The sequence below is a fragment of the Enterobacter sp. CPE_E1241 genome (assembly GCF_045618265.1).
Classification (GTDB): Bacteria; Pseudomonadota; Gammaproteobacteria; order Enterobacterales; family Enterobacteriaceae; genus Enterobacter; species Enterobacter adelaidei.
In genome coordinates, this window is sequence record NZ_JBIWYV010000001.1 from 1,084,154 (window position 1) to 1,197,477 (window position 113,324).

Sequence of the window (113,324 nt, forward strand, 5' to 3'; positions counted from 1 at the left end):
GCGATGGCACTGATGGTGGCGCTGATCTCCATCCTGATTTACGTTGGTTTCCGCTTCGAGTGGCGACTGGCGGCAGGTGTGGTTATCGCGCTGGCGCACGACGTGGTGATCACCATGGGCGTACTGTCTTTGTTCCACATTGAGATTGACCTGACGATCGTGGCATCGCTGATGTCCGTTATCGGTTACTCACTGAACGACAGTATCGTGGTATCTGACCGTATCCGTGAAAACTTCCGTAAGATCCGTCGCGGTACGCCGTACGAAATCTTTAACGTGTCGTTGACCCAGACGCTGCACCGTACCTTGATCACATCCGGTACAACCTTGATGGTTATCCTGATGCTGTATCTCTTCGGTGGTCCGGTGCTGGAAGGCTTCTCGCTGACCATGCTTATCGGTGTGACTATCGGTACGGCGTCTTCTATTTACGTCGCATCCGCACTGGCACTGAAACTCGGCATGAAGCGCGAGCACTTGCTCCAGCAGAAAGTCGAGAAAGAAGGGGCGGATCAGCCGTCAATTCTGCCGTAAGACGTTTATCGCGTTATCGAAATCCCGGTCTGATGACCGGGATTTTTTTTATCTGCTCCTGACAAACACTCCTGACAGTATGCTGTCAGGAGCCCTGTCGTAGACTCTTTTCGAACCCAAACAAACAGTCAGGAGGATGTATGAAAAGTGTAATTAACTGGTTTGAAATCCCGGTCACGGATATGGATCGCGCGATTACTTTTTATGAGCCAGTGATGCAGGTTTCGTTAAAACGCGAGAAAATGGACTGCGCTGAGCTGGCCGTTTTCCCGCATGAGGATCCGGGTACCGGCGGAGCGCTGGCAAAATTTGAGGGCATTGTGCCGTCTCACGAAGGCGCTATTATTTACCTGCATACTGGCAATCTGCCGGCCACGCTCGATCGTATCGTTACCGCAGGCGGTGAGTGTGTATTCGGCCCACTGGAATTACCTCGTGGCATTGGCACTATCGCATTGTTTACCGACAGTGAAGGTAATCGCGTCGGTCTCCATCAACCTGCCTGAGAGTTAACGAAAATATGACCCGACGCGCTGACCGTTTGTTTCAGATTGTGCAGATCCTGCGGGGCAGGCGTCTGACAACGGCAGCGCATCTGGCGGACAGGCTTGGCGTGTCTGAGCGGACGGTCTACCGCGATATCCGCGACTTGTCACTTTCCGGCGTGCCGGTGGAGGGCGAGGCGGGAAGCGGCTATCGGCTGATGTCGGGTTTTGATTTACCGCCCCTGATGCTGACAAACAAGGAGTCAGAGGCGCTGATGGTGGCGATTCGCCTGCTCAAAACCTGGGGAGGAGAATCGCTGTCGCGCGAACTGGAGTCGGCTCAGGAGAAGGTGTTAGCGATTCTGCCTGAGGAGAGTCGTCGAAAGGCGGAGCAGACGCGGATCTACGCCCCTGATTTTTGCATGCAAAGCCACTCCCGTAGCGATTTTGACATGATTCATCAGGCAATTTCCGCCCAGCGCGTGCTGGCGCTGCATTACCGTGATGAAGCCGGACAGCTCTCACAGCGTGAGGTTCAGCCGTTGGGATTGTTCTTCTGGGGGGAGCGCTGGCTGCTGGCGGCCTGGTGTGAACGGCGCGATGACTACCGCTGTTTCCGGCTCGACAGGTGTCTCAATATTGTGACTACGGAAAGGCGGTTTAGCGAGAGTGCAGACAGGTCTCTGGCGGATTTTTTGCGGAAGGTTAAGCAGTAAAAAGCCAGCTCGTGAGCTGGCTTTTTGTCCGGCGGCTACCACAAGATTAGAAGTTGTAACCCACGACCAGGTAACCACCCCAACCGGTAGAACGAACGCTGAAGTCACCCTTACCGAAGTTCAGGCTGGCATCGTCGTTCCACTGGCCACCGTTGTGCCAGTAACGAGCAACAACAGAGTAGTGCCAGTGATCGTAGTTCAGAGCCAGGATGTGGCTGGAAGCGATAGAGTTGCTGGTACGAGCATGCTTCCCGTTGTTGTCATAGAAGTTATCGTCACCCAGATCTGAACCCCAGTCAAAGTTAGTGAAACCGATGTAGCTCAGATTACCGCCCCACAGCTGCGTCAGCGGTACAAAGTATTTCACTTTGAAACGGTATCCATCCCACTCGTTTTCGTTGGACGCACCGTAGTTCTGCCACTGGTATTTCGCGTAAATGTTCATGGACAGGCTCATCGGCAGACCCGTGTCGATGTCGGTACCCAGACCCATATACCAGGTGCTTTGTTCCTGAGAATCGTTGCGACCCATGTCATAGATGTAGTTGTTCGCGATGTACCACTCTTTGAACGGACCGAAGCTCAGATCGGTGCCGGTCAGTTTGTCGATGGAGAAGCGCGGTTCGATTTCCATGAACAGCGGGGAACCGTTGTTCCAGATACCTTTCGCATCGGTATTACCACCGAAGAACACCGGCAGATCCACGTAACCGTAGAAATCAAACCAGTCTTTCTTGGCGAATGCTTCGTACTCCAGGTAGGTATCGTTGCGGATCTGTGGTCCGAAACGGGTGTGGTAGCTGCCGACGACGTTAACGCTCTGGTGCCACCAGTCGGAGAGATATTGTGGTTTATCGTTTTCCGCTGCGTTAACAGTGAAAGAGGAGGAAAGTGCCAGCACGGTGCCGGCTGCAAGTAATGTTTTTTTCATAATCATGCCACTGATTGAAATTCCCTTCCGGGAGTGAAAAATGCGCGAATTGCGTTTCTAAATATTTCGTGTTTCTGCGGTGCCTATTATAGGAATCCCTGCTCACAAAAATATGTGTTGTTTCACATATCTCTCACACACGTAATCGATTGCGTTCACGTTTGCGTACTTTAAACGGCCGGGATTGTAGCGACAATCATTAATGTTGCCAATCCATACGAAATGTAAATGTTAGCGGAGTGACATTGCACTCCGCTGAAGGAGGGGTTACTGCGCGGCGGGCTGGATATCGTGGATGCGGATAAAACCTAACTGATCTGGCGTGAGTCCACTCAGCTGAAGCGGGATATCAACATCGCTGGGCGCCAGTATACTCGCGGGGGCGGTGAATAGTTGGTTCTTCACATTCACTTCCTGGTAGCTTTCGGTAGTGCCCTGGATCTGGCCCCACTCGACGGTGCCAGTGAAGGCCGGAAGGGGATCGTTGGATTCACCCTGGATGCGTAATGTTGCGCGAGTACCATCTGCATTCGCCGCAACGTTCACCAGTGACATTTTCAGCGTGCCAATCTGGCTGTTGAGTCGCGCAGGCGTATTGGCACCAGGCAGCAGATACACCCCGCTGCTGGATTTTGCGTTCAGCGCGTTTTGTTGGGTGATCTTCACCGTTTCTTTATTCAGCTTATCCATTGCCGTATTGAGCGTATTGACGCTTTGTTTCATCTGGCGAACTTCGGTTTGCTGTGCACAGGCGCTAAGGGTGAAGAGGCTCCCCACCAGCAAAATCTTCAGGTAACGTCTTGTCATTGCGTTTATTTCCTTGAAATAACGGATCCTCATTATGGTAGCCAGCATCCACCTGTCAGACATAGATCCTTTGTCTCAAAAAGCTCTTCCTTTGTTGTCAGGCCAGATCAGGGTAAAATGAAATAAGTTAACCAGATAACAGGGATACCGTATGCATTGCCCATTCTGCTCCGCTGTGGATACCAAAGTCATCGACTCTCGTCTTGTAGGCGAAGGGTCTTCCGTGCGCCGTCGTCGGCAGTGTCTGGTATGTAATGAACGTTTTACGACCTTTGAGGTTGCAGAGCTGGTTATGCCGCGCGTGGTAAAAAGTAACGACGTGCGAGAGCCGTTTAACGAAGAGAAGTTGCGCAGCGGAATGCTGAAGGCTCTGGAAAAACGTCCCGTCAGCGCGGACGACGTTGAAATGGCGTTAAACCACATTAAATCTTATCTTCGTGGTTTGGGTGAGCGTGAAGTGCCAAGCAAGATGATTGGCAACCTGGTGATGGAGCAGTTGAAAAAGCTCGATAAGGTCGCCTATATCCGCTTCGCTTCGGTCTACCGCAGTTTCGAAGATATCAAAGAGTTTGGCGAAGAGATCGCCCGCTTACAGGATTAAGCTCATGCAGGATGAGATTTACATGGCGCGAGCCATGAAGCTGGCGCAGCGCGGGCGTTTTACCACCCATCCCAACCCGAATGTCGGGTGCGTTATCGTCAAAGATGGCGAGATTGTGGGCGAAGGTTTTCACTATCGCGCGGGCGAGCCGCATGCTGAGGTGTACGCGTTGCGCATGGCCGGTGAGAAGGCGCGCGGTGCTACGGCCTACGTCACGCTGGAGCCCTGCAGCCATCATGGCCGTACGCCACCGTGCTGTGAAGCACTGATTGCGGCGGGTGTTTCACGCGTCGTCGCGTCAATGCAGGACCCGAACCCGCAGGTCGCCGGCCGCGGTTTGTATCGTCTGCAGCAGGAAGGGATTGACGTCAGCCATGGGCTGATGATGCAAGACGCGGAAGCGATCAATAAAGGCTTCCTCAAGCGCATGCGCACCGGGTTCCCGTATATCCAACTTAAGCTGGGCGCCTCTCTGGACGGTCGCACGGCAATGGCGAACGGTGAGAGCCAGTGGATCACCTCTCCGCAGGCAAGGCGCGATGTGCAACGTCTGCGTGCGCAAAGCCATGCTATCCTCACCAGCAGTGAAACCGTTCTGGCTGACGATCCCGCCATGACCGTGCGCTGGAACGAACTGAATGCCGATACCCAGGCGCTTTACCCGCAGGAGAACCTGCGTCAGCCGCTGCGTATTGTCATAGATAGCCAGAACCGCGTCACACCTGAACACCGCATTGTGCAGCAGCCCGGTGAAACCTGGATTGCGCGCACTAAAGAAGATTCACGTGACTGGCCGGAAGGCGTGCGCAGCATCATGGTGCCGGAGCATAACGGGCATCTGGATCTCGTGGTGCTAATGATGTTACTTGGCAAACAACAGGTAAACAGCATCTGGGTAGAAGCGGGGCCAACGCTCGCCGGTGCGCTCTTACAGGCTGGGCTGGTGGATGAGCTGATTGTTTACGTTGCGCCTAAACTGTTGGGTAGCGACGCGCGTGGCCTGTTTGTGCTGCCCGGGCTTGAAAAACTGGCCGATGCACCACAACTCAAATTTAGCGAGATTCGTCCGGTGGGTCCGGATGTCTGCCTCCATTTAACGACAGCGTAATTGCTCCTGAAATAGGGAAGCAGTGCGCAAAGTATTATGATAAAATCCGCCCCCCTGCGGGGCCAAATGAACCCGTAAAGGAAGAGTATGAACATTATTGAAGCTGCTGTAGCTACCCCGGACGCTCGCGTCGCCATCACCATTGCGCGTTTCAACAACTTCATCAACGACAGCCTGCTGGAAGGTGCCATTGACGCCCTGAAACGTATCGGCCAGGTTAAAGATGACAACATTACCGTTGTTTGGGTTCCAGGTGCTTACGAACTGCCACTGGCAGCAGGCGCGCTGGCAAAAACCGGTAAATACGACGCGGTGATTGCTCTGGGTACCGTTATTCGTGGCGGCACTGCGCACTTCGAATACGTTGCGGGCGGTGCAAGCAATGGTCTGGCTCACGTTGCGCAGGATGCTGAAATTCCTGTCGCGTTTGGCGTGCTGACCACCGAAAGTATTGAACAAGCCATCGAACGTGCTGGCACTAAGGCCGGTAACAAAGGTGCAGAAGCTGCACTGACCGCGCTTGAAATGATCAATGTATTGAAAGCCATCAAGGCCTGATTTTTTTGTAAGGGGAATTCCGTGAAACCTGCTGCTCGTCGCCGCGCCCGTGAATGTGCCGTCCAGGCACTTTACTCCTGGCAGTTGTCCCAGAACGACATCGCTGATGTTGAATACCAGTTCCTGTCAGAACAGGACGTAAAAGACGTCGATGTTCTGTACTTCCGTGAACTGCTGTCGGGAGTGGCGACTAATAGCGCGTATCTCGATGGTCTGATGAAGCCCTACCTGTCCCGTCTGCTCGAAGAGCTGGGTCAGGTTGAAAAAGCAGTGTTGCGCATTGCGCTGTTTGAGCTGTCTAAACGTGATGATGTGCCGTATAAAGTGGCCATCAACGAAGCGATCGAACTGGCGAAAACCTTCGGCGCTGAAGACAGCCACAAGTTTGTAAACGGCGTACTTGATAAAGCAGCACCTGCGATCCGTCCCCACAAAAAGTGATCCGCAAACCGGAGTTCTGCATTGCCTGATGGGCAGTGCGGCTCCGGTTTTTTCTTTTATTTGCTGAGGCATAACGTATGGCATGCGGCGAATTCTCCCTGATTGCCCGTTATTTCGACCGTGTCAGAACCTCTCGTCTTGATGTTGAAACCGGCATTGGCGATGACTGCGCACTTCTCAATATTCCCGAAAAACAGACGCTGGCAATCAGCACCGACACCTTAGTGTGCGGACGTCATTTTTTACCGGATATCGATCCTGCCGATCTGGCGTTTAAAGCGCTGGCCGTCAACGTGAGCGATCTGGCGGCAATGGGCGCCGATCCCGCGTGGCTGACGCTGGCTCTGACGCTGCCAGAGGTAGATGAAGTCTGGCTTGAAGCCTTTAGCGATGCGTTGTTTGAGCAGCTCAACTATTACGATATGCAGTTGATTGGCGGTGATACCACTGCCGGGCCGCTGTCGATGACGCTGGCAATCCACGGCTATGTGCCGCTCGGTCGCGCGCTGAAACGATCGGGTGCAAAACCCGGCGACTGGATCTACGTGACCGGTACGCCGGGCGACAGCGCCGCGGGGCTGGCGATCCTCCAGGACCGCTTAACCGTGAAGGATGCTGACGACGCGGCATATCTGGTGAAACGCCATTTGCGGCCAACACCGCGTATTCTGCACGGTCAGGCGCTGCGCGAGCGGGCAAGTTCGGCTATCGATCTCTCTGACGGACTGATCTCAGATCTCGGTCATATTCTGAAGGCCAGCGGCGTGGGTGCGCGTGTTGACCTGGATCTCTTCCCGCTGTCAGAGCCACTGCTTCGCCATGTGGATCCTGAGCAGGCGCTGCGCTGGGCGCTCTCCGGTGGAGAAGATTACGAGCTGTGCTTCACGGTGCCTGAGCTCAACCGTGGAACGCTGGACGTGGCGTTAGCGCATCTCGGCGCGAAATTTACCTGCATCGGGCAGATCATGCCGGAGAGCGAAGGGCTGAAGTTTGTGAGAGACGGTACGCCCATTACGCTGGACTGGAAAGGATACGATCACTTCGCGTAAGTTTGCTTTTTTCCCCTCTCCCACCGGGCTGAGGGATCCCCACAAAATAATACCAGCACGGACGACCCCCCTCTCCCTTGAGGGAGAGGGCTGGGGTGAGGGGGAACATACGGATCTGGTGGTCATTCCGTTCACTTTATGTTCATTGCTACTCTGTAACAGCATGATCTGTGAACGTGCCAGGGCGGCTCAATCGCCGCCGCCCTGGCGACCCGGGCTCCCGGCGGTAAATCGCCGCTTCGCGGTACCCTCAGCTTATTCCTTCAGGCTATCGGGTCGGGCATGAGCCTGCATCCCTGCAGGCCACGCCCTCTCGGCGCATCCCTGCGCCTCGCCCCGGCCTTACGGAAACGCTTCGGCGATTTACAGCCGGACCAGACATCGCTGTAAGCCATTAATTTTCCTGAAGCAATATTCATCGCTTCCGGTTAAAAAAAATTACTGGGGATTCCTCACCCCACCGGGAGAGGGTCAGGGTGAGGGCTTACTTAAACCCCACCATCGGATGCTGTTGATATGGCGTCTCCAGCTCGGCAATCTGCTCCGGCGTCAGCGTGATGTCCACCGCATTCAGCAGTTCATCAAGCTGTTCTTCCCGCGATGTTCCAATAATGGGTGCCGCAACCCCGCGTTTACCCAGCAGCCACGCCAGCGCCACCTGGGCCCGGGTTGCACCGGTTTCGTCAGCAATCCCGGCTAAACGTTCTGCAATCAACGCATCGCTGGCCTCTGTGCCTTCATACAGATTTTTTCCCACTTCATCCGATACCAGGCGGGCCGTGGTTTCCCCCCACGGACGGGTCAGACGACCGCGCGCCAGCGGGCTCCACGGGATCACCGCCACGCCCTCCTGATGGCACAGCGGCAGCATCTCACGTTCTTCTTCGCGATAGATCAGATTGTAGTGATCCTGCATGGTGACGAAACGCGCCCAGCCATGCTGTGCCTGGAGATCGAGCGCCTGTGCAAACTGCGACGCGTGCATTGATGAGGCGCCGATGTAGCGTGCTTTACCCGCTTTCACCACGTCGTTGAGCGCTTCAAGCGTCTCCTCGATCGGCGTGTTGTAATCCCAGCGGTGAATTTGCAGCAGATCGACATAATCCATGTTCAGGCGTCTGAGACTGTCATCAATAGAACGCAGGATCTGCGTGCGAGAAAGGCCCTGAGCCAGATCGCCAACCGGATAATACACCTTGGTGGCGACCACAATTTCATCACGACGGGCAAAATCGCGCAGGGCACGGCCGACAATCTCCTCGCTGCTGCCGTCGGAGTAGCTGTTGGCGGTGTCAAAGAAGTTAATACCACCTTCGATGGCGCGTTTGATGATAGGGCGGCTACTCTCTTCCGGCAGCGTCCAGGCATGATTGCCCCGGTCAGGCTCGCCAAAGGTCATGCACCCCAGGCAAAGTCGGGAAACCTTAAGGTCTGTTTTTCCTAATGTTGTGTATTGCATGGTTCCACTCCTGCTGTTTTAAACAATACGTTTAAGCATAGCAGGAGCAGAACAGGGGGAGGGATCAGCCCAGCCAGGAGCGGATTTTTGCTTCGATACCTGCGGCATCCAGGCCAATCGCCGTGCGGGCTTCGTCCTGAGTACCTTGCGGAATGAAGTGATCCGGCAGACCGAGGTTCAGCACCGGAACGGCTTTACGATTCGCCATCAGCACCTCGTTCACGCCGCTGCCCGCGCCGCCCATGATGGCATTTTCTTCCAGCGTCACCAGCACGTCATGGGTTTCTGCCATGTTCAGGATCAGGGATTCATCGAGCGGTTTCACAAAGCGCATATCCACCAGAGTGGCATTCAGCGTTTCAGCCACTTTCGCTGCCTCTGGCATCAATGTGCCGAAGTTCAGGATCGCCACTTTCTCACCGCGACGCTTCACCAGACCTTTACCTATCGCCAGCTTCTCCAGCGGTTGCAGCTCAACGCCTACCGCATTACCGCGTGGGTAGCGAACCGCGCTTGGGCCGTCCTGATAGTGGTAGCCGGTAAACAGCATCTGACGACATTCGTTCTCGTCGGATGGCGTCATGATGACCATATCCGGGATACAGCGCAGGAACGACAGGTCAAAAGCCCCCTGGTGTGTCTGTCCGTCCGCACCGACGATGCCCGCACGATCGATAGCAAACAGCACAGGCAGCTTCTGAATGGCAACGTCATGGATCACCTGATCGTAAGCGCGCTGCAGGAAGGTGGAGTAGATCGCGACAACCGGTTTGTAGCCGCCAATCGCCAGGCCCGCTGCAAACGTCACCGCGTGCTGCTCGGCAATGGCAACGTCAAAATACTGGTCAGGGTATTTTCTGGAGAACTCCACCATGCCGGAGCCTTCACGCATGGCCGGGGTGATCGCCATCAGCTTGTTGTCTTTTGCCGCGGTTTCGCACAGCCAGTCGCCGAAGATTTTTGAATAGCTCGGCATGCCGCCGCTGCTTTTTGGCAGACAGCCGCTGGACGGGTCGAATTTCGGTACCGCGTGGAAGGTGATCGGATCTTTTTCCGCTGGCTCGTAGCCACGCCCTTTTTTGGTCATGATGTGCAGGAACTGCGGGCCTTTAAGATCCCGCATGTTCTTGAGCGTTGACACCAGCCCCAGCACGTCGTGTCCGTCAACCGGGCCAATATAGTTAAAGCCCAGCTCTTCAAACAGGGTACCCGGTACAACCATGCCTTTGATGTGTTCTTCGGTACGCTTGAGCAGTTCTTTGATCGGCGGTACGCCGGAGAAGACTTTTTTCCCGCCTTCACGCAGCGAGGAGTAAAGCTTACCCGAGAGCAACTGCGCCAGATGGTTGTTCAGCGCGCCGACGTTCTCAGAAATCGACATTTCGTTATCGTTAAGAATAACCAGCATGTCTGGCTTGATATCACCCGCGTGGTTCATGGCCTCAAAGGCCATACCGGCAGTGATGGCCCCGTCGCCAATCACGCAGACGGTGCGGCGCTGCTTGTTCTCTTTTTCGGCAGCGACGGCAATCCCGATACCCGCGGAAATTGACGTGGAGGAGTGGCCGACGCTCAGCACGTCATACTCGCTTTCACCGCGCCACGGGAACGGATGCAGGCCGCCTTTCTGACGAATGGTGCCAATTTTATCGCGACGCCCGGTCAGAATTTTGTGCGGATAGGCCTGGTGACCCACGTCCCAGATGAGCTGATCGAACGGCGTGTTATAGACATAGTGTAGCGCCACGGTCAGCTCAACCGTGCCAAGCCCGGAGGCGAAATGGCCGCTGGAGCGGCTTACGCTGTCGAGCAGGTAACGACGCAGCTCGTCGCACAGCTTCGGCAGGCTCTCTTTCGGCAACAGACGTAACTCCTGGGTGGAGTCAACTAACGCCAGTGTCGGGTATTTGGCAATATCAAAACTCATCAAAGGCTCATCGAGATAGTGTGTTTATTTATCACGCTGGATTATATAGTCCGCTAGCGCTTCCAGTGCCGAAGTATCCAGTGATTGCGCGGCCAGTTGATTCAGCGACTGGCGGGCATCCTCTATCAGATCCCGGGCTTTACGTTGGGCTTGCTCAAGACCCAGCAGGGCGGGGTAGGTACTTTTGCCAAGCTGCTGGTCCGCACCCTGACGTTTACCCAATGTTGCAGTATCGCCCACCACATCCAGAATGTCATCCTGAACCTGGAATGCCAGACCGATACTTTCTGCGTATCTGTCCAGAATCGGCAGGGCTTTGCGCCCTTGCTCACCCGCACTCAGTGCGCCCAGGCGAACGGCGGAACGAATCAATGCCCCTGTTTTATGGCGATGAATACGCTCCAGCTGTTCCAGATTAACCTGACGTCCTTCGGCGTCCAGATCCAGTGCCTGCCCCCCACACATACCGGCCACGCCGCTGGCCATGGCCAGTTCGGAGATCATTGCCAGGCGGTCGCGATCGGCCACTTCAGCCATCGGTGCATCGCTCAGAATCGAAAATGCCAGCGTTTGCAGGGCATCTCCCGCCAGAATGGCATTTGCTTCGCCAAACTTGATATGGCAGGTAGGCTGACCCCGACGTAAGTCGTCATCGTCCATTGCCGGTAAATCATCGTGGATCAGTGAGTAGGCATGGATACACTCAACGGCAGCTGCCGGGGCGTCCAGCGTGTTTTCGCTGATACCAAACATATTGCCTGTGGCATAGACCAGGAATGGGCGCAGGCGCTTTCCACCCAAGAGTGCGCCATAGTGCATGGCTTCAACCAGTGGAGTGTTCTGAAAAGGCTGTGGCTCGATAAAACGGCGCAGCGCATCGTTGGCACGCGCGACGCATGCCTGAAGCTCGTTGGCAAAATCCATTTACTCGGCGTCCGGTGTAAAAGGCGTGGTTTTAGCATCTTCGCTATCGGACAGCAGGATCTGCACACGCTGTTCGGCCTGCTGCAGTTTGACCTGCCCCTGACGTGCCAGTTGCACGCCACGCTCGAATTCGTTGAGTGCCTCTTCCAGCGGGAGATCGCCGCTCTCAAGGCGGGTAACGATTTGCTCCAGTTCACTCAGCGCAGTTTCGAAACTGGCTGGTGCGTCGTTCTTCTTCGGCATAGTGAATTGACTCTTATATTCTCAGCCCCGACATGGTAACGGACTCAGGGCAATTATCAAATAACGCGCAATGTGCACAGGAGCGGCGCGATGGTGGTATACTTGCGCGCCTGGAAGCAGCCTTCGGTTATAGGGGCTGCTGTATTTTTCCATTACAAGCCTTATAAGCTTGCCTAAGAAACATTGCCGCCATGAAGTTTATCATTAAATTGTTCCCTGAAATCACCATCAAAAGCCAATCTGTGCGTTTGCGCTTTATTAAAATTCTCACCGGGAACATTCGTAACGTATTAAAGCACTACGACGAAACCCTTGCCGTGGTGCGCCACTGGGACCACGTTGAAGTCCGCGCGAAAGACGAAAACAAGCGTCAGGATATCCGCGACGCGCTGACCCGTATTCCGGGCATCCACCATATTCTGGAAGTGGAAGATGTTCCTTTCACCTCCCTGCATGACATCTTCGAAAAAGCGCTGGTGCAGTACCGCGACCAGATTGAAGGCAAAACCTTCTGCGTGCGCGTGAAGCGTCGCGGCAAGCACGAATTCAGCTCCATTGAAGTGGAACGTTACGTTGGCGGCGGTCTGAACCAGCACGTCGAGTCTGCGCGCGTGCGTCTGACCAACCCGGACGTAACCGTTAACCTGGAGATCGAAAACGATCGTCTGCTGCTGGTGAAAGGTCGTTACGAAGGTATTGGCGGTTTCCCAATCGGTACTCAGGAAGATGTGCTGTCTCTGATCTCGGGTGGCTTCGATTCCGGCGTCTCCAGCTATATGCTGATGCGTCGCGGCTGCCGCGTGCACTACTGCTTCTTCAACCTGGGCGGCGCGGCGCATGAAATCGGCGTTCGTCAGGTTGCGCATTATCTGTGGAACCGCTTCGGCAGCTCTCACCGGGTGCGTTTCGTCGCGATTAACTTCGAACCTGTGGTCGGCGAAATCCTTGAGAAAGTCGACGACGGTCAGATGGGCGTGGTGCTGAAGCGTATGATGGTGCGTGCAGCATCCAAAGTGGCTGAGCGCTACGGCGTGCAGGCGCTGGTCACCGGTGAAGCGCTGGGCCAGGTCTCCAGCCAGACGCTGACCAACCTGCGTCTTATCGACAACGTGTCTGATACGCTGATCCTGCGTCCGCTGATCTCCCACGATAAAGAGCACATCATCGATCTGGCACGCGAAATCGGTACTGAAGATTTTGCCCGTACCATGCCGGAATACTGCGGCGTGATCTCAAAAAGCCCAACGGTGAAAGCGGTTAAGGCGAAGATCGAAGCGGAAGAAGAGAACTTCGATTTTAGCATCCTGGAAAAAGTGGTGGCGGAAGCGTCCAACATTGATATCCGCGAGATTGCCCAGCAGACCGAGCAGGAAGTCGTAGAAGTTGAAACCGTGAGCGGTTTCGGCGCTAACGATGCAATTCTGGATATTCGCTCCATTGATGAGCAGGATGACAAGCCGCTGCAGGTTGAAGGCGTCGAAGTGGTTTCTCTGCCGTTCTACAAGCTGAGCACCAAATTTGGCGACCTCGACCAGAGCAAAACCTACCTGCTGTGGTGTGAGCGTGGGGTGATGAGCCGTCTGCAGGCGCTGTATCTGCGCGAGCAGGGCTTTGCGAATGTGAAGGTGTATCGCCCGTAGTTTCTCGCCCGGTGGCGCTTCGCTTACCGGGCCTACGGTACCGTGCATTTGTAGGCCGGGTAAGGCGTAGCCGCCACCCGGCTTTTTTATGCACTACTCTTCATAGTAGTTATAAATCCCCGCCGGTATCACCAGCGATGACGCTACTTCGTACGCCTTCTCACGCCCGACCAGCAGGTCAATAATCTTTAAGCCAAAATCAATCGCGGTGCCGGGCCCCTGGCTGGTGAGCAGGTTGACGCGCGGGTCCCAGACGACGCGTTTATCCACCCAGTGCTCTTCCGGGATCGTATCCTTAAGCCCCGGGAAACCGGTCATGTTGCCGATGGGGAAGATATCGTGCGGAATCAGAACCGTTCCGGCGGCGGCACAGATTGCCGCGACGATACGGCCGGATAAATGAAACTGGCGCACGGTTTCGACCAGCAGCGGGCTGTCGCGAAAACACTCTGCGCCCCTCAGGCCACCAGGCAGGACGATGATGTCGTATTCCCCATCGGCCACCTGCACCAGCGGGGCATCCGCGAGGATTTTTACCCCGCGTGAGCAGGTGATTGCCAGATTACCGTCGCTGGCGACGCTGGCGGTTGTCACCTTAATACCGCCGCGCACCATCAAATCAATGGTGGTGACCGCTTCTGTCTCTTCGCTACCAGGAGCGAGGCAGACCAGTGCCGACGCGCTCATATTCACTCTCCTTACGTTTAACCAGGTCATACAGACGGGCGTTTTCCGGCACCGTAATACCGTGTGCGCGGGCGCGTTTTAGCAGATAGCCGGTAATGTAGTCGATTTCAGTGTGGCGTAATGCCCGAACATCCTGCAACATCGAGGAGATATTTTCTGCAGTACTATCAATAACCTGTTCGACATAATAGCGTAAATCCTCTGCCGAGGTATGCAAGCCTTCCCGCTCAATGACCTCCGCGACTTCCGCACATAGGACGGCGACGTCTTGCGGATGGTTTTTTAGCTCGCCGTTAGGGCAATCCCACAGCGCCGTGAGCGGGTTAATCACGCAGTTTACGGCCAGCTTGCGCCACAGCTGAGGACGGATATTGTTATGCCAGGCCACGTCCGGCAACACCTTCTGCAGTACGTCTGCCAGATAACTGAAGTCGCCATCCTGTGCCCTGGCAGGGCCGATATGCGTCACCCCACTGGCGACATGTACGATGATATTACCGTCGCGACGTGCAGCGTGCGTGGTCGTCGCCATCAGCAGCGGCTGCGGGATGCTTTTGAGCTCATCAAGCGTCCCCATGCCGTTATGCAGCAGCAGAACAGGGGATGTGGGGGGGAGCTGAGCGGCCAGTGCTTTTACGGCGTCTGAAACCTGCCATGCCTTGAGCGTAACCAGTAAAAGGTCGCTTTGCGCCAGGAAGTCAGGATCGTTCGCGGTGAGAGATTCATTAAAGATGCTTCCGTCTTCACCAATCAGGTTTACACTGCAATAGGGCTGGGGCACGCGCAGCCAGCCCTGAACCTCATGTCCGTGCTTGCACAGCGCGGTCAGCCACAGCTGACCAAGCGCTCCGCATCCGAGCACTGTAATTTTCATTGTTCCTCCTCACCTGCAACTGCGCCAGGTGTTACAGCTTAATTATACAGCTAAGCTTCTGTTGAGTTATGCCTCGTAGCGGGTATTATGCAACGCAACAAAAGTGAAGGGAGAAGAAAAGATGCCATCTTTCGATATTGTTTCCGAAGTTGATATCCAGGAAGTTCGCAACGGCGTAGAGAACGCAACCCGCGAAGTTGAGTCACGTTTCGATTTTCGTGGCGTTGAGGCAACGTTTGAGCTGAACGATGCAAATAAGACCATTAAGGTGCTGAGCGAGTCTGATTTCCAGGTAAATCAGCTGCTCGACATTCTGCGTGCCAAGCTGTTAAAGCGCGGCATTGAAGGAACATCTCTGGATGTGCCGGAAGAGTTTGTGCACAGCGGTAAAAACTGGTTTGTCGAAGCCAAACTGAAGCAGGGCATTGAGAGCGCGGTGCAGAAGAAGATCGTTAAGCTCATCAAAGACAGCAAGCTGAAGGTGCAGGCGCAGATCCAGGGCGAAGAAATTCGTGTAACGGGCAAATCCCGTGATGATTTGCAGTCCGTAATGGCGCTGGTGCGTGGCGGCGATCTGGGGCAACCGTTCCAGTTTAAAAACTTCCGCGATTAAGACGAAAATGCCCGGTCAGACCGGGCATTTTTTCAGGCTTTGAGTGCCTGCTCGACTTCAAAGCGGTTAGTTATCTTACTGTCTATTTTGACATAGGCACTGCGCTCTTCCGGGGCGATCAGCACTTCGCTTACCCCCTCCGTGGTTTCAAGACGCTGTTTGAGTGCGTCGTTGATCTCAACATCATCCGGAATTTCTACTCGCAGACTGCTGACGTAGCGCGGTTCTTTCATGGTGCTGGCGACCAGCAGCCAGACAGTGGCCAGCAGCGCGCCCGCAAGGAACACGGTTTGTGAGTCAAACAGACCATCCACCCAGCCGCCAAGCGAACCGCCAATTGCCACGCCGATAAACTGGCTGGTGGAGTAAATACCCATCGCCGTGCCTTTGTAACCCGCAGGAGATTCTTTACTGATAAGCGACGGCAGCAACGCTTCCATCAGGTTAAACGCCAGGAAGAAGAGTTGCACACCCGCTACCAGTTCCCAGAAGTGCGGGCCTGAGCCCCAGAGTACAATCTCGGCAATCAGCAGTACCGCCACGCAGCCCACGAAGACGCGCTTCATCTTGCGCTTCACTTCGGCGTAGATGATGAACGGTACGACGGAGACAAACGAAATCAGCATCGTGACCAGATAGATTTTCCAGTGCTCAGCGGCCGGGAAGCCCGCCGCGGCAAGCTGGCCTGGCAGGGCGACAAAGGTCGACATCAGCAGGATATGCAGGCACATAATGCCAAAATTGAGCTTGAGCAGGCGAGGCTCGACAATCACTTTGCTGAAGCAGCCTTTTACCATTCCAGATTCACGGTTGAGAACGTGGTTTTTGCTGTCTGGCACCACCCATAGTGTTAAGGCGATACCGATTGTCGCCAGCACGGCAATCATCCAGAACAGGGCGTGCAGGCCGAGTGCATGGGTAATAATGGGGCCGAGCACCATCGCAATCGCAAAGGTGACGCCAAAGCTTACGCCGATAAACGCCATGGCTTTGGTGCGGTTTTGCTCGCGGGTTAAATCTGACAGCAGTGCCATCACCGCAGCAGCTATCGCACCGGAACCCTGCAAGGCTCGGCCAAGAATAATGCCCCATATGGAGTGGGAGAGGGCGGCAATGACGCTCCCGAGAACAAAAATAAGCAGACCACCGACAATCAGCGGTTTTCGTCCAACCCGGTCAGAGAGCAGGCCAAACGGGATCTGGAATACCGCCTGCGCCAGACCGTAGATACCGATTGCGAGTCCAATCAGCGCCTCGCTGGCTCCCTGCAGCGCCATACCGTACGTGGTCAGAACAGGCAGGACCATAAACATGCCAAGCATCCGTAGCGAGAAGACAGTCCCTAAGCCCCAGGTCGCGCGTAGCTCGCCTGGCGTCATTTTATAATCGTTCATTACCACCTCAGTTCAAAAGCAGGCCATAGTGTAGTGCGGGGAAGGGGCGGGGTAAATAAAGGGTTATTTAACAAATATTACATGCGTTATTAATAGATTCAGTGAATAAAAAAGGGTGCCGAAGCACCCCTTTATTCACCTGTTGTGGCTTACCAGACGTAAGTCAGCAGGTTGTGTGATTCAGGCACCATGAAGTCTACGGACATCATCACGGACAGCGAGGTGATGGCCACAATCGAGAACACAAACAGTTTGCGCGCCCAGACTTTGTCATCTTCCACTTTGTAACCGCGCAGCGCCATACCGAGCCACCAGACGCTCACTGCGGCCGCTACTGCCAGATATTTGTATCCAGCGTAGCCGCCCAGAGAGAGCATCAGCGTTGCCACGGCAAAAGCGATGATGTACAGCGTGATGTGGTTCTTGGCAACGGAGATGCCTTTCACGACCGGCAGAACCGGGATGTTCGCTGCCTGATAATCCTTAAAGCGGAAAATCGCGATGGCATAGGAGTGCGGCATCTGCCACAGGCTAAAGATAGCCAGCAGGATAGCTGCACCGCTGTCGAACTCGTTCGTGACCGCGCAGTAGCCAATCACCGGCGGCGCAGCGCCGGAGAGAGAACCAATCAGCGTGCCGTAGACGGAGTGGCGTTTCATATACAGGCTGTAGACGCCCACATATACCACGAACCCCATCACCCCCAGCCAGCAGGCCAGTGGGTTAGCACCAAACCACAGCAGCATAAAGCCAGCAATACCCAGCAAGGTGGCGTACACCAGCGAGACGGAAGGGGCGATCAGGCCTTTCACCAGCACCCGATTTTTGGTCCTTTCCATCTTCTTGTCGATATCCATGTCGATGTAGTTGTTAAATACACAACCGGACGCAACAACCAGTGACACACCGACCAGCGTGTAGATAAAGAGGGTGTAATCAATGCTGCCTTTAGAGGCCAGCAGGAACCCTCCGATCACGGAGATCAGGTTGCCAAAGATGATGCCTGGTTTCGTTACTTGCAGGTATTGCTTAAACATACTCGCCGCTCTTAGTGAACCATCATGTTGTAGTTGAGGTTCCACATAATCCAGATGGAACCGACTACCAGGATAGCGATGATAATCACGGTAAAGACGAAGGCCGTCATGTTCCAGCCTTCATCGGACTTGGTGTTCATGTGCAGGAAGCAAACCAGATGCACCAGAATCTGAACCACTGCGGTAACCAGGACGGTGCCCAGAATCGCCGCGTGAGAAGCAGAACCGCTCATCACCATCCAGAACGGGATCACCGTCAGGATGATCGACAGGATAAAACCTGTCATGTAGGTTTTTACGCTACCGTGGGAAGCGCCATGATCGGTTGAATGACTCATTACATCGCCCCCATCAGATAGACAACAGAGAACACACAGATCCATACCACGTCCAGGAAGTGCCAGAACAGGCTCAGGCACATGATACGGGTACGGTTAGTGCTGGTCAGGCCGCGACGGGATACCTGGAACATCAGTACCGCCATCCAGATCAGGCCTGAGGTTACGTGCAGACCGTGAGTACCGACCAGCGCGAAGAACGCGGACAGGAAGCCACTACGATCAGGCCCGAAACCTTCCATAATCAGGTGATGGAATTCATAGATTTCCATCCCGATAAATCCAGCACCAAACAGCCAGGTCAACGCCAGCCAGGAGACAACCTGGCTCTTGTTGTTTTTATACATGGCGATAGCCGCCATACCGTAGGTGATAGAGCTGAATAACAGCAGTGCGGTTTCAACCAGAACGAACGGCAGTTCAAAGATGTCCTTGCCAGTCGGGCCGCCCGCTGTGCCGTTCACGAGAACGGCATAGGTCGCGAACAGACAGCAGAACAGAATGCAGTCGCTCATCAGGTAGATCCAGAAACCGAAGACTTTGGTCGGTCCTGTATCGTGGTGCGCATGTTCATGCGCGTGGGCAGTTGAGTGCGCCAGAGTATCAGTTGCCATTTTTCAGCCCCGCTTTAGAAATCTCGTCGAAATGCTGGTTTTCCAGTTTTTCGACTTCACGGACTGGTACGTAGTAGTCCACGTCCTCGTCAAAGCTCTTCACAATCCAGCTAATGATGACGCCAGCGAAGCTCGCAATCGCCAACCACCAGATGTGCCAGATCATTGCGAAACCAAACACCGTTGCGAAAGCGGCAATCACAATGCCCGCGCCGCTGTTTTTCGGCATATGGATCTCTTCGTAATGAGCAGGTTGCTTGTACGCTTCACCTTTTTCTTTCATTTCCCAGAATGCGTCACGCTCGTGAACGTGTGGCACGATGGCAAAGTTATAGAACGGAGGTGGAGAAGAGGTCGCCCACTCCAGCGTACGGCCACCCCATGGGTCACCGGTCAGGTCACGGTTCTGATCGCGGTCGCGAATAGAAACGTAGAACTGAATCAGCTGGCATGCGATACCCAGTGCAATCAGCGCCGCACCACAGGCTGCAACAACCAGCATTGGGTGGAACTGAGGGTCAATCTGCTGGCTCAGGCGACGGGTCATACCCATGAAGCCCAGCACATACAGCGGCATGAACGCTACGAAGAAGCCGATGATCCACAGCCAGAACGCACGTTTGCCCCAGGTCTCGTTCAGCGTGAAGCCGAACGCTTTTGGCCACCAGTAAGTGACGCCAGCGAAGCAACCGAAGACCACACCACCGATAATAACGTTATGGAAGTGCGCAATCAGGAACAGGCTGTTGTGCAGTACGAAGTCAGCACCCGGTACCGCCAGCAGTACGCCGGTCATCCCACCCACGGAGAAGGTCACGATGAAGCCGATGGTCCACAGCATTGCTGAGTGGAACACGATGCGGCCCTGGTACATGGTGAACAGCCAGTTGAAGATCTTCACCCCGGTCGGGATGGCGATAATCATGGTGGTGATACCGAAGAAGGCGTTTACGTTCGCACCTGCACCCATGGTGAAGAAGTGGTGCAGCCAAACGATGAACGACAGCACGGTAATACACACGGTTGCCCACACCAGAGAGGTGTAACCAAACAGGCGCTTACGTGAGAAGGTCGCTGCGATTTCGGAGAACACACCGAAGACAGGCAGAACCAGAATGTACACTTCCGGGTGACCCCAGGCCCAAATCAGGTTGATGTACATCATCATGTTGCCACCCATATCGTTGGTAAAGAAATGGGTGCCCAGGTAGCGGTCCAGGGTCAGCAGCGCGACGGTGACGGTCAGAATTGGGAAGGAGGCAATAATCAGGATGTTGGCGCACAGAGATGCCCAGGTAAATACTGGCATCTTGAACATCGTCATGCCAGGGGCACGCATCTTGATAATAGTCACGAAGAAGTTAATACCGGTCAGGGTTGTACCGATACCGGAGAGCTGAATCGCCCAAATCCAGTAGTCAACACCTACGCCAGGACTGTATTCAATTCCCGAAAGCGGTGGATAAGCCAGCCAGCCGGTCTGAGCGAACTCGCCCACGCCCAGTGACAGGTTAACCAGGATTACGCCAACAACCGTGAACCAGAAGCTCAGGTTGTTCAGGAACGGGAATGCAACGTCGCGCGCGCCGATTTGCAGCGGAACGACAACGTTCATCAGACCGATAACCAGCGGCATCGCCACGAAGAAGATCATGATAACGCCGTGGGCGGTAAAGATCTGATCGTAGTGGTGAGGCGGCAGGAAGCCCGCTTCACCCGCAGAGGCAAGCACCTGCTGGCTACGCATCATGATCGCATCCGCAAAGCCACGAATTAACATGACGATACCGACGATGCAGTACATGATACCGAGTTTTTTGTGGTCAACCGAAGTCAACCACTCATTCCACAGGTAGCTCCACTTACCGAAGTAAGTGATTAAGGCCAGTAAAGCCGCACCACCAATGATAATTGCAGCCACCGTAACCACGATAATGGGTTCATGGTATGGCACTGCATCCAGTGTCAATTTTCCGAACATTTTCTTCCTCGGCCCCTTAGTGAGCGGTTTCCGCGTGGCTCATGTCCAAGCCTTCCATACCTTCCATACCTTCGTGCGCGCTGTGCTCGCCTTCTGGCTGGGACATGTTCATGCTCTTACCGTGATCCATAAATTTGCCAATAACGTCTTTGAACAAATCAGGTTTCACGTTAGAGAAGTACTCCACCTTGTTGTATTCGCTAGGTGCAGCCACTTTATCGAACGCCGCCATGTCAGACATGGTGTTTTGAGACTGTTTCGCTTTTTCAACCCACTGGTCGAAAGCGGCACGGTCTGGCGTCGCAATAGCTTTGAACTTCATACCTGAGAAGCCCGGACCGCTATAGCTGGCGGAGATACCATCATAGGTGCCTGCTTCATTGGCAATCAGGTGCAGGTTAGTCTGCATACCGGCCATCGCGTAAATCTGGCTACCCAGACGCGGGATGAAGAAGGAGTTCATTACGGAGTTGGAGGTCACTTTGAACTGAACCGGAGTGTTCGCCGGGAAGGCGATTTCATTCACGGTAGCAATGCCCTGTTCCGGATAGATGAAGAACCATTTCCAGTCCATGGAGACCACTTCGATGGTAATCGGTTTTTCATCATGAACCAGCGGTTTGCTAGGTTCGAGGGAGTGAGTGGTTTTCCAGGTCAGCACGGCAAGGAACAGGATGATCAGAATAGGCACTGTCCAGACCACAGCTTCCACTTTATTGGAGTGTGACCAGTTAGGACTATACTTCGCATCTTTATTGCTCGCACGATACTTCCAGGCGAAACCAACAGCCATCAAAACGGCAGGAATAACCACAATCAACATCAGGCCAAAAGCCGTCAATATCAGTGAACGTTGTTCCAGTCCAATCTGCCCTTTGGGGTCTAGTAGTGCAGAATCGCAGCCACTGAGTAATACAGTGCCCGCGAATAATGACAACCATCCCAAACTTTTATTGTATTTCCCGAGTCTCATTTAACGACCTCAATTCCACGGAGTCTGGTGGCGTTTAAAGTGTGCGGGCATTTTACGGGAAGGTTACATTACTGTAAACATCATTAGGACTGTGTCAGGAAGGTGTTACCGGGTTCTGCCGCACGTGTCACAAGTGTTGCAAATTATGTCGGTTTTTATGACCGAAGCCGCATGGCAAGGGCTTTATAACGAAAGGACCCCCAAGCATACCCTAAAAGGGGCAATTGGTATAACCATTGTTGAAAATAAACAAAAAATTAACAATTAATTATCAATAAAGAGACATATAAAAAACGAAAAATCAAACTATCTGATGCTGAATCGGTTAATGAAAAATAGTGTTTTGGAACAGGCTCCAATAATTTCCAAATTTTATCCCGCACAAAACAACAATTATTTTTTTCAGCGGCTGGCGGCTATTTCACCGTTATAATTTCGTTTAGTGATTACAACGGGAAATAACCTTTCGCATTTCTCTTCAGGTCATCTGCGTTTTACGCAGAGCCATGAAATCGAGCAGACCCCCGATCAGGATCCCGGCGACAGCCAGTAGAGCTCCGGCATCCAGCAGAAGGGTTACAAGGGGAAGTGCCATAGAGGTGCTGGCATTAATAATGAGCACCACAAGCCAGAGCACCAGCGCGAAGCAACCCGCCATTAACAGACGTAACGCGAAACGGTAAGCGCGGTGATATTCAGTGCGCGGCATAAAGTGTTCCGTCCGTTGGGTGTATTCCAGCGTCTGGCGACAGACCAGCAACAATAAAATACCCGGCACGGCAGCCACCACGGAGAAGAGATAAAACGTTGGCCAACCGTGGGCTTCTACAAACCAGCCGGCAATTGGCCCAACGTACACGCGGCCAACGGCAGAGAGCGCCGAGAGCAGTGCGAACTGCGTGGCGGAAAATGACTTGTTGCACAGGGTCATCAGCAGGGCGACAAATGCCGCGGTCCCCATACCGCCGCAGAGATTTTCAAAGAACACCGCTGCGGCCATGCTGATCATATGTTTGTCGGTAATTGACAACAGCCAGTAGCCTGCGTTGGATGCGCCTTGCAGGATGCCAAAGATCAGTAGCGCACGGAACAGCGTCAGGCGTTGCATCAACACGCCGCCATAAAGTGCCCCGACAATGGTCGCAAACAGCCCCAGCGTTTTATTCACCACGCCCACTTCACCCGCATCAAAACCCACACCACGAATGAGGAAGGTGGTGGTCAGGCTCATCGCAAAGGCATCGCCCAGCTTATAAAGGACGATAAGCAACAGGATCAGCCAGGCGTTGTTGCGGCCAAAGAAATCGCGTAATGGTTCGGCGACGGCCTGTTCCAGAGAGCGGGGAACCGGGATGACATCACTCGGTTCGGGGGCGAACAGGGTGGCAATAATACACGGGATCAGCAGGGCGGCCATCAGCCAGTACATGCCTTGCCAACCAAGGTAGCGGTCGGCCAGCCACAATGCCAGCCCACCGGAAACCAGCATGCCAAGGCGATAGCCCAGCACGCTGATGGCCGCACCAGCTCCACGTTCTTCAGCAGGCAACACGTCCGTCTTCCAGGCATCAAACACAATATCCTGGGACGCGGAACAGAAGGCGATCACCACCGCAAGGGCGGCCATCCAGCGAAGTTGAGTTGACGGTTCCAGGAAGCCCATGGCGGCAATAGCCAGCAGCAGCAGCACCTGCGTCATAACCAGCCAGCCGCGACGGCGGCCGAGAAACGGTGGGGTGTAGCGATCCATCACCGGCGACCACAGGAACTTAAAGACATACGCCTGGCCGACGAGTGAGAAGAAACCAATAGTTTTAAGATCGATATTCTCGACGGTCATCCACGCCTGCAAGGTGCCTGAAGTGAGCGCGAGAGGTAAACCGGAGGCAAAGCCAAGGATCAGCAGAATCGCTGATTTCGGTTGCTGGAAAATGCGTAAGTAATGACTGGACATGTTCTTAAAAACTGACCCGGCTAAAAACCGGGTCAGTCAGCAGGATTAACGCGCGTTCTGCTTGATGAAGTCGTGAATGCTGGTGTCCTGCGCCATGTCGGAAATGGTATCCGTCAGCACGCTGTTAACCGCATCAGCAATATTTTTATTCGATGCCTGGAACGCGCCTTCTACAGAGTAGCTCGCGCGATAGTTCTTGGTCATCTTGTTGCCATTCTTCGCGGTGGCAATGATGGCGATATCCGCTTTGGTGGCGATGTTGTAGCGAACGTTACCCTGAGAAACATCAGCATAAAGGTTGTTCACGATGATCTGCAGATCTACCGCACCGCTTGGGCCAACCATATAGCCACGAGAAGTCATCTGTTTTTCCAGCACTTCCTGCAGCAGGAAGCGCAGGTCGCGGGATGCAGTCAGCGTTACCTGCTGGTTATCGCGGGTCACTTTTGCCAGCGCTTGATCCTGACGCTGATCGGCACCGTTAATACTCACGGTAACCCCCATCAGGCTTGGGTCCTGCTGAGGCAGGGTAATTTTTGGTGAGACATCAATGGTGGTAGGCGGAGTCGCACAGCCTGCCAGCATAAAAAGGGCTACCAACGGAAAGAAGAGTTTTTTTAACATTTTCAGGTTCTCAACGAATCGTAAGCATATAGAGAGAAAAATTGCCGCCATCATAACATCGCCAACGGTCAGGGGAAGTGGTCAACGCATGTAAATTCATCGCCTTGTCTGAAAACTGACCTTTGCACCCTTTTTCACCTCGTGTGAATGACAAAAGGTATGAGCCACACAGTTAACTTCATTCGTTTGAATGAGAAAATCAGACGAAAGCTAAATATTTGTTGTCAAGGTGTAATGGAAACGGTAAAAGCGGCTAACATTTAAAGGGATGGGTGACATCCTGGCGTTGTCGGAGGAGTAATTTCATGATGATACGTGAGCAGATAGAAGATAAATTAAGGGCAGCGTTCAACCCTGTGTTCCTCGAAGTCGTCGACGAAAGCTATCGTCATAACGTGCCGGCAGGTTCTGAAAGCCACTTTAAAGTGGTTCTGGTTAGCGATCGCTTCACGGGAGAACGTTTCCTGAACCGACACCGCTTGATCTACAGCACCTTGACGGAAGAACTCTCCACAACCGTACATGCGCTGGCATTGCATACCTACACCATTAAGGAATGGGAAGGTTTGCAGGATACGGTTTTCGCATCGCCGCCTTGCCGCGGTGCTGGCACCATCGCCTGATAAATCGGATTTGCAACGGCTGGAGTTTTTCCAGTATGTTGCTTAAAGATTTCCTCAAAACGGCCTCCGGGCCGTTTTGTTTTGTCTGAGTTTTGAGCGGATGGTGCGATTTTAAGGCTAAAAATAGCCTTAAAGTGTGAAAAAAGCCGCAGCAACATGCCCCAACCGTTCTCGACTCACCTAAGTGATGCCGCTATAATGCCGCGTCTTATTGAATGTCTTCGGGATGATTCTGGCGACAGGGAATGTGAATCTGCACTAAGAGAGCATCCCGGTATAACAGACAGATTCAGAGTTGACCGAGCACTGTGATTTTTTTGAGGTAACAAGATGCAAGTTTCAGTTGAAACCACTCAAGGCCTTGGCCGCCGTGTAACGATTACTATCGCTGCTGACAGCATCGAAACTGCTGTGAAAAGCGAGCTGGTCAACGTAGCAAAAAAAGTACGTATTGACGGCTTCCGTAAGGGCAAAGTACCAATGAATGTTGTTGCTCAGCGTTATGGCGCTTCCGTGCGTCAGGATGTGCTGGGTGAACTGATGAGCCGTAACTTTATTGATGCGATCATCAAAGAAAAAATCAATCCGGCCGGCGCGCCAAACTACGTTCCAGGCGAATACAAACTGGGCGAAGACTTCACCTACTCCGTAGAGTTCGAAGTGTATCCGGAAGTTGAGCTGAAAGGTCTGGAATCAATCGAAGTTGAAAAACCGATTGTGTCCGTGACTGACGAAGATGTTGACGGCATGCTGGACACCCTGCGTAAGCAGCAGGCGAACTGGAAAGAGAAAGAAGGCGCTGTTGACGCGGAAGACCGTGTGACCATCGACTTCACCGGTTCTGTAGACGGCGAAGAGTTCGAAGGCGGTAAAGCGTCTGATTTCGTACTGGCAATGGGTCAGGGTCGTATGATCCCAGGCTTCGAAGACGGTATCAAAGGCCACAAAGCTGGCGAAGAATTCACTATTGATGTGACCTTCCCTGAAGAGTACCACGCTGAAAACCTGAAAGGTAAAGCGGCCAAGTTCGTTATCAATCTGAAGAAAGTTGAAGAGCGCGAACTGCCAGAACTGACTGAAGAATTCATCAAACGTTTCGGCGTGGAAGATGGTTCTGTAGCGGGTCTGCGTACAGAAGTGCGTAAAAACATGGAGCGCGAGCTGAACGGCGCTGTGCGTAACCGTGTGAAATCTCAGGCGATCGAAGGTCTGGTGAAAGCGAACGACATCGACGTTCCAGCTGCCCTGATCGACAGCGAAATCGACGTGCTGCGCCGTCAGGCTGCACAGCGTTTCGGTGGCAACCAGCAGCAAGCGATGGAACTGCCGCGTGAGCTGTTCGAAGAGCAAGCTAAACGCCGCGTTGTTGTTGGCCTGCTGTTGGGCGAAGTCATTCGTACCCACGAGCTGAAAGCTGACGAAGAGCGTGTGAAAGGCCTGATCGAAGAGATGGCGTCTGCATACGAAGATCCATCAGAAGTTATCGAGTTCTACGGTAAAAACAAAGAGCTGATGGACAACATGCGCAATGTCGCACTGGAAGAGCAGGCTGTTGAAGCGGTACTGGCGAAAGCTAAAGTGTCCGAAAAAGCGACCTCTTTCAATGAACTGATGAACCAGCAGGCGTAATTTCACCCCAAAGGTTTAAAGTTTGAACAGAAAACCCGTTGCCTTGTGGCAGCGGGTTTTTTTTATCACACCAATAGCCCAGGAAGAGTGCTAAAACGCCCTTTCAGTGTTAGCGTAACAACAAAAGGTTGTTATGCTTGAAATAGGGCACAGTGAACCCCATAAGTGTGTAATCACGATGAATGAGACTGGCTGATAATCCGTCCGTAAGGTTACAATCAGTACAGCAGGTGTTTTCAATTTTGATCTAGGAGACGGAAATGTCATACAGTGGCGAACGAGATAACTTTGCACCCCATATGGCGCTGGTGCCAATGGTTATTGAACAGACCTCACGTGGTGAGCGTTCTTTTGATATCTATTCCCGTCTGCTCAAGGAACGCGTTATCTTTCTGACCGGTCAGGTGGAAGACCACATGGCTAACCTGATCGTGGCGCAGATGCTGTTTCTGGAAGCGGAAAACCCGGAAAAAGACATTTACCTGTACATTAACTCCCCGGGTGGCGTGATTACGGCAGGTATGTCCATTTATGACACCATGCAATTCATCAAGCCTGATGTAAGCACTATCTGTATGGGTCAGGCTGCATCTATGGGCGCGTTCCTGTTAACAGCAGGGGCTAAAGGCAAGCGTTTCTGCTTACCTAATTCCCGCGTGATGATTCACCAGCCGCTGGGTGGTTACCAGGGGCAGGCGACGGATATTGAAATCCACGCCCGTGAAATTCTGAAAGTAAAAGCGCGCATGAATGAACTCATGGCGCAGCATACAGGTCAATCGCTTGAGCAGATCGAGCGCGATACCGAGCGCGATCGCTTCCTCTCTGCTTCAGAGGCAGTTGAGTACGGCTTAGTCGACTCCGTATTGACCCATCGTAATTGATGCCCGCGACGCAAGTGTGCCGCTATACTAAAGTAGGGCGGCACTCTGCCTGAGAGCAGCTTGCGTCTTAGAATGGCATTTGCGTCGTCATGTGCGGCACAAAGAACTTAAAAAGAGGTTTGGACTCATGACAGATAAACGCAAAGATGGTTCGGGCAAACTGCTGTACTGCTCTTTTTGCGGCAAAAGCCAGCATGAAGTGCGTAAACTGATTGCCGGGCCGTCCGTGTATATCTGCGACGAATGTGTCGATTTATGTAACGACATCATTCGCGAAGAGATTAAAGAAGTTGCGCCACACCGTGAGCGTAGCGCGCTGCCAACTCCGCATGAAATTCGTCATCACCTTGACGATTATGTCATTGGTCAGGAGCAGGCTAAGAAAGTACTGGCGGTAGCGGTATATAACCACTACAAACGTCTGCGTAACGGTGATACCAGCAATGGCGTAGAACTGGGTAAAAGTAACATTTTGCTGATCGGCCCAACCGGTTCCGGTAAAACGCTGCTGGCTGAAACTCTGGCGCGTTTGCTGGATGTTCCGTTCACCATGGCGGACGCTACCACTCTGACCGAAGCGGGTTATGTGGGTGAAGATGTAGAAAACATCATCCAGAAACTGCTGCAGAAGTGCGATTACGACGTACAGAAAGCCCAGCGCGGGATTGTTTACATCGATGAGATCGACAAGATCTCTCGTAAATCTGATAACCCGTCCATTACCCGTGATGTGTCAGGCGAGGGCGTACAGCAGGCACTGCTGAAGCTGATCGAAGGAACTGTTGCGGCCGTTCCACCACAGGGTGGTCGTAAACATCCGCAGCAGGAGTTCCTGCAGGTTGATACCTCCAAGATCCTGTTCATCTGTGGTGGTGCGTTTGCGGGTCTGGATAAAGTTATCTCCCACCGTGTTGAAACCGGCTCCGGCATTGGTTTTGGCGCGACGGTGAAATCGACGTCAGAAAAACCGAACGAAGGCGAACTGCTATCTCAGGTTGAACCAGAAGATCTGATCAAATTCGGTCTGATTCCTGAATTCATTGGTCGTCTGCCGGTTGTGGCCACACTCAATGAGCTGAGTGAAGAGGCGCTGATCCAGATCCTGAAAGAGCCGAAAAATGCGCTGACTAAACAGTATCAGGCGCTTTTCAATCTGGAAGGTGTTGATCTGGAGTTCCGTGACGAAGCGCTGGATGCGATTGCTAAAAAAGCGATGATTCGTAAAACCGGTGCGCGTGGTCTGCGTTCTATCGTAGAAGCGGCGCTGCTGGATACCATGTACGATCTGCCATCGATGGAAGATGTCGAAAAAGTGGTTATCGACGAGTCTGTCATTAGCGGTCAAACCAAACCGTTACTGATTTACGGCAAACCGGAAGCGCAGCAGGCGTCTGGCGAATAATTCACCAAAACATACAAGCAGTTAATCAAAAAGGGGGGATTTTATCTCCCCTTTACTTTTTCCGTAATCATGGCGTTGAATGTGTGGGAAACATCCCCATATACTGGATACATGTTAATGGTTGTGTGAAGTACTGTTACATGACCAGCTTACCTGGCGGACACTAAACTAAGAGAGAGCTCTATGAATCCTGAGCGTTCTGAACGCATTGAAATCCCCGTATTGCCGTTGCGCGATGTGGTGGTTTATCCGCACATGGTCATACCCTTATTTGTAGGGCGGGAAAAATCTATCCGTTGCCTTGAAGCTGCCATGGATCATGATAAAAAAATCATGCTGGTGGCGCAGAAGGAAGCATCAACGGATGAGCCGGGTGTAAACGATCTTTTCACCGTCGGGACCGTGGCCTCTATTTTGCAGATGCTGAAGCTGCCTGACGGCACCGTCAAGGTGCTGGTAGAAGGCCTGCAGCGTGCGCGTATTACCACTCTGTCTGACAATGGCGAACATTTCTCTGCGAAGGCAGAGTACCTTGATTCGCCTCAGCTTGATGAACGCGAGCAGGAAGTGCTTGTACGCACCGCGATCAGCCAGTTTGAAGGCTATATCAAGCTGAACAAGAAAATCCCACCAGAAGTGCTGACGTCGCTGAACAGCATCGACGATCCTGCCCGTCTGGCGGACACCATCGCTGCACATATGCCGCTGAAGCTGGCTGACAAACAGTCCGTTCTGGAAATGTCCGACGTTAACGAGCGTCTGGAATATCTGATGGCGATGATGGAGTCTGAAATCGATCTGCTGCAGGTTGAGAAGCGTATTCGCAACCGCGTGAAAAAGCAGATGGAGAAATCTCAGCGTGAGTACTATCTGAATGAGCAAATGAAGGCTATTCAGAAAGAACTGGGCGAGATGGACGATGCGCCGGACGAAAACGAAGCGTTGAAGCGCAAGATCGACGCGGCGAAGATGCCAAAAGAGGCAAAAGAGAAAGCGGAAGCGGAATTGCAGAAGCTGAAAATGATGTCTCCAATGTCGGCTGAAGCGACCGTTGTACGCGGCTACATTGAGTGGATGGTGCAGGTTCCGTGGAACGCCCGCAGCAAGGTCAAAAAAGACCTGCGTCAGGCCCAGGAAATCCTCGATACCGACCACTACGGCCTGGAACGCGTGAAAGATCGTATTCTTGAGTACCTCGCGGTACAAAGCCGTGTAAACAAAATCAAAGGCCCAATTCTGTGCCTGGTAGGACCTCCTGGTGTGGGTAAAACCTCTCTGGGTCAGTCCATCGCCAAGGCGACCGGGCGTAAGTACATCCGTATGGCGCTGGGTGGTGTACGCGATGAAGCGGAAATCCGCGGTCACCGTCGTACCTACATTGGTTCTATGCCGGGTAAACTGATCCAGAAGATGGCGAAAGTGGGCGTTAAAAACCCGCTGTTCCTGCTCGATGAGATCGACAAAATGTCATCGGACATGCGCGGCGATCCTGCGTCTGCGCTGCTGGAAGTGCTTGATCCAGAACAGAACGTGGCGTTCAGCGATCACTACCTGGAAGTGGACTACGACCTGAGCGATGTGATGTTCGTGGCGACCTCCAACTCCATGAACATTCCGGCCCCGCTGCTGGACCGTATGGAAGTGATCCGTCTCTCCGGCTATACCGAAGATGAGAAGCTGAACATCGCTAAGCAGCACCTGCTGCCGAAACAGATTGAGCGTAACGCGCTGAAAGCCAACGAGCTGACCGTAGAGGACAGCGCGATTATTGGCATCATCCGCTACTACACCCGTGAAGCGGGCGTGCGTAGTCTTGAGCGTGAAATCTCTAAACTGTGCCGTAAAGCGGTCAAACAGCTGCTGCTGGATAAGAGCCTGAAACACATTGTGATTAACGGCGACAATCTGCATGCCTATCTCGGCGTTCAGCGTTTCGACTATGGTCGCGCGGACAACGAAAACCGCGTGGGTCAGGTGACGGGTCTGGCATGGACGGAAGTGGGTGGCGATCTGCTGACCATCGAAACCGCCTGTGTACCGGGTAAAGGCAAGCTGACCTACACCGGCTCTCTGGGCGAAGTGATGCAGGAATCCATTCAGGCTGCATTGACCGTGGTACGTGCGCGCGCGGAAAAACTGGGTATCAACCCGGATTTCTACGAAAAACGCGACATCCACGTGCACGTTCCTGAAGGCGCGACGCCGAAAGATGGCCCAAGCGCGGGTATTGCCATGTGTACCGCTCTGGTTTCCTGTCTGACAGGTAACCCGGTGCGTGCCGATGTGGCGATGACGGGGGAAATTACCCTGCGTGGACAGGTGCTGCCAATCGGTGGATTAAAAGAAAAACTGCTGGCTGCACATCGTGGTGGGATCAAAACGGTATTGATTCCTTACGAGAATAAACGCGATCTGGAAGAGATTCCGGACAACGTAATTGCCGATCTGCAGATCCATCCGGTTAAACGCATTGAGGAAGTTCTTAGTCTCGCACTGCAGAATGAACCCTCCGGAATGCAGGTTGTAACCGCAAAATAGTGACCTCGCGCAAAGAGCGTCAATAAAAACAAGGCTGGTAAGTCATTTCGCACTTGCCAGCCTTTTTTTGTATAGCTAATTTAGATTGCTGATTAGGTCAGCCATCAACAACGGGTGTTGTAAGGTCATGGCAGGCCTGATATAACTGCTGCGCGGTCGCGTTGTGAAGGATTCAGGCGCGATATAAATTATAAAGAGAGGAAGAGAACAGTGAATAAATCTCAACTGATTGACAAAATTGCTGCTGGTGCTGATATTTCTAAGGCTGCAGCTGGACGTGCGTTAGATGCATTAATTGCTTCTGTTACTGAATCTCTGCAGGCTGGGGACGACGTTGCACTGGTAGGCTTCGGTACTTTTGCTGTTAAAGAGCGTGCTGCCCGTACTGGCCGCAACCCTCAGACCGGTAAAGAGATCACCATTGCTGCTGCTAAAGTGCCGGGTTTCCGTGCAGGTAAAGCGCTGAAAGACGCAGTAAACTGATTGCTTTCCCGATTCAGGGAAGCTGAATAGTACAAGGGCGCATCATTTGATGTGCCTTTTTTGTTTGTCCAGACCTGATTTGTGCGAGTTTATGCGAGTTGTGGGCTGACAATCGCCCCGTTTTCTTGTCACAATACGCCTTCACGCGCGACGGGCAGGATTTTCCGTCAGCGTCAGGTAACCAGTCACCTACAGCGGAGTGTTGTTACACCATGATGGACAGCTTACGCACGGCTGCTAACAGTCTCGTGCTCAAGATTATTTTCGGTATCATTATCGTGTCGTTCATATTGACCGGCGTGAGCAGTTACCTTATTGGCGGTGGCGCGAACTATGCCGCAAAAGTGAATGGCCAGGAAATCAGCCGTGGTCAGTTCGAGAATGCTTTTGCCGGTGAACGTAACCGTATGCAGCAACAGCTGGGCGACCAATTCTCTGAACTGGCGGCGAACGAAGGGTATATGAAGACCCTGCGCCAACAGACACTGAACCGTCTTATCGACGAAGCGCTGCTGGATCAGTATGCAAAAAAACTGGGTCTGGGCATCAGTGATGAGCAGGTGAAAAAAGCCATCTTCTCTACACAAGCCTTCCAGTCTAACGGCAAATTCGACAACGCACGTTACAACAGCATCGTCAGCCAGATGGGGATGACGGCCGATCAGTACGCTCAGGCGCTGCGTAACCAGCTAACCACCCAGCAGCTCATCAATGCCGTCGTGGGTACCGATTTCATGCTCAAAGGTGAAACGGATGAACTGGCAGCATTAGTGTCGCAGCAGCGCGTTGTACGTGAAGCGACCATTGATGTGAATGCCCTGGCCGCGAAACAGCAGGTGAGCGACGCTGACGTTAATGCCTGGTACGAGCAGAATAAGAATTCCTTTATTTCTCCGGAGCAGTTCCGTGTGAGCTACATCAAGCTGGATGCTGCAGCGTTGCAGGAAACTGCGTCAGATGCGGAAATCCAGTCTTACTACGATCAACATCAGGATCAGTTCACTCAGCCGCAGCGTAACCGCTACAGCGTGATCCAGACCAAAACGGAAGCAGATGCTAAGGCTGTTCTGGACGAACTGAGCAAAGGTGCTGATTTCGCCACCGTCGCGAAAGCGAAATCCACCGATATTATCTCCGCGAAAAACGGCGGTGATATGGGCTGGCTGGAAGATGCAACGACCCCTGATGAGTTGAAAAATGCCGGTCTGAAAGACAAAGGCCAGCTTTCTGGCGTAATCAAGTCTTCCGTTGGTTTCCTGGTCGTGCGTCTGGACGATATTATCCCTGCGAAAACCAAACCACTGACTGAGGTTCGCGATGATATCGCGGCGAAAGTGAAGCAAGAGAAAGCGCTGGATGCCTACTACGCGCTGCAGCAGAAAGTGAGCGATGCCGCCAGCAACGACAACGAGTCTCTGGCTGGTGCAGAGCTGGCGGCTGGTGTGAAAGCGGTTGAGACGGGCTGGTTTGGACGTGACAACCTGCCGGAAGAGCTGAACTTCAAACCGGTTTCTGATGCCATCTTCAACGGTGGTCTGGTGGGCGAGAATGGCACCCCTGGCAGTAACTCTGACATCATTACCGTTGACGGCGATCGTGCATTTGTTCTGCGTGTCAGCGAGCACAAACCAGAAGCGATTAAACCGCTGACGGAAGTGAAGGATCAGATTGTCGCCCAGGTTAAGCACAACAAAGCTGAACAACAGGCGAAACTGGATGCGGAGAAGATTCTGGTTGATCTGAAAGCGGGCAAACAGGACGCGCTGAAAGCCGCTGGCCTGAGCTTCGGTGAGGCGAAAACGTTGAGCCGTACCGGTCAGGATCCAATCAGCCAGGCTGCGTTTGGTCTCTCCCTGCCAGCAAAAGACAAACCGAGCTTCGGTACCACAACGGATATGCAGGGCAATGTGGTTCTGCTGGCGCTGGATGAAGTGAAAGCCGGCACGATGCCAGAAGCGCAGAAGAAAGCGATGGTTCAGGGGATTACTCAGAACAACGCCCAGATTGCTTTCGAGGCGATGATGAGCAACCTGCGTAAAGAAGCCAAGATTAAGCTGGGCGATGTGATGACTCAGCAGCAATAATTACGTAACTGCTCGCAGATTTTCGTAACGCTCTGCAAAAACTAAAGGCCGCTTTCGCGGCCTTTTCCATTTCTGTTATCTGTCGTTTGTGCCTGTTTTCCGGGGCGGCTATCGTGGTGTGGCTGTCAACAAACAAGGAGATAACAGCATGAAATGTGGAATCAAAGTACTACTCATTACACTGGCTATTGCCACCACCGGGATGAGCGCTGGCGCGCTGGCTGCAAAAGCACAGGTCGTACAAAGTCAGGCAGAGACACCAGCACAAACGAATGCTCCCGCCAAAACAACAGGGAGTAACAAAGCGGCTGACAATGATGGCTCGCGAGTCAGCATCAATTCAGCATCAGCAGAGGATATCGCTCGCGTGATGAATGGGGTAGGGCTGAAAAAGGCGCAGGCCATCGTCAGCTACCGTGAAGAGTATGGCCCCTTTAAAACGGTCGACGACCTGAAGCAGGTCCCGGGGATGGGTAGCTCACTGGTTGAGCGCAATCTCTCACACCTGACGTTGTAAATAAGCAATTTCTTGCACTGCTGCAAAAATTTGCCAGGATAATGAGGTCATACCAGTTGTGACCTCTAATCCTATAACAACACTAAAGGCTATTGCGCTATGCAGACAAAAATCAAAGTTCGCGGTTTCCATCTTGATGTATACCAGCATGTCAATAACGCCCGCTATCTTGAGTTTCTTGAGGAGGCTCGCTGGGACGGTCTGGAAAACAGCGAAAGTTTTCAATGGCTGACTGCGCATAACATCGCGTTCGTGGTCGTCAATATTAATATTAACTACCGCCGTCCTGCCGTACTGGGGGATGTGCTGACTGTCACCAGCCAGGTACAGCAGCTAAATGGGAAGAGTGGCGTGTTAAGTCAGGTAGTGACGCTGGATCCCGAAGGACAGGTGGTGGCTGATGCTCTCATTACCTTTGTCTGTATTGATCTTAAAACCCAGAAAGCGCTGCCGCTGGAAGGAGAGTTGCGTGAAAAGCTGGAGCAGATGATCGTGTAGGGTATTTTTCCAGTTCACCTGTGCTGTCGACGCTCATTCGTCGACAGCACGGTGAAGTAACTCTATTTCAGTCCGGTTTTTTTCTGCATCGCGGCCATTACGCCGGCCTTATCGGCCAGGTAGTGATTAAGCCCGTTGGCACGCAGGTTACAAGCGGCGCACTGACCGCAACCGTCACCTTTGATACCGTTATAGCAGGTGAGGGTTTCACTGCGAACCAGGTCCAGTTTGCCCCAGTAGTCCGCCAGTGCCCAGGTCTCTGCTTTATCCAGCCACATCAGTGGTGTTTCAAAGCGCGTCTCTTTTGCCATCCCAAGATTGACCGCGTGGTTTAATGCCTTCACGAACTCGTCGCGGCAGTCCGGGTAGCCAGAGAAGTCGGTCTCACACACGCCGGTGATCACCGCTTCGGCTTGCACCTGGTAAGCATAAATCGCCGTCAGGGTCAGAAAAAGAATATTACGGCCAGGAACAAAGGTATTTGGGATACCGCTGGCGTCAGGTGCATAGTCAGGTACAGGAATACTGTCGCGGGTGAGGCTACTGACGGCGAGTTCATTTAACAGCGTAACGTCCAGCACCTTGTGCGCGCGTGCGCCCAGTTTCAGAGCCAGTTCACGCGCAACGTCGATTTCAGCGCGATGGCGTTGACCGTAATCGAAAGTGACACAGTGAACTTCATCATACTGATGAAGGGCCTGAACCAGGCAGGTAGTAGAATCTTGTCCTCCGCTGAACACGACGACGGCACGTTTCATAAATCATCTCGATAGTTACGATAAAACGTTATGTTACCGCCTGACCACGACGGCGACCAGCTTCTTCACGATTTGGGGGCGGGCAGCCAGGCTTCGGTAAAATCAAACCAGCCGCGAGTGTTGAGCCGAATACCGTTGACCCCTGGCGGGGCGCTGATCTGGTATTGATAGTTGAACAGTGGCGTTAGTACAGCTTTTTCCATGAGCTGTGAGAAAATGGTTTTGAGCCCGGCATGTCTGGCCTGTTCGTCGGTCTGGGTCTGTACGGCGTCCAGAGTGGCCTGCAGATGGGCAAACTGCGGCGCGTTCAGCAGGTGTGCCCATAAGACGTCACAGCGCAGCCATTGCTCAAGCGTATATTCCGGCGCTTCGCCAATCAGTCTGTCCCCCATCATGATGTCAGCATCAGCAAGATTTTGGCATCCGTCCCAGGTTTTCGCATCGTAAAAGATGACCGTAAGCTCACAGCCCTGTTGCGCAAGATACAGTTTTAGTTGGCTTGCCATCGTATGTAACTCGACGGGCAAATGGTAAGCCAGTGTTAATTTTTCCGGCAGAGGTACATTCGATAATTCAGGCCACTTTGGGATCGTCCAGCCGGGAAGTAACTCCTCTGTCGGGGTAATCAACCCTTCATCCAGTGGAAGCGTATGCAGAAGCGTTGAGAGATGGATGATATTGATGAGCCGCCGAGCCTGCATTTCACTCAGGCGCGGGCTTTGCTTCAGGGTGAGATAACAAAAACCCAGACTGGTGCTGTTAGTGACCAGACGCAGGCGCTCCAGTTCATCCGGCTCGCCAATGGCGATCTGCACCGGATGGCGACAGCTGGTACCTAACCCATAGTCAAACAGCGACGGTGTTATCCAGTATTCGATAGCTTTAAGCAATGGATGGCTGAGATGGTACTGTTCGTGGCTTTCAAGGCGCACCAGGTCGGGGTCGTACACGCTGAGTCTGAAGGGGCCGCTACCCGTCATCGGCTGGTGGGGATGCGCAAGCCGGCTACAGTAGGTTGCCAACCGGTGCGCCAGCCAGAAGTCCGGTTGATGCAGGATAAAGGTCAGGCACTGGGGATGGGTGACTTCAATACGTAAGACGCTCTGGAACAACTTACGCAAGGAGGGCAGGGCAAGCAGTGTCATCAGGCTTTGTTGAAGCTGCATGGTTTCGACCTTATCACCGTTATGCCAGTGTAGCGTGGAGCGAATATAAAAATGCCAGCGCAAACCGTCCTCTGACACTTCCCAGTGATGGGCAAGATCGCCAGCTGGTTCACTGCTGTCGCCGTGAAAGCGTGTTAACCCGGAAAAAACCTGTCCTGCCAGGTGCTGTTCTGCCCGGCCGGGTAAAAAACCCGGATGAAGGGGATCCAGTGAGCGGTAATAGGGAATGCGCAGCGTCGGCGTATCGTTTTGCCACTGTCCGCCTAAGAACGGATGCAGCAATGAACGTAACTCTTGTGGCGCAAGCTGGGCCAGCTCAAGCGCATTGTGCTGCTGTCCATGCTTCAGAGCCTCTTCCATCATCGTATTGCGCAGTGACTCCGGGGAGACATGGAACGTCAGTTCACCGCGCTTTCCGCGACCAGACTGTGCACGCCAGGTAAGCCATCCCGCGTCATGAGCCTGACGCAGCAGCGTTCGAACATGTCTTTCACTACAGAAACAGCGGGTGGCCAGTTCGCTGATGGTGACGTGTTGTGTCGCGCCAGCGGAAGGCTGCCACAAACGGTGATACTGGTTGAGTCGGTTGAGCTGGCGCATGAGAAACCCGGAACAATATTTATCATCTATTCACTATTACTTCCGTATATCTCACGTAATACTGAAGCACAAGTTAACCGCATCACACTTCAGGAGTAATCATGGCTCGGCTCGCTGCATTTGATATGGACGGTACGCTGTTAATGCCGGATCACCGTTTAGGGGAGAAAACCCTGAATACGCTGAAGCGCCTGCACGAGCGTGATGTCACTTTGACGTTTGCCACCGGCCGCCATGTGCTGGAGATGCGCCATTTACTGGGGGCGTTTTCCCTGGACGCTTTTCTGATCACGGGCAACGGGACGCGCATTCATTCCGCGGAAGGGGACGTTCTGCACCGTCAGGATCTTAACCCGGAAGTGGCGGATATCGTGCTACACAGTACCTGGGATACGCAGGCCAGCCTCCATGTTTTTAACGATAACGGCTGGTTTACCGGGCGTGAAATACCGGAGCTGTTGCATGCACATGTCTACAGCGGTTTTAAATATCAGCTTATCGATCTGCGTCGGATCCCTGCCCATGCGGTGACCAAAATCTGTTTTTGTGGCGATCATGACGATCTCTGTCGCTTGCGCATTCAGTTAAATGAGGCTCTGGGAGACAAGGCGCACCTGACCTTCTCGGCGGTGGATTGCCTGGAAGTGCTCCCCATTGGCTGTAACAAAGGTTCTGCCCTGGCGGTACTGAGTGACCACCTGGGCTTCACACTGCAGGATTGTATGGCGTTTGGCGATGCCATGAATGACCGCGAGATGCTGGGCAGCGTAGGTCGCGGTTTGATAATGGGGAATGCGATGCCGCAGCTAATTGCAGAACTTCCTCATCTGCCTGTTATCGGGCATTGCGGTAACGAAGCGGTGTCCCATTTTTTGACGCATTGGCTGGACAACAACAACCTCCCATATTCCCCCGAATAGTGAGACCCTTCCAGCAAGCCAGACTTCGGTCTGGCTTTTTTTATTTCACCAGCTGTGCAATTTGCGCTTTCCAGGGCTCAATATCGCCGATATTTGCCTGCACCCATTGCGCATTGTAATAGGTCTCAAGGTAGCGCTCGCCGCTGTCGCAGAGCAGGGTGACGATGGATCCTGTTCGACCCTCTTCACGCATGCGTACCGCTAGCTGCAGGGCTCCCCACATATTGGTCCCGGTAGAAGCGCCGACTTTGCGGCCAAGCTGGGTCTCCAGCCAGTGCGCGGTGGCGACACTTGCGGCATCCGGCACGCGCAACATCTCATCCACCACATCCGGGATGAACGACGGTTCCACGCGTGGGCGGCCAATCCCTTCAATTTTACTGCCCACCGGGCTGCGCAGGCCGATATCGCGGTTCTGCCAGTAGTCGAGGAACACGGAGTTTTGCGGATCAACCACCATTAGTTGGGTGTCGTAGCCCTGGCAGCGGATATAACGCCCGATGGTGGCGGAGGTGCCGCCCGTCCCGGCGCTCATCACAATGTATGAGGGAACGGGATGCGGTTCGTGGGACATCTGACGGAAAATACTGTCGGCGATATTGTTATTACCGCGCCAGTCGGTAGCTCGTTCCGCAAAGGTGAACTGATCCATGTAGTGGCCGTGCAGCTCGCGTGCCAGCATTTCAGATGCCGCGTAGATTTCACAGGCGCTTTCCACAAAGTGGCATCGTCCGCCGTAGAATTCGATCTGTTCAATTTTACGTTTCGCCGTGCAGGAAGGCATCACGGCGATGAAGGGTAAACCCAGCAGGCGGGCAAAATAGGCTTCAGACACCGCCGTTGAACCGGATGAGGATTCAATGATGGTGGTACCTTCTTTAATCCAGCCGTTACATAAACCGTATAAAAACAGTGAACGCGCCAGGCGATGCTTCAGGCTACCGGTAGGATGGGTGCTTTCATCTTTCAGATAGAGCTGAATACCGTCAAATCCCGGCAGGGAAAGTCGAATCAGGTGCGTATCCGCCGAGCGCTGATAGTCGGCATTGATTTCGCTGATGGCATGTTTAACCCAGGAGCTATTCATCGTAGTTATCCGTTTGTCATTTTGTGCCCAGCATAGCGAAAAGCACAGAAAAAATTGTTGCTATCTTGCCTTTAAAATAGAATGAAGGGAGAAAAATTTTCTCTGTGAGGTGGGTATGCTAGATAAAATTGACCGCAAGCTCCTTTCATTGCTGCAAAGTGACTGTACCCTCTCTTTGCAGGCGCTGGCAGATGCCGTTAATCTGACCACCACACCGTGCTGGAAGCGCCTCAAGAAGCTTGAAGATGACGGCATTCTTCTGGGACGCGTCGCGTTATTAGATCCCGAAAAACTGGGGCTTGGGTTAACGGCATTTGTGCTGATTAAAACCCAGCATCACAGCAGCGAGTGGTATTGCCGTTTTGTCACTCAGGTTTCTGACATGCCTGAGGTGCTCGGTTTCTGGCGTATGGCCGGAGAGTACGATTACCTGATGCGCGTTCAGGTAGCTGACATGAAGCGCTATGACGATTTTTACAAACGACTGGTGAACAGCGTGCCGGGCTTGTCGGACGTCACCTCGAGCTTCGCCATGGAACAGATTAAATACACCACAGCACTACCTATTGAATAACTTCGTAAAATACCTTCAGGAACAAACCGCGTGCGATTATTTGCCCAATTAAGCTGGTACTTTCGTCGGGAGTGGCAACGCTACCTCGGTGCAGTAGCCCTGCTTATTATCATTGCCATTCTGCAGCTGATCCCGCCGAAGGTGGTGGGCTACGTCGTGGATGGCGTCACCGAACAGCATTACACCACCGCACGGGTGTTGATGTGGGTTGGCACGTTGGTGCTGACGGCCGTCATTGTCTATCTGCTGCGCTACGTCTGGCGCGTGCTCCTTTTTGGCGCTTCCTATCAGCTGGCCGTTGAGCTGCGTGAAGATTTTTACCGCCAGCTGAGCCGACAACACCCAGAGTTTTATCTGCGACATCGCACCGGGGATCTCATTGCACGCGCGACAAACGACGTCGATCGCGTGGTGTTCGCCGCAGGAGAAGGGGTGTTAACGCTGGTGGATTCTCTGGTCATGGGGTGCGCAGTCCTGATTGTGATGTCGACCCAGATCAGCTGGCAGCTCACCCTGCTGGCATTGTTGCCGATGCCGCTGATGGCACTGGCGATCAACCGTTTTGGTGAGCAACTGCATGAGCGCTTTAAGCTGGCGCAGGCGGCGTTCTCTTCACTGAACGACCGTACGCAGGAGAGTATGACCAGCATCCGTATGATTAAAGCCTTTGGTCTGGAGGACCGGCAATCAGCACTGTTTGCCGCCGATGCCGCAGACACGGGGGCGAAGAACATGCGCGTCGCGCGAATTGATGCGCGTTTTGACCCGACAATCTATGTCGCGATCGGTATGGCAAACCTGCTGGCTATTGGTGGGGGGAGCTGGATGGTGGTACAGGGCTCGTTAACCCTGGGACAATTGACCAGCTTTGCGATGTACCTGGGGCTGATGATTTGGCCGATGCTGGCATTGGCCTGGATGTTTAACATCGTGGAGCGCGGCAGCGCCGCCTACAGCCGTATTCGTGCCATGCTGGCCGAAGCACCGGTGGTGAATGACGGCAACCAAGCCGTACCGGAAGGGCGCGGTGTCATAAATGTTGACGTCCGTAAGTTTGTTTATCCGCAAACGGAACATCCGGTACTGGAGAACGTTAGTTTTACGCTCAAGCCTGGTCAGATGTTGGGCATTTGTGGCCCAACAGGTTCTGGCAAAAGTACCGTGCTCTCACTGATTCAGCGCCACTTTGACGTCACGCAGGGCGATATTCGCTTCCATGATATTCCCCTGACGCAACTGCTGCTGGACGACTGGCGAGGTCGTCTGGCGGTCGTCAGCCAGACGCCGTTTTTATTTTCGGACACGGTAGCAAACAATATCGCCCTCGGACGCCCGTCGGCGACGCAGGAAGAGATTGAACATGTGGCGCGTTTAGCCAGCGTACATGATGATATTTTGCGTCTGCCGCAGGGCTACGAAACGGAGGTCGGGGAACGTGGCGTCATGTTGTCCGGAGGACAAAAGCAGCGAATCTCAATTGCCCGCGCGCTGCTTCTCAATGCCGAAATCCTGATTCTGGATGATGCGCTTTCCGCTGTGGATGGGCGTACCGAGCACCAGATCCTGCATAACCTGCGCCAGTGGGGCGACGGACGTACGGTGATTATCAGTGCCCACCGTTTGTCGGCGTTGGCGGAAGCCAGCGAAATTTTAGTGTTGCAGCATGGGCACATTGCCCAGCGCGGGCAGCATGAAAAACTGGCTGAGCAATCGGGTTGGTATCGCGACATGTATCGTTATCAACAGCTTGAAGCGGCGCTGGATGATGCCCCGGAGCAGGATACGGAGGCCGCTAATGCGTAAATTTGGCTCGATGTGGCCGACGCTAAAACGTCTGCTGGCCTACGGTTCACCGTGGCGAAAACCGCTGTCTGTTGCCGTGCTGTTGCTCTGGATTGCGGCGATTGCTGAAGTCAGCGGTCCACTGCTTATTAGCTATTTCATCGACAATATGGTTGCCAAAAGCTACCTGCCTCTGGGGCTGGTGGCGGGCCTGGGTGTGGCTTACGTTGGCTTACAGCTGACGGCGGCGGGGCTTCATTATGCCCAGTCGTTGCTGTTTAACCGTGCAGCCGTGGGGGTCGTGCAGCAGTTGCGTACCGATGTCATGGACGCTGCGCTGCGCCAGCCGCTCAGCGAGTTTGATACCCAGCCGGTCGGGCAGGTGATTTCACGCGTGACCAACGATACGGAGGTGATCCGCGATCTATACGTCACCGTGGTGGCAACCGTCCTGCGCAGCGCGGCGCTGATTGGCGCGATGCTGGTGGCGATGTTCAGCCTCGACTGGCGTATGGCACTGGTGGCGATCACCATCTTTCCGGCGGTGTTGATTGTGATGATTATCTATCAACGTTACAGCACTCCCATTGTGCGTCGGGTGCGAGCCTATCTGGCCGATATTAATGATGGCTTCAATGAAGTGATCAACGGCATGAGCGTCATCCAGCAGTTCCGCCAGCAGGCACGTTTTGGCGAGCGGATGGGCGAAGCCAGTCGTTCACACTATATGGCGCGTATGCAGACGCTGCGGCTGGACGGTTTCCTGTTGCGCCCGCTGTTGAGCCTCTTCTCCGCGCTGGTGCTCTGTGGTCTGCTCATGCTGTTTGGCCTGACCGCTCACGGAACCATTGAGGTTGGGGTTCTGTATGCTTTTATCAGCTACCTTGGCCGCCTTAACGAACCGTTGATTGAGCTTACGACACAGCAGTCGATGCTCCAGCAGGCCGTCGTGGCAGGGGAGCGAGTGTTCGAGTTGATGGACAGACCGCGTCAGACCTACGGCAACGATGACCGCGCGCTGCAAAGCGGGGCCATTGCCTTTGATAACGTCTCGTTTGCTTATCGCGAAGACCGGCTGGTATTGCAGGACATCACGCTGGATGTCCCGTCGCGGGGCTTTGTTGCGCTGGTGGGGCATACCGGCAGCGGTAAGAGTACGCTCGCAAGCCTGTTGATGGGTTACTACCCGCTAAGCCAAGGTGAAATTCGCCTCGACGGACGCCCGCTCGCGTCTCTCAACCATAATGTGTTACGTAAAGGCGTTGCAATGGTGCAGCAGGATCCGGTCGTGATGGCGGATACCTTCTACGCCAACGTGACGCTGGGTCGGGACTATACCCATGAACAGGTCTGGGAGGTGCTGGAGAAAGTGCAGCTGGCAGAGCTGGCACGTGGGTTCAGCGACGGGATCAATACGAAGCTGGGTGAGCAGGGGAACAATCTCTCTGTTGGGCAAAAACAGCTTCTGGCGCTGGCGCGGGTACTGATTGAAACGCCGCAAATTTTGATTCTGGACGAAGCAACGGCCAGTATTGATTCCGGTACCGAACAAGCTATCCAGCAGGCACTTGCCGCCGTGCGTGACCATACGACGCTGGTGGTAATTGCCCACCGCCTTTCCACGATTGTTGAGGCGGATACTATTCTGGTGCTGCACCGTGGACAAGCCGTTGAGCGCGGTACACACCGGGAGTTGCTGGAAGCAAAAGGGCGCTACTGGCAGATGTACCAGTTGCAACTGGCAGGCGAAGAGCTGGCTGCCAGCGTGCGCGAGGAAGAGTCACTGAGCGCCTGACGCACCAAAATGAGGCGGCGCACTAACAGTCATTCCTGTTGGTGCAAAACTGAAACGCACCGTGCACCGGCATGGTGCGTTTTTTTTCACCCGTTTGTTGATCAAGGCCGCGTAACGCTCCTTGCACCGCGATTCACCCTGTTTTTCATTTCTGGCACACCCCTTGCAATATCCTCTGCGTTAGCTGCGGCCATTACCGAATTCTGACTGGAGGGGATCTATGAAGCTGGTTACGGTTGTAATCAAACCATTCAAACTCGAAGACGTGCGTGAAGCGTTGTCTTCAATGGGTATTCAGGGACTGACTGTCACCGAAGTGAAAGGCTTTGGTCGTCAGAAAGGTCATGCCGAGCTTTATCGCGGGGCGGAATACAGCGTTAACTTCCTGCCAAAAGTAAAAATTGATGTCGCGATTGCTGATGACCAGCTTGATGAAGTCATCGATGTGATCAGCAAAGCGGCCTACACCGGCAAAATTGGCGACGGCAAAATTTTCGTTGCCGAACTGCAGCGCGTCATTCGCATCCGTACCGGCGAATCTGACGAAGCGGCACTGTAAGTAACTCCTGGCACACAGTGATAGGGATCGAGAAAATGAAGATAGCAACACTTAAAACGGGTCTGGGTTCGCTGGCACTGCTGCCGGGCCTGGCGCTGGCTGCTGCTCCTGCGGTGGCAGACAAAGCCGATAACGCCTTTATGATGATCAGCACCGCGCTGGTGCTGTTCATGTCTATTCCGGGCATCGCGCTGTTTTACGGCGGCCTGATCCGTGGCAAAAACGTTCTCTCCATGCTGACGCAGGTTGCCGTGACGTTTGCACTGGTCTGCGTGCTATGGGTGGTTTACGGTTACTCGCTGGCCTTCGGCACGGGCAACGCCTTCTTTGGCAACTTCGACTGGGTGATGCTGAAAAATATTGAGCTGACCGCGCTGATGGGTAGTTTCTATCAGTACATTCATGTTGCTTTCCAGGGTTCGTTCGCCTGTATTACCGTGGGGCTGATTGTGGGCGCGCTGGCTGAACGTATTCGCTTCTCTGCGGTGCTGATTTTTGTCGTGGTCTGGCTGACGCTCTCCTATGTGCCAATTGCACACATGGTCTGGGGTGGTGGTCTGCTGGCAACGCACGGTGCGCTGGACTTCGCAGGTGGTACCGTTGTACACATCAACGCCGCGGTAGCGGGTCTGGTAGGGGCCTATCTGATTGGCAAACGTGTTGGCTTCGGTAAAGAGGCGTTCAAACCGCACAACCTGCCGATGGTCTTTACGGGTACTGCGATCCTCTACTTTGGCTGGTTCGGCTTCAACGCCGGTTCGGCAAGTGCCGCGAACGAAATTGCCGCACTGGCTTTCGTGAATACTGTGGTGGCAACGGCGGGTGCAATCCTCTCCTGGGTATTTGGTGAGTGGGCGGTGCGCGGTAAACCTTCCCTGCTGGGTGCCTGTTCAGGGGCGATTGCCGGTCTGGTTGGCATCACGCCAGCGTGTGGTTATGTAGGTGTAGGCGGTGCGCTGCTGGTCGGCCTGGTGTCCGGTCTGGCGGGTCTGTGGGGCGTGACTGCACTGAAACGTATTCTGCGCGTTGATGACCCTTGCGATGTGTTTGGTGTACACGGCGTGTGCGGCATCATCGGTTGTATCATGACAGGTATCTTCGCCGCGAAATCTCTCGGTGGTGTGGGTTACGCAGAAGGCGTCACCATGGCTCATCAGCTGCTGGTACAGCTGGAAAGTATTGCTATCACCGTTGTGTGGTCTGCTGTTGTGGCCTTCATTGGCTACAAACTGGCAGACATGACGGTCGGTCTGCGCGTACCGGAAGAGCAGGAACGCGAAGGTCTGGACGTCAACAGCCACGGCGAGAATGCGTATAACGCATAATAAACAGCAAAACGGCAACTTCGGTTGCCGTTTTTAATGGTTGTTCCCTCAGCCTCTATTACGCATCACCCCTTCCTGTACCGTCGAGGCCACCAGCACTCCATCCTGGGTATAAAACTCCCCACGTACAAACCCGCGTGCGCTTGATGCCGACGTACTTTCCACACTGTAGAGCAACCACTCATTCATGTTGAAAGGACGGTGGAACCACATGGAGTGATCAATCGTCGCAACCTGCATCCCTTTTTCCAGGAACCCGACGCCGTGCGGCTGCAGCGCCACCGGCAGGAAGTTGAAATCAGACGCATAACCCAGCAAATACTGATGAACGCGGAAGTCTTCTGGCACATTACCGTTAGCCCGGATCCAGACCTGGCGAGTCGGCTCGGCGGTGTGACCTTTCATCGGGTTATGGAACTCGACGGGGCGGATCTCAAGCGGCTTGTCACAGAGGAACTTCTCTTTGACCTGCGGTGGAAGCAGATGCGCCAGCGCGCGGGCGATGTCGGTTTCAGATTTCAGCTCGTCGGGTACCGGTGCCGGAGGCATCGCCTTCTGGTGCTCATATCCGGTTTCAGGTGCCTGGAAAGAGGCGGTCATGTAAAAGATTGGCTTACCGTTCTGAATGGCTGCTACGCGGCGCGCGCTGAAACTGTTGCCATCTCGCAAGACTTCGACGTCATAAACAATCGGTTTTGCGCTATCGCCGGGGCGTAAGAAGTAGCTATGAAATGAATGCACCAGACGGTCTGCCGGGACAGTCTCCTTTGCAGCGTACAGCGCTTGTCCAACGACTTGCCCGCCGAAGACCTGGCGTAAGCCCAAATCTTCGCTCTGTCCGCGAAAGAGTCCTTCCTCAATTTTTTCCAGATTCAGTAATGTCAGCAGATTGTTCAGTGCCTGACTCATAGTTGTCCTCAATAAACGCCGTAGCGAAAGATAGGCAGAGTATAACGCAGAATTGAAAGTGGTCCGATGGGTAGAATAATCTGAATATCGGGACGATCTCAGGCATTAATCAGTGATCTGTGCCACACTTGAATACGTTATGTGATTGAAACGACATCGGATGGGATCGATCCCGCTGGTGCATTGATGATAAGGAGACTTCAATGAAACTCGTGCCCATGCTAAGTGGTGTAGCTATTGCGGTGGCGTTGTCCGCCTGTGCCGGTAAGAGCGCACAGGTGCCAGTGCCAGCAGCAGACCCAAACGGGATTAATACTCTATCTCAGCAATCCATTCAGCAGCCTAACGTTTCCGGTACCATCTGGATTAAACAGAAAGTGGCCTTACCGCCGGATGCGGTATTAACGGTAACCCTGTCTGATGCTTCTCTGGCAGACGCGCCGTCGAAAGTGCTGGCGCAGCGTGCCGTCCGTACTGAAGGTAAGCAAGCACCGTTTAGCTTCGTGTTGCCGTACAACCCATCAGACGTGCAGCCTAATGCCCGTATCCTGCTGAGCGCAGCGGTAACCATTAACGGTAAGCTGGTCTTTATCACCGATACGGTCCAGGAAGCGATTAACAACGGTGGGACCAAAGTTGACCTGAACCTGGTGCCGGTGCAGCAGACCGAAGTCCCGGTTGCTCCGCAGACCAATCAGCCTTCCCTGCCAACCCCACCGACGCAGATGTAATTTCTGCATTGCCCCTCTCCTTCGGGAGAGGGGTCAATATACCCAGCGATACTTCTGTAAATCGATCTGCCCGGACCCCGACACCTGCACACCTTCTGAGAGTAATGCCTGACGTTGACGCTGGAGATCCGGACCCGTCAGCGAGATGACACCATGACGGTTCACCACCCGGTGCCAGGGCAGGGTACTCCCTTCCGGTAGTCTTTTCAGGACACCGCCCACCTGCCGCGCTGCACGCGGGGAACCCGCCAGACGCGCGACATCACCATAGGTGGTAACATAGCCTTCCGGAACAGAGGCCACGATTTGCCATACACGCTGTGGAAATGAGTCGTGTTCGTCCATACGTTCACCTGCGGGATTTACTGGACAGCCATGTTAAACGAAGATCGTCAGGATTGCTGCGCCAGTTTGCGCAAGAAACCAGCATCCGGTTCCTGGCAGCTTGCAATTGGGCGTTAGCACAGGGATAATGCGCCAGCGCGTTGGTTATCAACGCTCTCAATGGGGGCTCTGTTGGTTCTCCCGCAACGCTACTCTGTTCACCAGGTCAGGTCCGGAAGGAAGCAGCCAGGGCAGACGACGTGTGTGCCGGGATGTAGCTGGCAGGGCCCCCACCCATTTGTGGCTCCGCAAGATTTACCCTGCTTCTCCTTCCCCTTAAACGGTTAGTCCACAATATTAGTACGCCTATATCGTGTAATATATATTTCATTGTATTGAAATATTATTGTCATAAACCTGTAATAATAGACTGTCATTTTATCATTGGATGTCTATTTTCTTCCATAACTCAAAAAAATATATATCTGGATAACATTGTTAACTTCGTGTATTAAATAAAACACTTATTCCGAAGGGAAGTGACAAACATGGCTACTGCGGTATTAAACGTTAAAATTGATGGCGCGCTAAAAGAAAGACTTCGTCACTATGCGGAAGTGAATAACGAGAATTTAAGCGTGACGACAGAGAAACTGCTGCTGCTGGCATTTGAAGCAGTAGAAGAGGCGGGAGTATCGGAAGAGGATATTGATAATCAGCATACGGAAGAAGAGAGTGTTTCTCCTTTTACTCCTAAAGAAATCAAAGCTCTACGTAAACTTCTGAAGAAGAGAAAATGAAACAACAACTGTCTACTGCCAGTGACTACAAAGAGGCCTGCGATTTGTTGCGTTCAGGCTACGTGAAGCATGTACGTCTTGGCTGGAATGTCGGTAGTGATGAGTTCTTTCGTATTGCGTCTGACTGGTGCGATACCGGCGCAAAAATAAAGAAAGACGGTGAAAACTTCGTTATTTCACTGAAAGGCTTTCCTATTCCTCCTCAGCACTAAATCCTGACAGGTGAAAACTGCTGACTGCATGTATTACAGTCAGCAGTTTTTATTTTATGATCAACTTCAAGTTTTTTATATTACACCAGACTGCGTTTTACTGATGGCGCGTTTTTATTCAGGGAGAGCCAGAGTGGCTTAATCCTCAGTAAAGCCTGTTCAAGCTCTGTCGGTTCGAGCGAAAAAGGCATACGTAAATAGCGGTCGAACGCCCCCGATAAGCCAAACCGTGTACCGGTCCCCAGGTTGATCCCCAGTATTTCCGCTCGTGCGGCTAGCTGTGTTGCCTGCATACCAGGCAGTTCGATCCAGTATGAGAGTCCACCTTCCGCTTCATGAAATTTCCATTCCGGGAAATGTTCGCGTAGCAATTCACCACATCGATCTCGTCGTTCTGCCAACATTTTTCGTCGAGCAGGGAGAAACGTCTCGCTATTGTTAATCAGCCACAGCGTCGCCAGTTGCTCCAGCAGCGGAGATCCCAGATCCAGGGTATCTCGGGTCTGAGCGAGTGTCGCGATGGTGCGCGAAGAGGCGCGGATCCAGCCGAGACGCAGCCCTCCCCAGAAACTTTTTCCGGCAGAACCTAGCGTGATTACGTTGGCTTGCGGGTTAAACGAGGCCAGCGGTGGCGGTGGGGGTGAGTCAAACCAGAGATCGACCATCGTCTCATCCACCACCAGCGCCGTACGGGTCTGTGCGGCGATATCGGTTAGTGCCTGGCGGGTCGCGATATCCATACATCGCCCGGTTGGGTTATGAAAGTCTGGCATCAGATACGCCAGACGAGGTGCCGTCTGGGCAAGCGTTGCTGCAAAGCCATTCGTATCCCAGCCGGTTTCCGGCAGTGAGACCCCCACGGGCCGACACTGTGCCCCCTGAATGGCGGCAATCGCCAGCGGATAGGTGGGATGATCGACCACGACACGATCCCCCGGCCCGGTCATCATCCGCAGTACCAGCGCAAAACCACTGACGGCACCATTAACCACCATCACCTCGTCCGCCCTGGTCGGAAGACCACGCGCGGTATAGCGTGCAGCGATGGCTTCCCGCAGTGACGGCAGCCCAAGCTGATCGTAACCCGTCAGCGAGAGATGCTGGGTAATGGCCGTGAGCGCATGGGTATAAGCCTGGTGGATCTCTGGCCCGGCATTGAGCGCGGCAGTGGAGAGATCCAGCGCGGCGCTTGCCGCTGAAAGCGTTGGAACGGCGCGCGTATCCGGGAGGATCACGCGCGATCCGCTTCCGTGGCGGCTTTCGAGGTATCCCTCTTCGCGCAGATGGGCGAGGGCGCTGCTGATAGTCGTCCGGCTCACATCCAGCGCGGTGGCCAGTTCCCGTTCGCCTGGTAGCCGCGTATTCAGTGCCAGCCTGCCATCAAGGATTAACAGACGCAGTGCGTCGGCCAGCTGACGCCAGAGTGGGGTGCGGGATGAGGTTTGCTGCCAGTGGCCTAAAAGACGTACCAGAGACTGACTTCCGAAGCGACGCGATGACATATGCAGTCCACTATTTGAAAACTGGACATTAATCATAGTGCCATTTTAGGTCAGGATGAAAGCCTGGTTCACTGGAGAAGATAAAAAATGGTACGTCGCCTGCTACAACTCTATGTCGGTTTAGGACTGTATGGCCTTTCCACCGCAATGTTTATTCGTTCCGATTTGGGTGTCGATCCCTGGGATGTTTTTCACCTTGGGGTGGGGATACAGCTGGGAATGACTATCGGGACGGTGATCATTGTGACCGGCGCTGCGGTGCTGCTGCTGTGGATCCCACTGCGTCAGATGCCGGGCCTTGGCACAATCAGTAACGTGATTTGTATCGGTCTGGCGGCGGACGCCAGCATGGCGCTTATCCCGGAACTTGATTCCTTATCAGTTCGAATCGCTTTCCTGGTGTCGGGCATCGTGATGAACGCGATTGCGACCAGCATGTACATCGGTGCCGGTTTCGGGCCTGGACCGCGCGACGGTCTGATGACCGGTATTCATGCCCGGCTGGGGTGGTCCATTCGCAGCGTGCGTACGTCAATTGAAGTGTCCGTCCTGCTGATTGGGTGCGTGCTTGGCGGCACGTTTGGTGTGGGAACCGTCTTGTATGCCCTGACCATTGGCCCGCTTATCCAGCTCTGTCTGCCCTGGTTCCGCCAGAAGCCGCGCATTGAGGAAGTATCTCAGCCGGAACGGGTTGTTTAATTTTGCGAAGCGCTCACATGCTTTAACGGCATCGCTGTGCCAGAATAGAAGCTTCTAAAATTGCGATGCCAGAATGCATGAAAGCAATCACACTCTATGATGTTGCCCTCCTTGCGGGGGTTTCTTATCAGACCGTGTCCCGCGTTATTAACGATGCGGAACACGTCTCTGCCCGTACGCGGGAAAAGGTGCAGCAGGCGATGGCGGAGCTGCACTATGTCCCTAACCTTCGGGCACAGCAGCTGGCGGGTAAACGCACCCTTACGTTGGGTCTCATCACTACCGACCTGGCCCTGCACGCGCCTTCACAAATTGTGTCGGCGGTAAAATTGCGTGCGTCGGAACAGGGGGCGAGCGTCCTTATTTCCATGGTTGAGCAACCGCAGCAGTGTCAGATCGCACTTCAGGCATTGCTGGCGCAGCGCGTGGAAGCGCTACTGGTGAATGTTCCGCTTGACGATCGTCTCGCTGAACAGCTCAGGGCGCTGGCGTCACCCGTCCCGGTGCTGTTCATTGATGTATCGCCTGCAGCGCAGGTGAACAGCCTGGTGTTTAATGCCGCGCAGGGGGCACGTCTGGGCGTTGAGCATTTACTTTCATTAGGGCATCAACGCATTGCCCTCCTGAGCGGACCGGAAAGCTCGGTTTCTGCGCGGGCGCGTCTGGCGGGTTGGAAAGCTACGCTGGCAGAGGCTGGCCTTGAACCCATCGCGTTGGCATACGGTGACTGGAGTGCGGCTTGTGGATATGAGAAAGGACATCTGCTGTTATCGGCGGTGGAATTACCTGATGCCATTCTGGTAGCGAACGATCAAATGGCGCTCGGAGTAATGCGTGCCTGCGCAGAAAAGGGGATATCCATTCCCGGCCAGATATCCGTGGTTGGATTTGACGATACCGCAGACAGCGCCTGGTTTTCCCCGCCGCTGACAACCGTTCGCCAGGCGTTTCGTGAGGCGGGAGAGCAAAGTGTGGAGTGGCTGCTGGCGCCCACTCAGGGAGAAGAGTGCTGGCAGGTTCAGTTGCCTGTTACGCTGGTGACCCGTCATTCCAGCGCGCGCCGTGTGCCGCAGCAGGCAGAATATGAGGATCTCGCGCAGCAGCTCAGAAGCCTGGCGCTACGGGCTGAACAACTTGCCCGTAAATAAGACTTTTGTGATCTGACTCGCTACCCCACGATCGAACACTTTACCGTAACCCAGTGGCAGGGCATGTTAAGCAAAATTGTGAGCGCTTCGCAAAAGAGGTTGATATGCCCAACACACTATCGCTGACTCTCAGCGCAATTCTGGCCCGTCGGGACTGGGAAAACCCAGGGGTAACCCAGTGGAACCGCCTGGCCGCACACGCGCCGTTACACAGTTGGCATCATGAACAACCTGCCCGGGATGATGCCGCATCTCTCAGCAAACGCTCCCTTAACGGGGAATGGCAATTTAGCTACTTTCCAGCGCCGGAGCAGGTTCCCCAAAAATGGGTGACAGAAGATTGCGCGGATGCTGTCACGATGCCCGTACCGTCTAACTGGCAGATGCAGGGTTTTGACACCCCCATCTACACCAACGTTACTTATCCAATACCTGTTAACCCACCTTTCGTTCCGCAGGAAAACCCGACCGGTTGTTATTCGCTCACATTTGAAGTGGATGACGCCTGGCTGCAGAGCGGGCAAACCCGGATTATCTTTGACGGCGTGAACTCGGCGTTTCATCTGTGGTGCAACGGGCAGTGGATGGGGTATTCACAGGACAGCCGACTCCCCGCCGAGTTTGATCTCTCGGCGGCATTACGCCCCGGACAAAACCGCCTGGCAGTTATGGTCTTACGCTGGTGTGATGGGAGTTATCTGGAAGATCAGGATATGTGGCGCATGAGCGGCATTTTCCGTGATGTGTCATTGCTGCATAAATCTGAGACGCAGATTGCCGATTATCAGGTGGCGACAGACCTGAATGCAGAGCTGGACCGTGCAGTGATGAAGGTCGACGTCCAGCTTGCAGGCGCTGGTTTTACGGACTGCGAGGTGGTCTTTACCCTGTGGCGTAAGGGGGAAAAATGCGCCAGCGCAACCCAATGCCCTGGGTCTGTTATTGTGGACGAGCGCGGCTGTTGGGCCGAGCGTTTAACGGTAGCCATTCCCGTTGATGCCCCAGCGTTATGGAGTGCTGAAACGCCGAAGCTGTATCGCCTGACGATCGCGCTTCGGGATGCGCAGGGCAACGTGCTGGAGATTGAAGCCTGCGATGTTGGCTTCCGTCGCGTTGAAATCAGTAACGGTCTGCTGAAACTCAACGGTAAAGCGCTGCTGATCCGCGGGGTAAATCGGCACGAACATCATCCGGAAAATGGCCAGGTGATGGACGAAGCGACGATGCGGCGCGATATCGAAATCATGAAGCAGCACAACTTCAACGCTGTACGCTGCTCGCACTACCCAAACCATCCGCTGTGGTACACGTTATGCGACCGCTACGGGCTATATGTCATTGACGAAGCTAATATCGAAACCCATGGCATGGTGCCGATGAGTCGCCTCGCAGACGATCCGCGCTGGTTGCCTGCTATGAGCGAGCGTGTGACCCGCATGGTGCAGCGCGATCGTAATCATCCCTCAATTATCATTTGGTCGCTTGGCAATGAGTCCGGGCACGGTGCAAACCACGACGCACTGTATCGCTGGGTGAAATCCACGGATCCAACGCGCCCGGTACAGTATGAAGGTGGCGGCGCGAACACAGCCGCGACCGATATTGTTTGCCCGATGTACGCCCGGGTCGATCAGGACCAGCCTTTCCCTGCTGTACCCAAATGGTCAATAAAAAAATGGATCGGCATGCCGGATGAAACGCGTCCGCTGATCCTCTGCGAATACGCCCACGCGATGGGTAACAGCTTCGGTGGGTTCGCAAAATACTGGCAGGCGTTTCGCAGCCATCCTCGCCTGCAGGGTGGGTTTGTCTGGGATTGGGTCGATCAGGCCCTGGTGAAGCAAGACGAAAATGGCAACACGTTCTGGGCGTACGGCGGGGACTTTGGCGATAATCCGAATGACCGTCAGTTCTGCCTCAATGGCCTGGTGTTCCCCGATCGCACGCCACATCCGGCGCTGTATGAGGCGCAGCGTGCGCAGCAGTTTTTCACTTTTACGTGGGTGAATACGTCTCCGCGGGTAATCGCGGTAAAAAGCGACTATCTGTTCCGCCATACCGATAACGAGGTGCTGAGATGGACGATTACCCGGGATGGGAACGTACTGGACGCGGGCGAGGTCACACTCGCTATTGCTCCCGGAGGAACTCAGCATGTGGAAATCGATCTTCCGGAGATCAAACCCGAACCGGGTGAAGTCTGGCTGAATGTTGAAGTATCTCAATCGCTGGCAACACCGTGGTCACCGGCAGATCATCGCTGCGCGTGGGAACAGTGGCCGCTTCCGGCTCCGCTGTTTATCTCTCCGCCAGCTCCCGCGGGTGTGGCTCCTGTTTTGACGCAAAACGATCGTATGCTTGAAATCACGCATCAGCAACAACGCTGGCAGTTCGACCGCCAGTCCGGGAACCTGACGCAATGGTGGCGTAATGGTGTTGAAACGCTGATTTCACCTGTGACGGATAACTTCAGCCGTGCACCGCTGGACAATGACATTGGTGTGAGTGAGGCGACGCGGATCGATCCGAATGCCTGGGTTGAGCGCTGGAAAGCGGCGGGTATATACGATCTTACTTCGCGCGTTCTGCAGTTTGGCTCAGAGCAGCACGCAGGTGAGGTGGTGGTGACCACCCTGCATGCTCTGGAGTTTCGCGGCAAAGCGCTGTTCCTGAGTCGTAAAATCTGGCGGGTGGACGATCAGGGTGTGCTGCATGGTGACATTCAGGTCGATATTGCGTCTGATATTCCGCAGCCCGCGCGCGTTGGACTGAGCGTTCATCTCGTCGAAACGCCGGAAAACGTCCACTGGCTGGGACTGGGACCACACGAAAACTACCCGGACAGAAAGCTGGCAGCACAGCAGGGGCGCTGGACACTACCACTGGAGGCGATGCACACACCGTATATTTTCCCTACGGAGAATGGTTTGCGCTGCGATACACGTGAAGTTGTGCTGGGAAGGCACCAGTTAAAGGGTAGGTTCCATTTCTCCGTGAGCCGCTACAGCCAACAACAGTTGCGTGAGACAACTCACCATCATTTGTTGTGTGAGGAGCCGGGTTGCTGGCTCAATCTCGATGCGTTCCATATGGGCGTGGGCGGCGACGACTCCTGGAGCCCCAGCGTCTCTCCGGAGTTCATCCTGCAGACACGCCAGCTTCGCTATACCTTCAGCTGGCAGCAGAACTCTTAACTGACCATGAAGATGCGGCCACAGAGCGTGGCCGCAGTCTTACGCCAGAATGCCGCTCAGGCCATGCAGGCTCATGTAAATCCCTACTATGGTAATCAGCGCAGCGGAGATCCATGGCGCTTTACGGGAGAATTCGCTAAACCCGGGCCAGCGTTTGGTCGCGTGCTTGAGGCTTAAGGCGGCAATTGCGCCGGAAGCCACCAGCGTGATCGCCAGGCCAATGCTGAAACTGAACACCAGCGTTGCGCCGAGGGCAAAATGCTTCAGCTGCAGGCAGATCAGCAGGACAGTTATTGATGCTGGGCAGGGGATAAGCCCCCCGGTCAGGCCAAACATCGCGATCTGCCCGGTGGTGACGTTTTGACCGTTGAAACGTCGGTTAATATCCTGTGCGTGTGCCCGTTGATGGGCGTCCTGCCACTCCTCCTCAACCAGTTGATGTCCATGGTGGTGATGCTCATGATGGTGGTCATGGTCATGGTCATGGTCATGGTGGTGATCGTGATGATGATCGTGCGGCTGACTCTCTTTCCAGGTTCGCCAGGCCATCCACAAGGCGATTGCTATGATCAATACCCCGGAGATCAGCTGGAACCAGGGTTCGGACGTGTGTGCATCCCATCCCTGACCAAACCATAAACCAGCCATGGCAATGATCCAGACCACCGCCGTGTGGGAAAGTGTTGCCGACAGACCGAGCATCACAGCCTGTTTCATCGTACCGCGGATTGCCACGATAAAGGCGGCCATCATCGTTTTTGAGTGGCCCGGTTCGAGGCCATGCAGCGCGCCGAGCAGGATAGCGCTGGGGACAAACAGCCAGGCGTTGCCCTGTTGCAGGAGTGAAGCAAAATCGTTCATCGAAGATTCCGGAATGGAAAGCGAGATCAAATACTACTCCCCCCCAGTAGATTAATACTACCCCCCAGTAGAAAAATACTCAGGGGGAGTAGAGCGTGATATGCTTTAAACGTCAAAAAAGAGAAGGGATCACCAGATGTCACATACCGTTCGCGACAAGAAAATGTTATTGACTCGCCTGAAGAAAATTCAGGGGCAGAGTAACGCCCTGGAGAAAATGCTGGACAGTGATCACGAATGTGCCGAGGTGCTACAACAGCTGGCGGCGATCCGTGGAGCGGTTAACGGCATGATGATGCAGGTGATCGAAGGGCATTTAACCGATCACGTGGTGAAAGAGCCCGAAGAAGCAAAGCGTGAAGCCGATCTTGGCGTGGTGTTACAGGTGATCAAATCCTACCTTAAGTAGAATGCAACCTGAGGTTATTTTCTGCCCAAAAAATAAATTCCGCTTTTGGTAGCGCCTTACTGTAGTACCACCCCTGTCCATACTGCACCCCGTGGCGGTGCAACCACTCGAGCTGTCCTGCGGTCTCAATCCCTTCCGCAACCATCGCCAGTTTCAGCGATTTCGCTATTTCAATAATGTGCGGGGTGACGTTTTTGTACTCCAGTGCATCCACAAACGATTTATCAATTTTTAGCGTATCGACATCAAGATCCTGCAGATAGCTCAGGCTGGAATAGCCAGTGCCAAAATCATCAATATAGACAGAGTGCCCTGAACGACGGAAGGCGGCGATGGCTGGCGCGCTGATTTTAGGGTCGGCAAAGCCACGTTCGGTTAACTCAAGGGCGATTTGTTTCGGATGGACTGCCCACTTATTCAGTAATTGACCCAGCAGAGGTGGCAGATCGCCGGAGGTCAAATCCGCAGGCGCGAGGTTGATGGAGATATGCTGTTCCTCGTGAAGGTGCAGCCAGTTGCCCATATCTTCGAATACTTTTTCGATAACTAACTGGGTCAGCTGCGAGATGAGCCCGGTTTGCTCAGCAAGTGGAACAAAAATATCTGGCGCGAGAATGCTCCCGTCTGGCTGAGGCCAGCGTGCCAGCGCTTCAGCACCCACAATTTTTCCGCTACAGAGTGCCACAATGGGTTGATAGTGAATCACAATGTCGCGGCTGTTAATGGCGTCAAGCAGGCGATTGCGCGGCGACTGGATACGGCGCAATACGCGCAAGACGAAGAACGCGGCAAGCAGGCTTATCAGTATGCCGAAAGGTAGCCAGAAAATAAGCTGCTGGTGCCAGGTTTCAGCCAGTGGCTTGAGTGCAGCCCAGGCCACGATCGTAAACCCTAACTCAGGCACCGGCTTCATGATGTACATTGACCCGTTGTACTGAATGCTGGAGACCTTCTGCCCCATAACCATGTTACGGATATGCGGATCAAGTTTGTTACTGCTGGCAAAAATGAGATGTGTTTTATGCCCCACCAGGGAGGCATTGATCGTGAGTTGACTGAAAGGGATTACATCGACAAGCGAGGCGGGATCAATCAGTACAAGGTAATGGCCTTTCCCCATGACAGCCATATAGCGGTTAAAGCCGAGATCGTTTTGTGTGGTCAGCCATGTGCTGTAACCATCTTCTGTAATACGCATCGGAGGGGGAAAAGAGACCGCTTTGCTGGTTTGCTCCAGGGAGGAGCAGAGGGGCTTAAGATTGTCGACATAGATAACTTCCTGGACATAACGCCACGAGAAAGCGGACCGGCGCATTTCCATTAAATGCGTAGGGCTACAGGGGACTCCCTTAAAGGCCTGCAAATGAGTTAGCGCCTCTTTTGCCTGCGCCATAACCATGTCAGTACGTACCAGTACACGTGAGGCATACCTGTCCAGCGCATCGACAAATTTTTCTTCCGCCTGGCGGTGCGCCAGCCAGATGCTAAGGCAAATGGGGATCAACACAGAAAAGATAAGTACGCCAGTCACCAGACTGACCATATGCCGGGTTTTCATGCTGTCGTTTCCTTCCTCATATGCCCGTTCCTGGGTACAGAGTTCCCTGCCTGAAGAGAAAGATTTTACCGCGAAATGATGTAGTTATAGCACGTGTGTAGCCTGGTTTTCATTTTATCTAAGGCAAATCAGAAAATAGCATCAGGATAGAGGGGGGTTGTTATTTCATCAGAGCTTCGATATCATTTTGTTATGTTATAACAAAACAAAAAGAGCTTACGATGAAACCAGATATCCATCCCGCCTATCGCACCGTGGTTTTCCACGATACCAGTGCCAATGAGTACTTTAAAGTTGGCTCGACCATAAAGACCGACCGCGAAATTGAACTCGACGGTGAAACCTATCCCTACATCACTATTGAGGTCTCTTCAAAATCGCATCCGTTCTATACCGGCAAGCAGAAAACGTTCTCTACGGATGGCAGCGCGGCACGCTTCCGCAAGCGTTTTGGTGGTTTTCTTAATGCGAAGCGGGGCTAACTATGCAGGTACTTAACTCATTACGTAGTGCGAAACAGCGTCACCCGGATTGCCAGATAGTCAAACGCAAGGGACGCTTATATGTGATTTGCAAATCTAACCCGCGCTTTAAGGCGGTTCAGGGACGTAAAAAAAGACGCTAGATGCGTGTTTCTCGCCAACTTTCCAGGGATCTTTTCTGTTTGCCATCGGCAGTAAAATTGTCGATGGCAAGCCACCCTTCAAAGGCCTTCGCCAGCGCCGGCCACTCTTTGTCGAGTATCGAAAACCAGTCGGTATCCCGGTTATGACCTTTTGTGACCAGCGCCTGGCGAAAACGCCCCTCGAACTGAAACCCAAGACGCAGTGCCGCTTTGCGCGAAGGTTCGTTCAGACTGTTACATTTCCACTCATAACGGCGGTAGCCAAGCGTATCGAACACGTACTGCATCAGCAGATATTGCGCTTCTGTTGACTCTGGCGTGCGGCTTAACTGTGGGGAGAAATGAACGTGCCCCACTTCCACTACACCGTTTTTAGGATCGATCCGCATCAAGGCCAGTGTTCCGACAGGAGACTGTGTGTGGTTATTAATTACGGTAAAGTGAATGGGATCGGATAATTCACACACGCTCGCCACCCACCCGGCAAACTCACCCGCCGAGGCATCTGGCTCCCGTAGCAGCCATGTCCAGCTGCGGGTATCTTCGGCCCGGGAATAAGCGTTGAACAGTGCGTCGGCATGCTCCACTCGCAGAGGCTCAAGCCGACAATAGCGCCCCTGAAGGACGACCCGAGACGGGTGCTGACGAGGTTGCCAGTCGATAAGAGGTTCACCCACTGGCTGACCAAACTGATTGAATGTCTTCATCTTAATGTCCTTGACGTTGAAAAGAGTTCCAGACTAGTGAGTTACTGGTTCCATAAAAAGAACCACTCGGCTATGTTTTGGTGGTACCAGGCGGAGGTGAGATGAATATACCCGGTGATGAATTTTATACGTTGCTCAATGCTGCTCTGAAAGCGCGTGGTGAGGAGACGCTTCAACGTACGCTCTATCTAACATTGCGGGAGGCCATACTGTGCGGCAGGTTACAGTCTGGCTGCCAGCTTGCGGGTTCGCGGACGCTGGCTCGTCAACTTTCTCTTTCGCGGAACACCGTGAATGCAGCGCTGGATCAGCTCACGCTCGAAGGATATTTACTGCGTAACCGACAGGGAACGCGTGTGGCACAGTTAGCTCACCGTTCTGTCGCCCGGGCATTGCCGGATTCTGTCATCACGCTCGCAAAGCGGGTCTCATTGTTACCTGCGCCAGTGGCCCGGGATACACCGGTTATGGCATTCACCCCCGGGACGCCTGCCATCAACTATTTTCCTCTACCGCTGTGGCGAAGATTGTTCGATCGCGTGTTGCGGGAGGAGGGGAGTAGCCTGTTGGGATATGGTTCACCTGCCGGGGAACCGTCGCTGCGGGCGGCCATTGCCCGTCATCTTGCCCTGTCTCGCGGAATTGACTGTGACGCCAGCCAGATTGTAATAACGGAAGGCGCTCTGGAAGGCGTCAATCTTTGCACGATGCTGCTGAGCGAGCAGGGAGATGTCGCGTGGGTGGAAAATCCCGGATATAGCGGGGCAAAAAGTGCTTTTGTAAAAAACGGTCTGAAGATGACGGCAATACCTGTTGATGACGAGGGAATGTGCTGGGAAGGGCTGGATGTTCCTTCCCCCTCGCTTATTTTCACCTCGCCTTCACATCAATTCCCTTACGGAAGCGTACTCAGTGCGCGGCGGCGTCTGGCATTGCTGGAACTTGCCCGGCAACATAACGCCTGGATTATTGAGGACGATTACGACAGTGAGTTCCGTTACACCGGTGAGCCCGTGCCGGCAATGTTGGGAATGGTAGCGAATGCCCCCGTCGTCTATCTGGGGACATTCAGCAAAACGCTGTTTCCGTCGCTCAGAATGGGGTTCATGGTGTTACCCCCGGCGCTGGCAAATGCGGCTCATCCGGCTATTGGTGCACTGTTACGCGGTGGACACCGTGCTGAACAGCGTACTCTGGCGCTGTTTATTGAAGAAGGCCATTATGCCCGTCATCTTGCCGCCATGCGTCGGCTCTATCGTAAACGTTACCGCCAGTTACGGGAGGTGCTGAGCGGGGAGCTTCATACTCCGCATCGCATTCTTGCTGGCGAGGGCGGAATGCACCTGACGCTGGCGATAGAAGGGATTGATGACCAGAAGCTGGTGGAGCAGGCGAGGGCGTTTCAGCTGGCCCCCGCTGCATTGAGCGGATATTACCTGGAGAAGAAGCAGGGGCAAACCGGTCTGGTATTAGGTTACGGCAATACCTCTGCTTCTCAGTTTGTGCCGGGGATCCGACGCCTGCAGGCCTTAATTACGCAGCAACAGGGCGAGAAAGGGTAAAGACATCGTAGAAAGAAAGCTGACCTTTGGTAGAGATCATTTTCTGTAGCTTCTCTTTTTGCACGTTTTCGACAGCCGGAGAGTGCATGATGCTGTCGATTAGCTCTGTTGGTACGTAACGGGTGTTGTACCATTCGCCGTTGTAGCAGACCCGAAAATCGAGTACGTCGATATCTTCGTAGCGGTAGCGGGGATTCACGTCGAAAAAGAAAAAGGCGTTAAATACAACAAACAGCACAACGAGTAGCCAGACGGAGTCCACCAGCGTTTCGGATTTCAGCATCACAATAAGCGTCGCCAGCCAGGCGGCATACATTGCAACAAAGAGTCCGGGATGTTTGCGGATAAAGCTAATGCTAAAGCGCGGGCGGTTGTCGCGCTTTTCGCGGAGGTTGAGTTCGTCGATGGTGGCAGTGAGCAGGCGCTGTATCTCGGTCATTTTTTGCCTTCATGAGAGTTGACAATACAGGGGATCTGCCAATTTTAGGGGAGCCATTTGGTTGAAAAAAGTAACAGTATGGCGCTAAAAGACCATAACAGTTGACTCCCCGCAGCCTTACAGTTTTTTGATGATTTTTGCCGGGTTACCGCCAACGACGACATTGGTCGGGACGTCTTTCGTCACGACAGCGCCGGAGGCCACCACTACATTATCGCCAATGGTTACGCCGGGATTAATGACCGCACGTCCGCCAATCCAGACATTGTTACCGATTCTCACGGGTTTGCCAAACTCCACGCCGCTATTACGTTCTTCGGCGTCCAGTGGATGGGTTGCCGTATAAATATGAACTCCCGGCGCGAGCATGCAGTTATCACCAATGTGAATTGGGCACACATCGAGCATCACGCAGTCGAAGTTAGCGTAAAAGTCTTTACCCAGATAAATGTTATATCCGTAGTCGCATCGGAAGCTCGGTTCAATATAAGCCCCTTCGCTTTTTCCCAGAAGTTCCGCCAGAATGTTCTGGCGTTCTGTTTTTTCATCAGGTGCGGTGTGGTTATAACGATGAACCAGATGGCGGGCCCGCAGGCGGTCAGTCCGTAATGTCTCATCACCAGGGCGATAAGGTTCACCTGCAATCATCTTCTGTTTTTCAATGCTCATCCTGGAAACCTCTGTGAACGTATTTACCGCAGGGTAATATTAACCGCTCGACATGGGAACGTTCCCTAATAACCGATGTGACTATTGTCACAACATTGTTGTTGATGCGCATGTTTTACATGGAGACCTGGCTTTTGCACAGGGAGCATAGCTGGATAGGTGAATACAGTTCAGAACGTGGCGTAGAACTCTACAGGCACACTTCAAAGATTAACGAACAAATTTCCATACAGAAGTAGGAATTTTGTCATACAACTTATTCATCGTCAGCTCAGCAAGACGATGGTCTGCAGCTGAATAAAATACCGCCAGTTCATTATCAGAAAGCTCGTATTTATTCTTTTCAATGACACGTTCGAGCGTGTCAATTGACTGACAGCGTCGTAAGCGCATCAAATAATCGATCTTTGTGAGTGGTTTATCAGACATAAATTCACCTTAGTAATTGTAATAATTTTAACAGGAAAGACTAACCGGGTTAGCTCTGCTCACGTTGACGAAACAGCGGAATAGCCGGTTTCCCGATTTACGCCATTTTTGCAAATCCTGGGCGTTAATGCCGTAACTGCTGAACAACATAAAGGTGTCATCCAGGTATTCATCAATTTGCTCAATGAGCTTATTATCTTCATTGTACTTAATTTTATAATTAAGTGCGAAGGTTGCGATATGCTCTATAAGCTCATTCAACTGTAAATTGATGGCAGACGTTGGGTCGTTCACCCAGCCATGGTTGCTTTCATCAAGATTGGCAAGGCAGTCATGGTACAAGGATTCGCAGAGAAATTTCAACTGCGCGATATCATGCCTTTTTGGCGAGTACTCGTCCATAGCGCATCCCCTTCTGAGTGATTTCTTACTCACCGAACATCATTGTCGGGATGGATACAACATACTTAGCCACATGGGTGCTGTGTTCCTGATATCTCTAACTATAAGCCACTCCATTCAAGATTTCACCGCGCTATTACGAAAAATTACAAATAAAACCGCAGACTGCGAGCGTTTACGCAAATGTTTGTCCGGAAGTGAACATTTTGATCTAAATTAACAAAGAATTTTTTTTCGCTTCCTTACGTTTCATTGGTTTAGCTTAAACGATGGGAAGACGTCCTGGTCCGGAGTTCTGTTTGTCCGAACTTGTTGTTAGGAATATTCCTAATAGCTTAAGCGTGGAAATGAAATTAAAAAAATCCCGAATTCACCGATTAAGCGATCAGTTAATTATGATATGCCTAATAAACATGGCAGGAAATAAATGGAAAAACAATAAGCGTATTTTATGATTTTTTCAGGAAATGAAAAAGGCCGCTAATGCGGCCTTTTTATCATGTGAAACCGGTATCAGTGATGTTCTACTGAATGACTGTGTTCAACATCTTCATTCTTGCGGCTGAAGCGGCGGCGAACCACCACGAAGAACACCGGTACGAAGAAGATGGCCAGAACGGTCGCGGTGACCATACCACCCATTACACCTGTACCTACTGCGTTCTGTGCACCGGAGCCAGCACCAGAGCTGATAACCAGTGGCATAACGCCGAGGATAAACGCCAGAGACGTCATCAGGATTGGACGCAGACGCATACGTACCGCCTCCAGCGTCGCCTCAATCAGGCCTTTACCTTCTTTCTCCATCAGATCTTTGGCGAATTCCACGATAAGTATCGCGTTCTTCGCCGACAAGCCAATGGTTGTCAGCAGGCCTACCTGGAAGTACACGTCGTTGGTCAGGCCACGGAAGGTTGCGGCAAGCAGTGCACCGATAACCCCCAGCGGAACCACCAGCATGACGGAGAACGGAATCGACCAGCTCTCGTACAGTGCTGCCAGACACAGGAAGACCACAATCAGTGAAATGGCGTACAGGGCAGGGGCCTGGTTACCGGACAGACGTTCCTGATAGGACATACCGGTCCAGTCGTAGCCAATTCCCGACGGCAGCTTGCTCGCCAGTTGCTCCATCATCGCCATCGCTTCACCGGTGCTTCGACCCGGAGCAGCCTGACCCAGAATTTCCATGGAAGGCAGACCGTTATAGCGCTCCAGACGCGGCGAACCGTATTCCCAGCGTGACGTAGAGAACGCGGAGAAAGGTACCATCTGGCCGTTACTGCCGCGTACGAACCAGTTGTTGATATCGTTCGGCAACATACGGTATTGGGCTTCTGACATCACGTACACTTTCTTCACACGACCACGGTCGATGAAGTCGTTGACGTAGCTACCGCCCCAGGCTGCACCCAGAGTGGTATTGATGTCACTGATGGAAACGCCCAGGGCCTGAGCTTTCTCCTGATCAATGTCGATTTTGAATTGCGGCGTATCTTCCAGGCCGTTAGGGCGTACGCCAACCAGCAGGTCAGGGTGTTTTGCCACTTCGCCAAACAGTTGGTTACGTGCCTGCGTTAGTTTCTCGTGACCCAGACCACCCTGGTCAATCAGCTGGAAGTCGAAACCGGTCGCCGTACCCAGTTCAACAATCGCAGGCAGGTTGAAGGCAAAGACCATCGCATCTTTGATCTTCGAGAACGTGCCCATGGCACGGCCAGTAATCGCCTCGACCTTGTTTTCCTTACCTGGACGTTCAGACCAGTCTTTCAGGGAAACGAAGGCAATACCGGTGTTCTGACCACGACCCGCAAAACCAAAGCCGTTAACCGCAAATACGGATTCAACGTTGTCTTTCTCTTTGGTGAGGTAGTAGTCGGTCATCTCATCCAGTACTTTCTGGGTACGTTCTTGTGTCGCACCCGCCGGAAGCTGAGCCATACTCAGGAACACGCCCTGATCTTCGTCTGGCAGGAACGAGCTTGGCAGACGAACGAACAGATAGGCCATGCCCACCACGATGATGATATAGAGCAGCAGGTAACGACCGGTACTGCGCAGGATGTTGCCCACGCTGTCGGTGTAGTGGTGCGTACTCTTATCAAACATGCGGTTAAACCAGCCGAAGAACCCTTTATGCTCGCCGTGACCACCTTTCTGAATTGGCTTCAGCATGGTGGCACACAGTGCAGGTGTCAGGATCAACGCAACCAGTACCGACAGCGCCATTGCCGAAACAATGGTAATCGAGAACTGACGATAAATCGCACCGGTAGACCCCCCGAAGAACGCCATCGGGATAAATACCGCCGACAGAACCATCGCGATACCGACCAACGCGCCCTGGATCTGGCCCATTGATTTACGGGTGGCTTCCTTCGGCGGCAGACCTTCCTCCGCCATTACACGCTCAACGTTCTCTACTACCACGATGGCGTCATCCACCAGCAGGCCGATGGCGAGCACCATCCCGAACATCGTCAGGGTGTTTATCGAATAACCGAATATCGACAGGATGGCAAAGGTACCGAGCAATACAACCGGAACGGCGATGGTTGGAATCAACGTCGCGCGGAAGTTTTGCAGGAACAGATACATTACCAGGAATACCAGGATGATCGCTTCTACCAGGGTTTTAACCACTTCGTGAATCGAGATTTTAACGAACGGCGTGGTGTCATACGGGTAGACGATCTTCAGGCCTGACGGGAAGTACGGTTCCATCTTCTTCAGTTCTGCGCGGATCGCTGTAGCGGTGTCAAGGGCGTTAGCACCTGTCGCCAGCTTAATACCCAGACCGGAAGCCGGTTTGCCGTTGTACTTCGCGATGATGTCGTAGTTCTCACCACCCAGTTCCACTTTTGCCACGTCGCGCAGGCGAACCTGCGAACCGTCCTGATTCACTTTCAGCAGGATCTTACTGAACTCATCGGCAGAGGTCAGACGCGTTTGCGCAATGATCGAGGCGTTAAGCTGCTGGCCTTTCACCGGTGGCGTACCACCTAACTGACCGGCTGCAACCTGGGCGTTCTGGGCTTTAATGGCGCTGATGACGTCAACCGGCGTCAGCTGGAAGTTGTTCAGTTTGTTCGGGTCCATCCAGATACGCATTGCATACTGGGAACCGAACAGCTGAACGTCACCCACACCGGAAGTACGGCTAATGGCGTCCTTCATGTTGGCGCCCACGTAGTCGGAAATATCCTCCTGCGTCATGGTGCCGTTGGTGTTGATAACGCCGACAACCATCAGGAAGCTACTGGACGATTTCTCGACGCTCACGCCCTGCTGTTGTACTTCCTGCGGCAGCAGTGGCATCGCCAGTTGCAGTTTGTTCTGCACCTGAACCTGCGCGATGTCAGCATCAGTACCTGACTGGAAGGTCAGGGTGATCTGTACCGTACCGGTGGAGTCACTGTTTGAGGACATGTACATCAGGTTATCAATACCGTTCATGTTCTGTTCGATAACCTGAGTAACGGTATCCTGCACCGTTTTCGCATCAGCCCCTGGGTAGGTTGCGGAAATTGTCACCGCCGGTGGCGCAATGGTCGGATATTGCGCGACAGGCAGCTTCAGGATCGCAAGTCCCCCAGCCAGCATGATGATTATGGCGATCACCCACGCAAATATGGGGCGATCGATAAAGAAATTAGGCATGTCTTAACGGCTCCTGTTTAAGTTAAGACTTGGTTTGTTCTGACTGGCCAGCGGCCGAAGCTTGTTGTTTATCGTCAGATTTCACTTCCTGTGCTTTGACCTGCGCGCCAGGACGAACTTTTTGCAAACCAGTAATAATCACGCGATCGCCATCTTTCAGACCTTCCGTCACCAGCCATTTATCGCCAATCGCCTGTGTAGCAGTGATATTACGTGTTTCGACTTTGTCATCAGCCCCGACAACCAGTGCGCTCGCATCGCCGCGAGGTGTACGGGTTACACCCTGCTGTGGAACCAGAATGGCGGTTGGGTTGGTCCCTTCTTCCAGACGTGCGCGAACAAACATACCTGGCAGCAGATTCTTGTCAGGGTTCGGGAAAATCGCACGTAAGGTGATGGAGCCGGTGGTCTGGTCGACCGTCACGTCAGAGAATTCCAGCGTACCTTCCTGCGGGAACTTGATACCGTCGTTCGTCACCAGTTCCACTTTGGCTTTGCCGTTTTCCTGCTTCAGGGTGCCGTTAGCCAGCTCCTGTTTCAGACGCAGGAAATCGTTGCTCGACTGGGTCACGTCGACGTAGATTGGATCAAGCTGCTGCACAGTCGCCAGCGCAGTGGCCTGACCGTTCTGCACCAGTGCCCCTTCCGTCACGGAAGATTTGCCAATACGACCGCTAATCGGAGAGGTCACTTTGGTATAGGCCAGGTTAATGCGGGCGGTTTCGACAGCTGCTTTCGCTGCCACTACGGCCGCGTTAGCCTGCTGGGCATCTGCCAGGGCGGTATCGTAATCCTGTTGGCTGATGTACTTGGTACCGAGCAGTTTTTGGTAGCGGTTCAGCGTCAACTGGGCGATTTTGGCTGCGGCTTGTGCTTTCGCCAGGTCGCCTTTGGCGCTTTCATAAGATGCCTGATAGGTTGCCGGATCAATCTGATACAGAGACTCACCCGCTTTAACATCCCCGCCTTCGGTAAAGTTACGTTTCAGGATAATGCCACTCACCTGAGGACGAACTTCCGCAATGCGATATGCATTTGTACGGCCGGGTAATTCTGTAGTGATTTGAAGAGGTTCGGATTTGAGCGTCACAACGCCAACTTCTGGCATCTGCTGAGCTCCTTGTTGAGCCTGTTTATTGTCACATCCTGTAAGCGCTAAGCTGCCTGAGAGCATCAGAACGACCGCCAGAGGCGTTAACCCTCTGTTTTTGTTCATATGTAAACCTCTAGTGTCCGATTTCAAATTGATCAATGGTCCTGAGTCCAAAAACCCATTGCTGCGTTTATATTATCGTCATGCTATGGTACATACATTCACAAATGTATGTAAATCTGACTCCTGTAAATTCACCCACCTATGGCACGAAAAACTAAACAACAAGCGCTGGAAACCCGACAACACATTCTGGATGTGGCGATGCGTTTGTTCTCTCAGCAGGGTGTTTCATCGACCTCGCTGGCACAGATTGCTCAGGCCGCAGGTGTCACGCGGGGAGCGATTTACTGGCATTTTAAAGACAAGTCAGATCTGTTCAGTGAAATCTGGGAGCTTTCAGAGTCCAGCATTAGCGATCTAGAGAGTGAGTATCGGGCAAAATTCCCTGACGATCCACTCTCAGTATTAAGAGAAATATTAGTATATATCCTTGAAGCGACAGTCGTTGAGGAACGTCGCAGGTTAATGATGGAAATTATTTTCCATAAATGCGAGTTCGTGGGTGAGATGGCGGTGGTGCAGCAGGCGCAGCGCAGTCTCAGCCTGGAGAGCTATGACCGCATCGAACAGAACCTGAGCGTGTGTATGCAGGCAAAGCTGTTACCGGCCAATCTGATGACCCGCCGGGCGGCTATTCTGATGCGCAGCTACATTTCAGGCCTGATGGAAAACTGGCTTTTTGCGCCGGAATCCTTTGACCTCAGAGAGGAAGCCCGCAGTTATGTAGCGATTTTACTGGAAATGCTTCAGCTCTGCCCCACGCTGCGCAGCGACACGCCTTCGTTAACGGCCTGACCCCTTTCCAGGATTTATCTCAGAGGATAACGTTCGCGCTATTCTGCTTCAGGCGAGCGTGATATTCTTCACGCCGGACTATTTTCGGTCATCTTCTGACATCATTCACGACTATGCTGCCCATCAATCGCTCGCAACATCCTGTTTTTGCATTGCTCCTTGCGATGCTGTTTTTCTTCGCCACGGCACCGCTTTCCTGGGCCCGTGCCGACAACAGCAATGATATTCCCTCGCGCGCTGATGTTCAGTCGCAACTCGACACTCTGAACAAACAGAAAGATCTCTCTCCTCAGGAGAAGCTTATCCAGCAGGATCTGACGGAAACGCTGGAAACGTACGATAAAATTGAGCGTGTCAAAGCTGAAACCGCGCAACTGCGTCAGAAGGTGGCTCAGGCTCCTGACAACATGCGCAAGGCAACGGATGCGCTGAATGCCCTGAGTGACGTCGATAACGACGATGAAACACGTAAAACACTCGCGACCCTTTCTTTACGTCAGCTGGAGTCGCGCGTCTCGCAATCACTTGACGATCTGCAAACCGCACAGTCCGATCTCGCAACGTATAATAGCCAACTTGTCTCACTGCAGACTCAGCCCGAGCGCGTGCAAAACGCAATGTACGCCGCGTCCCAACAGCTGCAGCAGATCCGTAACCGCCTGAATGGCACGACGGTGGGTGAGGGCACTTTACGCCCGACGCAGCAAACCCTGCTGCTGGTTCAGCAAACATTACTCAACGCGCAAATCGAACAGCAGCGTAAGAGCCTGGAAGGGAATACGGTGCTGCAGGACACGCTTCAGAAACAGCGTGATTACGTCACCGCGAATATTAATCGCCTGGAACACCAGCTGCAGCTGTTGCAGGAGGCGGTTAACAGTAAACGCCTGACGCTGACAGAAAAAACCGCCCAGGAGGCAGTATCACCTGACGAAACCGCTCGTATTCAGGCGAACCCACTGGTGAAACAGGAGCTCGAGGCTAACCATCAGCTCAGCCAGCGTCTGATACAGGCGACAGAAAGCGGTAACTCGCTGGTTCAGCAAAATATCAAAGTAAAAAACTGGCTGGACCGCGCGCTGCAGGCTGAACGCAACATTAAAGAGCAGATTGCGGTTCTGAAAGGCAGCCTCCTCCTGTCGCGTATTCTCTACCAACAGCAGCAGACGCTCCCGTCTGCCGATGAACTGGAGGATATGACCAACCGCATCGCGGATTTGCGTCTGGAGCAGTTTGATGTCAACCAGCAGCGAGATGCCCTTTTCCAGAGCGATACCTTTGTCGCCAAAATTGAAGAAGGCCATTCCAGTGACGTAAACCCGGAAGTGCACGATGCGCTACTTCAGGTAGTGGATATGCGTCGCGAACTGCTGGACCAGCTCAACAAACAGCTGGGCAACCAGTTGATGATGGCCATTAACCTGCAGATCAACCAGCAGCAGTTGGTGAGCGTCTCGAAAAGTCTGCAGGAAATTTTGACGCAGCAGATTTTCTGGGTAAACAGCAACAAGCCAATGGACTGGGACTGGATTAAATCCTTCCCTGAGACGCTGAAAACGCAGATCAAGAGCATGAAAATTACCGTGAACTGGGAGAAAGCCTGGCCTGCGGTGATGATTGCCTTCCTGGCGGGATTACCGCTGCTGCTGATTGCCGGTCTGATCCGCTGGCGTCTGGGCTGGCTGAAGAAGTATCAGGCGAAACTGGCGTCCGAAGTGGGACAACTGCGAAACGATAGCCAGCTTCATACGCCGAAAGCGATTCTGATCGACCTCATCCGCGCCCTGCCGGTGTGCCTGATTATCCTGGCGGTAGGTCTGATTCTGCTCACGATGCAGCTTAACGTCAGCGATCTGCTGTGGGCATTCAGTAAGAAACTGGCGCTGTTCTGGCTGGTGTTTGGTCTGTGCTGGAAGGTACTGGAAAAAGACGGCGTGGCAGTACGCCATTTCAACATGCCTGCGCAGCTGACCAGCCACTGGCGTCGTCAGATTGTGCGTATCAGCCTGGCCCTTCTGCCGCTGCACTTCTGGTCGGTTGTCTCTGAACTTTCCCCGCTGCATCTGATGGATGATGTACTGGGGCAGCTGGTTATTTTGTTGAACCTGCTCCTGATTGCCATTCTGATGTGGCCGATGTGCCGCGATAGCTGGCGTGATAAAGAGTCCCACAATATTCGTCTGGCTACCGTGACGGTACTGGCAATCATTCCGCTGGCGCTGATGGTGCTCACGGCAACGGGCTACTTCTACACCACGCTGCGTCTGTCTGGTCGCTGGATTGAAACGGTTTATCTGGTGATCATCTGGAACCTGCTCTATCAGACCGTTCTGCGAGGTTTGAGTGTTGCGGCCCGTCGTATCGCCTATCGCCGTGCCATTGCGCGTCGTCAACATCAGGTAAAAGAGGGCGCGGAAGGGGCGGAGCCACAGGAAGAGCCGACCATCGCCCTGGAGCAGGTCAACCAGCAGACGCTGCGTATCACCATGCTGGTGATGGTCGCTCTGTTTGCGGTGATGTTCTGGGCTATCTGGTCTGATTTAATTACCGTCTTCGCCTATCTGGACAGTATCACCCTCTGGCAATACAACGGTACCGAAGCCGGTGCTGCGGTCATGAAGAGCGTCACCATGGGCAGCCTGCTCTTTGCGCTGGTTTCATCGATGGTGGCCTGGGCGCTGATTCGCAACCTGCCAGGCCTGCTGGAAGTGCTGGTACTGTCGCGCCTGAACCTGCGTCAGGGGGCGTCCTATGCCATTACCACAATCCTCAACTACGTTATCATTATTGTCGGGGCGATGACGGTCTTTGGCTCGCTGGGCGTGTCGTGGGACAAACTGCAGTGGCTGGCTGCCGCGCTCTCGGTAGGTCTTGGTTTTGGCTTGCAGGAGATATTCGGTAACTTTGTATCCGGCCTGATCATCCTGTTCGAACGTCCAGTTCGTATCGGCGATACCGTCACCATCGGCACGTTCTCCGGTACGGTCAGCAAGATCCGTATTCGAGCCACCACCATTACCGACTTTGATCGCAAAGAGGTGATCATCCCGAACAAAGCGTTCGTGACCGAGCGCCTGATCAACTGGTCGCTTTCAGACACCGTGACGCGCGTGGTTATCCGCCTGGGCGTGGCCTACGGTTCGGATCTGGATAAGGTAAAAGAGGTACTGCTGCAGGCGGCGTCTGAACATCCGAAAGTGATGCACGATCCTGCGCCATCGGTCTTCTTCACGACCTTTGGGCCGAGCACCCTGGATCACGAGCTGCGGTTATACGTACGTGAACTGCGTGACCGCAGTTATACCGTGGATGAGCTGAACCGCTCTATCGATCGCCTGTGTCGTGAGAACGATATTAATATCGCCTTCAACCAGCTTGAAGTTCACCTGCGTAACGAGAAAGGTGACGAGCATACGGAAGTGAAGCGCGACATTAAGGGTGATGATCCTACTCCTGCCTAATCTATTTTCCCTCTCCCGGTGAGAGGGAGTTAGGGTGAGGGCTGTATTGCCCTCACCTTACCTTCAAAGTCTCGCCGTACAATCTCCAGCGCCTTAAGCACCGTCTCTGCGGGGATTTCATGATTCTCCAGTAACATAATCAAATCAACGGCCAGCTTGACCTCATCGGGTGCATTTTCCAGTGACATTTGTGTGGCTCCTGTTAACGGGTCAAACGTGCAATCACGCGTTCAATCTCATCCAGCGCCTGACGGCAGCGGACAAGGCGTCCTTCCAGCGCGCTAATCTCACGCATCAATAATTGCTGCTCTTCCAGCGTTTCACTGTTGCTCAGGCGCGCTTCCCGCTCGCGCTTCATCTCAAACAACCGCCGTTCAAACTCCTGGTTCTCCAGCCGCTTACGCTGCCATTTGCCGAGCCCCGGTGATGCACCGTCCCAGGCGCGCAGCGTCCAGGTGGCAATTTCCCGGCGTAGGGCGGTGATTTGCCCGGCAAGATGCTCTGCAAGCCAGGCAACCTGCTGTGTTTGCCCGTGCTCAACCGCGTGGCGAAGCTCATCAAGATGGGCCTGGGCTTCAGCAATATAATCCTGAATGAGCGTGCTTCGGGTGCGAAAAAGTTGCCGGTCAAAGCGCGGCTTCAGCGTGGCGTGCCCCATCAGAGGGGTGGCCTCTGCTCGCAGGGTGGTCAGCTGTTTTTGCAGCGTCTCCAGAAGCAAGGCTGTTTTCAAGGCGCTCTCCAGTGGTAAAGTAGCCGTTCAGTTTGATAACGATTCGCATTATGCAGCGTACTATTTTAATCATCATTGGCTGGCTCGCGGTAGTGCTTGGCACATTAGGTGTGGTTTTACCCTTGCTGCCGACCACGCCGTTTATCCTGCTGGCGGCCTGGTGCTTCGCCCGATCATCGCCGCGTTTTCACCACTGGCTGCTGTATCGCTCATGGTTTGGCGGTTATCTGCGCCACTGGCAAAAACACCGGGCCATGCCGCCCGGTGCTAAACCGCGCGCGATCGCGGTGATCCTCATCACCTTCGCTATTTCATTATGGCTGGTGAAAATGATGTGGGTACGGATCCTGTTGCTGGCGATCTTGACATGCCTGCTCATCTTTATGTGGCGAATCCCGGTGGTTGATGAAAAGCAACAAAAGCACTGACGCCTTATAATGTCTGTTGCAATTATCTCGCACAGCCAGTAAATTCGACCGTTTTCGAGCACAGGTGCGCCTGGTTAAAGGTTAAACAATTGTTATCTTTAATCGACTCGTTGCGCGCTGTGAGTAACACTGTTTCATTTAGGCACAAACCGATGACCGCAACTGCACAGCAGCTTGAATATCTGAAAAACAGCATCAAAAGTATCCAGGACTATCCAAAACCTGGCATTCTTTTCCGTGATGTAACCAGCTTGCTGGAAGACCCGAAAGCGTACGCGCTCAGCATTGAACTGCTGGTTGCGCGTTATAAAAACGCCGGGATCACCAAAGTAGTAGGTACCGAAGCCCGTGGCTTCCTGTTTGGCGCACCGGTTGCGCTGGCGTTGGGTGTGGGTTTTGTTCCGGTACGTAAACCGCGCAAACTGCCACGTGAAACCATCGCTGAAAGCTACGAGCTGGAATACGGCACCGATCAGCTGGAGATCCACGTTGATGCGATCGTCCCTGGCGACAAAGTGCTGGTGGTTGACGATCTGCTGGCAACCGGCGGCACCATCGAAGCGACCGTGAAGCTGATCCGTCGTCTGGGTGGTGAAGTGACCGATGCGGCATTCATCATCAACCTGTTCGATCTGGGCGGTGAACAGCGCCTGGAAAAACAGGGTATTACCAGCTACAGCCTGGTGCCATTCCCGGGTCACTGATCCCGATTTTCACAACCTCGCTCAATGGGTGAGGTTGTGATAGCATTCCCCTCCATAAATTCACCTTCCAGCGTTGCAGAGCCTGCCCATGAGTTATCAGGTGTTAGCCCGTAAGTGGCGACCACAAACCTTTGCTGACGTTGTCGGTCAGGAACATGTGCTGACGGCCCTGGCGAACGGCTTGTCGCTAGGTCGCATCCATCACGCCTATCTTTTCTCCGGCACCCGCGGCGTCGGCAAGACCTCTATTGCCCGTTTGCTGGCAAAAGGTCTGAACTGCGAAACCGGGATCACCGCCACGCCGTGTGGCGTATGCGATAACTGCCGCGAGATTGAGCAGGGGCGTTTTGTCGATCTGATCGAGATCGATGCTGCTTCACGCACGAAAGTTGAAGATACCCGCGATCTGCTCGACAACGTGCAGTATGCCCCGGCGCGTGGGCGCTTCAAGGTCTACCTGATCGATGAAGTGCATATGCTGTCGCGTCACAGCTTCAACGCCCTGCTGAAAACGCTGGAAGAACCGCCCGCGCATGTGAAATTCCTGCTGGCGACCACCGATCCGCAAAAGCTGCCGGTCACCATTTTGTCGCGCTGCCTGCAGTTCCATCTGAAGGCGCTGGACGTTGAACAGATCCGTGCTCAGCTTGAACATATTCTCGACGAAGAGAAAATTGTCCACGAACCGCGTGCTCTGCAACTGTTGGCTCGTGCAGCGGACGGCAGCCTGCGTGATGCGTTAAGTCTTACCGATCAGGCGATAGCCAGCGGTGACGGCAAGCTCTCGACCGAGGCGGTCAGCACCATGCTCGGCACGCTGGATGACGATCAGGCGCTCTCCCTTATCGAAGCGATGATTGCCGCCAACGGCGAGCGTGTTATGTCGCAGGTCGATGCGGCCGCTGCCCGGGGTATTGAATGGGAAGGGCTGCTGGTCGAGATGCTCAGCCTGCTGCACCGCGTGGCGATGCTGCAGCTTTCTCCGTCTGCCATTGGTGCGGATATGGCGGCTATCGAACAGCGGATGCGTGAACTTGCCCGCACCGTGCCGCCTGCTGATGTTCAGCTTTACTACCAGACGCTGCTGATTGGCCGCAAAGAATTACCGTTCGCGCCGGATCCGCGTATGGGCGTTGAAATGACGCTGTTGCGCGCGCTGGCGTTCCACCCGCGTATGCCGTTGCCGGAACCGGACGTGCCGCGACAATCCTTTGCTCCGGTCGCACCGACGGCGGTGATGTCACCGCAGCAGGTACCACCGCAGCCGACACCCCCGCCGCAGCAAAATGTGCCGCTGTCGGACGCCACCAGTTCGGTGCTTGCCGCGCGCAGCCAGTTGCAGCGTGCGCAGGGAGCAACCAAACCAAAAAAGAGTGAACCGGCAGCGCCTGCAAGAGCGCGGCCGGTTAACAACGCCGCGCTTGAACGACTGGCCTCGGTAACGGAGCGCGTACAGTCGCGTCCTGCACCCTCCGCGCTCGAGCAGAAAGCCCCGGTGAAAGAAGAGGCTTACCGCTGGAAGGCGACCACTATCATCGAAGAGGTGAAGGAAGAGGTCGCCACCCCGAAAGCGCTGAAAAAGGCGCTGGAGCATGAGAAAACGCCGGAGCTTTCTGCGAAGCTCGCCGAAGAGTCAATTGCGCGTGATGCCTGGGCCGCCGAGGTCAGTAAGCTTCAGTTGCCGAAGCTGGTGGAGCAGGTCGCGCTGAATGCCTGGAAAGAGCAGGACGGCAATCAGGTGCGTTTACACCTGCGTCCTGGTCAACGACACCTGAATTCGCCTGGCGCGCAAAAGGCGCTGGCCGAAGCGCTCACCGCATTACAGGGTGCGCCGGTTGAATTGACTATCATTGAAGATGATAATCCGGCAGTGAAAACGCCGCTGGAGTGGCGTCAGGCCATTTATGAAGAGAAGCTCGCGCAGGCGCGCGAGGCAATTATCGCGGATAACAACATTCAGACCCTGCGCCGGTTCTTCGACGCCGATCTGGATGAAGAGAGTATTCGCCCCATTTGATCGTGAGTCTGACTTACGGTTGTAATCCTTAAACGTGAAAAAAGAGAGAAGCCTATGTTTGGTGGAAAAGGCGGTCTGGGTGGCCTGATGAAGCAGGCTCAGCAGATGCAGGAAAAAATGCAGAAGATGCAGGAAGAGATCGCTCAGCTGGAAGTCACGGGTGAATCCGGTGCCGGCCTGGTCAAAGTGACCATCAACGGTGCGCACAACTGCCGCCGCGTTGAGATCGACCCAAGCCTGCTCGAAGACGACAAAGAGATGCTGGAAGATCTGGTTGCAGCCGCGTTTAACGATGCCGCTCGCCGTATCGACGAAACTCAGAAAGAGAAAATGGCCTCTGTTTCCAGCGGCATGCAACTGCCACCTGGCTTCAAGATGCCATTCTGATGCAAACCAGTCCGCTGCTCACGCAGTTAATGGAAGCACTGCGCTGCCTGCCGGGCGTTGGCCCGAAGTCGGCGCAGCGCATGGCGTTTACGCTATTGCAGCGCGACCGCAGCGGCGGGATGCGCCTGGCGCAGGCTCTGACCCGCGCCATGTCAGAAATTGGTCACTGTGCGGATTGCCGTACCTTTACCGAGCAGGACGTGTGTAACATCTGTTCGAACCCGCGTCGCCAGGAAAACGGTCAGATTTGCGTGGTGGAGAGTCCGGCGGACATCTACGCCATTGAGCAGACCGGGCAGTTTTCCGGCCGCTATTTCGTGCTGATGGGGCATCTCTCCCCGCTGGACGGTATTGGCCCGGACGATATCGGTCTTGACCGCCTTGAACAGCGTCTTGAGTCCGAAACGATCAACGAAGTGATCCTCGCCACCAATCCTACGGTGGAAGGGGAGGCAACGGCCAACTACATCGCCGAGCTTTGCTCGCAGTACGGCGTTGACGCCAGCCGTATCGCCCACGGCGTGCCGGTGGGAGGCGAGCTGGAGATGGTCGATGGCACCACGCTGTCACACTCTCTTGCGGGACGCCACAAGATTATTTTCTGACCAAACGGAGGCTGCGTCCGTGGCCTCCGCTTGAAATTTCCCCCCCTTATCCCCATCTCTCCCTCAACGTTTTAAAACCCCATTAAATGGCATTGTTGAGGTCGACTTAGATGAAAGGACAAGAAACCCGTGGTTTCCAGTCAGAAGTAAAACAGCTTCTGCACCTGATGATCCATTCCCTGTATTCCAACAAAGAAATTTTCCTGCGTGAGCTGATTTCCAACGCCTCGGACGCGGCGGACAAGCTGCGCTTCCGTGCACTGTCTAACCCGGATCTGTACGAAGGCGACGGTGAGCTGCGCGTGCGTGTCTCTTTCAATAAAGAGAACCGTACCCTGACCATCGCCGATAACGGCATCGGGATGAATCGCGATGAGGTCATCGACCATCTCGGGACCATCGCCAAATCCGGCACCAAAGCGTTCCTGGAGTCCATGGGCTCTGACCAGGCGAAAGACAGCCAGCTGATCGGTCAGTTCGGCGTTGGTTTCTACTCGGCGTTCATCGTCGCGGACAAAGTTACCGTGCGTACCCGTGCAGCAGGCGACAGCGCGGAAAATGGTGTGTTCTGGGAGTCCAAAGGTGAAGGCGAATACACCGTTGATGACATCACCAAGGCGGATCGCGGTACCGAAATCACCCTGCACCTGCGTGAAGGTGAAGATGATTTCCTGAACGACTGGCGCGTGCGCTCCATCATCAGCAAATATTCCGATCACATCGCCCTGCCGGTTGAGATTGAAAAACAGGAAGAGAAAGACGGCGAAACCGTGGTCTCCTGGGAGAAGATCAACAAGGCGCAGGCACTGTGGACGCGCAACAAGTCTGAAATCAAAGACGACGAATACAACGAGTTCTACAAACACATCGCCCACGATTTTACCGACCCGCTGACCTGGAGCCACAACCGTGTGGAAGGTAAGCAGGAGTACACCAGCCTGCTGTACATTCCGGCACAGGCACCGTGGGACATGTGGAACCGCGATCACAAGCATGGTCTGAAGCTGTACGTACAGCGTGTGTTCATCATGGACGATGCCGAGCAGTTCATGCCGAACTACCTGCGCTTTGTGCGTGGTCTGATAGATTCCAACGATCTGCCGCTGAACGTCTCCCGCGAAATTCTGCAGGACAGCACCGTCACCCGTAACTTGCGCAACGCCCTGACCAAACGTGCGCTGCAGATGCTGGAAAAACTGGCGAAAGACGATGCGGAAAAATACCAGACCTTCTGGAAACAGTTCGGCCTGGTGCTGAAAGAGGGCCCTGCGGAAGATACCGCGAACGTGGAGGCCATCGCCAAACTGCTGCGCTTCGCGTCTACGCACACCGACTCCTCCGCGCAGACCGTGTCGCTGGAAGAGTACGTCTCGCGCATGAAAGAAGGGCAGGAGAAGATTTACTACATTACCGCCGACAGCTACGCGGCGGCGAAGAGCAGCCCGCACCTCGAGCTGTTGCGCAAGAAAGGCATCGAAGTGCTGCTGCTTTCTGACCGCATCGACGAGTGGATGATGAACTACCTGACCGAGTTTGACGGTAAGGCGTTCCAGTCCGTTGCCAAAGCGGATGAGTCCATCGACAAGCTGGCGGATGAAGTGGATGAAAGCGCGAAAGAAGCCGAGAAGGCGCTGGAGCCATTCGTTGAGCGCGTGAAAACCCTGCTGGGCGAACGTGTGAAAGAGGTGCGTTTCACTCATCGTCTGACTGATACCCCGGCGATCGTTACCACCGACGCTGACGAAATGGGCACCCAGATGGCGAAACTGTTCGCTGCTGCGGGCCAGGCGATGCCGGAAGTGAAATATATCTTTGAGCTTAATCCGGATCATCCTCTGGTGAAACGCGCGGCGGATACTCAGGACGACGCCCGCTTTGCCGAGTGGGTTGAACTGCTGCTGGATCAGTCCCTGCTGGCCGAGCGCGGCACGCTTGAAGATCCTAACCTGTTCATTAAACGTGTGAATGCGCTGCTGCTGGCGTAATTGACCACGCCTCCCCTGGTCTTCTCCCTCTCCCGTGGGAGAGGGCCGGGGTGAGGGCACCAGACCTCACCCTCCCAAATAATCTCCCCCCCTTAACCGTTTCAGCCTTCCCGCCTTCCTTGAGCGATGCCCGTTCTGGTGGTATTGTTTAGCGCTTTTGAAAAATTGAAACGACTTTTGAGGGGATTTTCGCAATGCGTATTATTCTGCTTGGCGCTCCGGGCGCGGGTAAAGGAACTCAGGCTCAGTTCATCATGGAGAAATACGGTATTCCGCAAATCTCCACCGGTGACATGCTGCGCGCCGCTGTTAAATCTGGCTCCGAGCTGGGTAAACAAGCGAAAGACATCATGGACGCAGGCAAGCTGGTGACCGACGAGCTGGTTATCGCTCTGGTCAAAGAGCGCATTGCTCAGGAAGACTGCCGTAACGGTTTCCTGCTGGACGGCTTCCCACGCACCATTCCTCAGGCTGACGCCATGAAAGAAGCGGGCATCAACGTGGACTACGTTCTGGAGTTCGACGTGCCGGACGAGCTGATCGTTGACCGTATCGTGGGCCGTCGCGTACACGCTGCTTCTGGCCGCGTTTACCACATTAAATTCAACCCACCTAAGGTTGAAGGCAAAGACGACGTGACCGGCGAAGAGCTGACCACCCGTAAAGACGATCAGGAAGAGACCGTGCGTAAGCGCCTGGTGGAATACCATCAGATGACTGCACCGCTGATTGGCTACTACACCAAAGAAGCGCAGGCGGGTAACACCAAATACGCGAAAGTTGACGGTACCAAAGCCGTTGCTGACGTACGTGCAGAGCTGGAAAAAATCCTCGGCTAATCGCACCTTTCTCACCCGGATCTCCGGGTGAGAAATATTCCCATCTTTCCTATCGCAGCAATGGGTTTCGTTTAAACGCATTTCCGCTACAATTGACAACCATTCAAATGGTTAAGAGGCGTGAATGAGTCAGGCGAAAACCGGCATCCTGCTTGCCAATCTGGGCACCCCAGAAGCACCTACATCAGACGCGGTAAAACGCTACCTGCGACAATTTTTAAGCGACACGCGCGTCGTGGATACCCCAAGACTGCTGTGGTGGCCGTTGCTCCGTGGCGTGATTCTGCCGATTCGTTCTCCGCGCGTCGCCAGGCTCTATCAGTCCGTCTGGATGGAAGAGGGTTCTCCGCTGATGGTTTACAGCCGTCGCCAGGAAAAGGCGCTGGCCGCACGCCTGCCGGATATGCCTGTTGCTCTTGGTATGAGCTACGGTAAACCTTCGCTGGAAAGCGCGGTCGAATCACTGCTGGCGCAGGGGGTTGACCACATAGTGGTGCTGGCGCTCTATCCGCAGTACTCCTGTTCGACGGTTGCTGCGGTATGGGATGAACTGGCGCGTATTCTGGCGACTCGCCGTCGCATACCTGGCGTGACCTTTATTCGCGACTACGCGGATAACGATCTCTATATCAAGGCGCTTGCCAACAGCGCGCGTGCGTCGTTCGAAAAACACGGCGAGCCGGATCTGCTACTGCTGTCTTATCACGGTATCCCGCAGCGTTTCGCTGACGAGGGGGATGATTACCCGCAGCGTTGTCGTGATACCACGCGCGAACTGGTTTCTGCCCTCGGCCTGCCGCCGGAGAAGGTGATGATGACCTTCCAGTCGCGCTTTGGCCGCGAGCCGTGGCTCACCCCATATACCGATGAAACGCTTAAGATGCTTGGTGAGAAAGGGGTGAAGCATATTCAGGTGATGTCGCCAGGCTTCTCGGCGGATTGCCTGGAAACGCTCGAAGAAATTGCTGTGCAAAACAGAGAGTTCTTCCTGGAAGCGGGGGGCACGAAGTACGAATACATTCCGGCACTTAACGACTCGCCTGAGCATATCGACATGATGGTCTCTCTGGTGACAAACAGTCGCTGATCGCACTCCGGGCCGGGTTTGTGCTAACATTCCCGGCCCATATTCTTTGTACAGTTCAGACCATGAAATTTCCCGGTAAACGCAAATCCAAACACTACTTTCCCGTTGATGCCCGCGATCCGCTCCTGCAGCAAATCCAGCTTGAGAATGAAACCAGTGCCGCATGGGTCGTTGGTATCGACCAGACGCTGGTGGACATTGAAGCGAAAGTGGATGATGCGTTTGTCGCCCGTTACGGTCTGAGCGCGGGGCACTCGCTGGTGATTGAGGACGACGTTGCCGAAGCGCTTTACCAGGAACTGGTGCGCGAAAACCTGATCACCCATCAGTTTGCCGGCGGTACCATCGGTAACACCATGCACAACTACTCCGTACTGGCTGATGACCGCTCGGTACTGCTGGGCGTAATGTGCAGTAATATCGAAATCGGAGGCTATGCCTACCGTTATCTCTGTAACACCTCCAGCCGTACCGATCTGAACTATCTCCAGGGGGTCGACGGGCCGATTGGCCGCTGCTTTACGCTGATCGGTGAGTCCGGCGAGCGCACCTTTGCCATCAGCCCGGGTCACATGAACAAACTGCGTGCCGAGAGCATCCCGGAAGAGGTGATTGCAGGCGCCTCGGCGCTGGTGCTGACCTCCTATCTGGTGCGCTGCAAACCGGGTGAGCCGATGCCGGACGCGACCATGAAAGCGATTGAGTACGCGAAGAAATACAATGTGCCCGTCGTTCTCACGCTGGGCACCAAATTCGTGATTGCCGACAATCCGGAGTGGTGGCAGGCGTTCCTGAAAGAGCACGTCTCGATTCTGGCGATGAACGAAGAAGAGGCGGAAGCGCTGACGGGCGAAAGCGATCCGCTGCTGGCGTCTGATAAAGCGCTGGAGTGGGTGGATCTGGTGCTCTGTACCGCAGGACCGGTTGGGCTGTATATGGCAGGTTTCACGGAAGAAGAGAGCAAACGCAAAACCCAGCATCCATTGCTGCCTGGCGCGATCGCCGAGTTCAACCAGTACGAGTTCAGCCGTGGTATGCGTTTTAAAGACTGTGTTAATCCGCTGCGTATCTACTCGCACATCGCCCCGTATATGGGCGGGCCAGAGAAGATCATGAACACCAACGGTGCAGGTGATGGCGCGCTGGCCGCATTGCTCCATGACATCACCGCGAATGCTTACCATAAAACCAACGTGCCGAACTCCAGCAAGCACAAGTTCAACTGGCTGACCTATTCGTCGCTGGCGCAGGTGTGCAAATACGCTAACCGCGTGAGTTATCAGGTGCTTAACCAGCATTCCCCGCGCTTAACGCGTGGCCTGCCGGAAAGGGAAGACAGCCTGGAAGAGGCTTATTGGGATCGTTGATTGCTAAAAGAAAACCCCGGTGGCGCTACGCTTACCGGGGCTACTTGTAGGCCGGCTAAGCGTAGCGCCAGCAGGCTTTTTTAACCCGTCACCCCTTCTTCAACCGGCGGTTTCTCCAGTAGCGTCAGCATTGTATTCGCAATCTCGCGCTCGCCCATCACGACCTTATCCGCACCGCGCTCGGTAATGTACTCCACCTCATCGTCATAATGTGCCCGGGCGATAATCTCAATCGTCGGGCACTTCTCGCGCGCGGAAGCCACAATTTCACCCGCTTCATAGCCGTTTGGGATGGTCAGCAGCAGCCAGCGTGCGCAGTCCAGATGCGCCAGATTCATGATCTCTTCGTTTGCCGCATTGCCCAGCACCGCTCGGATACCGCGCTCACGCAGCTCGTCGACGCGGGTGCGTGACGTTTCAATCACTACCAGCGGGATCCCTTGCGCCATCAGTTTCTCACCAAGCAGGCTGCCTACGCGACCAAAACCAACCAGCAGGGCGTGATTACAAATATCTACCGGGATCTGCTTCTCTTCTTCGATAGCTTCTTCCAGCGTCTGTTCTTCCAGCGTTTCGGTTTTATCGAGGTATTTTTCCAGCAGTGCGAACAGGACTGGGTTCAGCATAATCGACAGGATTGCGCCTGCCAGCACCAGGTTCTGCCCGGCTTGCGGTAGCAGGTTCAGCGCCATGCCCAGACCCGCCAAAATAAAGGCAAACTCACCAATTTGCGCCAGACTGGCGGCGATGGTCAGCGCCGTACGCGGGGAGTGGCCAAACATCCTTACCAGGAAGAAAGCCGCGAGCGACTTACCAAAGATAATAATCGCCAGCGTGCCCAGCACAGCCAGCGGCTGATGAATCAGGACCATCGGGTCAAACAGCATCCCGACGGAAACGAAGAACAGTACGGCGAAAGCATCACGCAGCGGCAGAGTGTCATGCGCCGCACGGTGGCTCAGCTCGGATTCGTTCAACACCATCCCGGCGAAGAATGCACCCAGCGCGAAGGAGACATCAAACAGCTCAACGGCACCAAAGGCGATACCCAGTGCCAGCGCCAGTACGGAGAGGGTAAACAATTCGCGTGAACCCGTCGCTGCGCTGCGGGACATGATCCACGGCACCAGACGGCGGCCCACCAGCATCATGATGGCGATAAACGCCACGACTTTACCGATAGTGATACCCATATCCAGCGCCAGCGAGGCAAAGCCGACGTTGTCTTTTTCCATCATCCCGGCGACTGCGGGCAGCAGTACCAGCGTTAACACCATCACCAGGTCTTCAACAATCAGCCAGCCTATCGCAATTTGTCCGCGCTGGCTGTCAATCAGCTGTCTCTCTTCAAGTGCGCGCAGCAACACCACGGTACTGGCGGTGGAAAGACACAGCCCAAAAACGATGCCGGTCATCAGCGACCAGCCAAGAATTGCTGAAAGCGCCATCCCCAGCAGCGTCGCTACCCCTATCTGGGCGATCGCTCCCGGTATGGCGATCGACTTTACCGCCATCAGGTCCTTCAGTGAAAAATGCAAACCGACGCCAAACATCAGCAGAATCACGCCTAATTCCGCCAGTTCAGGAGCCAGTTTGGTATCCGCAACGAAACCAGGCGTAAACGGTCCCGCCAGGACACCCGCTAACAAATAGCCGACAAGGGGAGAAATACGCAGTTTATTGGCAATCATGCCAAGGATAAAAGCGAGCACAAGGCCACCAACAATGGTGGTGATAAGCGGTGTGGCGTGATGCATTCCGTCTCCTTTCGTTGTGGGTGTTCCTTTTTGGCGCAAACCAAAAAACCGAGTAATAGTTTATGACAATTTTTACTCTTATGTTTATGAATAATTGTTGAAATTTGAATAAAACAGCAATAAGCACGAAAAAAAGCGCATTTTGATAAATTCAGCAGGGGGAGACAGAAGAAACCCTTATGGCATCAGGGTATCAGGTAGCCAAAGTAAAACTTTGGCTACCCGTAATTTACGCTTTGTGACGGTTATCAGGCAGGAATATGGTCAACATCCCAAGAAGTGGCAGTAAAGCGCAGATTTTATAAACCAGGAAGATGCTGGTGTGATCCGCAACCATCCCTAACACCGCAGCACCAAGCCCACCCATGCCAAAGGCGAACCCGAAAAAGAGTCCGGAAACCATACCGATACGACCAGGTAACAGCTCTTGCGCATAGACAAGAATGGCGGAAAACGCGGAAGCGAGGATAAAACCAATAATCACGGTTAAAATTCCCGTCCATTCAAGGCTGGCGTACGGCAAAATAAGGGTAAACGGTGCCACGCCGAGAATAGAGCCCCAAATTACATATTTACGCCCAATCTTATCCCCCACAGGCCCGCCAATCACTGTCCCGGCAGCGACCGCAAACAGGAAGGCAAACAGGTGGATCTGCGCATTTTGTACCGATAATCCGAATTTTTGCATCAGATAAAAGGTGTAATAGCTGCTGATGCTCGCCATATAGAAATATTTCGAGAAAATCAGCACCAGCAGGACGGAAACCGCCAGGATAATCTTGTTACGCGGTAGAGGATTAATCACCTTCGCTTTAGGTTTACCCTTGTTCACCCGATGTTGAGCGGCATACCAGCGGCTGATCTGCGCCAGTACGATAATCGCCAGCAGTGCGGCTAGCACAAACCACGCCACGTTGCCTTTACCGTAAGGGGCAATAATCACCGCGGCCAATAGCGGGCCGAGAGAGCTACCAAAGTTACCGCCCACCTGGAAGAGTGACTGCGCCAGGCCGTGACGACCACCGGAGGCCATACGCGCCACGCGGGAGGATTCCGGGTGGAAGACCGACGAGCCGGTGCCCACCAGTGCGGCGGCGATTAACACCGCTTCAAAACTCCCAGCCATGGCCAGCAGTACCAGCCCGCTTAAGGTGAAACACATGCCAATCGGTAGCGACCATGGCATCGGGTATTTGTCCGTCCAGTAGCCCACTATTGGCTGCAGTAGCGAGGACGCGAGCTGGAAGGTCAGGGTGATCATCCCAATCTGCACGAAGGTTAAAGAGAACTCTGATTGCAGCAGCGGATAAATTGCCAGAATCAACGACTGGATCATATCGTTGAGCAGATGAGAAAGACTGATTGCACCTAAGACTTTAAAAGAGGTGCGCGATTTCGGCGGTGACGCCGGCACGCCCGGAACGGGCTGGGTTGATTCACTGATTGCCATAGAGAGAATTACCACGTCTTTAGTTATTAGAAATGCAGGATGTAATTATTATCCAACTAACATACCTGTCAGGGGCATTTGAAGAAAGTCGCAATTCTGAAAACTTATTTGTCTATTATTGTGAGTCATTGTAATTTTTGCCTTTGTCTATTGGTCAGGGAGAGAAAAGATGAAGTTAATGAAGCGGGGCGTCGCGCTGGCGCTTATCGCCGCATGGGGCCTGGTAAGCCTGCCCGCGCAGGCATACGAAAAAGATAAAACCTACAAAATCACCATTCTGCATACCAACGATCACCACGGGCATTTCTGGCGCAGTGAATACGGCGAATATGGTCTGGCGGCGCAAAAAACGCTGGTAGATGGTATTCGTAAAGAGGTGGCGGCCCAGGGCGGCAGCGTGCTGTTGCTGTCCGGGGGAGATATCAACACCGGGGTACCGGAATCCGATTTACAGGATGCCGAGCCCGATTTTCGCGGTATGAATCTGATTGGTTACGATGCGATGGCCGTCGGTAACCACGAGTTTGATAATCCACTAACGGTACTGCGCCAGCAGGAAAAACTGGCAAAATTCCCGTTCCTCTCAGCCAATATTTACCAGAAAAGTACCGGCGAACGCCTGTTTAAACCGTGGGCGTTGTTTAAGCGCCAGGACCTGAAAATCGCGGTGATTGGCCTAACCACTGACGATACGGCGAAAATTGGCAATCCTGAGTTCTTTACCGATATCGAATTCCGTAAACCGGCAGACGAAGCAAAGCTGGTTATTCAGGAATTACAGCAGAACGAAAAGCCGGATGTGATTATTGCCACCACCCACATGGGGCACTATGACAATGGCGAACACGGCTCTAATGCGCCAGGTGACGTGGAGATGGCACGCAGCCTGCCGGCTGGCTCGCTGGCAATGATTGTGGGCGGTCACTCACAGGATCCGGTCTGCATGGCCTCCGAGAATAAAAAGCAGGTTGATTACGTGCCAGGCACGCCGTGTGCCCCAGACCGTCAGAACGGCATCTGGATTGTGCAGGCGCATGAGTGGGGCAAATACGTAGGCCGGGCGGATTTTGAGTTCCGTAACGGCGAGATGAAACTGGTGCATTACCAGCTCATCCCGGTCAACCTGAAGAAGAAAGTCACTTATCCTGACGGGAAAAGTGAGCGCGTACTTTACACCCCGGAGATTGCTGAGAATCAGCAGATGCTCTCCCTGCTGACACCGTTCCAGAATAAAGGTAAGGCACAGCTGGATGTGAAGATTGGCACGCTCAATGGTCGTCTGGAAGGGGATCGCAGCAAAGTCCGCTTCGTGCAGACCAATATGGGGCATCTGGTGCTGGCAGCGCAAATGGCGCGTACCGGCGCTGATTTTGGCGTAATGAGCGGCGGCGGTATTCGTGATTCCATCGAAGGTGGAAACATTACCTATAAAGACGTTCTGAAGGTGCAGCCGTTCGGTAACGTGGTGGTCTATGCGGACATGAGCGGGAAAGAGGTCATTGACTACCTGACCGCCGTGGCGCAGATGAAGCCGGATTCCGGTGCCTATCCGCAGTTTGCCAACGTGAGCTTTGTGGCGAAAGACGGCAAGCTTAACGATCTGAAGATCAAAGGCGAACCGGTTGATCCGGCTAAAACGTACCGTCTGGCGACGTTAAGCTTTAACGCCACTGGTGGAGACGGCTATCCGCATATTGATAACAAACCAGGCTATGTGAACACCGGTTTTATCGACGCGGAAGTGCTGAAGCAGTTCATCGAGCAAAACTCGCCGATTGACGTGAATGCATACGAGCCGAAGGGTGAGGTGAGCTGGCAGTAGTGTGGTTGTTTTGCCGGGTAGCGGCTGCGCCTTACCCGGCTTTTCTCTTACTCCCGGCGTGCAATATCCGCAAATTTCGCGTCCAGCATTTTCGCCAGATCGCCCGCTGCGAGTTCAATATCCAGCCCGCGTTTGCCGCCGGATATAAAGATGGTTTCAAACTCCTGTGAAGGCGCATCTATCAGCGTCGGCAGCCGTTTTTTCTGCCCGAGTGGGCTGATCCCGCCGACCAGGTAGCCCGTGGTGCGTTGCGCAACCATTGGGTCTGCCATATCCACTTTTTTCGCGCCCAGCGCTTTCGCCACTTTCTTCAAGTCAAGCTGCCCGGCGACGGGCGTAACCGCGACGGCGAGGTGCTTCATGTCGCCATTCACGGCGACCAGCAGCGTTTTATAGACCTGGTCAGCGTTCAGCCCCAGTTTGCGCACCACTTCATCACCAAAATTGGTTTCATTCGGATCGTGATCGTAGGTATGGATCCGGAAAGGAATTTTGTTTTTTTCGAGTAATTTAACGGCGGGAGTCATAGCTATCCTTCTTACGACAGACAATTCATGCTCACAGCATACGCCTGACGTTTGTCTAAAAAATAGCACCATCTTGCGCAATAGTATTGGCAGTGATGGTCACTTTGAGCGACAATCGGCTCAACCGAAGGTCTCCTTCGGCATAATAAAAACGATGAAATTCCTCTTTGACGGGCCAATAGAAATATTGGCCATTTTTTTATTTCAACAGTGACGGCAAATTCCCTTCTCCGTACAAATGTAATGCACCTACTGCGACAACGTAATGCCCGGCAGGTAAGGCATGCAGCGTCTGCCGCCAGGCTTTATTACGCGCATTCATCAGCACATCATATAACGATTCACTAAACGTCGACGGTAAAGCCAGCTTACTGTCTGCGGGCGGAGCATCCAGCCACCAGCCGATCATGGTCTGCAGCAGGCGCGCGTTGGTGTGCCAGTGGGTCAGGGTATCATCCAGCAGCATCAGACCGTCGTCAGGCAGTTGTCGCAACAGCGCAATCTGGCTGTCCGTCCCTTCCAGTTCGATGATCGGCATCCTGCGTGCCCTTGCCATATTCAGTAACTGGTAATCAATGCCGTAATCACCGCGCAGACCCAGACGTTGCGCCTGCGTGGCCTGAAGCACCATGGCAATTTGCCAGAGCGGCAGAGCGTCGATCATCGAGAGCGACACGCCCGTCTCATCCGCGACGCGCGTCAGTTCCGCGAGCAGAGCATCATCCAGACGTTCTGCCAGGCTGAGAGTGCTCTCCAGACCGGCAAACGGTGATTCATGGCCCGAAATGTCCGCCTCAACAACCAGCGCATCGGCGCGCTTGAGAAGTTTTATCAGACCAGGAGGCAGGGGAGACATATCCTGCGTGCCCATATGGATGCTGCCCACCAGGTGCAGGTGCTGGCCGCCAGGAAGCGAGATATCCAGACCGGGCCAGGCATAACGGCGGGGGAATAGGGCGCGAAACGATGTTTTTATACGATTAAACAGACTCATACGCGCTCCATGAACGGAAAGGTTCATGCTAGCGCGTACGAGAACAAGGTTCAATCTTTCGGTTTAAACCGCAACAGTCGGTTGGCGTTGCTCACCACGGTGATGGAGGAGAGCGCCATGGCTGCACCTGCGACCACCGGGTTCAGCAGCGTGCCGGTCAGCGGCCACAAAATCCCGGCGGCAATCGGAATGCCGAAACTGTTGTAGATAAATGCCCCCAGCAGGTTCTGCTTCATGTTGCGCAACGTGGCTTTTGAAATGGCCAGCGCATCAGCAACGCCCATCAGACTATGGCGCATCAGCGTGATCGCTGCCGTCTCAATAGCGACATCGCTCCCGCCTCCCATGGCGATACCGACATCTGCCTGAGCCAGCGCAGGGGCATCGTTGATGCCGTCGCCGACCATTGCCACCTGACGCCCCTGGCTTTGCAGTTTCTTGATGGCGTCAGCTTTACCGTCCGGCAGTACGCCAGCAATGACCTCATCAATACCGGCTTCTTTCGCAATGGCGTTGGCGGTGGTCGGGTTATCCCCGGTCAGCATGACCAGGCGATAACCTGCGCGGTGCAGGCGTTTTAAGGCATCCACACTGTCCTGGCGAAGCGGATCGCGCACGGCCAGCAGCGCGGCGGCTTTGCCATCCACCGCCAGCAGAACCGGCGTGGCGCCCTGAGACGCCTGCACCTTCAGCTCGCTTTCCAGCTCGGCAGTATCAATACCGTTTTCATTGAGCAATGCCTGGTTGCCCAGCAGCAGCGCGTGGCCTTCTGCTTCACCGCTGACGCCGAGCCCGCGCAGGGTGCGGAAATTGCTCACCTGCGGCAGGCTGGCATTCCCGGCTTTCTCAATAATCGCGCGAGCCAGAGGATGGCTGGAGCCTTGCTCAAGCGCGGCAGCAAGACGCAGTGCGTCATTTTCTGCCATACCTGTCGTATTCACGGCCACAACTTGCGGTTTGCCTTCGGTCAGCGTGCCGGTTTTATCAAACACCAGCGTGTCGAGCGTACTGGCGCGTTGCAGGGCATCGGCATCACGTACCAGCACGCCAAACTCGGCAGCGCGACCGACACCGGAGATAATCGACATCGGTGTGGCAAGACCGAGTGCGCAAGGGCAGGCGATGATCAGCACCGTAGTGGCGATCACCAGGGTATAAACAATCTGCGGCGCGGGACCGAAAAAGTACCAGATAGCCGCACTCAGCAGGGCAATACCGACCACCACCGGAACAAAAATGGCTGAGATTTTATCAGCAAGCTGGCCAATTTCTGGCTTGCTGCTCTGCGCCTGGCGCACCATGCGAATAATACGCGACAACGTCGTGTGGCTGCCGACGGCGCTGGCGGTGAACAGCACGCTGCCGTCCTGCACCACCGTACCGGCATGAACGGCGTCACCGTGGGATTTCTGCTGTGGAATGGGTTCCCCGGTGAGCATCGCTTCGTCCAGCCAGGCATCACCCTGTGTGATAATACCGTCAACGGGAACGCGGTCACCCGTAGTCAGGCGCAGAGTCATACCGGGCTGAACCTCGGCCAGCGGGACGCTCTTTTCACCATCCTCTGTGACTACCCGCGCGGTTGGCGGCGTTAAATCAAGTAATCTTTCCAGTGCTTTTGAGGAACGCTGGCGCGCGCGCGCTTCGAGCATATGGCCTAAGTTGATCAGGCCGATAATCATCGCACTCGCTTCATAATAAAGATGTCGCGCCTCCATCGGGAACCACTGAGGCCAGACGTTAACGCTCATCGAATACAGCCATGCTGCCCCCGTACCAAGGGCAACCAGCGTATCCATCGTCGCAGTGCGATTCTTCAGGCTTTTCCAGGCGCTGGTATAAAAATGTCCGCCTGCAACGATCATCACCCCAAGGGTGATCAAACCGATCGCCAGCCACAGCGTGCGGTTATCGTCGGTGACCATCATGTTGTCGCCGAGCATGCCCCACACCATCACCGGAACCCCGACCAGCAGGGCCACTATTGCCTGCCAGCGGAAGCGTTTCATGGTGGCAACCGCCGTTTCCTGCTGACGTTCACGACGCTTTGCATCGTCTTCGATGGCTTCAGCGCCGTAGCCTGCTTTTTCAACGGCCTGCACTAAGTCTGCGGCGGAGGCACTGCCCATCACCAGCGCGGTGCGCTCCGCAAGATTGACCCGTGCCTGTGCGACGCCCGGTACGGCCTGCAAGGCATTTTGTACCCGGGAGACGCAGCTGGCGCAGCTCATGCCGTTGATCAGCAGCTGTTGGCTGTCATCAATATCATCAGCTACCGGAAGCTCAGGAGTGGCCGCTGTCAGTGCTTCCGACGGGGATGATGACTCTGCCAGCGGTTTAGCCTTTGGGTGGCTCAGCTCCGCCCCGTAACCTGCCTGTTTGATGGTGTCGATCAGCGAATCCGCACTGGCGCTGCCGGTCACGGCGGCATGATCGATGGTGACTTCAGCGCTTTCAACATCAGGACGCTGTTCCAGACTTTCTTTAACGCGTTTGACACAGTGGCCGCAGGAGAGGCCGTCCAGTGTCAGGTCAATAGTGTGAGACATAACTAAACTCCCGTATAATGATCTGGTCAGATGTTGACCGGAGTAACGCTTTTCACTAACTGTTATGAAGGTTAAACCTTCCATCAAGGGGAAGGTCAAGGGGGAAATGTGAATATCAGTGATGTTGCGAAAAAAACCGGCTTAACCAGCAAAGCGATTCGCTTTTATGAAGAGAAAGGGCTGGTGACACCGCCGCTGCGCAGCGAAAACGGCTACCGTAGTTACACGCAACTGCATCTTGACGAACTGACGCTGCTGCGTCAGGCAAGACAGGTCGGTTTTAATCTGGAAGAGTGTGGCGAGCTGGTGAATCTCTTTAACGATCCGAAGCGTCACAGCGCTGATGTGAAAAATCGCACGCTGGAAAAGGTGGCTGAGATTGAACGCCACATCACCGAGTTACAGGCGATGCGCAAACAGCTGCTGGCGCTGGCGGAATCATGTCCGGGAGATGACAGCGCCGATTGCCCGATCATAGATAATCTTGCAGGCTGCTGCCATCGTAAGGCATCTGTTTAACAGGCTTTAACCCGCAGAGTTATTCCTTCTACCGCAACGACCTCAACCCGCGTTCCGGCGCTGAGGTCATCGTCGGCCACGACAGGCCACGAACTGTCGCCCACGCGCATATGTCCACGCCCGTTCACCAGCGCGGTGTCGAGCGTAAAACGCTGGCCGACAATCTGCTGCCCGCGCTGATTAAGGTGCGCATCTAACGGTTTCTGCTCGTTAACCCGTCGGTTAAGCCAGCGCCACCACAGCCATGCAGCCACCAGTGTCAGTACGGCAAACAACGCACCTTGCCACGCCCAGTCGAGCGGCAGAAGCCACACGAGCAGCCCGGTAATGACGGCGGCGACACCGCTCCAGAGCAGGTAGCCGTTGCCGCCCAGCATCTCAGCGGCCAGCAATAACCCCCCGAGGCTTAGCCAGAAAGCGTGAGGATGTGCGGCGATGAGCTCAATCATTTTTTACGCTCGTTTCCGCTGTCTTTGATCAGTTCAGCGATCCCGGCAATAGAGCCCATCAGGCTGCTGGCATCCAGCGGCATCATGACCACTTTGCTGTTGTTTGCTGAGCCGATCTGTTTCAGCGCGTCGGTATATTTTTGCGCGACAAAGTAGTTCACGGCCTGGATATCACCAGCGGCAATCGCCTCTGACACCATCTGGGTGGCACGAGCTTCCGCTTCGGCTGAACGTTCACGCGCTTCCGCCTGGAGGAACGCAGACTGGCGATCGCCCTCGGCTTTGAGGATTTGCGACTGTTTTTCCCCTTCCGCTTTGAGGATCTCGGCCTGACGTACCCCTTCGGCTTCAAGAATGTAGGCACGTTTGGTTCGCTCAGCCTTCATCTGGGCGTTCATGGAGGCGATCAGTTCAGCCGGTGGGCGAACGTCGCGGATCTCAATACGGGTGACTTTGATCCCCCACGGATTCGTCGCTTCATCGACAATGTGCAGCAGTCGGGTATTGATGCTGTCTCGCTGTGAGAGCATCTCATCCAGCTCCATCGAACCCAGTACGGTACGGATATTGGTCATCGTCAGGTTAACGATAGCCAGCTCCAGATTGCTCACCTCATAGGCCGCTTTTGGCGCATCAATTACCTGAATAAAACAGACGGCATCAATGGTGACATTGGCGTTATCCTTAGAAATCACTTCCTGAGAAGGAATATCCAGCACCTGTTCCATCATGTTGATCTTACGACCAATTCTGTCCATGAAAGGGACAATCAGGCTTAAACCTGGCTGTAATGTGTTGGTGTAACGTCCGAAACGCTCGACTGTCCACTGGTAACCCTGCGGGACAATTTTGACACCAGCGCCGACAATAACCAGCGCAACGAAAATAAGGACAGGAACAACGATGAGCATAAAAACCTCCTGTTTTGCATGCTGTGGCGGAAACCATATGGCTGTTTGTTGACCCTAAGTATACGAGGAAAGTCGCCATACAATCACTAATCGCCGTAGACTACTGCTAATTATTGGGATGAAGGCAGGAAATAACATGAAGGATAACAGCGCGATTTTAACAATCGCGGATGTAGGCTACCGTGTGGGTGAAACCACTATTCTGAATAATGTCAGCTTTACCGTTTCGCCGGGGGAGTTTCGTTTGATCACCGGGCCATCGGGCTGCGGGAAAAGTACGCTGCTAAAAATCATTGCCTCGCTGCTCAGCCCCACCTCAGGCAAGATTTTTTTTGAGGGGAAGGATATTGCAACGCTCTCTCCTGAGGCGTATCGCCAGCAGGTATCATACTCGGTACAGACGCCCACGCTCTTCGGCGATACGGTGTATGACAACCTGATTTTTCCCTGGAAAATTCGCAATAAGACGCCCGATCCTAAGCGATTATCGGCCGATCTGGAACGTTTTGGCTTGCCGCAGGAGACGCTGACCAAAGCCGTGAGTGAGTTGTCGGGTGGAGAAAAGCAACGCGTCTCGCTGATCCGTAACCTGCAATTTTTACCCAGGGTGCTGTTGCTGGACGAAATCACCAGCGCGCTGGATGAGGCCAATAAGCGCAACGTTAACGACATCATTCATCATTACGCCAGCAAGCAGAATGTTGCCGTGCTGTGGGTGACGCACGACGCTAACGAAATAACCCATGCGGATGACGTGATTACGCTCCAGCCGCACGGTGGGAAAATGCAGGAGGCTAACCGTGGGTGAGCATAATATTACCAATGAATCCCTGGCGTTTTCGATGGTGCTGGTGCTGATTGCGATTGTGGTCAGCTATCGGGAAAAGCTGGGGCTGGAAAAAGATATTCTGTGGAGTATCTGCCGGGCGGTTATTCAGCTGATTATTGTCGGCTATGTGCTGAAGTATATTTTCAACGTCAACCACGCCGTGCTGACGCTGCTGATGGTGCTTTTTATCTGCTTTAACGCAGCGTGGAATGCGCAAAAACGCAGTAAGTACATTGATAAGGCCTTTATCTCGTCGTTTATTGCCATTACGACCGGGACGGCGCTCACGCTGGCAGTGCTGGTGCTCTCTGGTTCAATTGCGTTTACGCCAATGCAGGTCATCCCTATTTCCGGAATGATCGCCGGAAACGCGATGGTTGCCGTGGGGCTGTGTTACAACAATCTGGGCCAGCGGTTCAGCAGTGAACAGCAGCAGCTGCAGGAGAAGTTAAGCCTGGGGGCAACGCCTAAAATGGCCTCGGCGCGGCTGATCCGTGAGAGCATCCGTTCATCGCTGATCCCGACGGTGGATTCTGCCAAAACGGTGGGACTGGTGAGCCTGCCGGGTATGATGTCGGGTCTGATTTTTGCGGGTATCGATCCGGTAAAAGCGATTAAGTATCAGATCATGGTAACGTTTATGTTGCTCTCAACGGCGAGCCTGTCAACCATCATTGCCTGTTACCTGACCTACCGGAAGTTCTATAACGCGCGCCACCAGCTGGTGGTGACGCAGTTGAAAAAGACGGGATAATATCGGCTTTTGTCGGCCCGGTAAGGCGAAGCCGCCCCCGGGCAAAGTGCATCAATACAGCAGCGCGTACAGCTGACGACGATACTTCGACGCCAGCGCGTCACCGGTGCCCAACGCGGCCAGAATTTCCTGGAACATCTTACGCGCCTGGCCGTCTGCGGCAGCCAGATCTTTTTGCAGATGGCTAAACAGCAGCTCCAGTGCTTCTTCGTTACGCCCTACCTGATGCAGCTGCAGCGCCAGCTGGCTTGCCAGCGCGGCATCGGCCGGGTTGTCAGCTACCTGCTGTTGCAGCTGCTGAATTTCCGGGGTGTCTGCCGCCTGCTTCAGCAGCTCAATTTGCGCGACCAGCCCCTGGTAACGGGTGTCCTGATCCTGAAGTGGAACCGTCTTCAGCACGGCTTCTGCGTCTTCTGAGCGGTGTAGCGCAATCTGCGTTTCCGCCAGCAGCAGACCAATCTGGCTGTTTTGCTTCGACAACTGCCATGCCTCTTTGAGCAGCGGCAGCGCCTCGTCATATTTGCCTTCCTGCATTAGCGCCATGCCTTCCTGCGCTTTCAGCTCTTCTTCACGCGGCAGGACTTTATCCAGCAGAGCGCGAATAGCCTCTTCCGGCTGCGGCCCCTGGAAACCATCAACAGGCTGACCGTTCTGGAAAAGATAGACGGTTGGAATCGCGCGCAGACCAAACTGAGATGCCACCATTGGCTCGGCGTCACAATCCAGTTTGGCGAGAATGAACTGGCCGTTGTACTGTGCGGCAAGGCTTTCCAGTACCGGCGTCAGCTGCAGGCAGTGCTGGCTTCGCTCAGACCAGAAGTAGAACAGCACCGGTTTGGTCATTGACTGTTCGAGGGTCTGTTGCAGGTTTGCTTCAGTAATATTGACGATATTCTGTACGGACATGCGGCTTTCTCTTTTGTCGGTTTGTTCTTTACATGGGGGTGAGCGTCGTTGCTTCAACTCAACCGTGTAAAATTTTGTCCATCATCCGGCCCGGCAGCAGGCGTTTTAACCAGCCTACGGCATGGGTGACCAGCGTCACCGGATAGCGCATTTTTGGATTTTCACTCTCAAAAGCATGGCGCACTTTGGCGACAACCGCTTCCGGCCCGAGGGTAAAACGTGCGGCGATGCCAGGGTTTTCGACCGGTTTGTCCGCCTGCGTCTGGTTGACGTTTTCGGTAAAGCGGGTGCGGATGGGGCCGGGTTCAATCAGGCTGACCTTAATGCCGCTGTGACGCAACTCCATGCGCAGGGCGTCAGACCAGGCCTCCAGCGCATATTTGCTGGCGGCGTAGGCGCCGCGGCCTGGGGTGGAGATCAGGCCCATCACCGAGGAGGTCATCACGATACGTCCTTCACCGTGCGGCAGCATAGCGGGGAGCAAGCGCATAGTCAGTTGATGCACGCCGAAGAAGTTGGTCGAAAACTGTTTTTCCAGCGTTTCGCGGGAGAGGGTATCCAGCGGGCCATACACGCCATACCCGGCATTATTAAAAAGACCGTACAGACGGTTGTCGGTCAGGGCTATCACCTCATCGGCGGCGCGTTCAACGCTTTGCGGTGAGTCCAGATCCAGTAACACGCCGGTAAACCCCATCCCGTTCATGCGTTCGACATCGTCGGGTTTACGGCAGGCTGCCAGGACCCGAAATCCCTGGCGCTTTAATTCGAGCGCGCTTTCAAGGCCAATTCCACTGGAACATCCTGTAATTAAGACCGATTTTTGCATAACTTTACCTGTCAGGATCTCCGCTTAATCAGGAGTCATGTTTAACTAAAGGGGCCAGCCGCGTTGCCATCCAGTCGGCAATAAACGGCTGAGCATCGCGATTGGGATGGATCCCATCGTCTTGCATCCATTGGGGTTTGAGATAGACCTCTTCCATGAAAAATGGCAGCAGCGGAATATCAAACTCTTTGGCAAGCTTTGGGTAGATCGCGCTAAAGGCCTCATTATACCGACGACCGTAGTTAGCGGGCAGGCGAATTTGCATCAGCAGCGGCTGGGCGTTTGCTGCCTTGATGTCCTGCAGAATGGTGCGCAGCGTCTGTTCTGTTTGCTGAGGCTGAAAACCGCGCAGGCCATCATTGCCGCCAAGCTCAACCAGCACCCATCGCGGCTGATGCTGTTTGAGTAAGGCAGGCAGCCGCGACAAGCCCTGCTGCGAGGTATCGCCGCTGATGCTGGCATTGATCACCGGCGTTGTGCTCTGCCATTTATCATTGAGCAAAGCAGGCCAGGCCGCGCTGGCGGCCATGCGATAGCCTGCACTCAGGCTGTCGCCGAGAACCAGTAACGTGTCCGCTGCCGCCGCGCGGAAGGTCATCAGAATCAAAAACAGGAAGGGCAAATGCCAGCGGAAAACAGTGTTGAAGTTCATCGTCTTAAGAAATCCGTCGGTCAGGGGGAACACGAGCTTTCCATCCTTACTGGAGTTGAACTCGTTGTCAAACGCGCTGAAACCATCGCGCTGATTGGCGAATCCGGTTCCGGTAAGTCTACGCTGCTGGCAATTTTGGCGGGTCTGGACGACGGAAGCAGCGGAGAGGTCCACCTTGTCGGGCAACCGCTGCATCAGCTTGATGAAGAGGCGCGCGCTGCGCTGCGTGCGCGACACATCGGTTTTGTTTTTCAGTCCTTTATGCTTATTCCGACGCTGAACGCGCTGGAAAACGTCGAACTCCCGGCGCTTCTGCGTGGCGAAAATAGCCGTGAAAGCCGCGCGCATGCAAAGGCCTTACTGGAGCAACTGGGGTTGGGCAAACGCCTCGACCATCTTCCGGCACAGCTTTCCGGCGGGGAGCAACAGCGCGTGGCGCTGGCGCGCGCGTTTAACGGTCGTCCGGAGGTACTGTTCGCTGATGAGCCTACCGGTAACCTTGACCGTAAAACCGGGGACAAGATTGCTGACCTGCTGTTTTCGCTCAACCGTGAACATGGCACTACGCTGATCCTCGTGACCCACGACCCGCAACTTGCCGCCCGCTGTGACCGTCGTCTGCGGCTGGTCAACGGTGTTCTTCAGGAGGAAGCATGATTGCCCGCTGGTTCTGGCGCGAGTGGCGCTCGCCCTCGCTGCTGATAGTCTGGCTGGCCTTAAGCCTGGCGGTAGCGTGCGTGCTGGCGCTCGGCAGCGTCAGCGACCGCATGGAGAAAGGGCTCAGTCAGCAAAGCCGGGAGTTTATGGCGGGAGACAGGGCGCTACAAAGTTCACGCGCGGTTCCGCCGGGCTGGATTGATGAAGCGCGCAAGCGGGGGCTCAAGGTCGGGGAGCAGATAAGCTTCCAGACCATGACCTTCGCGGGCGAAACGCCGCAGCTGGCAAGCGTCAAAGCCGTCGATGACATCTACCCGATGTATGGCGAACTGCAAACCAGCCCGCCAGGGTTGAAACCCAAACCCGGCACGGTGCTGCTGGCACCGCGCCTGATGGCGCTGTTGAACCTGAAAACGGGCGACAGCATTGATGTCGGTGATGCTACGCTGAAAATTGCCGGGGAAGTGGTTCAGGAACCTGACTCCGGGTTTAATCCGTTCCAGCTCGCGCCGCGATTACTGATGAACACCGCCGATGTGGCGAAAACCAATGCCGTACAGCCGGGTAGCCGCGTCACCTGGCGCTATAAGTTTGGCGGCACGCCTGCCCAGCTTGACGCGTATGAAAAATGGCTTCTGCCGCAGTTAAAACCGGAACACCGATGGTACGGGCTGGAGCAGGACGAGGGAGCGCTCGGTAAGTCCCTCGAGCGTTCTCAGCAGTTCCTGCTGCTTTCGGCCCTGTTAACGCTATTGCTGGCAGTGGCGGCAGTTGCCGTCGCAATGGGGCACTACTGCCGCAGCCGTTACGATTTGGTGGCGGTTCTCAAAACGCTGGGTGCGGGCAGGGTGCAGTTGCGTAAGCTGATTGTCGGCCAGTGGCTGATGCTGCTGCTTTTCTCGGCCTTCACCGGCGGGGTAATGGGGCTACTGTTCGAAAAACTGCTGATGGTGATGCTGAAACCGGTGCTCCCGGCAGCATTGCCGCCGGCCAGCCTCTGGCCGTGGCTGTGGGCGATGGGCGCGATGACGGTAATCTCGGTGCTGGTGGGGCTCCGTCCTTACCGGCTGTTGATTGCGACGCAGCCGCTGCGTGTTTTACGCCGTGACGTCGTGGCAAACGTCTGGCCGCTGAAGTTCTACCTTCCTGTGATAATCGCGGTGGCGGTTGGGCTGCTGGCCTGGCTGATGGGGGGCAGCACCCTGTTATGGGCAGTACTGTCCGGGGCGGTTGTGCTGGCGCTGCTGTGCGGCGTACTGGGCTGGATACTGCTCAATATTCTGAAAAAAATCACGGTAAAATCGCTTCCCGTGCGGCTGGCAGTGAACCGTCTGCTGCATCAGCCCTGGTCCACGCTCAGCCAGCTTTCGGCGTTTTCGCTGTCGTTTATGCTGTTGGCACTTCTGCTGGTGCTGCGAGGCGATCTGCTGGATCGCTGGCAGCAGCAGCTTCCGCCGGAAAGCCCAAACTATTTCCTGATCAATATCGCGCCTGAGCAGGTCACGCCGCTGAAGGGATTTCTGTCGGAGCATCACATTATCCCCGAGTCGTTCTACCCCATCGTTCGCGCACGGCTGACGCAGATCAACGGTCAGTCAACGGAGGGGAACAAGGACGAGTCGCTTAACCGCGAGCTGAACCTTACCTGGCAGGAGAAACGCCCTGACCACAACCCGATAACCGCCGGCACCTGGCCGCCGAAAGCGGGAGAGGTGTCGATGGAGGAGGGGCTGGCGACGCGCCTGAACGTGAAGCTGGGAGACAGCGTCACCTTCACAGGCGATACCCAGGATTTCACCGCGAAAGTCACCAGCCTGCGTAAGGTGGATTGGGAAAGCCTGCGGCCCAACTTCTTCTTTATCTTCCCGCCGGGGGCACTGGACGGACAACCGCAGAGCTGGCTGACCAGCTTCCGCTGGGAAAACGGCAACGGCATGCTGACGCAGCTTAACCGGGAATTCCCGACGGTCAGCCTGCTGGATATCGGGGCGATCCTGAAGCAGGTGGGACAGGTGCTGGAGCAGGTGAGCCGCGCGCTGGAGGTGATGGTGGTGCTGGTGACGATCTGCGGCGTGCTGTTGCTGCTGGCCCAGGTGCAGGTGGGGATGCGCCAGCGCCATCAGGAACTGGTGGTTTACCGGACGCTGGGGGCCGGTAAGCGGCTGCTGCGAATGACGCTCTGGAGCGAGTTTGCGCTGCTGGGGCTGGTGGCGGGTCTGGTGGCAGCCATTGGCGCAGAGACGGCGCTGGCGGTGCTGCAGACAAAAGTCTTCGACTTCCCGTGGGAGCCTGACTGGCGTCTTTGGCTGACATTGCCTCTCTTTGGTGCGGTACTGCTTTCCCTCTGTGGAGGCTGGCTCGGTACACGCTTGTTAAAGGGCAAAGCCCTGTTCCGCCAGTTTGAGAGTTGATTCAATGTGGTGATAATTACGCACCGGTTTTTATATCGGTGCGTAGTAATTTAATGGCACAAAAAGATAATACCAACTCATTTAGTAGCACAAAACATTAAAAAACCGTCCACACAGCCCGATTATTTCCAGTTAATATTCACCCGCTAAATATTTAGCAGCGTGTCTATTAAGGAAAAATAATGACTATAAAAAAATCAGCGCTGGCGGCAACGATCGGCGCGGCAGTGGCATTGACTACCTTCGCTTCTCAGGCGGAAATCACCGTTCTTAAGCAGGATCCTCAGGCGGGTAACCCGCTGAGCCGCCTGAACTTCACCGTGGGTGGGAGTATCCGTCCACAGTTCAACATGATGACCGGTGACGGCGACAAAGGTTCTTACAAGCGTAACGGCTTCGACGGTGGCACCCGTTTCCGTTTCGCAGCAGATTACTACCTGTTTGATGACATCAGTTGGGTAAGCTACTACGAGCTGGGCGTGAACTTCCCTGCAATGTTCAACTGGGACAACCACTACAGCGAAAGCGACCACGACACGACGCGTCGTATGCTCTACACCGGTCTGAAGAGCGACACCTGGGGTACGCTGACCTTCGGTCAACAGAACAGCGTTTACTATGATGTGGTGGGCGCGAAAACCGATATCTGGGACTACGACATGATCGGTCAGGCGCCAGGTAACGGGATCAAAGGCGATTACGACGGCTCTTACCGTTCACGTAATATGCTGAAATATAAGAAAACTGTGGGCGATGCTGACATTTATGCATCCTACCTGTTTGAAGACAGCGAATACCTGCCGGGCAACGGCCTGCGCTACAAGCGTAAAGGCGGCGGTTCACTGGGTCTGGATTACCACCTGACCACCGATCTGACCTGGGGCGCCGCGTGGAACTACACCCGTGCGGATATGCGTAACCCGGCCAATGGCGACAGCAAAACCTACGACCAGAACATCCTCGGTACCGCGCTGAGCTGGACCCCGGACAACTGGACATTCTCCGTTGGCGGCGGCTGGTATCAGAACTTCATGACCACCAAAAAAGTGTCTGTTAACGACTACTTCGCCGGTGATGCATGGGGTATTGAATACTTTGCGGGCTACAAGTTCCCAATTGGTCAGTATGCGGTTAAATCTATCCAGCCTTACTTCATGGGCGACCGTATTGACTACGTGAATGGCCGCAACTACCAGCGCATCGACAACGGCGTGGGTATCAGCTTCCAGCTGGATTACGGTTTCCGCGTGGACTACGAGCACGTGTTCACCTCCAGCACCGACGACCTGGGCGACATGAACCTGGTGCGTCTGCGTTACGACTTCTAAGTGATCTTGTAGGGTGCGGCCTGATGCCCTCACCCTGACCCTCTCCCACGGGGAGAGGGAACAAACATTAAAAACGGCAACCCTGGTTGCCGTTTTGCTTTTACCTCGCCACCCGGCTTTCTTTTAGCGATTAAGCCAGTCAGCTACCTCGCCGTACGTCCCGCGATACACAATCTTCTCCGCCTTTTTCTCCAGCTGATAGCCGTACATCGGGTCGTAATAGTCCTTCAGCAGCGGCGCAAGCCAGCTGAAGTGCGCATCCGTGCTGCCAGTACGTTGTTGTTTGACAAGCGCGGCGTCCAGTAAGACGGTAAATTCCGCAAAGCGCTGCAGCCCCAGACGGCGGCGAATGGCGAACAGGCCGTGGTGCAGGTACTCGCTGTACTCTTTCCAGCCCGCTTCTTCGCCGTAGGCAGCAGAAAAATCTGCCCACATATGGTCGAAATACTCTTCGCGCAGGCGCTCAAGACGGATCTCAAACGGATCCTCTACCACCACGATAGGCGCTTCAACCATGCGGTCACGCAGGCACTCCGGCAGGTGGTTGGAGCCAATCATCCGGCCTTCATCTTCCAGCACCCAGCGTGCAGCGTCTTTTTTTAATAGCTCAACCGCAAGGTGATTTTCAAAGCTGGCCTGGGAAAGCTGCGGCGTGAGCGTGCGGCCAAACGATGAACCGCGATGGCGAGCCAGCCCTTCCAGATCAATGCCCTGGACATGTTGCTTAACCAGCAGGGTTTTACCGCTGCCGGTACAGCCACCGATAAGTACCATCGGTTTTTGTGACTGCTCGGTTGTGACCTGAATCGCCGTCTGACGCAGGGCTTTATAGCCGCCGCGGATCAGCGGGTAGTCGACACCCGCCTCTTTCAGCCATGCCTGTGAGATGTGCGAACGCTGGCCGCCGCGTGCGCAGCAGAGATAGCCCTCAGGATGGGCAAGGCTGGCCTCCCGCCAGGCGTTGATCCGTGCCTCACGCGTTGCGCCGTTCACCAGACTATGGCCGAGCGCCAGCGCGGCCTCGGGGCCCTGCCGCTTATAGCAGGTGCCGACGGCGGCGCGCTCGTCGTCGTTCATTAAAGGCAGGTTGAGCGCGGCGGGCATCGCGCCCTGTGCAAATTCGATCGGCGCGCGAACGTCGATTAAAGGGGTATCGGACGCGAGGATCGCGCGATAGTCCGTTCCATCGTTCATGGTTATTCCAGAAGAAAACTCAGCAGCAATGGGCGGGGATTGTACGCCGGGGAAGGGGAAGGTCAACTCCCCGGCGCAGATGTCTTACTTGAGCTTTGACTGTGCCCAGACGATACCGCTCGCATATTCCGGCGGCAGAAGAGGGATGATGGCTTCGAGGGTGGCGCTCAGACGGCCCGTGTCGCTGTCGTTCAGGTTCAGGTGACCGACCTTACGACCCGGGCGAACCTCTTTGTCATACCAGTGCAGGTGTACCAGCGGCAGCTTAAGCCAGTCGTAGTTCAGATCGGTGCCGATCAGGTTGATCATCACTGACGGGCTATTCACCACCGGCTGCGGCAGAGGCAGCTCAGTGATGGCGCGCAGGTGCAGTTCGAACTGGCTGATGGACGCGCCATTTTGCGTCCAGTGGCCGCTGTTGTGAACGCGCGGCGCAAGCTCGTTGATCAGCAGACCGGACGGGGTGATAAAGCACTCCATCGCCATTACGCCGACGTAGCCCAGTTCGTGCATGATGGCAGACAGCATGTCTTCCGCCTGTGCCTGTTGTTCCGCACTGGCCTGCGGAAACGCCACGCTGGTGCGCAGAATGCCGTCCTGATGCAGGTTATGCGTCAGCGGATAAAACACAGTGTGGCCATCATGCCCGCGCGCGCCGACCAGCGACACTTCGCCGCTAAAGTTGATACCTTGCTCAACGATACACTCGCCGTAGCAATCATCCGGCAGTTCTGCCGTTTCATCTGCACGCAGGCGCCACTGACCGCGGCCATCGTAACCACCCACGCGGCGCTTCACGATGGCCAGTTCGCCCAGCATCGCGAAAACATCATTCCACTCGCTTTTATCCGACAGGAGCTGCCACGGTGCAGTCGGCAGACCGAGCTTGTCGAACAGCTGCTTTTGCGTCAGGCGGTCGGCAATAATCGGGAAAACATCGCGGTTAACAAAGGCGTTATGACGCGCCAGCTCGCGAGTAAGCGCCGTTTCCGGCCAGCGTTCGATCTCGGCGGTGATCACGCTCTGGTGGAACGGTACCGCTTCAGGTTCAGCATCCAGCCCGACGGGCCAGACGGAAATACCCAGCGGTTCACCCGCCTGGCGCAGCATACGGCCCAACTGACCGTTACCGAGGACGCAAACCTGCTTCATGCCGCACCCCGCGGGTCCGGATTGTCCAGCACCTCGTCGGTCTGTGCTTTACGCCAGTCAGCCAGACGCTGATGTAAGTCTTTATCATGCGTCGCCAGGATCTGTGCAGCCAGCAGGGCAGCATTTGCAGCACCCGCTTTACCAATCGCCAGCGTGCCGACCGGAATACCCCGCGGCATCTGCACGATGGAATAGAGGCTATCGACACCGCTCAACGCAGCGCTTTGTACCGGTACGCCCAGAACGGGTACCAGCGTTTTGGCGGCAATCATGCCTGGCAGATGTGCTGCGCCGCCCGCACCGGCAATGATCACCTCATAACCGTTCTCTTCAGCGCCTTCGGCGAAGCTGAACAGTTTGTCCGGTGTACGGTGTGCGGAAACCACTTCAACGTGGTGCGGAACATTCAGGATTTCAAAGATTTCGGCGGCGAACTGCATGGTAGCCCAGTCGCTTTTGGACCCCATCACGATGGCGACACGCGCCGGATTATTGCGGGAAGACATGCGTCTTAAAACTCCTGTGGTGCGAAACACACTGCTTTCGAGGGCACAGAGAATAGCATGTAATACGGGGAAGGAAAACGGTTGCGCGGTTAAAACTTGAGCCGTTGTGACCGCCAGGACATAACAAAACAGACCGCAATCTGGCGGTCTGTTTTCATCAATCAGGTGTCTTTATTTGGTCAGTTCTGCGGTCATGTACACGCGGTTGTTAACCTGTGCGCTGGTGATTTTGTAAGACGCACCTTGTTCAGCAGCCTGAGCGGCGATTTTCGCTTCTGCGCGGTCGAGGGTAGAAGCACTCGCGCTGACGCTCTGAGCGAAAGAACCAAAAGAGATCATAGAAAGAGCGGCAACTGCAACGAAAGTTTTGATAGATTTCATGGTCGTATTCCTGAAGTAATTTATCTTGGATAGGGCGTGTTGCCCTGATGTGATAAATATTAGGCTAACCATGGGCTGATTAAAATCGGAACAATTTGCCAATGTCATTCAAAAAAATAGAATGATATTTGAGGGGTTAAAACGGAAAAGCGATCAGCTCTACACTCTCTGGTGTGACTTTGACCATGGAGCCTTCACTGTGCCAGGCACCCAGTACGACGCGGTGGGCCGGTTCGCCGTTGGCGATAAGGGAATGTACATCGGGGCGATGAGTATGACCGTGGATCAGCCACTGGACGCGATGCTTTTCCATCACGTTGACCACTGTCTGCGGGTTGACGTCCATGATGGTCATGGATTTGCTGCTGTTGGCGGCTTTACTGCCTGCGCGCATTCTGGCTGCGATACGGTTGCGGATAAACAGCGGCAGGGCCAGGAACACTTTTTGGATCCACGGGGTGTGGACTTTCGCGCGGAAGGCCTGATAACCGGTATCGTCGGTGCAGAGCGTGTCGCCGTGCATGATCAGGATCTTTCGGCCATAGAGTTCGAGCACCTGTTCTTGCGGCAGCAGTTGCATACCGCTTTCGCGAGCGTAGCGCTTGCCAAGCAGGAAATCACGGTTGCCATGGATGAAGTAGCAGGGAACGCCGGAATCCACCAGCGCTTTAATGGCTGCAGCCATTTCCCGGTGCAGCGGGTTAGGGTCGTCGTCGCCAATCCAGGCTTCGAACAGGTCGCCCAGAATGTACAGCGCGTCGGCGCTTTTCGCTTCACCGCGTAAAAAACGCAGAAAACCGGCGGTGATCGCCGGTTCTTCTGTTTGCAGATGCAAATCTGCAATAAAGAGTGTCGCCACCTATTACTCGCTGACGGTCACGCTGGTAATCACTACGTCTTCTTTAGGAACGTCCTGGTGCATGCCGCTGCGGCCAGTAGAGACGGCTTTGATCTTATCAACCACGTCCATACCTTCAACCACTTCTGCGAATACGCAGTAGCCCCAACCCTGCAGGCTTTCGCCAGAGAAGTTCAGGAAGTCGTTGTCGGCCACGTTGATGAAGAACTGGGCAGTCGCAGAGTGAGGCGCCTGAGTACGGGCCATCGCCAGCGTGCCACGGGTGTTTTTCAGACCGTTGTTCGCTTCGTTTTTGATCGCTTCTTTGGTCTCTTTCTGGTGCATGCCAGGTTCAAAACCGCCGCCCTGGATCATAAAGCCGTTGATCACGCGGTGGAAAATGGTGTTGTTGTAGAAACCTTCGCGGCAGTAGTCCAGGAAGTTTTTAACTGTTTCAGGCGCTTTGTCATCAAAGGTTTTGATTACGATATCGCCATGATTAGTGTGGAAAGTAACCATTTTTGCATCCTGTTCCGTTATTGTGGTGCGTCAACCCGTGTTCGGGTCACATATAGGGGCTTGTTATAGCATAACCACAGGACGCGATCACCTTGCATTGTGTGCTGATCCTATTCCGAATTATGGGTATTATAGGGAACAAACAACCCACACACGTGTTTACATGGAATCTTCGATGTTAAAAATCTTTAATACAATGACGCGCCAAAAAGAGGAATTTAAACCTATCCATGCCGGGGAAGTCGGCATGTACGTGTGTGGTATTACGGTTTACGATCTCTGTCATATTGGCCATGGCCGTACCTTTGTCGCCTTCGATGTTGTTTCGCGCTACCTGCGTTTTCTGGGGTACAACCTGAAGTACGTACGCAACATCACCGACATTGACGACAAAATCATTAAACGCGCTAATGAAAATGGCGAGAGCTTTGTGGCGCTGGTGGACCGCATGATCGTTGAAATGCACAAAGACTTTGATGCATTAAATATTCAGCGTCCGGACAGTGAGCCACGTGCAACCCACCATATTCACGAAATTATTGAAATCACCGAAAAGCTGATCGCACGCGGCCATGCCTACGTTGCGGATAACGGCGACGTGATGTTCTCCGTGCCGACGGACCCAACCTACGGCGCGCTTTCCCGTCAGGATCTGGACCAGCTTCAGGCCGGTGCCCGCGTTGACGTCGTTGACGTGAAGCGCAACCCGATGGACTTCGTGCTGTGGAAAATGTCCAAAGAGGGTGAACCGAGCTGGCCATCTCCGTGGGGCGAAGGGCGTCCTGGCTGGCACATTGAATGTTCGGCGATGAACTGCAAACAGCTGGGCAACCATTTCGATATTCACGGCGGCGGCTCGGATCTGATGTTCCCGCACCATGAAAACGAAATTGCACAATCTACCTGTGCACATGGCGGCGAGTACGTTAATTACTGGATGCACTCCGGGATGGTGATGGTTGACCGCGAGAAGATGTCTAAATCGCTGGGTAACTTCTTCACCGTGCGTGACGTGCTGAAGTATTACGACGCGGAAACCGTGCGTTACTTCCTGATGTCCGGCCACTATCGCAGCCAGCTGAACTACAGCGAAGAGAACCTGAAGCAGGCGCGCTCGGCGCTGGAGCGTCTGTACACCGCGCTGCGCGGTACCGACAGGTCTGTTCCTGCTGCGGGCGGCGAAGCGTTCGAAGCGCGCTTCATTGAGGTGATGAACGACGACTTCAATACGCCAGAAGCGTACTCCGTGCTGTTCGACATGGCGCGCGAAGTGAACCGCCTGAAGTCAGAGGATATGGCGGCAGCGAATGCGCTGGCGTCTCATCTGCGTAAGCTCTCTTCCGTTCTCGGCCTGTTGGAGCAGGAGCCGGACGTGTTCCTGCAAAGCGGTGCGCAGGCGGACGACGGTGAAGTGGCGGAAATTGAAGCGTTGATCAAAGCGCGTCTGGAAGCGCGTCAGGCGAAAGACTGGGCGGCGGCAGATGCCGCGCGTAACCGTCTGACCGAGATGGGCATCATTCTGGAAGATGGCCCGCAGGGAACCACCTGGCGTCGTAAGTAATCTTCCCCTCACCCTAACCCTCTCCCGCAGGGAGAGGGAATGGTCAGGTTTTCTCCCTCTCCCCGTGGGAGAGGGCCGGGGTGAGGGCATCAGCGCGCACGTCTTCTCCACCACAGCAACCCCATCAGCACGACTCCCGGCAGCCACACCCACAGCAGTTCTGAAATGATTACCTGATGCCCGTACGGCGTGGTATAGCGTGACAGCGCGAACGGTGCGACCTTAATCACCTGCCATGGCGCAAAGAAGCGTTCGTCTGACCACGGCCACAGCCAGCCAACCCCTTTTCCTCCCGTGGTAATGGAATCCAGCAGGCTGTGCGACAGTAATGACACGGTTAAAAACAGCCAGCACCGGGTCAGGCTGGCTCTGAACCATCGTCGACCGATCAGCACGCAGAGTATCGGCACCACAAAGGCAAACAGCAGGGAGTGAGTAAAGCCGCGATGGCCGAAAACATTGCCGTAGGCAACGCCGAACTTAAACGCCAGCACGTCGGCGTCCGGCAACATCGCGAGGACAATTCCGGTGAACAGCAGACGAGGCGGAATAACTCTGGTTCCCAGGCCTAAGCCCAGGCAAAGCGGAACAGCAGCGTGCGTAATAACGGTAGGCATTGACATTATCCATGGCAAATCATGGAAATATAGCAGTAATCTCGCGCTAACAGACCTGTGCTAAATTCTGATTTTACGCCGATTCGCGCGCGATAAGCTGCCCGGAAAGCGTAATCCGCTGCGTTTGCAAGTCCGGCTCTTTCAGCTTGCGAATAATCAACCCGGCAGCCTGACGCCCCGTCTCTTCACTGGCGGAGGAGACGTAGGTCAATGACGGTGACGTGAGGTTTACGTGCAGCATATCTTCGAAACCGACCAGCGCGACCTGCTGCGTCAGAAACACGTCTTTACCCACCGTACGTCCTACCTGATGAATCGCTGATATAGAGCCGATCATGGCATCAGGCGAGTGGCAGAGCAGGGCGGTGATGGTGTTGTTTTTTTCCAGCAGTTGGCGGGTGGCGAAACCCGCGGCCAGCGTGTCATCACTGCAGGCCGGAGAGTATTCATCGCGCCAGACCAGCCCGTTTTGCGTCATCGCGCTGCGAAAACCAAGCAGACGCTGCTCTCGGATAAGGCAGCCCTCACGCCCGCCAATGTAGGCGATATTGCGATGGCCGCGCTCGATAAGATAACGTACCGCCAGATTTGCCGCCTGACGGTTATCACGCATCACCAGGTTGCATTTTTCATCCAGCAACGACTGAGAGACCGCAACCAACGGCAGTGGGCAATGACGAATGTGTTCCGGCAGGGTGGATGTCCGGGTGTCAGAAGCCAGGTAAATCACACCGGCGACGCCCTGCTGTTTAAACGACAGCAGGCAGCGTTCAAGATGGTCATAGTCATTCTGAGGCTGGCCGAGAAACACCATATACCCCTGTTTTTCCAGCTCCAGGACGATGCTCGCCATCACCTTGATGGAGAAGCTGTCGCTGAAGTCACGGAGGATAAGACCAATAAGATTGGAGGTGTTGGCGCGAAGGTTGGCGGCGGCGACGTTATGAACATAGCCCAGGGTATTGATGGCAGCGTTGACCTTCTCGATCGTTGCCTCTGAGATTTTCCCTTTCTGGCGCAACACCAGCGAGACGGTTGAGACCGAAACGCCCGCGTGCTTTGCGACATCAATAATGCTGACTTTCTTCAAAACCGCTCCCTGAAATTTGCCGATTATCAGCCAGATAAAACACGTCTTCCAGCGTACAGGAGACGTGTCGTTCAGGCATCTTATTATTTGCCGATCATGGTGGACATGGTCTGGGCGATAAACTGTGCTCTGGCACCGAAAATCACCTGAATACCGTTGTCGCCGACGAAGACCACGCCGCGCGCGCCAAGTCCGTTCAGGCCGTCTTTATCAACTGCCTCGCTTTTTGCCACTTCCAGACGCAGGCGGGTGATACAGGCGCCGACGGAGTCGATGTTATGCGCTCCGCCCAGCAGGGTGATGATCTCGGTCGCGAGTTCGGAATCTGACTTCTCATCCGCATTGGCTGTCACTTCAGTGCGGCCCGGGGTTTTCACGTCGAAACGACGGATCACAAAGCGGAACGTGAAGTAATAAATCAGGCCCATTGGAATGCCGATGATAATGGCGTTCAGGAAATTGGTTTTGTAACCGTTAAACGACGGCAGGATCCCGAATGACAGATAGTCGATAAAGCCCGCGGAGAACGACTTGGCGATATGCGCATGCAGCAGATACATGGTCATATAAGCCAGGCCCGCCATGATGGCGTTAAAGACGTACAGAATCGGCGCCACGAAGATAAAGGTAAACTCAACCGGTTCGGTGATCCCCGTCAGGAAGCAGGTCAACGCCGCAGAGAACAGAATACCGGCCGCGATTTTCTTATTCTTCGTATGGGCTTCGTGATACATCGCCAGGCACGCCGCAGGCAGCGCGAACAGCATCAGCGGGAATTCACCCTGCATGAACTTACCGGCATTCTGGTAGGTGTCGCTGCTGAAGGATTTGACCCCTTCTTCCAGCATCTTGAACCAGATGGTTTGGTCGCCGTGGATCACCTGGCCTGCCTGGGTGGTGTAATCCCCAAACGAATACCAGAAGGATGGGTACCAGATATGGTGCAGTCCGAGCGGGATCAGCGCGCGTTCCACCAGACCGAAGATAAAGGTCGACGCCGCCTGATTATCGCCGTTAACCACTACGGAGAGCGCGTCGATACCGGCCTGGATATGTTGCCAGATGTAGGGCAGCAGCAGCCCCATCAGGAACGAGAGGAACGCCGTTGCAATTGCCACGAAGCGCTTACCGGAGAAGAAGCCCAGGAACTCCGGGAGCTGCATGGTGTGGAAGCGGTTATAGCACCAGGCCGCGAGAATACCGCAGATCAGGCCGCCGAAGACGCCCATTTGCAGCGTCGGGATGCCGACCACCATGGCGTATTTCCCGCCCTGAGAGGCCATTTCCGGCGTGATGCTCAGCACGGTGCTAATGGTGATATTCGTGACAAATACCGATACCGCCGCAGACAGCGCAGCAATACCGGATTCAGACGCCAGACCCACGGCAGAGCCAATGGCGAACAGCATCGGCAGGTTATCAAAAATAACCCCGCCCGCGTTCATCATCAGCGGCAGGTGGAACTTATCGCCGAAGGCCAGCAACAGGCCCGCAGCGGGAAGCAGTGAAATTGGCAGCATCAAGGCGCGACCAATCATAGACAACTTAGACAGCGATTTAACAAACCCTGATATCAGACTCATGCTGATTTCCCCCGAGTAGCGCTTTTTTGGCGCTGTTATTGTAAGTAGAACGTTTTAGTAGAACGTTCTACTTATCGTGGACAAAGAGTGAAAAACACGCAACTGAATTTTAACTATTCAACAGAGGAAATAGTGATTATTTGAAGTTGATCGATAAATAACCGTGATGGGTGTGAGGGGATTTTTAACCCTCTCCCTTTGGGAGAGGGTTGGGGTGAGGGCATCAAATGGCTCAGGCCGTAACGGTCACGCTCTGTCCTTCAAAGCTCACGGTCTGTCCCGCGACAATCTTGCAGCGCTTACGCGTTTCCACCACGCCGTCGACTTTTACTCGCCCGTCGGCGATCACGATTTTCGCCTGCGCGCCGCTTTCGCTCCAGCCTTCCAGCTTCAGCAGATCGCACAGCTCAACGTGTGGGTGTTTTCCTAATGAAAATGTCGCCATCTTACGCGTCCTCTACATCATGGTACTCTTCGCATGCCTGCAAAGTATTCTGAATCAATGTGGCAACCGTCATCGGGCCTACGCCGCCCGGTACTGGGGTGATGTAAGAGGCACGTGCCGCAGCATCTTCATACACTACGTCACCGACGACTTTGCCGTTTTCCAGACGGTTAATTCCGACGTCCACGACAATCGCACCCTCTTTAATCCATTCACCTGGAATAAAGCCCGGTTTCCCGACGGCAACGATCAGCAGATCGGCGTTCTCTACGTGGTGACGCAGATTTTTGGTGAAACGGTGGGTGACGGTAGTGGTGCAGCCGGCCAGCAGCAGTTCCATGCTCATCGGGCGGCCCACAATGTTGGAGGCACCAATGACCACGGCGTTCAGACCGTAGGTGTCAATGTTATAACGCTCCAGCAGCGTCACGATACCGCGTGGCGTACATGGACGCAGACGCGGTGCACGCTGGCACAGGCGGCCAACGTTGTACGGATGGAAACCGTCAACGTCTTTATCCGGTGCGATACGCTCCAGCACCTTCACGTTGTCGATGCCTGCGGGCAGCGGCAACTGAACCAGAATACCGTCGATCTCTTTATCGGCATTCAGAGTGTCAATAAGTTCCAGCAGTTCTGCTTCGCTGGTGGTTTCTGGCAAATCGTAAGAGCGGGAGACGAAGCCCACCTCTTCACACGCTTTGCGTTTGCTGCCGACATAAATCTGTGATGCCGGGTTGCTGCCAACCAGCACAACGGCCAGCCCAGGGGCGCGTTTTCCGGCGGCTTTACGCGCCTTCACTTTTTCCGCAACCTCAGAGCGCACCTGCTGCGCAATCGTTTTACCGTCAATAATCTTTGCTGCCATCAGAGAGAAGATTCCGTCTGTAACGTTTGAAAGGGGGGATTGCCTGTATTTTGTCAGAAGCGAGCGCCGCTGTCAGTCACCCTTTGCGAGTTTTCATCAGTAGGGCGTAAAAACCCTTCCGGATGGATGGTCAATTTCTTAGGCGGGATTAGGATGTGACCTGGAGAAATGGCAGCGTTTTGACATATTTAAAAAATGATTCCTGAGCTACTTTGTCTCCTCCGAAATAAGCTTTCAATTCAACAATTGAACGTATTTCTTATTCCCGATTATTCGCGGGAAGGGTTATTTACATTTTAAAGGAATAGACATGAAACTCAGCAACATTGCTTCTTCTGTTATTGCAACTCTGGCCCTGGTCGCGGGTGCCGCTCATGCAGATCCGGTTTCCGTAAATGGCGGTACTGTGCATTTTAAAGGTGAACTGGTTAATGCTGCATGTTCAGTAAATACCGATTCTTCCGAGCAGACTGTTAATCTCGGTCAGTACCGTACCGCGAAATTCACTAAAGTGGGCGACACTACCTCTAATATCCCATTCAACATTGAACTGAACGATTGCGATCCACTGGTAGCAAAAACCGCTGCTGTTGCGTTCACCGGTCAGATTGATGCAACTGACAAAACCCTGCTGGCAGTGACTTCCGGTAACAATGACAACACCGCGAAAGGCGTGGGTATCGAGATCCTCGACAGTAAATCCAGCGTTCTGACCCCAGACGGTGCAACCTTCTCTGCTGCGCAGAACCTGATCGAAGGAACGAACACCCTGCAATTCACCGCGCGTTATAAATCAACGGCTGCGACCACCGAGCCAGGCCAGGCAAACGCTGACGCCACCTTCGTTATGAAATACGAATAATTCGTACAGGGATGTCCAGGCCTCAGGGACGAGGCCGTCATACGCTAATGCCAGGAACGAAGGATGACAAAAACGGGAGCACTACTGCTTTTAACCCTTGCGATGGCTAACCAGGCATCGGCACATACTGTGGTGATCGAAGGCGGGAAAGTTCACCTCCGAGGTGA

Annotated in this window: 111 protein-coding genes, 1 other RNA gene and 1 other annotated feature (2 of these 113 running past the window's edge); of the genes, 57 read left to right on the plus strand and 55 right to left on the minus strand. The window is 54.2% G+C overall.

Translation table 11 applies throughout. The features are described from left to right. From secF to ACJ9Y9_RS05205, 3 genes are all read left to right on the plus strand, one after another. Positions 1–534, plus strand: the 3' portion of a protein-coding gene (gene secF, locus ACJ9Y9_RS05195) for a protein translocase subunit SecF (protein WP_028017665.1). 438 nt of this gene lie to the left of the window's left edge; the window shows 534 of its 972 coding nt (coding positions 439–972); the start codon falls outside the window, past its left edge; its stop codon occupies positions 532–534. A gap of 140 nt (positions 535–674) precedes the next feature. Then, positions 675–1,040: a VOC family protein gene (locus tag ACJ9Y9_RS05200; RefSeq protein WP_028017664.1), complete on the plus strand. Its 366-nt coding sequence runs from the start codon at positions 675–677 to the stop codon at positions 1,038–1,040. Between the two features lie 14 nt (positions 1,041–1,054). Beyond that, positions 1,055–1,735, plus strand: a complete 681-nt coding sequence (locus tag ACJ9Y9_RS05205; RefSeq protein WP_028017663.1) for a YafY family protein — start codon at positions 1,055–1,057, stop codon at positions 1,733–1,735. 46 nt (positions 1,736–1,781) lie between these two features. Here ACJ9Y9_RS05205 and ACJ9Y9_RS05210 read toward each other — a convergent pair whose 3' ends face one another. Both ACJ9Y9_RS05210 and ACJ9Y9_RS05215 read right to left on the minus strand, forming a co-directional pair. Next, entirely contained in the window at positions 1,782–2,666 is an 885-nt protein-coding gene (locus ACJ9Y9_RS05210; protein ID WP_028017662.1) for a nucleoside-specific channel-forming protein Tsx, read from the minus strand. Positions 2,667–2,933: 267 nt separating this feature from the next. Further along, a complete protein-coding gene (locus tag ACJ9Y9_RS05215; RefSeq protein WP_028017661.1) occupies positions 2,934–3,473 on the minus strand; it encodes a DUF3251 domain-containing protein in 540 nt (179 codons plus the stop codon). A 151-nt stretch (positions 3,474–3,624) separates the two neighbouring features. Here ACJ9Y9_RS05215 and nrdR point away from each other — a divergent pair, with 151 nt between their 5' ends. The 5 genes from nrdR to thiL all read left to right on the plus strand — a co-directional run bounded on the left by nrdR (position 3,625) and on the right by thiL (position 7,230). Further along, complete coding sequence (nrdR, locus tag ACJ9Y9_RS05220) at positions 3,625–4,074, plus strand: transcriptional regulator NrdR (protein ID WP_008503337.1); 450 nt, start codon at positions 3,625–3,627, stop codon at positions 4,072–4,074. Positions 4,075–4,078: 4 nt separating this feature from the next. After that, the gene (ribD, locus tag ACJ9Y9_RS05225; RefSeq protein WP_028017660.1) at positions 4,079–5,182 is read left to right on the plus strand and encodes a bifunctional diaminohydroxyphosphoribosylaminopyrimidine deaminase/5-amino-6-(5-phosphoribosylamino)uracil reductase RibD; all 1,104 of its coding nucleotides are present in this window, start codon (positions 4,079–4,081) and stop codon (positions 5,180–5,182) included. A gap of 87 nt (positions 5,183–5,269) precedes the next feature. After that, positions 5,270–5,740 (plus strand): 6,7-dimethyl-8-ribityllumazine synthase, encoded by a 471-nt coding sequence (ribE, locus tag ACJ9Y9_RS05230; RefSeq protein ID WP_006176874.1) that lies wholly within the window; start codon positions 5,270–5,272, stop codon positions 5,738–5,740. Between the two features lie 21 nt (positions 5,741–5,761). After that, a complete protein-coding gene (gene nusB / locus ACJ9Y9_RS05235; RefSeq protein WP_006809908.1) occupies positions 5,762–6,181 on the plus strand; it encodes a transcription antitermination factor NusB in 420 nt (139 codons plus the stop codon). A 77-nt stretch (positions 6,182–6,258) separates the two neighbouring features. Beyond that, positions 6,259–7,230, plus strand: a complete 972-nt coding sequence (gene thiL / locus ACJ9Y9_RS05240) for a thiamine-phosphate kinase (protein WP_028017659.1) — start codon at positions 6,259–6,261, stop codon at positions 7,228–7,230. A gap of 263 nt (positions 7,231–7,493) precedes the next feature. Here thiL and ACJ9Y9_RS05245 read toward each other — a convergent pair whose 3' ends face one another. From ACJ9Y9_RS05245 to xseB, 5 genes are all read right to left on the minus strand, one after another. Then, positions 7,494–7,625, minus strand: coding sequence for a hypothetical protein (locus ACJ9Y9_RS05245; protein WP_255659901.1), 132 nt, complete (start codon positions 7,623–7,625; stop codon positions 7,494–7,496). An 89-nt stretch (positions 7,626–7,714) separates the two neighbouring features. Further along, on the minus strand, positions 7,715–8,689 hold the full coding sequence (locus ACJ9Y9_RS05250) for an aldo/keto reductase (RefSeq protein WP_028017658.1): 975 nt from the start codon (positions 8,687–8,689) through the stop codon (positions 7,715–7,717). Between the two features lie 64 nt (positions 8,690–8,753). Next, positions 8,754–10,616, minus strand: coding sequence for a 1-deoxy-D-xylulose-5-phosphate synthase (gene dxs, locus ACJ9Y9_RS05255; protein WP_028017657.1), 1,863 nt, complete (start codon positions 10,614–10,616; stop codon positions 8,754–8,756). 24 nt (positions 10,617–10,640) lie between these two features. Beyond that, positions 10,641–11,540 (minus strand): (2E,6E)-farnesyl diphosphate synthase, encoded by a 900-nt coding sequence (ispA, locus tag ACJ9Y9_RS05260; RefSeq protein ID WP_028017656.1) that lies wholly within the window; start codon positions 11,538–11,540, stop codon positions 10,641–10,643. Then, positions 11,541–11,783 (minus strand): exodeoxyribonuclease VII small subunit, encoded by a 243-nt coding sequence (gene xseB / locus ACJ9Y9_RS05265; RefSeq protein WP_008503331.1) that lies wholly within the window; start codon positions 11,781–11,783, stop codon positions 11,541–11,543. A 191-nt stretch (positions 11,784–11,974) separates the two neighbouring features. Here xseB and thiI point away from each other — a divergent pair, with 191 nt between their 5' ends. Further along, a complete protein-coding gene (gene thiI, locus ACJ9Y9_RS05270; protein ID WP_028017654.1) occupies positions 11,975–13,423 on the plus strand; it encodes a tRNA uracil 4-sulfurtransferase ThiI in 1,449 nt (482 codons plus the stop codon). A 93-nt stretch (positions 13,424–13,516) separates the two neighbouring features. Here thiI and yajL read toward each other — a convergent pair whose 3' ends face one another. Both yajL and panE read right to left on the minus strand, forming a co-directional pair. Continuing rightward, positions 13,517–14,110: a protein deglycase YajL gene (gene yajL, locus ACJ9Y9_RS05275; RefSeq protein ID WP_028017653.1), complete on the minus strand. Its 594-nt coding sequence runs from the start codon at positions 14,108–14,110 to the stop codon at positions 13,517–13,519. Beyond that, complete coding sequence (panE, locus tag ACJ9Y9_RS05280; protein ID WP_028017652.1) at positions 14,073–14,984, minus strand: 2-dehydropantoate 2-reductase; 912 nt, start codon at positions 14,982–14,984, stop codon at positions 14,073–14,075. Before panE ends, yajL begins: the two co-directional genes overlap by 38 nt. 121 nt (positions 14,985–15,105) lie before the next feature. Here panE and ACJ9Y9_RS05285 point away from each other — a divergent pair, with 121 nt between their 5' ends. Then, positions 15,106–15,597 carry a YajQ family cyclic di-GMP-binding protein gene (locus ACJ9Y9_RS05285; RefSeq protein WP_028017651.1) on the plus strand — a complete coding sequence of 164 codons (492 nt, stop codon included), beginning with the start codon at positions 15,106–15,108 and terminating at the stop codon, positions 15,595–15,597. 32 nt (positions 15,598–15,629) lie between these two features. Here the strand turns inward: ACJ9Y9_RS05285 and ACJ9Y9_RS05290 are convergent, their stop codons facing one another. From ACJ9Y9_RS05290 to ACJ9Y9_RS05325, 8 genes are all read right to left on the minus strand, one after another. Next, entirely contained in the window at positions 15,630–16,991 is a 1,362-nt protein-coding gene (locus tag ACJ9Y9_RS05290) for an MFS transporter (RefSeq protein ID WP_028017650.1), read from the minus strand. A gap of 149 nt (positions 16,992–17,140) precedes the next feature. Continuing rightward, the gene (gene cyoE / locus ACJ9Y9_RS05295; RefSeq protein ID WP_028017649.1) at positions 17,141–18,028 is read right to left on the minus strand and encodes a heme o synthase; all 888 of its coding nucleotides are present in this window, start codon (positions 18,026–18,028) and stop codon (positions 17,141–17,143) included. An 11-nt stretch (positions 18,029–18,039) separates the two neighbouring features. Then, positions 18,040–18,366 (minus strand): cytochrome o ubiquinol oxidase subunit IV, encoded by a 327-nt coding sequence (locus tag ACJ9Y9_RS05300; RefSeq protein WP_028017648.1) that lies wholly within the window; start codon positions 18,364–18,366, stop codon positions 18,040–18,042. Further along, the gene (locus ACJ9Y9_RS05305; protein WP_028017647.1) at positions 18,366–18,980 is read right to left on the minus strand and encodes a cytochrome o ubiquinol oxidase subunit III; all 615 of its coding nucleotides are present in this window, start codon (positions 18,978–18,980) and stop codon (positions 18,366–18,368) included. Before ACJ9Y9_RS05305 ends, ACJ9Y9_RS05300 begins: the two co-directional genes overlap by 1 nt. After that, positions 18,970–20,961: a cytochrome o ubiquinol oxidase subunit I gene (gene cyoB, locus ACJ9Y9_RS05310; RefSeq protein ID WP_028017646.1), complete on the minus strand. Its 1,992-nt coding sequence runs from the start codon at positions 20,959–20,961 to the stop codon at positions 18,970–18,972. The genes ACJ9Y9_RS05305 and cyoB overlap by 11 nt, the downstream gene beginning before the upstream one ends. Positions 20,962–20,977: 16 nt before the next feature. Then, a complete protein-coding gene (gene cyoA / locus ACJ9Y9_RS05315; RefSeq protein ID WP_028017645.1) occupies positions 20,978–21,934 on the minus strand; it encodes a cytochrome o ubiquinol oxidase subunit II in 957 nt (318 codons plus the stop codon). A gap of 478 nt (positions 21,935–22,412) precedes the next feature. Further along, on the minus strand, positions 22,413–23,888 hold the full coding sequence (gene ampG, locus ACJ9Y9_RS05320) for a muropeptide MFS transporter AmpG (protein WP_028017644.1): 1,476 nt from the start codon (positions 23,886–23,888) through the stop codon (positions 22,413–22,415). Between the two features lie 45 nt (positions 23,889–23,933). Further along, complete coding sequence (locus ACJ9Y9_RS05325) at positions 23,934–24,512, minus strand: lipoprotein (protein WP_028017643.1); 579 nt, start codon at positions 24,510–24,512, stop codon at positions 23,934–23,936. Between the two features lie 305 nt (positions 24,513–24,817). Here ACJ9Y9_RS05325 and bolA point away from each other — a divergent pair, with 305 nt between their 5' ends. From bolA to ACJ9Y9_RS05370, 9 genes are all read left to right on the plus strand, one after another. Then, on the plus strand, positions 24,818–25,135 hold the full coding sequence (gene bolA, locus ACJ9Y9_RS05330; RefSeq protein ID WP_013095855.1) for a transcriptional regulator BolA: 318 nt from the start codon (positions 24,818–24,820) through the stop codon (positions 25,133–25,135). 330 nt (positions 25,136–25,465) lie between these two features. Continuing rightward, positions 25,466–26,764 (plus strand): trigger factor, encoded by a 1,299-nt coding sequence (gene tig / locus ACJ9Y9_RS05335; RefSeq protein WP_028017642.1) that lies wholly within the window; start codon positions 25,466–25,468, stop codon positions 26,762–26,764. Between the two features lie 260 nt (positions 26,765–27,024). Continuing rightward, positions 27,025–27,648, plus strand: a complete 624-nt coding sequence (gene clpP, locus ACJ9Y9_RS05340; protein ID WP_020885210.1) for an ATP-dependent Clp endopeptidase proteolytic subunit ClpP — start codon at positions 27,025–27,027, stop codon at positions 27,646–27,648. A 127-nt stretch (positions 27,649–27,775) separates the two neighbouring features. Beyond that, complete coding sequence (clpX, locus tag ACJ9Y9_RS05345; RefSeq protein WP_028017641.1) at positions 27,776–29,050, plus strand: ATP-dependent protease ATP-binding subunit ClpX; 1,275 nt, start codon at positions 27,776–27,778, stop codon at positions 29,048–29,050. Between the two features lie 183 nt (positions 29,051–29,233). Continuing rightward, positions 29,234–31,588 (plus strand): endopeptidase La, encoded by a 2,355-nt coding sequence (gene lon, locus ACJ9Y9_RS05350; RefSeq protein ID WP_028017640.1) that lies wholly within the window; start codon positions 29,234–29,236, stop codon positions 31,586–31,588. 210 nt (positions 31,589–31,798) lie between these two features. Continuing rightward, positions 31,799–32,071: a nucleoid-associated protein HU-beta gene (gene hupB, locus ACJ9Y9_RS05355; protein ID WP_002444653.1), complete on the plus strand. Its 273-nt coding sequence runs from the start codon at positions 31,799–31,801 to the stop codon at positions 32,069–32,071. A 212-nt stretch (positions 32,072–32,283) separates the two neighbouring features. After that, positions 32,284–34,155 (plus strand): peptidylprolyl isomerase, encoded by a 1,872-nt coding sequence (ppiD, locus tag ACJ9Y9_RS05360; RefSeq protein WP_028017639.1) that lies wholly within the window; start codon positions 32,284–32,286, stop codon positions 34,153–34,155. A 148-nt stretch (positions 34,156–34,303) separates the two neighbouring features. After that, positions 34,304–34,672 carry a helix-hairpin-helix domain-containing protein gene (locus ACJ9Y9_RS05365; protein WP_028017638.1) on the plus strand — a complete coding sequence of 123 codons (369 nt, stop codon included), beginning with the start codon at positions 34,304–34,306 and terminating at the stop codon, positions 34,670–34,672. Between the two features lie 99 nt (positions 34,673–34,771). Continuing rightward, on the plus strand, positions 34,772–35,170 hold the full coding sequence (locus tag ACJ9Y9_RS05370) for a YbgC/FadM family acyl-CoA thioesterase (protein ID WP_028017637.1): 399 nt from the start codon (positions 34,772–34,774) through the stop codon (positions 35,168–35,170). A 62-nt stretch (positions 35,171–35,232) separates the two neighbouring features. Here the strand turns inward: ACJ9Y9_RS05370 and queC are convergent, their stop codons facing one another. Further along, entirely contained in the window at positions 35,233–35,928 is a 696-nt protein-coding gene (gene queC, locus ACJ9Y9_RS05375; protein WP_028017636.1) for a 7-cyano-7-deazaguanine synthase QueC, read from the minus strand. Between the two features lie 65 nt (positions 35,929–35,993). Further along, the gene (locus tag ACJ9Y9_RS05380; protein WP_028017635.1) at positions 35,994–37,694 is read right to left on the minus strand and encodes an SgrR family transcriptional regulator; all 1,701 of its coding nucleotides are present in this window, start codon (positions 37,692–37,694) and stop codon (positions 35,994–35,996) included. A 101-nt stretch (positions 37,695–37,795) separates the two neighbouring features. On the opposite strand from ACJ9Y9_RS05380, the gene cof reads away from it, so the two are divergent. Beyond that, complete coding sequence (gene cof / locus ACJ9Y9_RS05385; RefSeq protein WP_028017634.1) at positions 37,796–38,614, plus strand: HMP-PP phosphatase; 819 nt, start codon at positions 37,796–37,798, stop codon at positions 38,612–38,614. A 40-nt stretch (positions 38,615–38,654) separates the two neighbouring features. Here the strand turns inward: cof and ACJ9Y9_RS05390 are convergent, their stop codons facing one another. Continuing rightward, the gene (locus ACJ9Y9_RS05390; protein WP_028017633.1) at positions 38,655–39,701 is read right to left on the minus strand and encodes a PLP-dependent cysteine synthase family protein; all 1,047 of its coding nucleotides are present in this window, start codon (positions 39,699–39,701) and stop codon (positions 38,655–38,657) included. 115 nt (positions 39,702–39,816) lie between these two features. Here ACJ9Y9_RS05390 and ACJ9Y9_RS05395 point away from each other — a divergent pair, with 115 nt between their 5' ends. The 5 genes from ACJ9Y9_RS05395 (at position 39,817) to amtB (ending at position 45,736) form a co-directional block, all read left to right on the plus strand. Further along, on the plus strand, positions 39,817–40,275 hold the full coding sequence (locus ACJ9Y9_RS05395) for an Lrp/AsnC family transcriptional regulator (protein WP_015571267.1): 459 nt from the start codon (positions 39,817–39,819) through the stop codon (positions 40,273–40,275). 30 nt (positions 40,276–40,305) lie between these two features. After that, the gene (locus ACJ9Y9_RS05400; protein ID WP_028017632.1) at positions 40,306–42,078 is read left to right on the plus strand and encodes a SmdA family multidrug ABC transporter permease/ATP-binding protein; all 1,773 of its coding nucleotides are present in this window, start codon (positions 40,306–40,308) and stop codon (positions 42,076–42,078) included. After that, entirely contained in the window at positions 42,071–43,852 is a 1,782-nt protein-coding gene (locus ACJ9Y9_RS05405) for a SmdB family multidrug efflux ABC transporter permease/ATP-binding protein (RefSeq protein ID WP_028017631.1), read from the plus strand. Before ACJ9Y9_RS05400 ends, ACJ9Y9_RS05405 begins: the two co-directional genes overlap by 8 nt. A gap of 220 nt (positions 43,853–44,072) precedes the next feature. Further along, on the plus strand, positions 44,073–44,411 hold the full coding sequence (glnK, locus tag ACJ9Y9_RS05410) for a P-II family nitrogen regulator (RefSeq protein ID WP_008503304.1): 339 nt from the start codon (positions 44,073–44,075) through the stop codon (positions 44,409–44,411). 35 nt (positions 44,412–44,446) lie between these two features. After that, entirely contained in the window at positions 44,447–45,736 is a 1,290-nt protein-coding gene (amtB, locus tag ACJ9Y9_RS05415) for an ammonium transporter AmtB (protein ID WP_028017630.1), read from the plus strand. Positions 45,737–45,784: 48 nt separating this feature from the next. Here the strand turns inward: amtB and tesB are convergent, their stop codons facing one another. Beyond that, entirely contained in the window at positions 45,785–46,645 is an 861-nt protein-coding gene (tesB, locus tag ACJ9Y9_RS05420; RefSeq protein ID WP_028017629.1) for an acyl-CoA thioesterase II, read from the minus strand. Positions 46,646–46,848: 203 nt separating this feature from the next. On the opposite strand from tesB, the gene ACJ9Y9_RS05425 reads away from it, so the two are divergent. Beyond that, on the plus strand, positions 46,849–47,376 hold the full coding sequence (locus tag ACJ9Y9_RS05425; protein WP_028017628.1) for a YbaY family lipoprotein: 528 nt from the start codon (positions 46,849–46,851) through the stop codon (positions 47,374–47,376). A gap of 33 nt (positions 47,377–47,409) precedes the next feature. Here ACJ9Y9_RS05425 and ACJ9Y9_RS05430 read toward each other — a convergent pair whose 3' ends face one another. Continuing rightward, positions 47,410–47,721: an MGMT family protein gene (locus ACJ9Y9_RS05430; protein WP_028017627.1), complete on the minus strand. Its 312-nt coding sequence runs from the start codon at positions 47,719–47,721 to the stop codon at positions 47,410–47,412. Between the two features lie 169 nt (positions 47,722–47,890). Between ACJ9Y9_RS05430 and ffs the strand changes: the two genes are divergently transcribed. The 3 genes from ffs to ACJ9Y9_RS05445 all read left to right on the plus strand — a co-directional run bounded on the left by ffs (position 47,891) and on the right by ACJ9Y9_RS05445 (position 48,712). Then, positions 47,891–47,987: signal recognition particle sRNA small type (gene ffs, locus ACJ9Y9_RS05435), an RNA gene on the plus strand. A 261-nt stretch (positions 47,988–48,248) separates the two neighbouring features. Next, the gene (locus ACJ9Y9_RS05440) at positions 48,249–48,500 is read left to right on the plus strand and encodes a hypothetical protein (RefSeq protein ID WP_028017626.1); all 252 of its coding nucleotides are present in this window, start codon (positions 48,249–48,251) and stop codon (positions 48,498–48,500) included. Beyond that, positions 48,497–48,712 (plus strand): hypothetical protein, encoded by a 216-nt coding sequence (locus ACJ9Y9_RS05445; RefSeq protein WP_028017625.1) that lies wholly within the window; start codon positions 48,497–48,499, stop codon positions 48,710–48,712. The genes ACJ9Y9_RS05440 and ACJ9Y9_RS05445 overlap by 4 nt, the downstream gene beginning before the upstream one ends. Before the next feature lie 80 nt (positions 48,713–48,792). Here the strand turns inward: ACJ9Y9_RS05445 and ACJ9Y9_RS05450 are convergent, their stop codons facing one another. Next, on the minus strand, positions 48,793–50,214 hold the full coding sequence (locus ACJ9Y9_RS05450; RefSeq protein ID WP_028017624.1) for a PLP-dependent aminotransferase family protein: 1,422 nt from the start codon (positions 50,212–50,214) through the stop codon (positions 48,793–48,795). A gap of 87 nt (positions 50,215–50,301) precedes the next feature. Between ACJ9Y9_RS05450 and ACJ9Y9_RS05455 the strand changes: the two genes are divergently transcribed. The 3 genes from ACJ9Y9_RS05455 (at position 50,302) to ACJ9Y9_RS05465 (ending at position 55,255) form a co-directional block, all read left to right on the plus strand. Next, a complete protein-coding gene (locus ACJ9Y9_RS05455; RefSeq protein WP_028017623.1) occupies positions 50,302–50,913 on the plus strand; it encodes a YitT family protein in 612 nt (203 codons plus the stop codon). A gap of 77 nt (positions 50,914–50,990) precedes the next feature. Next, the gene (locus tag ACJ9Y9_RS05460; RefSeq protein ID WP_028017622.1) at positions 50,991–52,061 is read left to right on the plus strand and encodes a LacI family DNA-binding transcriptional regulator; all 1,071 of its coding nucleotides are present in this window, start codon (positions 50,991–50,993) and stop codon (positions 52,059–52,061) included. 104 nt (positions 52,062–52,165) lie between these two features. Continuing rightward, positions 52,166–55,255, plus strand: a complete 3,090-nt coding sequence (locus ACJ9Y9_RS05465) for a beta-galactosidase (RefSeq protein WP_407226071.1) — start codon at positions 52,166–52,168, stop codon at positions 55,253–55,255. A 39-nt stretch (positions 55,256–55,294) separates the two neighbouring features. On the opposite strand, the gene ACJ9Y9_RS05470 is transcribed toward ACJ9Y9_RS05465, so the two are convergent. Continuing rightward, on the minus strand, positions 55,295–56,116 hold the full coding sequence (locus ACJ9Y9_RS05470; RefSeq protein WP_128348953.1) for a nickel/cobalt efflux protein RcnA: 822 nt from the start codon (positions 56,114–56,116) through the stop codon (positions 55,295–55,297). A gap of 136 nt (positions 56,117–56,252) precedes the next feature. On the opposite strand from ACJ9Y9_RS05470, the gene ACJ9Y9_RS05475 reads away from it, so the two are divergent. After that, positions 56,253–56,525 carry a metal-sensing transcriptional repressor gene (locus ACJ9Y9_RS05475; RefSeq protein ID WP_028017619.1) on the plus strand — a complete coding sequence of 91 codons (273 nt, stop codon included), beginning with the start codon at positions 56,253–56,255 and terminating at the stop codon, positions 56,523–56,525. Here the strand turns inward: ACJ9Y9_RS05475 and ACJ9Y9_RS05480 are convergent. Beyond that, the gene (locus ACJ9Y9_RS05480) at positions 56,518–58,083 is read right to left on the minus strand and encodes an EAL domain-containing protein (protein ID WP_028017618.1); all 1,566 of its coding nucleotides are present in this window, start codon (positions 58,081–58,083) and stop codon (positions 56,518–56,520) included. The genes ACJ9Y9_RS05475 and ACJ9Y9_RS05480 overlap by 8 nt on opposite strands. A gap of 221 nt (positions 58,084–58,304) precedes the next feature. Here ACJ9Y9_RS05480 and ACJ9Y9_RS05485 point away from each other — a divergent pair, with 221 nt between their 5' ends. After that, positions 58,305–58,565 carry a type B 50S ribosomal protein L31 gene (locus tag ACJ9Y9_RS05485; protein WP_010428154.1) on the plus strand — a complete coding sequence of 87 codons (261 nt, stop codon included), beginning with the start codon at positions 58,305–58,307 and terminating at the stop codon, positions 58,563–58,565. A gap of 2 nt (positions 58,566–58,567) precedes the next feature. Beyond that, positions 58,568–58,708: a type B 50S ribosomal protein L36 gene (gene ykgO / locus ACJ9Y9_RS05490; RefSeq protein WP_003859006.1), complete on the plus strand. Its 141-nt coding sequence runs from the start codon at positions 58,568–58,570 to the stop codon at positions 58,706–58,708. Here ykgO and ACJ9Y9_RS05495 read toward each other — a convergent pair. Further along, on the minus strand, positions 58,705–59,415 hold the full coding sequence (locus ACJ9Y9_RS05495; protein WP_028017617.1) for a GNAT family N-acetyltransferase: 711 nt from the start codon (positions 59,413–59,415) through the stop codon (positions 58,705–58,707). The two genes, ykgO and ACJ9Y9_RS05495, sit on opposite strands and share 4 nt — an antisense overlap. 101 nt (positions 59,416–59,516) lie before the next feature. Between ACJ9Y9_RS05495 and ACJ9Y9_RS05500 the strand changes: the two genes are divergently transcribed. Beyond that, a complete protein-coding gene (locus tag ACJ9Y9_RS05500) occupies positions 59,517–60,977 on the plus strand; it encodes a PLP-dependent aminotransferase family protein (RefSeq protein WP_028017616.1) in 1,461 nt (486 codons plus the stop codon). On the opposite strand, the gene ACJ9Y9_RS05505 is transcribed toward ACJ9Y9_RS05500, so the two are convergent. From ACJ9Y9_RS05505 to acrA, 6 genes are all read right to left on the minus strand, one after another. Continuing rightward, positions 60,949–61,416 carry a YlaC family protein gene (locus ACJ9Y9_RS05505; protein ID WP_028017615.1) on the minus strand — a complete coding sequence of 156 codons (468 nt, stop codon included), beginning with the start codon at positions 61,414–61,416 and terminating at the stop codon, positions 60,949–60,951. The two genes, ACJ9Y9_RS05500 and ACJ9Y9_RS05505, sit on opposite strands and share 29 nt — an antisense overlap. Before the next feature lie 117 nt (positions 61,417–61,533). Then, entirely contained in the window at positions 61,534–62,085 is a 552-nt protein-coding gene (gene maa, locus ACJ9Y9_RS05510; RefSeq protein ID WP_028017614.1) for a maltose O-acetyltransferase, read from the minus strand. 210 nt (positions 62,086–62,295) lie between these two features. Then, positions 62,296–62,514 (minus strand): HHA domain-containing protein, encoded by a 219-nt coding sequence (locus tag ACJ9Y9_RS05515; protein WP_008499287.1) that lies wholly within the window; start codon positions 62,512–62,514, stop codon positions 62,296–62,298. A 27-nt stretch (positions 62,515–62,541) separates the two neighbouring features. Further along, the gene (tomB, locus tag ACJ9Y9_RS05520; RefSeq protein ID WP_008499288.1) at positions 62,542–62,916 is read right to left on the minus strand and encodes an Hha toxicity modulator TomB; all 375 of its coding nucleotides are present in this window, start codon (positions 62,914–62,916) and stop codon (positions 62,542–62,544) included. Positions 62,917–63,429: 513 nt separating this feature from the next. Next, the gene (gene acrB, locus ACJ9Y9_RS05525) at positions 63,430–66,576 is read right to left on the minus strand and encodes a multidrug efflux RND transporter permease subunit AcrB (RefSeq protein WP_028017613.1); all 3,147 of its coding nucleotides are present in this window, start codon (positions 66,574–66,576) and stop codon (positions 63,430–63,432) included. Positions 66,577–66,598: 22 nt separating this feature from the next. Then, positions 66,599–67,792 carry a multidrug efflux RND transporter periplasmic adaptor subunit AcrA gene (gene acrA / locus ACJ9Y9_RS05530; protein WP_028017612.1) on the minus strand — a complete coding sequence of 398 codons (1,194 nt, stop codon included), beginning with the start codon at positions 67,790–67,792 and terminating at the stop codon, positions 66,599–66,601. A 141-nt stretch (positions 67,793–67,933) separates the two neighbouring features. Between acrA and acrR the strand changes: the two genes are divergently transcribed. Both acrR and mscK read left to right on the plus strand, forming a co-directional pair. Beyond that, positions 67,934–68,587, plus strand: coding sequence for a multidrug efflux transporter transcriptional repressor AcrR (gene acrR, locus ACJ9Y9_RS05535; RefSeq protein ID WP_028017611.1), 654 nt, complete (start codon positions 67,934–67,936; stop codon positions 68,585–68,587). A 113-nt stretch (positions 68,588–68,700) separates the two neighbouring features. Beyond that, positions 68,701–72,048: a mechanosensitive channel MscK gene (mscK, locus tag ACJ9Y9_RS05540; protein ID WP_028017610.1), complete on the plus strand. Its 3,348-nt coding sequence runs from the start codon at positions 68,701–68,703 to the stop codon at positions 72,046–72,048. A gap of 29 nt (positions 72,049–72,077) precedes the next feature. Here mscK and rsmS read toward each other — a convergent pair whose 3' ends face one another. Next, positions 72,078–72,236 carry a pleiotropic regulatory protein RsmS gene (gene rsmS / locus ACJ9Y9_RS05545; RefSeq protein ID WP_032666839.1) on the minus strand — a complete coding sequence of 53 codons (159 nt, stop codon included), beginning with the start codon at positions 72,234–72,236 and terminating at the stop codon, positions 72,078–72,080. A 14-nt stretch (positions 72,237–72,250) separates the two neighbouring features. Beyond that, entirely contained in the window at positions 72,251–72,778 is a 528-nt protein-coding gene (gene priC / locus ACJ9Y9_RS05550) for a primosomal replication protein N'' (RefSeq protein WP_028017609.1), read from the minus strand. 50 nt (positions 72,779–72,828) lie between these two features. Between priC and ACJ9Y9_RS05555 the strand changes: the two genes are divergently transcribed. The 9 genes from ACJ9Y9_RS05555 to ACJ9Y9_RS05595 all read left to right on the plus strand — a co-directional run bounded on the left by ACJ9Y9_RS05555 (position 72,829) and on the right by ACJ9Y9_RS05595 (position 82,197). Continuing rightward, positions 72,829–73,206, plus strand: coding sequence for a DUF454 family protein (locus tag ACJ9Y9_RS05555; RefSeq protein ID WP_028017608.1), 378 nt, complete (start codon positions 72,829–72,831; stop codon positions 73,204–73,206). A 152-nt stretch (positions 73,207–73,358) separates the two neighbouring features. Beyond that, positions 73,359–73,910, plus strand: coding sequence for an adenine phosphoribosyltransferase (gene apt / locus ACJ9Y9_RS05560; protein ID WP_028017607.1), 552 nt, complete (start codon positions 73,359–73,361; stop codon positions 73,908–73,910). Between the two features lie 88 nt (positions 73,911–73,998). Then, on the plus strand, positions 73,999–75,927 hold the full coding sequence (gene dnaX, locus ACJ9Y9_RS05565; RefSeq protein WP_028017606.1) for a DNA polymerase III subunit gamma/tau: 1,929 nt from the start codon (positions 73,999–74,001) through the stop codon (positions 75,925–75,927). Then, positions 75,257–75,321 (plus strand) — a sequence feature (DnaX frameshifting element). It overlaps the preceding gene by 65 nt. Positions 75,928–75,981: 54 nt before the next feature. Further along, positions 75,982–76,314, plus strand: a complete 333-nt coding sequence (locus ACJ9Y9_RS05570) for a YbaB/EbfC family nucleoid-associated protein (protein WP_003858972.1) — start codon at positions 75,982–75,984, stop codon at positions 76,312–76,314. Continuing rightward, positions 76,314–76,919: a recombination mediator RecR gene (gene recR, locus ACJ9Y9_RS05575; protein ID WP_028017605.1), complete on the plus strand. Its 606-nt coding sequence runs from the start codon at positions 76,314–76,316 to the stop codon at positions 76,917–76,919. Before ACJ9Y9_RS05570 ends, recR begins: the two co-directional genes overlap by 1 nt. A 110-nt stretch (positions 76,920–77,029) precedes the next feature. After that, positions 77,030–78,904, plus strand: coding sequence for a molecular chaperone HtpG (gene htpG, locus ACJ9Y9_RS05580; RefSeq protein ID WP_028017604.1), 1,875 nt, complete (start codon positions 77,030–77,032; stop codon positions 78,902–78,904). Between the two features lie 194 nt (positions 78,905–79,098). Continuing rightward, positions 79,099–79,743 carry an adenylate kinase gene (gene adk, locus ACJ9Y9_RS05585; protein ID WP_006809841.1) on the plus strand — a complete coding sequence of 215 codons (645 nt, stop codon included), beginning with the start codon at positions 79,099–79,101 and terminating at the stop codon, positions 79,741–79,743. Between the two features lie 124 nt (positions 79,744–79,867). Further along, positions 79,868–80,830: a ferrochelatase gene (hemH, locus tag ACJ9Y9_RS05590; RefSeq protein WP_028017603.1), complete on the plus strand. Its 963-nt coding sequence runs from the start codon at positions 79,868–79,870 to the stop codon at positions 80,828–80,830. A gap of 62 nt (positions 80,831–80,892) precedes the next feature. After that, positions 80,893–82,197 (plus strand): inosine/guanosine kinase, encoded by a 1,305-nt coding sequence (locus ACJ9Y9_RS05595; protein ID WP_028017602.1) that lies wholly within the window; start codon positions 80,893–80,895, stop codon positions 82,195–82,197. 80 nt (positions 82,198–82,277) lie between these two features. Here the strand turns inward: ACJ9Y9_RS05595 and ybaL are convergent, their stop codons facing one another. Together ybaL and ACJ9Y9_RS05605 are read right to left on the minus strand one after the other, a co-directional pair. Beyond that, positions 82,278–83,954 (minus strand): YbaL family putative K(+) efflux transporter, encoded by a 1,677-nt coding sequence (gene ybaL / locus ACJ9Y9_RS05600; RefSeq protein WP_028017601.1) that lies wholly within the window; start codon positions 83,952–83,954, stop codon positions 82,278–82,280. A gap of 229 nt (positions 83,955–84,183) precedes the next feature. Further along, a complete protein-coding gene (locus ACJ9Y9_RS05605) occupies positions 84,184–85,404 on the minus strand; it encodes an MFS transporter (RefSeq protein WP_407226072.1) in 1,221 nt (406 codons plus the stop codon). A 169-nt stretch (positions 85,405–85,573) separates the two neighbouring features. Between ACJ9Y9_RS05605 and ushA the strand changes: the two genes are divergently transcribed. Then, positions 85,574–87,226, plus strand: coding sequence for a bifunctional UDP-sugar hydrolase/5'-nucleotidase UshA (ushA, locus tag ACJ9Y9_RS05610; protein ID WP_028017599.1), 1,653 nt, complete (start codon positions 85,574–85,576; stop codon positions 87,224–87,226). Positions 87,227–87,273: 47 nt separating this feature from the next. Here the strand turns inward: ushA and ybaK are convergent, their stop codons facing one another. From ybaK to copA, 3 genes are all read right to left on the minus strand, one after another. Further along, on the minus strand, positions 87,274–87,753 hold the full coding sequence (gene ybaK, locus ACJ9Y9_RS05615; protein ID WP_028017598.1) for a Cys-tRNA(Pro)/Cys-tRNA(Cys) deacylase YbaK: 480 nt from the start codon (positions 87,751–87,753) through the stop codon (positions 87,274–87,276). Positions 87,754–87,952: 199 nt separating this feature from the next. Next, a complete protein-coding gene (locus tag ACJ9Y9_RS05620) occupies positions 87,953–88,747 on the minus strand; it encodes a TraB/GumN family protein (protein ID WP_028017597.1) in 795 nt (264 codons plus the stop codon). Between the two features lie 50 nt (positions 88,748–88,797). Continuing rightward, a complete protein-coding gene (gene copA / locus ACJ9Y9_RS05625; RefSeq protein WP_032666838.1) occupies positions 88,798–91,296 on the minus strand; it encodes a copper-exporting P-type ATPase CopA in 2,499 nt (832 codons plus the stop codon). 108 nt (positions 91,297–91,404) lie between these two features. On the opposite strand from copA, the gene cueR reads away from it, so the two are divergent. Beyond that, positions 91,405–91,815 (plus strand): Cu(I)-responsive transcriptional regulator, encoded by a 411-nt coding sequence (gene cueR, locus ACJ9Y9_RS05630; protein ID WP_028017595.1) that lies wholly within the window; start codon positions 91,405–91,407, stop codon positions 91,813–91,815. Here cueR and ACJ9Y9_RS05635 read toward each other — a convergent pair. Both ACJ9Y9_RS05635 and ACJ9Y9_RS05640 read right to left on the minus strand, forming a co-directional pair. After that, on the minus strand, positions 91,812–92,264 hold the full coding sequence (locus ACJ9Y9_RS05635; RefSeq protein ID WP_028017594.1) for an NfeD family protein: 453 nt from the start codon (positions 92,262–92,264) through the stop codon (positions 91,812–91,814). The genes cueR and ACJ9Y9_RS05635 overlap by 4 nt on opposite strands. After that, positions 92,261–93,175, minus strand: coding sequence for an SPFH domain-containing protein (locus ACJ9Y9_RS05640; RefSeq protein ID WP_024906863.1), 915 nt, complete (start codon positions 93,173–93,175; stop codon positions 92,261–92,263). The genes ACJ9Y9_RS05635 and ACJ9Y9_RS05640 overlap by 4 nt, the downstream gene beginning before the upstream one ends. Positions 93,176–93,311: 136 nt before the next feature. Between ACJ9Y9_RS05640 and fetA the strand changes: the two genes are divergently transcribed. Beyond that, a complete protein-coding gene (gene fetA, locus ACJ9Y9_RS05645; RefSeq protein ID WP_028017593.1) occupies positions 93,312–93,983 on the plus strand; it encodes an iron efflux ABC transporter ATP-binding subunit FetA in 672 nt (223 codons plus the stop codon). Continuing rightward, a complete protein-coding gene (gene fetB / locus ACJ9Y9_RS05650) occupies positions 93,976–94,758 on the plus strand; it encodes an iron efflux ABC transporter permease subunit FetB (protein ID WP_028017592.1) in 783 nt (260 codons plus the stop codon). The genes fetA and fetB overlap by 8 nt, the downstream gene beginning before the upstream one ends. Before the next feature lie 51 nt (positions 94,759–94,809). Here fetB and ACJ9Y9_RS05655 read toward each other — a convergent pair whose 3' ends face one another. The 3 genes from ACJ9Y9_RS05655 to tesA are packed head-to-tail and all read right to left on the minus strand — an operon-like array spanning position 94,810 to position 97,145. Further along, positions 94,810–95,664, minus strand: coding sequence for a co-chaperone YbbN (locus ACJ9Y9_RS05655; RefSeq protein WP_023293125.1), 855 nt, complete (start codon positions 95,662–95,664; stop codon positions 94,810–94,812). Between the two features lie 58 nt (positions 95,665–95,722). Then, positions 95,723–96,493 (minus strand): SDR family oxidoreductase, encoded by a 771-nt coding sequence (locus ACJ9Y9_RS05660; RefSeq protein ID WP_028017591.1) that lies wholly within the window; start codon positions 96,491–96,493, stop codon positions 95,723–95,725. A gap of 28 nt (positions 96,494–96,521) precedes the next feature. After that, positions 96,522–97,145 carry a multifunctional acyl-CoA thioesterase I/protease I/lysophospholipase L1 gene (gene tesA / locus ACJ9Y9_RS05665; protein WP_028017590.1) on the minus strand — a complete coding sequence of 208 codons (624 nt, stop codon included), beginning with the start codon at positions 97,143–97,145 and terminating at the stop codon, positions 96,522–96,524. On the opposite strand from tesA, the gene ybbA reads away from it, so the two are divergent. The 3 genes from ybbA (at position 97,116) to ACJ9Y9_RS05680 (ending at position 101,541) form a co-directional block, all read left to right on the plus strand. Then, positions 97,116–97,802 (plus strand): putative ABC transporter ATP-binding protein YbbA, encoded by a 687-nt coding sequence (gene ybbA, locus ACJ9Y9_RS05670; protein WP_028017748.1) that lies wholly within the window; start codon positions 97,116–97,118, stop codon positions 97,800–97,802. The genes tesA and ybbA overlap by 30 nt on opposite strands. Beyond that, the gene (gene ybbP, locus ACJ9Y9_RS05675) at positions 97,799–100,213 is read left to right on the plus strand and encodes a putative ABC transporter permease subunit YbbP (RefSeq protein WP_028017589.1); all 2,415 of its coding nucleotides are present in this window, start codon (positions 97,799–97,801) and stop codon (positions 100,211–100,213) included. The genes ybbA and ybbP overlap by 4 nt, the downstream gene beginning before the upstream one ends. A 182-nt stretch (positions 100,214–100,395) precedes the next feature. After that, the gene (locus tag ACJ9Y9_RS05680) at positions 100,396–101,541 is read left to right on the plus strand and encodes a porin (protein WP_024906872.1); all 1,146 of its coding nucleotides are present in this window, start codon (positions 100,396–100,398) and stop codon (positions 101,539–101,541) included. Between the two features lie 123 nt (positions 101,542–101,664). Here ACJ9Y9_RS05680 and mnmH read toward each other — a convergent pair whose 3' ends face one another. The 6 genes from mnmH to ppiB all read right to left on the minus strand — a co-directional run bounded on the left by mnmH (position 101,665) and on the right by ppiB (position 106,131). Beyond that, positions 101,665–102,735 (minus strand): tRNA 2-selenouridine(34) synthase MnmH, encoded by a 1,071-nt coding sequence (gene mnmH, locus ACJ9Y9_RS05685; RefSeq protein WP_028017588.1) that lies wholly within the window; start codon positions 102,733–102,735, stop codon positions 101,665–101,667. Between the two features lie 84 nt (positions 102,736–102,819). Next, a complete protein-coding gene (purK, locus tag ACJ9Y9_RS05690) occupies positions 102,820–103,887 on the minus strand; it encodes a 5-(carboxyamino)imidazole ribonucleotide synthase (protein WP_028017587.1) in 1,068 nt (355 codons plus the stop codon). Then, entirely contained in the window at positions 103,884–104,393 is a 510-nt protein-coding gene (purE, locus tag ACJ9Y9_RS05695) for a 5-(carboxyamino)imidazole ribonucleotide mutase (protein WP_028017586.1), read from the minus strand. The genes purK and purE overlap by 4 nt, the downstream gene beginning before the upstream one ends. A 171-nt stretch (positions 104,394–104,564) precedes the next feature. Beyond that, on the minus strand, positions 104,565–104,774 hold the full coding sequence (locus ACJ9Y9_RS05700) for a YdgH/BhsA/McbA-like domain containing protein (RefSeq protein ID WP_028017585.1): 210 nt from the start codon (positions 104,772–104,774) through the stop codon (positions 104,565–104,567). 136 nt (positions 104,775–104,910) lie between these two features. Then, positions 104,911–105,633 (minus strand): UDP-2,3-diacylglucosamine diphosphatase, encoded by a 723-nt coding sequence (gene lpxH / locus ACJ9Y9_RS05705; RefSeq protein WP_028017584.1) that lies wholly within the window; start codon positions 105,631–105,633, stop codon positions 104,911–104,913. A gap of 3 nt (positions 105,634–105,636) precedes the next feature. Then, positions 105,637–106,131, minus strand: a complete 495-nt coding sequence (ppiB, locus tag ACJ9Y9_RS05710) for a peptidylprolyl isomerase B (RefSeq protein ID WP_028017583.1) — start codon at positions 106,129–106,131, stop codon at positions 105,637–105,639. Positions 106,132–106,306: 175 nt separating this feature from the next. Here ppiB and cysS point away from each other — a divergent pair, with 175 nt between their 5' ends. After that, positions 106,307–107,692, plus strand: coding sequence for a cysteine--tRNA ligase (gene cysS, locus ACJ9Y9_RS05715; protein WP_028017582.1), 1,386 nt, complete (start codon positions 106,307–106,309; stop codon positions 107,690–107,692). A gap of 89 nt (positions 107,693–107,781) precedes the next feature. Here the strand turns inward: cysS and ACJ9Y9_RS05720 are convergent, their stop codons facing one another. The 5 genes from ACJ9Y9_RS05720 to folD form a co-directional block, all read right to left on the minus strand. After that, complete coding sequence (locus tag ACJ9Y9_RS05720; protein ID WP_108090668.1) at positions 107,782–108,309, minus strand: metal-dependent hydrolase; 528 nt, start codon at positions 108,307–108,309, stop codon at positions 107,782–107,784. A gap of 73 nt (positions 108,310–108,382) precedes the next feature. Next, complete coding sequence (gene malI / locus ACJ9Y9_RS05725) at positions 108,383–109,399, minus strand: Mal regulon transcriptional regulator MalI (RefSeq protein WP_028018404.1); 1,017 nt, start codon at positions 109,397–109,399, stop codon at positions 108,383–108,385. An 83-nt stretch (positions 109,400–109,482) separates the two neighbouring features. Beyond that, a complete protein-coding gene (locus tag ACJ9Y9_RS05730) occupies positions 109,483–110,982 on the minus strand; it encodes a PTS transporter subunit EIIC (RefSeq protein ID WP_028018405.1) in 1,500 nt (499 codons plus the stop codon). Between the two features lie 232 nt (positions 110,983–111,214). Then, positions 111,215–111,427, minus strand: a complete 213-nt coding sequence (gene ybcJ / locus ACJ9Y9_RS05735; RefSeq protein ID WP_023310640.1) for a ribosome-associated protein YbcJ — start codon at positions 111,425–111,427, stop codon at positions 111,215–111,217. 1 nt (position 111,428) lies between these two features. Beyond that, positions 111,429–112,295, minus strand: coding sequence for a bifunctional methylenetetrahydrofolate dehydrogenase/methenyltetrahydrofolate cyclohydrolase FolD (gene folD / locus ACJ9Y9_RS05740; RefSeq protein ID WP_008499332.1), 867 nt, complete (start codon positions 112,293–112,295; stop codon positions 111,429–111,431). Positions 112,296–112,605: 310 nt separating this feature from the next. On the opposite strand from folD, the gene fimA reads away from it, so the two are divergent. After that, on the plus strand, positions 112,606–113,157 hold the full coding sequence (fimA, locus tag ACJ9Y9_RS05745; RefSeq protein ID WP_028018406.1) for a type 1 fimbrial major subunit FimA: 552 nt from the start codon (positions 112,606–112,608) through the stop codon (positions 113,155–113,157). A gap of 63 nt (positions 113,158–113,220) precedes the next feature. Next, positions 113,221–113,324, plus strand: partial view of a type 1 fimbrial protein subunit FimI gene (gene fimI / locus ACJ9Y9_RS05750; RefSeq protein ID WP_028018407.1) — the 5' portion only. It continues 442 nt past the right edge of the window; 104 of the gene's 546 nt are visible here — the first part of the coding sequence; it begins with the start codon at positions 113,221–113,223; its stop codon lies beyond the right edge, outside the window.

Coding starts and splice junctions, on each gene's coding strand:
- ACJ9Y9_RS05200 (WP_028017664.1), top strand. CDS start 675: ATGAAAAGTGTAATTAACTGGTTTGAAATCCCGGTCACGGATATGGAT.
- ACJ9Y9_RS05205 (WP_028017663.1), top strand. CDS start 1,055: ATGACCCGACGCGCTGACCGTTTGTTTCAGATTGTGCAGATCCTGCGG.
- ACJ9Y9_RS05210 (WP_028017662.1), bottom strand. CDS start 2,666: ATGAAAAAAACATTACTTGCAGCCGGCACCGTGCTGGCACTTTCCTCC.
- ACJ9Y9_RS05215 (WP_028017661.1), bottom strand. CDS start 3,473: ATGACAAGACGTTACCTGAAGATTTTGCTGGTGGGGAGCCTCTTCACC.
- nrdR (WP_008503337.1), top strand. CDS start 3,625: ATGCATTGCCCATTCTGCTCCGCTGTGGATACCAAAGTCATCGACTCT.
- ribD (WP_028017660.1), top strand. CDS start 4,079: ATGCAGGATGAGATTTACATGGCGCGAGCCATGAAGCTGGCGCAGCGC.
- ribE (WP_006176874.1), top strand. CDS start 5,270: ATGAACATTATTGAAGCTGCTGTAGCTACCCCGGACGCTCGCGTCGCC.
- thiL (WP_028017659.1), top strand. CDS start 6,259: ATGGCATGCGGCGAATTCTCCCTGATTGCCCGTTATTTCGACCGTGTC.
- ACJ9Y9_RS05245 (WP_255659901.1), bottom strand. CDS start 7,625: ATGGCTTACAGCGATGTCTGGTCCGGCTGTAAATCGCCGAAGCGTTTC.
- ACJ9Y9_RS05250 (WP_028017658.1), bottom strand. CDS start 8,689: ATGCAATACACAACATTAGGAAAAACAGACCTTAAGGTTTCCCGACTT.
- dxs (WP_028017657.1), bottom strand. CDS start 10,616: ATGAGTTTTGATATTGCCAAATACCCGACACTGGCGTTAGTTGACTCC.
- ispA (WP_028017656.1), bottom strand. CDS start 11,540: ATGGATTTTGCCAACGAGCTTCAGGCATGCGTCGCGCGTGCCAACGAT.
- xseB (WP_008503331.1), bottom strand. CDS start 11,783: ATGCCGAAGAAGAACGACGCACCAGCCAGTTTCGAAACTGCGCTGAGT.
- thiI (WP_028017654.1), top strand. CDS start 11,975: ATGAAGTTTATCATTAAATTGTTCCCTGAAATCACCATCAAAAGCCAA.
- yajL (WP_028017653.1), bottom strand. CDS start 14,110: ATGAGCGCGTCGGCACTGGTCTGCCTCGCTCCTGGTAGCGAAGAGACA.
- panE (WP_028017652.1), bottom strand. CDS start 14,984: ATGAAAATTACAGTGCTCGGATGCGGAGCGCTTGGTCAGCTGTGGCTG.
- ACJ9Y9_RS05285 (WP_028017651.1), top strand. CDS start 15,106: ATGCCATCTTTCGATATTGTTTCCGAAGTTGATATCCAGGAAGTTCGC.
- ACJ9Y9_RS05290 (WP_028017650.1), bottom strand. CDS start 16,991: ATGAACGATTATAAAATGACGCCAGGCGAGCTACGCGCGACCTGGGGC.
- cyoE (WP_028017649.1), bottom strand. CDS start 18,028: ATGTTTAAGCAATACCTGCAAGTAACGAAACCAGGCATCATCTTTGGC.
- ACJ9Y9_RS05300 (WP_028017648.1), bottom strand. CDS start 18,366: ATGAGTCATTCAACCGATCATGGCGCTTCCCACGGTAGCGTAAAAACC.
- ACJ9Y9_RS05305 (WP_028017647.1), bottom strand. CDS start 18,980: ATGGCAACTGATACTCTGGCGCACTCAACTGCCCACGCGCATGAACAT.
- cyoB (WP_028017646.1), bottom strand. CDS start 20,961: ATGTTCGGAAAATTGACACTGGATGCAGTGCCATACCATGAACCCATT.
- cyoA (WP_028017645.1), bottom strand. CDS start 21,934: ATGAGACTCGGGAAATACAATAAAAGTTTGGGATGGTTGTCATTATTC.
- ampG (WP_028017644.1), bottom strand. CDS start 23,888: ATGTCCAGTCATTACTTACGCATTTTCCAGCAACCGAAATCAGCGATT.
- ACJ9Y9_RS05325 (WP_028017643.1), bottom strand. CDS start 24,512: ATGTTAAAAAAACTCTTCTTTCCGTTGGTAGCCCTTTTTATGCTGGCA.
- bolA (WP_013095855.1), top strand. CDS start 24,818: ATGATGATACGTGAGCAGATAGAAGATAAATTAAGGGCAGCGTTCAAC.
- tig (WP_028017642.1), top strand. CDS start 25,466: ATGCAAGTTTCAGTTGAAACCACTCAAGGCCTTGGCCGCCGTGTAACG.
- clpP (WP_020885210.1), top strand. CDS start 27,025: ATGTCATACAGTGGCGAACGAGATAACTTTGCACCCCATATGGCGCTG.
- clpX (WP_028017641.1), top strand. CDS start 27,776: ATGACAGATAAACGCAAAGATGGTTCGGGCAAACTGCTGTACTGCTCT.
- lon (WP_028017640.1), top strand. CDS start 29,234: ATGAATCCTGAGCGTTCTGAACGCATTGAAATCCCCGTATTGCCGTTG.
- ppiD (WP_028017639.1), top strand. CDS start 32,284: ATGATGGACAGCTTACGCACGGCTGCTAACAGTCTCGTGCTCAAGATT.
- ACJ9Y9_RS05365 (WP_028017638.1), top strand. CDS start 34,304: ATGAAATGTGGAATCAAAGTACTACTCATTACACTGGCTATTGCCACC.
- ACJ9Y9_RS05370 (WP_028017637.1), top strand. CDS start 34,772: ATGCAGACAAAAATCAAAGTTCGCGGTTTCCATCTTGATGTATACCAG.
- queC (WP_028017636.1), bottom strand. CDS start 35,928: ATGAAACGTGCCGTCGTCGTGTTCAGCGGAGGACAAGATTCTACTACC.
- ACJ9Y9_RS05380 (WP_028017635.1), bottom strand. CDS start 37,694: ATGCGCCAGCTCAACCGACTCAACCAGTATCACCGTTTGTGGCAGCCT.
- cof (WP_028017634.1), top strand. CDS start 37,796: ATGGCTCGGCTCGCTGCATTTGATATGGACGGTACGCTGTTAATGCCG.
- ACJ9Y9_RS05390 (WP_028017633.1), bottom strand. CDS start 39,701: ATGAATAGCTCCTGGGTTAAACATGCCATCAGCGAAATCAATGCCGAC.
- ACJ9Y9_RS05395 (WP_015571267.1), top strand. CDS start 39,817: ATGCTAGATAAAATTGACCGCAAGCTCCTTTCATTGCTGCAAAGTGAC.
- ACJ9Y9_RS05405 (WP_028017631.1), top strand. CDS start 42,071: ATGCGTAAATTTGGCTCGATGTGGCCGACGCTAAAACGTCTGCTGGCC.
- glnK (WP_008503304.1), top strand. CDS start 44,073: ATGAAGCTGGTTACGGTTGTAATCAAACCATTCAAACTCGAAGACGTG.
- amtB (WP_028017630.1), top strand. CDS start 44,447: ATGAAGATAGCAACACTTAAAACGGGTCTGGGTTCGCTGGCACTGCTG.
- tesB (WP_028017629.1), bottom strand. CDS start 46,645: ATGAGTCAGGCACTGAACAATCTGCTGACATTACTGAATCTGGAAAAA.
- ACJ9Y9_RS05425 (WP_028017628.1), top strand. CDS start 46,849: ATGAAACTCGTGCCCATGCTAAGTGGTGTAGCTATTGCGGTGGCGTTG.
- ACJ9Y9_RS05430 (WP_028017627.1), bottom strand. CDS start 47,721: ATGGACGAACACGACTCATTTCCACAGCGTGTATGGCAAATCGTGGCC.
- ACJ9Y9_RS05440 (WP_028017626.1), top strand. CDS start 48,249: ATGGCTACTGCGGTATTAAACGTTAAAATTGATGGCGCGCTAAAAGAA.
- ACJ9Y9_RS05445 (WP_028017625.1), top strand. CDS start 48,497: ATGAAACAACAACTGTCTACTGCCAGTGACTACAAAGAGGCCTGCGAT.
- ACJ9Y9_RS05450 (WP_028017624.1), bottom strand. CDS start 50,214: ATGTCATCGCGTCGCTTCGGAAGTCAGTCTCTGGTACGTCTTTTAGGC.
- ACJ9Y9_RS05455 (WP_028017623.1), top strand. CDS start 50,302: ATGGTACGTCGCCTGCTACAACTCTATGTCGGTTTAGGACTGTATGGC.
- ACJ9Y9_RS05460 (WP_028017622.1), top strand. CDS start 50,991: ATGAAAGCAATCACACTCTATGATGTTGCCCTCCTTGCGGGGGTTTCT.
- ACJ9Y9_RS05465 (WP_407226071.1), top strand. CDS start 52,166: ATGCCCAACACACTATCGCTGACTCTCAGCGCAATTCTGGCCCGTCGG.
- ACJ9Y9_RS05470 (WP_128348953.1), bottom strand. CDS start 56,116: ATGAACGATTTTGCTTCACTCCTGCAACAGGGCAACGCCTGGCTGTTT.
- ACJ9Y9_RS05475 (WP_028017619.1), top strand. CDS start 56,253: ATGTCACATACCGTTCGCGACAAGAAAATGTTATTGACTCGCCTGAAG.
- ACJ9Y9_RS05480 (WP_028017618.1), bottom strand. CDS start 58,083: ATGAAAACCCGGCATATGGTCAGTCTGGTGACTGGCGTACTTATCTTT.
- ACJ9Y9_RS05485 (WP_010428154.1), top strand. CDS start 58,305: ATGAAACCAGATATCCATCCCGCCTATCGCACCGTGGTTTTCCACGAT.
- ykgO (WP_003859006.1), top strand. CDS start 58,568: ATGCAGGTACTTAACTCATTACGTAGTGCGAAACAGCGTCACCCGGAT.
- ACJ9Y9_RS05495 (WP_028017617.1), bottom strand. CDS start 59,415: ATGAAGACATTCAATCAGTTTGGTCAGCCAGTGGGTGAACCTCTTATC.
- ACJ9Y9_RS05500 (WP_028017616.1), top strand. CDS start 59,517: ATGAATATACCCGGTGATGAATTTTATACGTTGCTCAATGCTGCTCTG.
- ACJ9Y9_RS05505 (WP_028017615.1), bottom strand. CDS start 61,416: ATGACCGAGATACAGCGCCTGCTCACTGCCACCATCGACGAACTCAAC.
- maa (WP_028017614.1), bottom strand. CDS start 62,085: ATGAGCATTGAAAAACAGAAGATGATTGCAGGTGAACCTTATCGCCCT.
- ACJ9Y9_RS05515 (WP_008499287.1), bottom strand. CDS start 62,514: ATGTCTGATAAACCACTCACAAAGATCGATTATTTGATGCGCTTACGA.
- tomB (WP_008499288.1), bottom strand. CDS start 62,916: ATGGACGAGTACTCGCCAAAAAGGCATGATATCGCGCAGTTGAAATTT.
- acrB (WP_028017613.1), bottom strand. CDS start 66,576: ATGCCTAATTTCTTTATCGATCGCCCCATATTTGCGTGGGTGATCGCC.
- acrA (WP_028017612.1), bottom strand. CDS start 67,792: ATGAACAAAAACAGAGGGTTAACGCCTCTGGCGGTCGTTCTGATGCTC.
- acrR (WP_028017611.1), top strand. CDS start 67,934: ATGGCACGAAAAACTAAACAACAAGCGCTGGAAACCCGACAACACATT.
- mscK (WP_028017610.1), top strand. CDS start 68,701: ATGCTGCCCATCAATCGCTCGCAACATCCTGTTTTTGCATTGCTCCTT.
- rsmS (WP_032666839.1), bottom strand. CDS start 72,236: ATGTCACTGGAAAATGCACCCGATGAGGTCAAGCTGGCCGTTGATTTG.
- ACJ9Y9_RS05555 (WP_028017608.1), top strand. CDS start 72,829: ATGCAGCGTACTATTTTAATCATCATTGGCTGGCTCGCGGTAGTGCTT.
- apt (WP_028017607.1), top strand. CDS start 73,359: ATGACCGCAACTGCACAGCAGCTTGAATATCTGAAAAACAGCATCAAA.
- dnaX (WP_028017606.1), top strand. CDS start 73,999: ATGAGTTATCAGGTGTTAGCCCGTAAGTGGCGACCACAAACCTTTGCT.
- ACJ9Y9_RS05570 (WP_003858972.1), top strand. CDS start 75,982: ATGTTTGGTGGAAAAGGCGGTCTGGGTGGCCTGATGAAGCAGGCTCAG.
- recR (WP_028017605.1), top strand. CDS start 76,314: ATGCAAACCAGTCCGCTGCTCACGCAGTTAATGGAAGCACTGCGCTGC.
- htpG (WP_028017604.1), top strand. CDS start 77,030: ATGAAAGGACAAGAAACCCGTGGTTTCCAGTCAGAAGTAAAACAGCTT.
- adk (WP_006809841.1), top strand. CDS start 79,099: ATGCGTATTATTCTGCTTGGCGCTCCGGGCGCGGGTAAAGGAACTCAG.
- hemH (WP_028017603.1), top strand. CDS start 79,868: ATGAGTCAGGCGAAAACCGGCATCCTGCTTGCCAATCTGGGCACCCCA.
- ACJ9Y9_RS05595 (WP_028017602.1), top strand. CDS start 80,893: ATGAAATTTCCCGGTAAACGCAAATCCAAACACTACTTTCCCGTTGAT.
- ybaL (WP_028017601.1), bottom strand. CDS start 83,954: ATGCATCACGCCACACCGCTTATCACCACCATTGTTGGTGGCCTTGTG.
- ACJ9Y9_RS05605 (WP_407226072.1), bottom strand. CDS start 85,404: ATGGCAATCAGTGAATCAACCCAGCCCGTTCCGGGCGTGCCGGCGTCA.
- ushA (WP_028017599.1), top strand. CDS start 85,574: ATGAAGTTAATGAAGCGGGGCGTCGCGCTGGCGCTTATCGCCGCATGG.
- ybaK (WP_028017598.1), bottom strand. CDS start 87,753: ATGACTCCCGCCGTTAAATTACTCGAAAAAAACAAAATTCCTTTCCGG.
- ACJ9Y9_RS05620 (WP_028017597.1), bottom strand. CDS start 88,747: ATGAGTCTGTTTAATCGTATAAAAACATCGTTTCGCGCCCTATTCCCC.
- copA (WP_032666838.1), bottom strand. CDS start 91,296: ATGTCTCACACTATTGACCTGACACTGGACGGCCTCTCCTGCGGCCAC.
- ACJ9Y9_RS05635 (WP_028017594.1), bottom strand. CDS start 92,264: ATGATTGAGCTCATCGCCGCACATCCTCACGCTTTCTGGCTAAGCCTC.
- ACJ9Y9_RS05640 (WP_024906863.1), bottom strand. CDS start 93,175: ATGCTCATCGTTGTTCCTGTCCTTATTTTCGTTGCGCTGGTTATTGTC.
- fetA (WP_028017593.1), top strand. CDS start 93,312: ATGAAGGATAACAGCGCGATTTTAACAATCGCGGATGTAGGCTACCGT.
- ACJ9Y9_RS05655 (WP_023293125.1), bottom strand. CDS start 95,664: ATGTCCGTACAGAATATCGTCAATATTACTGAAGCAAACCTGCAACAG.
- ACJ9Y9_RS05660 (WP_028017591.1), bottom strand. CDS start 96,493: ATGCAAAAATCGGTCTTAATTACAGGATGTTCCAGTGGAATTGGCCTT.
- ybbA (WP_028017748.1), top strand. CDS start 97,116: ATGCCAGCGGAAAACAGTGTTGAAGTTCATCGTCTTAAGAAATCCGTC.
- tesA (WP_028017590.1), bottom strand. CDS start 97,145: ATGAACTTCAACACTGTTTTCCGCTGGCATTTGCCCTTCCTGTTTTTG.
- ybbP (WP_028017589.1), top strand. CDS start 97,799: ATGATTGCCCGCTGGTTCTGGCGCGAGTGGCGCTCGCCCTCGCTGCTG.
- ACJ9Y9_RS05680 (WP_024906872.1), top strand. CDS start 100,396: ATGACTATAAAAAAATCAGCGCTGGCGGCAACGATCGGCGCGGCAGTG.
- mnmH (WP_028017588.1), bottom strand. CDS start 102,735: ATGAACGATGGAACGGACTATCGCGCGATCCTCGCGTCCGATACCCCT.
- purK (WP_028017587.1), bottom strand. CDS start 103,887: ATGAAGCAGGTTTGCGTCCTCGGTAACGGTCAGTTGGGCCGTATGCTG.
- purE (WP_028017586.1), bottom strand. CDS start 104,393: ATGTCTTCCCGCAATAATCCGGCGCGTGTCGCCATCGTGATGGGGTCC.
- ACJ9Y9_RS05700 (WP_028017585.1), bottom strand. CDS start 104,774: ATGAAATCTATCAAAACTTTCGTTGCAGTTGCCGCTCTTTCTATGATC.
- ppiB (WP_028017583.1), bottom strand. CDS start 106,131: ATGGTTACTTTCCACACTAATCATGGCGATATCGTAATCAAAACCTTT.
- cysS (WP_028017582.1), top strand. CDS start 106,307: ATGTTAAAAATCTTTAATACAATGACGCGCCAAAAAGAGGAATTTAAA.
- ACJ9Y9_RS05720 (WP_108090668.1), bottom strand. CDS start 108,309: ATGCCTACCGTTATTACGCACGCTGCTGTTCCGCTTTGCCTGGGCTTA.
- ACJ9Y9_RS05730 (WP_028018405.1), bottom strand. CDS start 110,982: ATGAGTCTGATATCAGGGTTTGTTAAATCGCTGTCTAAGTTGTCTATG.
- ybcJ (WP_023310640.1), bottom strand. CDS start 111,427: ATGGCGACATTTTCATTAGGAAAACACCCACACGTTGAGCTGTGCGAT.
- folD (WP_008499332.1), bottom strand. CDS start 112,295: ATGGCAGCAAAGATTATTGACGGTAAAACGATTGCGCAGCAGGTGCGC.
- fimA (WP_028018406.1), top strand. CDS start 112,606: ATGAAACTCAGCAACATTGCTTCTTCTGTTATTGCAACTCTGGCCCTG.